This is a genomic window from Streptococcus lutetiensis (genome assembly GCF_900475675.1).
GTDB classification, from domain to species: Bacteria; Bacillota; Bacilli; order Lactobacillales; family Streptococcaceae; genus Streptococcus; species Streptococcus lutetiensis.
Genome location: NZ_LS483403.1, coordinates 1,326,446 through 1,441,788 on the forward strand (window position 1 = coordinate 1,326,446; position 115,343 = coordinate 1,441,788).

115 protein-coding genes, 4 pseudogenes and 1 riboswitch are annotated in these 115,343 nt (G+C 37.4%); of the genes and pseudogenes, 21 read left to right on the plus strand and 98 right to left on the minus strand.

Annotation, left to right across the window (positions count from 1 at the left end):
* Positions 1 to 19: 19 nt before the first annotated feature.
* The 4 genes from frr to rplK form a co-directional block, all read right to left on the minus strand.
* Positions 20 to 577, minus strand: a complete 558-nt coding sequence (frr, locus tag DQN23_RS06665) for a ribosome recycling factor (protein WP_004232884.1) — start codon at positions 575 to 577, stop codon at positions 20 to 22.
* Between the two features lie 55 nt (positions 578 to 632).
* Positions 633 to 1,367, minus strand: a complete 735-nt coding sequence (gene pyrH / locus DQN23_RS06670; RefSeq protein WP_020917263.1) for a UMP kinase — start codon at positions 1,365 to 1,367, stop codon at positions 633 to 635.
* 208 nt (positions 1,368 to 1,575) lie between these two features.
* On the minus strand, positions 1,576 to 2,265 hold the full coding sequence (gene rplA, locus DQN23_RS06675; RefSeq protein ID WP_004232886.1) for a 50S ribosomal protein L1: 690 nt from the start codon (positions 2,263 to 2,265) through the stop codon (positions 1,576 to 1,578).
* 155 nt (positions 2,266 to 2,420) lie between these two features.
* Positions 2,421 to 2,846 (minus strand): 50S ribosomal protein L11, encoded by a 426-nt coding sequence (gene rplK, locus DQN23_RS06680; RefSeq protein ID WP_020917264.1) that lies wholly within the window; start codon positions 2,844 to 2,846, stop codon positions 2,421 to 2,423.
* 301 nt (positions 2,847 to 3,147) lie between these two features.
* Between rplK and DQN23_RS06685 the strand changes: the two genes are divergently transcribed.
* Positions 3,148 to 3,501 carry a DUF3397 domain-containing protein gene (locus tag DQN23_RS06685; RefSeq protein ID WP_020917265.1) on the plus strand — a complete coding sequence of 118 codons (354 nt, stop codon included), beginning with the start codon at positions 3,148 to 3,150 and terminating at the stop codon, positions 3,499 to 3,501.
* A gap of 33 nt (positions 3,502 to 3,534) precedes the next feature.
* Here DQN23_RS06685 and DQN23_RS06690 read toward each other — a convergent pair whose 3' ends face one another.
* On the minus strand, positions 3,535 to 5,940 hold the full coding sequence (locus tag DQN23_RS06690; RefSeq protein ID WP_111712950.1) for a DNA translocase FtsK: 2,406 nt from the start codon (positions 5,938 to 5,940) through the stop codon (positions 3,535 to 3,537).
* A 149-nt stretch (positions 5,941 to 6,089) separates the two neighbouring features.
* Here DQN23_RS06690 and DQN23_RS06695 point away from each other — a divergent pair, with 149 nt between their 5' ends.
* Both DQN23_RS06695 and DQN23_RS06700 read left to right on the plus strand, forming a co-directional pair.
* Positions 6,090 to 6,914 (plus strand): peptidylprolyl isomerase, encoded by an 825-nt coding sequence (locus DQN23_RS06695; protein WP_111712951.1) that lies wholly within the window; start codon positions 6,090 to 6,092, stop codon positions 6,912 to 6,914.
* Positions 6,915 to 7,048: 134 nt separating this feature from the next.
* Positions 7,049 to 7,699 (plus strand): metal-dependent transcriptional regulator, encoded by a 651-nt coding sequence (locus tag DQN23_RS06700; protein ID WP_020917268.1) that lies wholly within the window; start codon positions 7,049 to 7,051, stop codon positions 7,697 to 7,699.
* Between the two features lie 46 nt (positions 7,700 to 7,745).
* Here the strand turns inward: DQN23_RS06700 and DQN23_RS06705 are convergent, their stop codons facing one another.
* The 13 genes from DQN23_RS06705 to DQN23_RS06765 form a co-directional block, all read right to left on the minus strand.
* Positions 7,746 to 8,438 (minus strand): 5'-methylthioadenosine/adenosylhomocysteine nucleosidase, encoded by a 693-nt coding sequence (locus tag DQN23_RS06705; protein ID WP_020917269.1) that lies wholly within the window; start codon positions 8,436 to 8,438, stop codon positions 7,746 to 7,748.
* 68 nt (positions 8,439 to 8,506) lie between these two features.
* The gene (macP, locus tag DQN23_RS06710) at positions 8,507 to 8,839 is read right to left on the minus strand and encodes a cell wall synthase accessory phosphoprotein MacP (RefSeq protein WP_020917270.1); all 333 of its coding nucleotides are present in this window, start codon (positions 8,837 to 8,839) and stop codon (positions 8,507 to 8,509) included.
* 3 nt (positions 8,840 to 8,842) lie between these two features.
* Complete coding sequence (locus DQN23_RS06715) at positions 8,843 to 9,391, minus strand: NUDIX hydrolase (RefSeq protein WP_020917271.1); 549 nt, start codon at positions 9,389 to 9,391, stop codon at positions 8,843 to 8,845.
* A gap of 149 nt (positions 9,392 to 9,540) precedes the next feature.
* On the minus strand, positions 9,541 to 10,926 hold the full coding sequence (gene glmU, locus DQN23_RS06720) for a bifunctional UDP-N-acetylglucosamine diphosphorylase/glucosamine-1-phosphate N-acetyltransferase GlmU (RefSeq protein ID WP_111712952.1): 1,386 nt from the start codon (positions 10,924 to 10,926) through the stop codon (positions 9,541 to 9,543).
* 122 nt (positions 10,927 to 11,048) lie between these two features.
* Positions 11,049 to 12,011: a Gfo/Idh/MocA family protein gene (locus DQN23_RS06725; RefSeq protein WP_020917273.1), complete on the minus strand. Its 963-nt coding sequence runs from the start codon at positions 12,009 to 12,011 to the stop codon at positions 11,049 to 11,051.
* 82 nt (positions 12,012 to 12,093) lie between these two features.
* On the minus strand, positions 12,094 to 12,537 hold the full coding sequence (locus tag DQN23_RS06730) for an ASCH domain-containing protein (RefSeq protein ID WP_111712953.1): 444 nt from the start codon (positions 12,535 to 12,537) through the stop codon (positions 12,094 to 12,096).
* 100 nt (positions 12,538 to 12,637) lie between these two features.
* Complete coding sequence (locus tag DQN23_RS06735) at positions 12,638 to 13,336, minus strand: 3-oxoacyl-ACP reductase (RefSeq protein ID WP_043895093.1); 699 nt, start codon at positions 13,334 to 13,336, stop codon at positions 12,638 to 12,640.
* Entirely contained in the window at positions 13,329 to 13,565 is a 237-nt protein-coding gene (locus DQN23_RS06740; RefSeq protein WP_004232906.1) for a DUF2829 domain-containing protein, read from the minus strand. The genes DQN23_RS06735 and DQN23_RS06740 overlap by 8 nt, the downstream gene beginning before the upstream one ends.
* 64 nt (positions 13,566 to 13,629) lie before the next feature.
* Positions 13,630 to 14,862, minus strand: a complete 1,233-nt coding sequence (locus tag DQN23_RS06745) for an aminoacyltransferase (RefSeq protein WP_111712954.1) — start codon at positions 14,860 to 14,862, stop codon at positions 13,630 to 13,632.
* A gap of 202 nt (positions 14,863 to 15,064) precedes the next feature.
* Positions 15,065 to 17,065, minus strand: a complete 2,001-nt coding sequence (gene metG, locus DQN23_RS06750; RefSeq protein ID WP_043895094.1) for a methionine--tRNA ligase — start codon at positions 17,063 to 17,065, stop codon at positions 15,065 to 15,067.
* 154 nt (positions 17,066 to 17,219) lie between these two features.
* The gene (locus DQN23_RS06755; protein WP_111712955.1) at positions 17,220 to 18,878 is read right to left on the minus strand and encodes a hypothetical protein; all 1,659 of its coding nucleotides are present in this window, start codon (positions 18,876 to 18,878) and stop codon (positions 17,220 to 17,222) included.
* An 81-nt stretch (positions 18,879 to 18,959) separates the two neighbouring features.
* Positions 18,960 to 19,592: an SdpI family protein gene (locus tag DQN23_RS06760; protein ID WP_111712956.1), complete on the minus strand. Its 633-nt coding sequence runs from the start codon at positions 19,590 to 19,592 to the stop codon at positions 18,960 to 18,962.
* A complete protein-coding gene (locus DQN23_RS06765) occupies positions 19,579 to 19,860 on the minus strand; it encodes an autorepressor SdpR family transcription factor (RefSeq protein WP_020917281.1) in 282 nt (93 codons plus the stop codon). The genes DQN23_RS06760 and DQN23_RS06765 overlap by 14 nt, the downstream gene beginning before the upstream one ends.
* Before the next feature lie 191 nt (positions 19,861 to 20,051).
* Here DQN23_RS06765 and DQN23_RS06770 point away from each other — a divergent pair, with 191 nt between their 5' ends.
* Complete coding sequence (locus DQN23_RS06770; protein WP_058832776.1) at positions 20,052 to 20,879, plus strand: exodeoxyribonuclease III; 828 nt, start codon at positions 20,052 to 20,054, stop codon at positions 20,877 to 20,879.
* Positions 20,880 to 20,971: 92 nt separating this feature from the next.
* Here the strand turns inward: DQN23_RS06770 and DQN23_RS09345 are convergent, their stop codons facing one another.
* From DQN23_RS09345 to serC, 8 genes are all read right to left on the minus strand, one after another.
* Entirely contained in the window at positions 20,972 to 21,718 is a 747-nt protein-coding gene (locus DQN23_RS09345) for an ABC transporter permease (RefSeq protein WP_233422868.1), read from the minus strand.
* Between the two features lie 91 nt (positions 21,719 to 21,809).
* On the minus strand, positions 21,810 to 22,292 hold the full coding sequence (locus DQN23_RS09350) for a hypothetical protein (protein ID WP_233422869.1): 483 nt from the start codon (positions 22,290 to 22,292) through the stop codon (positions 21,810 to 21,812).
* 99 nt (positions 22,293 to 22,391) lie between these two features.
* Complete coding sequence (locus tag DQN23_RS09355) at positions 22,392 to 22,994, minus strand: hypothetical protein (RefSeq protein ID WP_233422870.1); 603 nt, start codon at positions 22,992 to 22,994, stop codon at positions 22,392 to 22,394.
* Between the two features lie 165 nt (positions 22,995 to 23,159).
* The gene (locus DQN23_RS06780; RefSeq protein ID WP_052317430.1) at positions 23,160 to 24,023 is read right to left on the minus strand and encodes a sensor histidine kinase; all 864 of its coding nucleotides are present in this window, start codon (positions 24,021 to 24,023) and stop codon (positions 23,160 to 23,162) included.
* Positions 24,024 to 24,254: 231 nt separating this feature from the next.
* Positions 24,255 to 24,470, minus strand: a complete 216-nt coding sequence (locus DQN23_RS06785; RefSeq protein ID WP_052317431.1) for a hypothetical protein — start codon at positions 24,468 to 24,470, stop codon at positions 24,255 to 24,257.
* A 226-nt stretch (positions 24,471 to 24,696) separates the two neighbouring features.
* Positions 24,697 to 25,053, minus strand: a complete 357-nt coding sequence (locus DQN23_RS06790) for an arsenate reductase family protein (RefSeq protein WP_020917283.1) — start codon at positions 25,051 to 25,053, stop codon at positions 24,697 to 24,699.
* A gap of 89 nt (positions 25,054 to 25,142) precedes the next feature.
* Entirely contained in the window at positions 25,143 to 26,321 is a 1,179-nt protein-coding gene (locus DQN23_RS06795) for a phosphoglycerate dehydrogenase (protein WP_111712957.1), read from the minus strand.
* A 111-nt stretch (positions 26,322 to 26,432) separates the two neighbouring features.
* Positions 26,433 to 27,524 carry a 3-phosphoserine/phosphohydroxythreonine transaminase gene (gene serC / locus DQN23_RS06800; RefSeq protein ID WP_020917285.1) on the minus strand — a complete coding sequence of 364 codons (1,092 nt, stop codon included), beginning with the start codon at positions 27,522 to 27,524 and terminating at the stop codon, positions 26,433 to 26,435.
* Between the two features lie 134 nt (positions 27,525 to 27,658).
* Here serC and DQN23_RS06805 point away from each other — a divergent pair, with 134 nt between their 5' ends.
* Entirely contained in the window at positions 27,659 to 28,288 is a 630-nt protein-coding gene (locus tag DQN23_RS06805; protein WP_111699006.1) for a copper homeostasis protein CutC, read from the plus strand.
* Positions 28,289 to 28,404: 116 nt separating this feature from the next.
* Here the strand turns inward: DQN23_RS06805 and DQN23_RS06810 are convergent, their stop codons facing one another.
* The 17 genes and pseudogenes from DQN23_RS06810 to DQN23_RS06890 all read right to left on the minus strand — a co-directional run bounded on the left by DQN23_RS06810 (position 28,405) and on the right by DQN23_RS06890 (position 41,826).
* On the minus strand, positions 28,405 to 28,746 hold the full coding sequence (locus DQN23_RS06810; RefSeq protein ID WP_020917290.1) for a P-II family nitrogen regulator: 342 nt from the start codon (positions 28,744 to 28,746) through the stop codon (positions 28,405 to 28,407).
* 80 nt (positions 28,747 to 28,826) lie between these two features.
* Positions 28,827 to 30,062 (minus strand): ammonium transporter, encoded by a 1,236-nt coding sequence (locus DQN23_RS06815; protein ID WP_020917291.1) that lies wholly within the window; start codon positions 30,060 to 30,062, stop codon positions 28,827 to 28,829.
* Between the two features lie 348 nt (positions 30,063 to 30,410).
* Positions 30,411 to 31,280, minus strand: coding sequence for a 16S rRNA (cytidine(1402)-2'-O)-methyltransferase (gene rsmI, locus DQN23_RS06820; protein ID WP_111713089.1), 870 nt, complete (start codon positions 31,278 to 31,280; stop codon positions 30,411 to 30,413).
* A 12-nt stretch (positions 31,281 to 31,292) separates the two neighbouring features.
* Positions 31,293 to 31,613, minus strand: a complete 321-nt coding sequence (gene yabA / locus DQN23_RS06825; RefSeq protein ID WP_004232930.1) for a DNA replication initiation control protein YabA — start codon at positions 31,611 to 31,613, stop codon at positions 31,293 to 31,295.
* Positions 31,606 to 32,406: a PSP1 domain-containing protein gene (locus DQN23_RS06830; protein ID WP_020917294.1), complete on the minus strand. Its 801-nt coding sequence runs from the start codon at positions 32,404 to 32,406 to the stop codon at positions 31,606 to 31,608. The genes yabA and DQN23_RS06830 overlap by 8 nt, the downstream gene beginning before the upstream one ends.
* Positions 32,403 to 33,278, minus strand: a complete 876-nt coding sequence (locus tag DQN23_RS06835) for a DNA polymerase III subunit delta' (protein ID WP_058814172.1) — start codon at positions 33,276 to 33,278, stop codon at positions 32,403 to 32,405. The genes DQN23_RS06830 and DQN23_RS06835 overlap by 4 nt, the downstream gene beginning before the upstream one ends.
* Before the next feature lie 20 nt (positions 33,279 to 33,298).
* The gene (tmk, locus tag DQN23_RS06840; protein WP_058814173.1) at positions 33,299 to 33,925 is read right to left on the minus strand and encodes a dTMP kinase; all 627 of its coding nucleotides are present in this window, start codon (positions 33,923 to 33,925) and stop codon (positions 33,299 to 33,301) included.
* A 94-nt stretch (positions 33,926 to 34,019) separates the two neighbouring features.
* Positions 34,020 to 34,679 carry a CBS domain-containing protein gene (locus tag DQN23_RS06845; RefSeq protein WP_020917297.1) on the minus strand — a complete coding sequence of 220 codons (660 nt, stop codon included), beginning with the start codon at positions 34,677 to 34,679 and terminating at the stop codon, positions 34,020 to 34,022.
* Between the two features lie 136 nt (positions 34,680 to 34,815).
* Complete coding sequence (locus DQN23_RS06850; protein ID WP_043895097.1) at positions 34,816 to 35,526, minus strand: ABC transporter ATP-binding protein; 711 nt, start codon at positions 35,524 to 35,526, stop codon at positions 34,816 to 34,818.
* Positions 35,526 to 36,290 (minus strand): ABC transporter ATP-binding protein, encoded by a 765-nt coding sequence (locus DQN23_RS06855; protein ID WP_043895098.1) that lies wholly within the window; start codon positions 36,288 to 36,290, stop codon positions 35,526 to 35,528. The genes DQN23_RS06850 and DQN23_RS06855 overlap by 1 nt, the downstream gene beginning before the upstream one ends.
* Positions 36,290 to 37,243: a branched-chain amino acid ABC transporter permease gene (locus tag DQN23_RS06860; RefSeq protein WP_020917298.1), complete on the minus strand. Its 954-nt coding sequence runs from the start codon at positions 37,241 to 37,243 to the stop codon at positions 36,290 to 36,292. The genes DQN23_RS06855 and DQN23_RS06860 overlap by 1 nt, the downstream gene beginning before the upstream one ends.
* Positions 37,244 to 37,246: 3 nt before the next feature.
* On the minus strand, positions 37,247 to 38,131 hold the full coding sequence (locus DQN23_RS06865) for a branched-chain amino acid ABC transporter permease (protein ID WP_020917299.1): 885 nt from the start codon (positions 38,129 to 38,131) through the stop codon (positions 37,247 to 37,249).
* A gap of 57 nt (positions 38,132 to 38,188) precedes the next feature.
* Positions 38,189 to 39,367 carry an ABC transporter substrate-binding protein gene (locus tag DQN23_RS06870; RefSeq protein WP_058814175.1) on the minus strand — a complete coding sequence of 393 codons (1,179 nt, stop codon included), beginning with the start codon at positions 39,365 to 39,367 and terminating at the stop codon, positions 38,189 to 38,191.
* 110 nt (positions 39,368 to 39,477) lie between these two features.
* Positions 39,478 to 39,729, minus strand: coding sequence for a YlbG family protein (locus DQN23_RS06875; RefSeq protein ID WP_020917301.1), 252 nt, complete (start codon positions 39,727 to 39,729; stop codon positions 39,478 to 39,480).
* On the minus strand, positions 39,722 to 40,162 hold the full coding sequence (locus tag DQN23_RS06880) for a YlbF family regulator (protein WP_020917302.1): 441 nt from the start codon (positions 40,160 to 40,162) through the stop codon (positions 39,722 to 39,724). Before DQN23_RS06880 ends, DQN23_RS06875 begins: the two co-directional genes overlap by 8 nt.
* Positions 40,163 to 40,265: 103 nt before the next feature.
* Positions 40,266 to 40,859 (minus strand): annotated as a pseudogene (locus DQN23_RS06885) (ATP-dependent Clp protease proteolytic subunit); the annotation flags it as partial.
* A gap of 73 nt (positions 40,860 to 40,932) precedes the next feature.
* On the minus strand, positions 40,933 to 41,826 hold the full coding sequence (locus DQN23_RS06890; protein ID WP_020917304.1) for a DMT family transporter: 894 nt from the start codon (positions 41,824 to 41,826) through the stop codon (positions 40,933 to 40,935).
* Between the two features lie 113 nt (positions 41,827 to 41,939).
* On the opposite strand from DQN23_RS06890, the gene DQN23_RS06895 reads away from it, so the two are divergent.
* Positions 41,940 to 42,809, plus strand: a complete 870-nt coding sequence (locus DQN23_RS06895; protein WP_058814177.1) for a LysR family transcriptional regulator — start codon at positions 41,940 to 41,942, stop codon at positions 42,807 to 42,809.
* Positions 42,810 to 42,879: 70 nt separating this feature from the next.
* On the opposite strand, the gene upp is transcribed toward DQN23_RS06895, so the two are convergent.
* On the minus strand, positions 42,880 to 43,509 hold the full coding sequence (upp, locus tag DQN23_RS06900) for a uracil phosphoribosyltransferase (protein ID WP_020917306.1): 630 nt from the start codon (positions 43,507 to 43,509) through the stop codon (positions 42,880 to 42,882).
* Positions 43,510 to 43,722: 213 nt separating this feature from the next.
* Between upp and DQN23_RS06905 the strand changes: the two genes are divergently transcribed.
* On the plus strand, positions 43,723 to 44,676 hold the full coding sequence (locus DQN23_RS06905; RefSeq protein ID WP_111712958.1) for an IS30 family transposase: 954 nt from the start codon (positions 43,723 to 43,725) through the stop codon (positions 44,674 to 44,676).
* A gap of 67 nt (positions 44,677 to 44,743) precedes the next feature.
* Here the strand turns inward: DQN23_RS06905 and DQN23_RS06910 are convergent, their stop codons facing one another.
* The 3 genes from DQN23_RS06910 to DQN23_RS06920 all read right to left on the minus strand — a co-directional run bounded on the left by DQN23_RS06910 (position 44,744) and on the right by DQN23_RS06920 (position 48,858).
* Positions 44,744 to 45,907: a MalY/PatB family protein gene (locus tag DQN23_RS06910; protein ID WP_111712959.1), complete on the minus strand. Its 1,164-nt coding sequence runs from the start codon at positions 45,905 to 45,907 to the stop codon at positions 44,744 to 44,746.
* A gap of 1 nt (position 45,908) precedes the next feature.
* Positions 45,909 to 47,003, minus strand: coding sequence for a cystathionine gamma-synthase (locus DQN23_RS06915; protein ID WP_058832783.1), 1,095 nt, complete (start codon positions 47,001 to 47,003; stop codon positions 45,909 to 45,911).
* Positions 47,004 to 47,223: 220 nt separating this feature from the next.
* Positions 47,224 to 48,858, minus strand: a complete 1,635-nt coding sequence (locus DQN23_RS06920; protein ID WP_020917309.1) for a putative polysaccharide biosynthesis protein — start codon at positions 48,856 to 48,858, stop codon at positions 47,224 to 47,226.
* Between the two features lie 96 nt (positions 48,859 to 48,954).
* Here DQN23_RS06920 and DQN23_RS06925 point away from each other — a divergent pair, with 96 nt between their 5' ends.
* From DQN23_RS06925 to DQN23_RS06945, 5 genes are all read left to right on the plus strand, one after another.
* Complete coding sequence (locus DQN23_RS06925; RefSeq protein WP_058814181.1) at positions 48,955 to 50,406, plus strand: UDP-N-acetylmuramoyl-L-alanyl-D-glutamate--L-lysine ligase; 1,452 nt, start codon at positions 48,955 to 48,957, stop codon at positions 50,404 to 50,406.
* Positions 50,407 to 50,585: 179 nt separating this feature from the next.
* The gene (locus tag DQN23_RS06930; protein ID WP_020917311.1) at positions 50,586 to 51,368 is read left to right on the plus strand and encodes an ABC transporter ATP-binding protein; all 783 of its coding nucleotides are present in this window, start codon (positions 50,586 to 50,588) and stop codon (positions 51,366 to 51,368) included.
* A gap of 19 nt (positions 51,369 to 51,387) precedes the next feature.
* On the plus strand, positions 51,388 to 52,323 hold the full coding sequence (locus DQN23_RS06935; RefSeq protein WP_020917312.1) for an ABC transporter substrate-binding protein: 936 nt from the start codon (positions 51,388 to 51,390) through the stop codon (positions 52,321 to 52,323).
* Between the two features lie 32 nt (positions 52,324 to 52,355).
* Positions 52,356 to 53,378 (plus strand): FecCD family ABC transporter permease, encoded by a 1,023-nt coding sequence (locus DQN23_RS06940; protein WP_043895287.1) that lies wholly within the window; start codon positions 52,356 to 52,358, stop codon positions 53,376 to 53,378.
* Complete coding sequence (locus tag DQN23_RS06945; protein ID WP_058832785.1) at positions 53,375 to 54,379, plus strand: FecCD family ABC transporter permease; 1,005 nt, start codon at positions 53,375 to 53,377, stop codon at positions 54,377 to 54,379. The genes DQN23_RS06940 and DQN23_RS06945 overlap by 4 nt, the downstream gene beginning before the upstream one ends.
* Positions 54,380 to 54,408: 29 nt before the next feature.
* Here the strand turns inward: DQN23_RS06945 and DQN23_RS06950 are convergent, their stop codons facing one another.
* Positions 54,409 to 55,062, minus strand: coding sequence for a DUF1803 domain-containing protein (locus DQN23_RS06950; RefSeq protein WP_020917315.1), 654 nt, complete (start codon positions 55,060 to 55,062; stop codon positions 54,409 to 54,411).
* Positions 55,055 to 55,570, minus strand: coding sequence for a YiiX/YebB-like N1pC/P60 family cysteine hydrolase (locus DQN23_RS06955; protein ID WP_111712960.1), 516 nt, complete (start codon positions 55,568 to 55,570; stop codon positions 55,055 to 55,057). Before DQN23_RS06955 ends, DQN23_RS06950 begins: the two co-directional genes overlap by 8 nt.
* 100 nt (positions 55,571 to 55,670) lie before the next feature.
* Between DQN23_RS06955 and yaaA the strand changes: the two genes are divergently transcribed.
* Positions 55,671 to 56,402 (plus strand): peroxide stress protein YaaA, encoded by a 732-nt coding sequence (yaaA, locus tag DQN23_RS06960; RefSeq protein WP_058814185.1) that lies wholly within the window; start codon positions 55,671 to 55,673, stop codon positions 56,400 to 56,402.
* Between the two features lie 37 nt (positions 56,403 to 56,439).
* On the opposite strand, the gene DQN23_RS06965 is transcribed toward yaaA, so the two are convergent.
* The 7 genes and pseudogenes from DQN23_RS06965 to DQN23_RS06995 all read right to left on the minus strand — a co-directional run bounded on the left by DQN23_RS06965 (position 56,440) and on the right by DQN23_RS06995 (position 64,847).
* Positions 56,440 to 57,387: a DUF6287 domain-containing protein gene (locus DQN23_RS06965; protein WP_111712961.1), complete on the minus strand. Its 948-nt coding sequence runs from the start codon at positions 57,385 to 57,387 to the stop codon at positions 56,440 to 56,442.
* Positions 57,388 to 57,405: 18 nt separating this feature from the next.
* Positions 57,406 to 58,584 (minus strand): DUF6287 domain-containing protein, encoded by a 1,179-nt coding sequence (locus DQN23_RS06970; RefSeq protein WP_020917319.1) that lies wholly within the window; start codon positions 58,582 to 58,584, stop codon positions 57,406 to 57,408.
* Positions 58,585 to 58,673: 89 nt separating this feature from the next.
* Positions 58,674 to 59,606, minus strand: coding sequence for a manganese-dependent inorganic pyrophosphatase (locus tag DQN23_RS06975; protein ID WP_111712962.1), 933 nt, complete (start codon positions 59,604 to 59,606; stop codon positions 58,674 to 58,676).
* Between the two features lie 149 nt (positions 59,607 to 59,755).
* Positions 59,756 to 60,397 (minus strand): hypothetical protein, encoded by a 642-nt coding sequence (locus DQN23_RS06980; protein ID WP_111712963.1) that lies wholly within the window; start codon positions 60,395 to 60,397, stop codon positions 59,756 to 59,758.
* Between the two features lie 60 nt (positions 60,398 to 60,457).
* The gene (gene pflA / locus DQN23_RS06985) at positions 60,458 to 61,246 is read right to left on the minus strand and encodes a pyruvate formate-lyase-activating protein (RefSeq protein ID WP_020917322.1); all 789 of its coding nucleotides are present in this window, start codon (positions 61,244 to 61,246) and stop codon (positions 60,458 to 60,460) included.
* A gap of 168 nt (positions 61,247 to 61,414) precedes the next feature.
* Positions 61,415 to 62,746: a hemolysin family protein gene (locus tag DQN23_RS06990; RefSeq protein WP_061408439.1), complete on the minus strand. Its 1,332-nt coding sequence runs from the start codon at positions 62,744 to 62,746 to the stop codon at positions 61,415 to 61,417.
* Positions 62,747 to 62,957: 211 nt separating this feature from the next.
* Positions 62,958 to 64,847: pseudogene (locus DQN23_RS06995) on the minus strand (glycoside-pentoside-hexuronide (GPH):cation symporter).
* Between the two features lie 193 nt (positions 64,848 to 65,040).
* Between DQN23_RS06995 and DQN23_RS07000 the strand changes: the two are divergent.
* Entirely contained in the window at positions 65,041 to 65,823 is a 783-nt protein-coding gene (locus tag DQN23_RS07000; RefSeq protein ID WP_020917324.1) for an ABC transporter ATP-binding protein, read from the plus strand.
* Between the two features lie 42 nt (positions 65,824 to 65,865).
* On the opposite strand, the gene DQN23_RS07005 is transcribed toward DQN23_RS07000, so the two are convergent.
* The 6 genes from DQN23_RS07005 to DQN23_RS07030 all read right to left on the minus strand — a co-directional run bounded on the left by DQN23_RS07005 (position 65,866) and on the right by DQN23_RS07030 (position 71,858).
* Positions 65,866 to 66,414: a tRNA (mnm(5)s(2)U34)-methyltransferase gene (locus DQN23_RS07005; RefSeq protein WP_111712964.1), complete on the minus strand. Its 549-nt coding sequence runs from the start codon at positions 66,412 to 66,414 to the stop codon at positions 65,866 to 65,868.
* Positions 66,411 to 67,349: a TIGR01212 family radical SAM protein gene (locus DQN23_RS07010; RefSeq protein ID WP_111712965.1), complete on the minus strand. Its 939-nt coding sequence runs from the start codon at positions 67,347 to 67,349 to the stop codon at positions 66,411 to 66,413. Before DQN23_RS07010 ends, DQN23_RS07005 begins: the two co-directional genes overlap by 4 nt.
* 82 nt (positions 67,350 to 67,431) lie before the next feature.
* Positions 67,432 to 68,088, minus strand: a complete 657-nt coding sequence (locus tag DQN23_RS07015; RefSeq protein ID WP_020917327.1) for a phosphatase PAP2 family protein — start codon at positions 68,086 to 68,088, stop codon at positions 67,432 to 67,434.
* Between the two features lie 175 nt (positions 68,089 to 68,263).
* A complete protein-coding gene (locus tag DQN23_RS07020) occupies positions 68,264 to 68,830 on the minus strand; it encodes an ECF transporter S component (protein ID WP_020917328.1) in 567 nt (188 codons plus the stop codon).
* Positions 68,831 to 68,908: 78 nt separating this feature from the next.
* Positions 68,909 to 69,065, minus strand: a riboswitch (FMN riboswitch).
* A 129-nt stretch (positions 69,066 to 69,194) separates the two neighbouring features.
* Positions 69,195 to 69,740 carry a tRNA (cytidine(34)-2'-O)-methyltransferase gene (locus DQN23_RS07025; protein WP_111712966.1) on the minus strand — a complete coding sequence of 182 codons (546 nt, stop codon included), beginning with the start codon at positions 69,738 to 69,740 and terminating at the stop codon, positions 69,195 to 69,197.
* Between the two features lie 270 nt (positions 69,741 to 70,010).
* Entirely contained in the window at positions 70,011 to 71,858 is a 1,848-nt protein-coding gene (locus tag DQN23_RS07030; protein ID WP_020917330.1) for an APC family permease, read from the minus strand.
* Between the two features lie 203 nt (positions 71,859 to 72,061).
* Between DQN23_RS07030 and trkA the strand changes: the two genes are divergently transcribed.
* On the plus strand, positions 72,062 to 73,411 hold the full coding sequence (gene trkA / locus DQN23_RS07035) for a Trk system potassium transporter TrkA (RefSeq protein ID WP_003066088.1): 1,350 nt from the start codon (positions 72,062 to 72,064) through the stop codon (positions 73,409 to 73,411).
* A gap of 3 nt (positions 73,412 to 73,414) precedes the next feature.
* Positions 73,415 to 74,854, plus strand: a complete 1,440-nt coding sequence (locus tag DQN23_RS07040) for a TrkH family potassium uptake protein (RefSeq protein ID WP_003066091.1) — start codon at positions 73,415 to 73,417, stop codon at positions 74,852 to 74,854.
* 19 nt (positions 74,855 to 74,873) lie between these two features.
* Here the strand turns inward: DQN23_RS07040 and yidD are convergent, their stop codons facing one another.
* The 17 genes from yidD to DQN23_RS07125 form a co-directional block, all read right to left on the minus strand.
* The gene (gene yidD / locus DQN23_RS07045; RefSeq protein ID WP_043895289.1) at positions 74,874 to 75,134 is read right to left on the minus strand and encodes a membrane protein insertion efficiency factor YidD; all 261 of its coding nucleotides are present in this window, start codon (positions 75,132 to 75,134) and stop codon (positions 74,874 to 74,876) included.
* Positions 75,134 to 75,859, minus strand: coding sequence for a pseudouridine synthase (locus tag DQN23_RS07050; protein ID WP_003066095.1), 726 nt, complete (start codon positions 75,857 to 75,859; stop codon positions 75,134 to 75,136). Before DQN23_RS07050 ends, yidD begins: the two co-directional genes overlap by 1 nt.
* 30 nt (positions 75,860 to 75,889) lie before the next feature.
* Entirely contained in the window at positions 75,890 to 76,486 is a 597-nt protein-coding gene (gene scpB / locus DQN23_RS07055; RefSeq protein WP_020917331.1) for an SMC-Scp complex subunit ScpB, read from the minus strand.
* Positions 76,487 to 76,537: 51 nt separating this feature from the next.
* A complete protein-coding gene (locus tag DQN23_RS07060; protein ID WP_020917332.1) occupies positions 76,538 to 77,242 on the minus strand; it encodes a segregation/condensation protein A in 705 nt (234 codons plus the stop codon).
* On the minus strand, positions 77,242 to 77,982 hold the full coding sequence (gene xerD / locus DQN23_RS07065; protein ID WP_020917333.1) for a site-specific tyrosine recombinase XerD: 741 nt from the start codon (positions 77,980 to 77,982) through the stop codon (positions 77,242 to 77,244). The genes DQN23_RS07060 and xerD overlap by 1 nt, the downstream gene beginning before the upstream one ends.
* On the minus strand, positions 77,975 to 78,442 hold the full coding sequence (gene cbpB, locus DQN23_RS07070; RefSeq protein ID WP_020917334.1) for a cyclic-di-AMP-binding protein CbpB: 468 nt from the start codon (positions 78,440 to 78,442) through the stop codon (positions 77,975 to 77,977). Before cbpB ends, xerD begins: the two co-directional genes overlap by 8 nt.
* Positions 78,439 to 78,960: a metallophosphoesterase gene (locus tag DQN23_RS07075; protein ID WP_020917335.1), complete on the minus strand. Its 522-nt coding sequence runs from the start codon at positions 78,958 to 78,960 to the stop codon at positions 78,439 to 78,441. The genes cbpB and DQN23_RS07075 overlap by 4 nt, the downstream gene beginning before the upstream one ends.
* The gene (locus tag DQN23_RS07080; protein ID WP_111712967.1) at positions 78,942 to 79,970 is read right to left on the minus strand and encodes a nucleoside-triphosphate diphosphatase; all 1,029 of its coding nucleotides are present in this window, start codon (positions 79,968 to 79,970) and stop codon (positions 78,942 to 78,944) included. The genes DQN23_RS07075 and DQN23_RS07080 overlap by 19 nt, the downstream gene beginning before the upstream one ends.
* A 17-nt stretch (positions 79,971 to 79,987) precedes the next feature.
* Positions 79,988 to 80,797, minus strand: a complete 810-nt coding sequence (gene racE, locus DQN23_RS07085; RefSeq protein ID WP_111712968.1) for a glutamate racemase — start codon at positions 80,795 to 80,797, stop codon at positions 79,988 to 79,990.
* Between the two features lie 183 nt (positions 80,798 to 80,980).
* The gene (locus DQN23_RS07090) at positions 80,981 to 81,223 is read right to left on the minus strand and encodes a YneF family protein (protein ID WP_006532899.1); all 243 of its coding nucleotides are present in this window, start codon (positions 81,221 to 81,223) and stop codon (positions 80,981 to 80,983) included.
* Between the two features lie 140 nt (positions 81,224 to 81,363).
* Positions 81,364 to 82,605, minus strand: a complete 1,242-nt coding sequence (locus tag DQN23_RS07095) for a diaminopimelate decarboxylase (protein ID WP_020917338.1) — start codon at positions 82,603 to 82,605, stop codon at positions 81,364 to 81,366.
* Positions 82,606 to 82,723: 118 nt separating this feature from the next.
* Positions 82,724 to 83,419: a Bax inhibitor-1/YccA family protein gene (locus tag DQN23_RS07100; protein WP_020917339.1), complete on the minus strand. Its 696-nt coding sequence runs from the start codon at positions 83,417 to 83,419 to the stop codon at positions 82,724 to 82,726.
* Between the two features lie 31 nt (positions 83,420 to 83,450).
* Positions 83,451 to 83,954 carry an HDIG domain-containing metalloprotein gene (locus DQN23_RS07105; RefSeq protein ID WP_020917340.1) on the minus strand — a complete coding sequence of 168 codons (504 nt, stop codon included), beginning with the start codon at positions 83,952 to 83,954 and terminating at the stop codon, positions 83,451 to 83,453.
* 99 nt (positions 83,955 to 84,053) lie between these two features.
* Positions 84,054 to 84,797 carry a TrmH family RNA methyltransferase gene (locus DQN23_RS07110; RefSeq protein WP_020917341.1) on the minus strand — a complete coding sequence of 248 codons (744 nt, stop codon included), beginning with the start codon at positions 84,795 to 84,797 and terminating at the stop codon, positions 84,054 to 84,056.
* Positions 84,798 to 84,846: 49 nt separating this feature from the next.
* Complete coding sequence (locus DQN23_RS07115) at positions 84,847 to 86,121, minus strand: oligosaccharide MFS transporter (protein ID WP_111712969.1); 1,275 nt, start codon at positions 86,119 to 86,121, stop codon at positions 84,847 to 84,849.
* Between the two features lie 17 nt (positions 86,122 to 86,138).
* A complete protein-coding gene (locus tag DQN23_RS07120; RefSeq protein WP_111712970.1) occupies positions 86,139 to 87,521 on the minus strand; it encodes a glycoside hydrolase family 32 protein in 1,383 nt (460 codons plus the stop codon).
* Positions 87,522 to 87,808: 287 nt separating this feature from the next.
* Positions 87,809 to 88,798 (minus strand): LacI family DNA-binding transcriptional regulator, encoded by a 990-nt coding sequence (locus DQN23_RS07125; RefSeq protein WP_020917344.1) that lies wholly within the window; start codon positions 88,796 to 88,798, stop codon positions 87,809 to 87,811.
* A gap of 176 nt (positions 88,799 to 88,974) precedes the next feature.
* Here DQN23_RS07125 and DQN23_RS07130 point away from each other — a divergent pair, with 176 nt between their 5' ends.
* A complete protein-coding gene (locus DQN23_RS07130) occupies positions 88,975 to 89,253 on the plus strand; it encodes an acylphosphatase (RefSeq protein ID WP_020917345.1) in 279 nt (92 codons plus the stop codon).
* Positions 89,254 to 89,339: 86 nt separating this feature from the next.
* Positions 89,340 to 90,257, plus strand: a complete 918-nt coding sequence (gene yidC / locus DQN23_RS07135) for a membrane protein insertase YidC (protein WP_020917346.1) — start codon at positions 89,340 to 89,342, stop codon at positions 90,255 to 90,257.
* 61 nt (positions 90,258 to 90,318) lie between these two features.
* Here yidC and DQN23_RS07140 read toward each other — a convergent pair.
* The 16 genes and pseudogenes from DQN23_RS07140 to DQN23_RS07215 form a co-directional block, all read right to left on the minus strand.
* Positions 90,319 to 90,510: pseudogene (locus DQN23_RS07140) on the minus strand (transposase); the annotation flags it as partial.
* Between the two features lie 298 nt (positions 90,511 to 90,808).
* Positions 90,809 to 91,291: a transcription elongation factor GreA gene (gene greA, locus DQN23_RS07145; protein WP_020917348.1), complete on the minus strand. Its 483-nt coding sequence runs from the start codon at positions 91,289 to 91,291 to the stop codon at positions 90,809 to 90,811.
* 86 nt (positions 91,292 to 91,377) lie between these two features.
* Positions 91,378 to 93,069, minus strand: coding sequence for an endolytic transglycosylase MltG (mltG, locus tag DQN23_RS07150; RefSeq protein WP_111712971.1), 1,692 nt, complete (start codon positions 93,067 to 93,069; stop codon positions 91,378 to 91,380).
* Between the two features lie 107 nt (positions 93,070 to 93,176).
* Positions 93,177 to 93,671, minus strand: a pseudogene (locus DQN23_RS07155) (GNAT family N-acetyltransferase).
* 54 nt (positions 93,672 to 93,725) lie between these two features.
* On the minus strand, positions 93,726 to 95,057 hold the full coding sequence (gene murC / locus DQN23_RS07160) for a UDP-N-acetylmuramate--L-alanine ligase (RefSeq protein WP_020917351.1): 1,332 nt from the start codon (positions 95,055 to 95,057) through the stop codon (positions 93,726 to 93,728).
* A 32-nt stretch (positions 95,058 to 95,089) separates the two neighbouring features.
* Positions 95,090 to 95,683 (minus strand): hypothetical protein, encoded by a 594-nt coding sequence (locus DQN23_RS07165; RefSeq protein ID WP_020917352.1) that lies wholly within the window; start codon positions 95,681 to 95,683, stop codon positions 95,090 to 95,092.
* Positions 95,684 to 95,936: 253 nt separating this feature from the next.
* On the minus strand, positions 95,937 to 99,029 hold the full coding sequence (locus DQN23_RS07170; protein WP_111699020.1) for a DEAD/DEAH box helicase: 3,093 nt from the start codon (positions 99,027 to 99,029) through the stop codon (positions 95,937 to 95,939).
* Positions 99,030 to 99,402: 373 nt separating this feature from the next.
* Positions 99,403 to 100,713 carry a ribosome biogenesis GTPase Der gene (gene der, locus DQN23_RS07175; protein WP_061408486.1) on the minus strand — a complete coding sequence of 437 codons (1,311 nt, stop codon included), beginning with the start codon at positions 100,711 to 100,713 and terminating at the stop codon, positions 99,403 to 99,405.
* A gap of 138 nt (positions 100,714 to 100,851) precedes the next feature.
* Complete coding sequence (gene dnaI, locus DQN23_RS07180) at positions 100,852 to 101,754, minus strand: primosomal protein DnaI (protein ID WP_020917355.1); 903 nt, start codon at positions 101,752 to 101,754, stop codon at positions 100,852 to 100,854.
* A 10-nt stretch (positions 101,755 to 101,764) separates the two neighbouring features.
* Positions 101,765 to 102,916, minus strand: coding sequence for a DnaD domain protein (locus DQN23_RS07185; RefSeq protein WP_111712972.1), 1,152 nt, complete (start codon positions 102,914 to 102,916; stop codon positions 101,765 to 101,767).
* Positions 102,903 to 103,397, minus strand: coding sequence for a transcriptional regulator NrdR (nrdR, locus tag DQN23_RS07190; RefSeq protein WP_006532915.1), 495 nt, complete (start codon positions 103,395 to 103,397; stop codon positions 102,903 to 102,905). The genes DQN23_RS07185 and nrdR overlap by 14 nt, the downstream gene beginning before the upstream one ends.
* Before the next feature lie 181 nt (positions 103,398 to 103,578).
* The gene (locus tag DQN23_RS07195; RefSeq protein WP_058832789.1) at positions 103,579 to 105,048 is read right to left on the minus strand and encodes a HAMP domain-containing sensor histidine kinase; all 1,470 of its coding nucleotides are present in this window, start codon (positions 105,046 to 105,048) and stop codon (positions 103,579 to 103,581) included.
* The gene (locus DQN23_RS07200) at positions 105,048 to 105,740 is read right to left on the minus strand and encodes a response regulator transcription factor (protein WP_020917358.1); all 693 of its coding nucleotides are present in this window, start codon (positions 105,738 to 105,740) and stop codon (positions 105,048 to 105,050) included. Before DQN23_RS07200 ends, DQN23_RS07195 begins: the two co-directional genes overlap by 1 nt.
* A 240-nt stretch (positions 105,741 to 105,980) precedes the next feature.
* Positions 105,981 to 106,517, minus strand: coding sequence for a YceD family protein (locus tag DQN23_RS07205; RefSeq protein WP_058814197.1), 537 nt, complete (start codon positions 106,515 to 106,517; stop codon positions 105,981 to 105,983).
* A gap of 141 nt (positions 106,518 to 106,658) precedes the next feature.
* On the minus strand, positions 106,659 to 107,558 hold the full coding sequence (htpX, locus tag DQN23_RS07210) for a zinc metalloprotease HtpX (protein WP_111712973.1): 900 nt from the start codon (positions 107,556 to 107,558) through the stop codon (positions 106,659 to 106,661).
* A 112-nt stretch (positions 107,559 to 107,670) separates the two neighbouring features.
* Complete coding sequence (locus tag DQN23_RS07215; protein WP_014335211.1) at positions 107,671 to 108,222, minus strand: LemA family protein; 552 nt, start codon at positions 108,220 to 108,222, stop codon at positions 107,671 to 107,673.
* Between the two features lie 293 nt (positions 108,223 to 108,515).
* On the opposite strand from DQN23_RS07215, the gene rsmG reads away from it, so the two are divergent.
* The 3 genes from rsmG (at position 108,516) to ktrA (ending at position 111,350) form a co-directional block, all read left to right on the plus strand.
* Positions 108,516 to 109,229: a 16S rRNA (guanine(527)-N(7))-methyltransferase RsmG gene (rsmG, locus tag DQN23_RS07220; protein ID WP_020917362.1), complete on the plus strand. Its 714-nt coding sequence runs from the start codon at positions 108,516 to 108,518 to the stop codon at positions 109,227 to 109,229.
* Positions 109,230 to 109,294: 65 nt separating this feature from the next.
* The gene (locus DQN23_RS07225; protein WP_058832791.1) at positions 109,295 to 110,668 is read left to right on the plus strand and encodes a TrkH family potassium uptake protein; all 1,374 of its coding nucleotides are present in this window, start codon (positions 109,295 to 109,297) and stop codon (positions 110,666 to 110,668) included.
* A gap of 10 nt (positions 110,669 to 110,678) precedes the next feature.
* Entirely contained in the window at positions 110,679 to 111,350 is a 672-nt protein-coding gene (gene ktrA / locus DQN23_RS07230) for a potassium uptake transporter gating subunit KtrA (RefSeq protein WP_111699025.1), read from the plus strand.
* A gap of 45 nt (positions 111,351 to 111,395) precedes the next feature.
* On the opposite strand, the gene DQN23_RS07235 is transcribed toward ktrA, so the two are convergent.
* From DQN23_RS07235 to DQN23_RS07245, 3 genes are all read right to left on the minus strand, one after another.
* A protein-coding gene (locus DQN23_RS07235) for an IS3 family transposase (protein WP_111712974.1) occupies positions 111,396 to 112,747 on the minus strand; the annotation gives its coding sequence in 2 pieces (ribosomal slippage) (positions 111,396 to 112,297 and positions 112,297 to 112,747; 1,353 coding nt in all).
* A 68-nt stretch (positions 112,748 to 112,815) separates the two neighbouring features.
* Positions 112,816 to 113,646: an energy-coupling factor transporter transmembrane component T family protein gene (locus DQN23_RS07240; RefSeq protein ID WP_111712975.1), complete on the minus strand. Its 831-nt coding sequence runs from the start codon at positions 113,644 to 113,646 to the stop codon at positions 112,816 to 112,818.
* Positions 113,639 to 115,318 carry an ABC transporter ATP-binding protein gene (locus DQN23_RS07245; protein WP_111712976.1) on the minus strand — a complete coding sequence of 560 codons (1,680 nt, stop codon included), beginning with the start codon at positions 115,316 to 115,318 and terminating at the stop codon, positions 113,639 to 113,641. Before DQN23_RS07245 ends, DQN23_RS07240 begins: the two co-directional genes overlap by 8 nt.
* Positions 115,319 to 115,343 lie beyond the last annotated feature (25 nt).

Consider the following 115,343-nt stretch of genomic DNA (forward strand, 5'->3'; position numbering starts at 1 on the left):
TAACCTTTTTTCTTACTGATTAGACTTCAAGCAATTCTTTTTCTTTGTTTGCTGTCATAGTGTCAATATGTTTAACAGCTTCATCTGTTGCTTTTTGAATGTCTTTTTCAAGAACTTTCAATTCGTCTTCAGTGATTTCTTTAGCTTTTTCTTGTTTTTTAGCTTCGTCCATAGCATCACGACGAATGTTACGGATAGCAACTTTAGCATTTTCACCGACTTTTTTAACGTCTTTAGCAAGTGCTTTACGAGTTTCTTCTGTAAGGGCAGGAATAACCAAGCGGATTACTGAACCGTCATTAGCAGGGTTAATACCAAGGTCTGAAGCATTGATTGCGTGTTCGATATCTTTCAATGATGATTTATCAAATGGAGAAATCAAAAGAACACGTGCTTCTGGAACTGTGATAGAAGCCAATTGGTTAAGTGGTGTCATTGCACCGTAGTATTCAACTTGGATACGGTCCAAAAGAGATGCATTTGCACGACCAGCACGAATTGAAGCAAATTCACGTGCTAATGAGCTGTGTGATTGTTCAAAGCGTTCTTTAGCTTTTTCGATAATAGCATTAGCCATAAATAGTATTAGTCCTCATTTCTTGTTTTTTGGGAAATAGCAGAGCTGACAATTATTAGTCGTGGTGTTCAGCTTTATTTGAAACGGTTGTACCGATAGCTTCACCAAAGACAACACGTTTAATATTACCAGCTTGGTTCATGTTAAAGACAACCAAGTCAATATCGTTGTCCATTGAAAGTGTTGATGCAGTTGCGTCCATGATTTTAAGACCACGTTTAATCACTTCACCGTGTGTCAATTCATCAAATTTGACAGCATTAGCATCTTTCTTAGGATCGGCGTTATAAACACCGTCAACACCATTTTTAGCCATCAAGATAGCTTCAGCGTCGATTTCAGCGGCACGAAGAGCAGCTGTTGTATCAGTTGAGAAGTAAGGTGAGCCGATACCAGCAGCAAAAATCACGATGCGATTTTTTTCAAGGTGACGAAGCGCACGACCACGGATGTATGGTTCAGCAACGTTTTGCATTGGGATTGATGTTTGAACACGTGTATCAACACTATTTTGTTGAAGGCTATCAGCCATAACAAGAGCGTTCATAACTGTTCCAAGCATACCTGTGTAGTCAGCTTGAACACGGTCCATACCAGCTGCAGCAGCTGGTTCACCACGCCAAAGGTTTCCACCACCAATAACCAAAGCAATTTCTACACCTGAACTATGTACTTCAGCAATTTCTTTTGCGATAGTTTTAACAGTTTCAATGTCGATTCCGACACCTTTTTCACCAGCTAACGCTTCACCAGATAATTTAATTAAAATACGTTTATACTTAGGTTCCACTTCAAGTTACTCCTTTTTTTATCTTTATTATTTTAACATAATTTGCCTATTTTACCTAGCAAAATTCGTTGAATTTTGAAAGATTAAAAACAGGTCAACCATGTGATTCAAATAGATAAATCATTTCCCTTTTCATTGCATTAGAAAGACCACACAGCCCATAAAAAGAATCCGTTTCAAAGAAACGGATTCTTCATTAATGTATCAATTAAAATGAGCTTGGATCTACTTTGATACCTACACCTTGTGTAGTAGTGATTGACAAGTTAGTCATGTAAGTACCTTTAGCAGTGGCTGGTTTAGATTTAACCATAACTTCGTGGATAGCTTTGAAGTTTTCAACCAATTTGTCTGCGTCGAATGATACTTTACCGATGATAGCTTGTACGTTACCTGCTTTGTCAGCACGGTAAGTGATTTTACCACCTTTAGATTCTTCAACTGCTTTAGCAACGTCCATAGTTACTGTACCAGTTTTAGGGTTTGGCATAAGGTTACGAGGTCCAAGGACACGTCCAAGACGTCCAACGATAGCCATCATGTCTGGTGTAGCGATAACTACGTCAAAGTCAAGCCAACCGTCGTTGATTTTAGCAACAAGATCGTCTTCACCAACGAAGTCTGCACCAGCAGCTTTAGCTTCTTCAGCTTTAGCACCACGTGCGAATACAAGAACACGTTGTGTTTTACCAGTACCGTTTGGCAATACCATTGCACCACGGATTTGTTGGTCTGCTTTACGAACGTCAATGTTAAGTTTGTATGCAACTTCTACAGATGCATCAAATTTTGCGAAGTTAGTTTCTTTTGCAAGAGCTACAGCTTCTTCTACGCTGTAAGCTTTAGTGCTGTCGATTTTTTCAAGTGCAGCACGCATTTGTTTGCTTTTTTTAGCCATTTAAAATTCTCCTTGTAATGTGGTCATATCGATTTGATTTAAAATCTCCCACGTCACTCATCAAATTACGATGAAGTCTTGCGGGTCTAGCGTGAATTAATCTCAACGGTACAGTGTGTTTACCTCAATTAATCCACTAATTGGGTTGCTATTGATTAATCAACAACAGTGAATCCCATAGAACGAGCAGTACCTTCAATCATACGCATTGCAGATTCAACATTTGCAGCGTTTAAGTCTGGCATTTTAGTTTCAGCAATTTCTTGTACTTGTGCACGAGTAACTGTTGCAACTTTAGTTGTGTTAGGTGTTCCTGAACCTTTTTCAACACCTGCAGCTTTTTTCAAAAGAACTGAAGCTGGTGGTGTTTTAGTTACGAAATCAAATGATTTGTCTTCATATACTGAGATAACAACTGGGATGATCATACCAGCTTGATCAGCTGTACGAGCGTTAAATTCTTTAGTGAATCCCATGATGTTGATACCTGCTTGACCAAGAGCTGGTCCAACCGGTGGAGCTGGTGTAGCTTTACCAGCAGGAATTTGAAGTTTAACAACTTTTTCGACTTTTTTAGCCATTTATAAAATCCTCCTGTTGTGGTTTTGGCGGTAATTAAGATTTTTACCTCCCACAGATATGCTCAATAGCATACTCATTAATTATACATTATTTTAGAGAAAAGGCAAGGAATTTGCATCAAATATTTTCTAAAAAATACTTGATATGACAAGTTTTAGCTTAGTTTTTAAAAGCAAGTACTTTCAACTTTTTGATTCGGCTAAATTTCCTTTACTAGCTTGATCAAAAATTTAAAAGTATTTTTCAAGAAAAATCTTCTAATCATTTACTTCTTCAAACTTTCAGTATAAAATATAAGACATGATGATGTACAAAATATTTTCCTTTTCTTTTATCTTTTTAACACCTATTTTTGCCTATATTCTTGTTAAATTTTTCAATTTAAATCGTTTTGGGATTCTCTTTACTGACCTTGCTTTCCCGCTTTTTGCTTTTGAAATTGCTCTTGTAGTCAGTAAATTTTTAGATAGTAGTGTTTTCTTTTACTATTTAATCTGTTTATCTTTGCTGGCACTTACCTTAACCGCATTTTTCTTAAAGAGAAATCACTCATTTTCTTACCGTCGTTTTGGTAAATTTTTCTGGCGTTCAGGTTTTATCGTCACATTTATTTTTTACATTATTGTTTTAATTTTAGTTTTTACACTTGCATAATAAAAACGTTAACCTTCTGGCTAACGTTTTTTATTATGCTTCTGGAGTTGGCTTGGTCATTAAGACTTTACGAGGTTTTGTTCCTTCTGCTGGTCCGATGACTCCTGCTGCTTCTAATTCATCCATCAAGCGAGTGGCACGATTAAATCCGACTGACAAACGACGTTGAAGCATTGAAGCACTGGCTTTTTGAGTTTCAAGAACCAAAGCTTTAGCATCTTCAAAGAGTGGGTCACCTTCTTGTGAGCCATCGCTTCCACCTGATTTCAAATCAGATTCAGAAACTTCTCCTGGATCAAAGCTATCATCATAATCAGCTTCCGCTTGATTTTTAATAAAGCCAACAATACGTTCGACATCATCGTCTGAAATAAATGAACCTTGCAAGCGGACTGGGTGGTTTTCATCAATTGGTTTAAAGAGCATATCTCCTCGACCAAGAAGTTTTTCAGCACCATTTTCATCCAGAATAGTACGACTATCTGTCCCAGATGATACGGCAAAAGCGACACGCGACGGCACGTTTGCCTTAATCAATCCACTGATGACATCAACTGATGGGCGTTGTGTGGCAAGAATCATATGAATACCAGCCGCACGCGCTTTTTGTCCCAAACGGATAATAGCATCTTCTATTTCTTTACTGGCAACCATCATCAAATCAGCAAGCTCATCTACGATAACCACAATAAGTGGCAATGGAATTTGTTTTTGCTCTGACTGTGCGTTAAATTCTTCAACCTTAGCATTATAGCCTGCAATATTTCGCACTCCAAAATGGCTAAAGAGTTCGTAACGATTTTCCATTTCATCAACCACTTTTTGAAGCGCACGCGCTGCTTTTCGTGGATTTGTCACTACTGGAATCAATAGGTGTGGAATGTCATTATAAACAGATAACTCAACCATTTTAGGGTCAATCATCATGAATTTGACTTGCTCTGGACGAGCTTTCATCAAAATACTTGCAATAATACCGTTGACGGCAACTGATTTACCTGAACCCGTAGACCCTGCCACAAGCAAGTGTGGCATACGTGCAAGGTCAAAGGTGCGGGCTGTTCCGTTAACAGCCTTACCAAGCGGAACTTCAAGAAGTTTGTTGGGATCTGTGTCTGCTTGTTCCCAAAGCTCACGGAAAGTAACTGTGGCAATCTCTGAGTTTGGTACTTCAATACCTACTAAAGATTTACCTGGAATCGGTGCTTCAATACGAACGTCTTTTGCCGCAAGGGCTAGCGCTAAATCATCAGCCAAGTTTGAAATGCGGTTAACACGCACACCAACGGCTGGCTTGACTTCGTATTTTGTAACTGACGGACCGATTTCAGCTCGTTCAACCTTGACATCAATACCAAAACTATTAAAGGTATCCTCCAAGACTTTGATATTTCTACGAACGATATTTTTTTCTTTTGACTGATTCTTCGGCTTATCAGGTGCAAATAAATCAATGGTTGGAAGCTTATAAAGAAGATTGGCTTTCGCTGTAAAATCAACTTCTAGTGGTTCCCCATCATCTTCTTGATTAGTCATTTCTTGCTCAGCCGGTGTCACTTCTGGTTCAAGATTTTCTTCAGAAGATGCTTCTTTCAAACCTTCTAGCACATGCTCATAAGCCAAAATTTCAGGTTCAACTGCAGGAGTTTCATCTGGGATATTGTCAAACAACGATACTTCATTGTCATCTGGATCATCTAAAATCTCACCAGTCTCTTGATCAACCGTCAACTGAGCCAAACGTTCTTCTTCAGCTTTTTGAGCTTTTTCTTGACGTTTTTGTTCAGCAAGTGCACGTTTTTCCTCACGTTTGACAAAACGTTTTTGCTTTCTGATTTCATGTTTAGCAGACCACTCTTGTGATTTTTCTTTGAAGAAATCAATCAAATCATAAACTTCCCACGGACTCATCAAAAAGAGTCCAAGAATGATGAAAAGTCCCCCAATCAAGAATGTGCCAACATTTGAAAAAAGAAAAGCTACTGGCTTGTAAAGAACAGCACCAAGCATACCGCCACCAACAAATTTAGTGACTTTGAACTTGACCAAATCGCTAAAAATCAAGTTAGCTGTTGTGGAGAATATTTCCTTACCACGAAAGGCTGATAGTGAAAAAAGGTAAGCATGCCATTCTAACAAGAGGCCAATCATAGTCACCACAAAACCGCCAACTAAACCAGTATTCTTATGAAACCACTTAAATCCAAGAAAATAGAGTAGGACTGCAACCATCAACACGTAAGCCAAACTTCCCACTGCTAATCTCACAAGATTGTAAACTGTTATCCCAAAGATTCCCAAGCGAGCCATCGCAAAGAAAAAAATAACCGCTGTCACAATGGCTAAAATAAAGCGTTCCAGTGCCTTTTGTCTTTTTATTTCTGTTTTTGTCGGCCGCCGTGTTTTACGACCTTTTCTTCTACTTTTTGATTTTGCCATATCCTTATTATAGCATTTTTTAAGCTTTTAGGTTATTAGCATAGATTTATGATAAAATGAAGTAGCTAAATAACTTCAATAAATTTATTGACACTTTGTCACCATAAGGATTTACTGATATGACAACTATTTGTTAATGAGGAGGTATCATGAAAAAACTATTGTCACTTGGTCTAACTGTCGTCTGCTTGGCTACTTTATCTGGTTGTGAAAACATGACCCGAGCCATTCGTGGAAATGATTATGTCGATGCTAAGACAGCAGCAAGTTCTTCTGCCGCGCAAGACAGTGCCAGCGCATCATCATCAAAAGCATACCAAAAAGAAGTTAAAAAAGCTCTTCAAGCAGATGCATCTGCTTTTCCTCAATTATCAACAGAGGTTGCTCAAAATGAAGCTGAAGTCATCATGCATACCTCTAAAGGTGACATTACCATTAAACTCTTTCCAAAATATGCACCACTTACCGTGGAAAATTTCCTAACTCATGCTAAGAAAGGCTACTACGACGGTCTTCTATTTCACCGCGTAATTTCTGATTTTATGATTCAGTCTGGTGACCCTAAAGGAAACGGCACAGGAGGAGAATCTATCTGGAAAGGCAAAGACAAGAAAATCGATTCTGGTAATGGTTTTGCTAACGAAATCTCACCTTACCTCTATAACATCCGAGGAGCTCTTGCTATGGCAAACGCTGGTGCTAATACCAATGGTAGCCAATTTTTCATCAACCAAAATCCAGCTGACCAATCTAGTCAGCTCTCAAGCGACAGCTATCCAAAAGCAATCATTGATGCTTATACTGAAGGTGGTAACCCAAGCTTAGATAAAAACTATACTGTATTTGGACAAGTTATCGATGGTATGGATATTGTTGATGCTATCTCTAAAGTAGATACTGATAGCAACGACAAACCAACTAGCGATATCACCATTACTAAGATTGACATTATCAAAGATTACAAATTTAAATAATCCCTAAAAAATCAAGTTAGGACTTCCTGCCTTGATTTTTTGCTTGTTTTCCTAAAATAATCCTATAATGACAATCTTTCCACCTCACGGTTACAAGATTTTTGCTATAATAGAAGAACAGAAAGCGAGATAAGATGACACCAAATAAAGAAGATTATCTAAAATGTATCCATGAACTAGGAGAAACTAAAACTAAGATAACCAATAAACGAATTGCTGCCTTAATGCAAGTTTCAGCACCAGCTGTAACTGAAATGGTCAAAAAAATGATTGCTGAAGGGCTCATCGTTAAAGATAAAAAGGTTGGCTACTACCTGACCAAAAAAGGCTTATTATTAGTCTCACAACTCTATCGTAAACACCGCCTCATCGAAGTCTTTTTGGCTAATCAACTTCATTACAATGCCGATGAAATCCACCAAGAAGCTGAAGTCCTTGAACACACGGTCTCAACAATCTTCATCGACCGTCTAGAAGAAAAACTCAATTATCCTGAATTTTGCCCTCATGGTGGAACAATTCCTAAAAAAGGCGAGCTCTTGATTGAAGTTCACAACCAGACGCTCAGTCAAATTGAGGAATTAGGCACTTACCAAATATGTCGTACGCACGACGAAGCTCGTTTGTTAAACTACCTTGAAGAGCACGGCTTAGCAATTAACGATACCGTTGACTTGGTTAAAGTCGAGGACTTCGCTAAAACACATACTCTTGCCTATCAATCACGACAGCTCGTCATTCCTGAACGAATCGCTGAACAAATTTATGTGCAAAAGATTGACTAAGATTCCATATTAAAAGCCCGAGGCACTTGCCTCAGGCTTTTTTGACTTAAGCTAATTTTTCAAGGAATGTCATCAAAATTTTTGCTGATTGTTTACCAGCTTCCAAGATGAATTCATCAAATGTAATGTTGGCATCATGCGCAGCTGTATCTGACATAGCACGAACAACGATGAATGGTTTGTGCAAATTGTGAGCAGCTTGCGCAATCGCAGCTCCTTCCATTTCAACAGCTTGAACTTCTGGGAAGCGTGCTTTAATCGCATCGATTTTATCTTGCCCAGCAATAAATGAATCACCAGTCGCAATCAAGCCAATTTTGCTATCGATGTTAGCTTCCGTTAACACTTGTTCAAATGTTTTAACAAAGTTTTGGTCTGATTCAAAATAAAGTGGTTGCGCAGCCATTTGACCGTAATCATAACCAAAAGCTGTCACATCAACGTCGTGGTAGACTAATTTGTCTGCAACAACAACGTCACCAATCTTCAAACCAGGAGCTACTGCACCTGCTGAACCTGTATTAATCACAACATCAACACCAAAATGATCAGAAAGAATAGCAACTGACATAGCTGACATCACTTTACCAATACCTGATTGAACAAGAACAACTTGATGGTTGCCTAGCTTACCTTCGTAGTAAGTGTTTCCTAAAACATCGTGTTCTGTTTTGTTATCAAGATTTTCAACAAGAAGTTTTAGTTCTTCTTCCATTGCGGCAATAATTCCAATTTTCATCTCAAAAATACAAGAGCAATACCAATTGTTATTTCCAGAGTTATCCCCCTTGCTTCTCCTTCTAATTTTTATAGATTAAATACTGCGAAAAAGAGTGCAATCAATAAAATAACAACTACAAACATAATCAAGTTAAGTTTTCGCTGAAATTTACTGCGTTTCGCATTTTCAATTCGACGACTTTTGTAAACATGCTGATCGTCTTTTTTGCGTTCTTTCCATTTGTCCAAAACACCTCGAGAGTCTTCATATTCCTCATAAGGATCGTAACTAGTCAAGGTATCATATTGGTCAGTTCGGATAACCTTCGTTTCTTCATCTTCTAAATAATTATCGTCATAAAAGATTTCACCACGGTTAGCACGTTCGATTATCTCGTCTGTTAAAAGTGATCTACCCATTTTTTATCCTCCAAAATGCAGAGCATAATATTGAAGGGCTATGATTGTTTTAGCATCTTCGATTGCTCCAGATTTGACCAAATCCATGCATTCTTGATAGCTTAATTCAAGAATTTCTAAAACTTCATCATCATCTTGTGGTCGTGGATTTGGTACTTTTTGCAAATGAGTTGCTTGGTAAAGCTTAATTTTTTCATTGCAAAAACCAATGGCAGTGTAAAACTCATGAATTTGTTTTAAATCGCCAGAATATCCTGTTTCCTCTTCTAATTCACGCGCAGCGGCATCTTTCTCAGAGCTGTTTTCACCAATTTCGAGCTTACCAGCAGGGATTTCATAAGAAACTTTTTCAATAGCCTTACGATATTGTTTGACTAAAATAATTTTATTGTCATCTGTTACAGCTAAAATAGCTACAGCTCCACGGTGAAAAATCAATTCACGTTTGGCTTGTCCTAGATTATTTGGTAATTCAACATCATCGACAACAACTTTAATCACATGCCCATCAAAAATCTCTGTTCGCTTGAGCGTCTTTTCTTCAAAATCCATACTAAGCAATCTCCCTAAAAATTGTTCACTATAGATTTTACTACAAAATAATGAGAAATGCCATTCCAATGAGATTAAGCCTTTGAAATAGCCTTGGAACACACTAAATTTTTCTAAAAAATCTGGAACTTTCGTCCCAGACTTTATGATTATTTTTTCTTGTTGTTTGGATGGTGTGGTTTGTTTAAAGCATAGCCTGCTTTGTTAACTTGACGTCCACGTCCAATAGCAAGCGCATCTTTTTCAACATCTTGATAAATTGTTGAGCCAGCTGCTGTGAGGGCATTATCACCCAATGTCACTGGAGAAATAATTGTTGAGTTACTTCCAACAAAGACATTGTTTCCGATAATTGTGTTAAATTTATGTTGTCCATCGTAGTTAGCAATAATTGTACCAGCTCCGAAGTTAACATCGTGTCCAGTCGTTGTATTTCCAATGTAAGTCAAGTGACCTGCTTTTGTACCCTTACCAACAGTTGATGATTTCACTTCAACGAAGTTACCAACGTGAACCATTTCTTCAAGTGTTGAATCAGGACGCACGTGAGCAAATGGACCAATGGTAACACTATCTTTAACGACAGATTTTTCAATCATAGAGTTTGTGATAACCACATTTTCACCGATTGTTGAATCAACAAGGTATGTTCCATTTGTCAAAACAGAACCTGCACCAACTTTTGTATTTCCTTTAAGGGTAACATTGGCTTCAATCATCACATCAGGAGCAACTTCAACGTCAACATCGATGTAAGTTGCTGCTGGATTTTGGAAAGTAACACCGTTAACCATGTGTTTTTTATTAATGCGACAACGCATGATGTCTTCTGCAGTAGAAAGTGCCACGCGGTCATTAACGCCAAGGCTTTCATCAAAATCATGAAGAACATAAGCACCAACTTTTTTACCAGCGTTACGGAAAATTGAGATAACATCTGTCAAGTAGTACTCACCTTGAGCGTTGTTTGTGTTGATGTTTTTAAGAGCTTCAAACAAACGTTTGTTATCAAAAACGTAAGTTCCTGTATTGATTTCTTTAACCTGGCGTTCAAACTCAGAAGCGTCTTTTTGTTCAACGATTTTAAGCACTTCACCATTTTCATTACGGATGATACGTCCATAACCGAATGGATTTTCAGCAGTCGCTGTTAAAATAGTTGCAACGTTTTTGTGGCTAACGTGAAACTCAATCAATTCTTTCAAGCTTTCACCAGTGATAAGTGGTGTGTCACCTGCAATAACAAGTGTTTGTCCTTCAAGACCAGCCAACTCATCTTCTGCCATCATGACAGCATGACCAGTTCCAAGTTGTTCAGTTTGCATGACAAATTCTGATTTGCCAGCTAAAACTTCACGAACCATTTCGGCTTTATGACCAATAACAGTCACATTTTTTTCTGGATTCAAAGCTGATACGGCACGGAAAACGTGTTCTAACATGGTAATGCCAGAAACTTTATGAAGGACCTTAGGAAGATCAGATTTCATACGTGTTCCTTTACCAGCTGCTAAAATAATTGCGTAATTTGACATGACTATAATTCCTTAAAAAAATAGAGTAGATTTGCAAGTTATGAAAGGAAAATTCCTTACATTAACTTACACAAGCTACTCCATTATATCACATTTATAAGCATTGGGCTCATTTTTATCCGTTAGAGGCTGTTAACAGCTGCTTCTAAAACTTCCATCACCAAACGGCTGTGCTCAAGCGCCAGTTTCATAGCTGTCATATCTTGGTGCTCTATGATAGCTTGGAAAGCCACAAATTCATCCTGCATGCGGTGATTAAGTGAATTTTCGTTAATCATTGTCATACTTTGACCGTTTAGAGCTAGGGACAATTCTGGCATACTATTAGTTGGTCCAAGTACAGCAATAGAGCCTTTATTTCCTTGAATAGTTGATTTGATGTCAGCACTACAATCTTTAGCACCAATACAAGCAGCCTTGAAATGTCCATAATCCATCATCAAGATTCCTGAAGTGTCCACATCACGTTCCATATTTGCCAAATATTGCACTCGTTCAGGCTTACCAAACAAACCAACAACCAAATGAATATTGTAAATATTTAAGTCACGAAGAGCTCCACCACCTTTTGCTGGGTCAAAAGCTGGTGCAATTTCACCACGTTTAAAGGCGTCATAACGTGATGAATATTGAGAATAATTGCACTCGACAATCTTAATGTCCCCAAGTTTTGATAGGTTAGCTTTGATAGAAGCAAAATTGCCAAGATATTGATTAGTGATAGCTTCAAGCAAGATACGATTTTTTTGCTCTGCAATTTTTGCCAAGTCCTCAAATTCTGCCAAAGTCAGCGTAAATGGCTTTTCACAAATGACGTGTTTGCCAGACAACAAAGCTTTCTTTGCGTAGTCATAATGCAGGTGATTAGGAAGGGCGACATAGACCGTATCCACTTCTGGATTTGCCAAAATGTTATCGTAGTCGCTGCTAGCTTGACTAATCGCATAAAGCTCAGCTAGCTTTTCAGCCTTTTCAATGCTGCGCGGTGTTGATAAAATCGCTGATAATTCGATTCCATTAATTTCTTGTAAAACTGGTAAAACCTCTTCAACGATTTTTCCTGTTCCTAAAATAGCTAATTTCATGGATTTCCTCCTAATTAATGTCTAAGCACAGTTTAGCACATATTCGTTTTTCAAACTGATACTATAACAAGTAATTGTCATACTAAAGTGTGGGATAGACCACTTCAAATTCTTCAAGAACAATTTGACTATCACCGTTAAATGTCAGACCGTATTCATTGTAATAAGGTTTGAAAAAGTTCTCGTGGACATCACGCCAATAAGCTAATGTCCTATCACCTTCGCTTTCTTTGAAAGCGTGCTCTGCTGACACCTGATTAAATGGCACAACAGAAACTTTCTTGATTTGAATGATACAAACTGCTTGGTCTTGACTGTCGAGAACCACATCATAAGACCCAACCTCAGGTAGCGGGTCATTATCAACAGCATATAAATCATAAGCCGACGCTGTCGCTGTTTTTGTTCCTTCAAGGACTAGTTGCGCTAACAAATCCGCTTCTACTCCAAATTGCCAAGCATCAATATCATCTCCGATTGAAGGATTTATTTTTTTGTATTTGTTCCAAAGTTCTTGTGCGTTCATAGGCTTTCTCCTGTTCTTTTCTGTCTTACTTCAATTACGAGTTCGACAGTGAGTAGCCTATGGTTTTCTCCTCTTCATTTCTGAAGTCTCCTTATCTCTATTATTTCAAACTCCAGCCGCCGTCGATTTTGATGATTTCGCCTTGCATGGAGCTTGCTTTGCCTGATGCTAAAAATTCTGTTAAATCAGCGATTTCTTCAGGATTACTCCAACGTCCAATTGGTGTTTCTTGGGCGACCCAGTCAGCCAAGCCTCCTGGTTCAAAATCGCTAGCTGTCATGGCTGTTTTGACCGCACCTGGTGCGATACCAAAGACTTGAATCTTGTCTTTAGCATAGTCAAGTGCAAGCTGGCGCGTGAAACCTGCAAGGGCATGCTTGCTAGCTGTGTATGCCGCTCCACCCCCACCTGCAATAAATGAAGCAATCGAGCACATGTTAATGATAATACCTGATTGTCTTTCAACCATTTTGGCTAAATAATAGCGAGTGATTTTGACTGTCGCAAAAAAATTGGTCTGAAACACACGCTCGAGTTCATCATCTGACACCTCAAGCAATGGCTTATAAGCGTCGAGAATTCCAGCGGTGTTACACAAGATGTCCACGTCCTGAACAAAGTCGTAGAGCGCAGCTAAATTCGTCGTCAAATCTAACTGTAGGAAATGAAAGTTTTCATTTTGAATCTCAGGCGCTTGTGATTTATCAACGCCGTATACCGCACAGCCATTTTCCAAAAAAAGTCGCGCTTGCGCAAGCCCAATTCCTGAGCTGACACCTGTGATAAGTACTTTAGTCATGAACTTCAACCCAATCAGTAGCTAGGACATCACATGGTGTTGGTGACCACATTGAAAAACCTTCGCCCTCGCCTGACACATTAATGAGGAAGTAAGGTGTCACTGGAAGTGCTACGCCATTTTGCTCGATGCTATCAAATAACTGAACGTAGTTTTCTGCTCCGCCCCAACCAGTGCGTACATATTTTTTTTTAGCCTTTAAACCTGGCAAAATTTCTTCAAAAGTCATTTCTCTCTCCTTGATTGTTAATACCACTAGTATACCAAAAAACGAGCGCCTAGGCTCGTTTTGGTTATCGTCTTAAGATTTTCTTAGCAATTGCAATGATTTTATGCAGCATTGGTCGTGGATAATAGCGGAAAGTTCCCATTTTGCGGACAATGTAACCATTGAAGTTTTGTTTGAAACGAAGAACACCATCGCTGCCATCGAAAATTCCTTGAATACCAAGGAAAGTATAGAAATTAATGCCACGTTTCAGTGCTTCCATCATCACATGCTCTTGAAGGGCAACAGGCGCATAAAATTTATTAAATTCGGTATATGAACCACTGAAAAGATAAACAGCTTCTTGTGGTGTATAAACGAAAAGACTTCCTGCCAAAACCACATCCTCTGAACCATGTTTTTGAATCAATTCTTTAGCTTCTTTAAGGCGAACATCAAAAGTTGAAATTTGCTTATCAAGCTGTGCTTTTTGTTTATTAACCTTGGCTGAGTTAACCCCTTCAGCAATCTTTTGATTCAAAACCGCCAAGTCAGCTGCAATTTTATCATGACCAGCCTGCATATTTTTGAGATAATCTTGAAAATTAATTGTCGCAATCACGAACTCACACTTATCACCAAAACTATCATAAAAAGCTTCATAATAATCTAACGGTTTATCTGTATATTCACGGCGTTCAGATGTTGATGCTGTGATTTCTTTAAAGATGTGAAGTTCATCACGGGTTAATTTGCGCACTTTAATTCCAAATGAATTTGTCTTGTTAACAAGTGAGCGACCTTTTTTACTAAATGATTTACGAAGCGTTTCAGGTGTTAATCCTGACAAATCCTTCACGTAATGCCAGTCAGGCTCACCTCCTGGATAGCCTGTCTGAAGACCGTCATAACTGTATCCCAAATCAGTCAAACAGCTAATCAATTCGGGCTTTTCATCATCGTTTGGATTACCATGATTGTCAAAACTTTGGTAGGTGTCATATGGCTTAACAATCAGTTCAAAGGCACCATTTTCCTTAGCATAAGCTTTTAATTCCTTATAAAATTCTGAAAGGTAAGCTGTACTTGTCGAAGCTGGTCCAGAATTGATTTCCATGTGAAGTCCACCAGTCATCAGCATACTATAAAGCACGCCAGCCACCTGAATAGCTCCATCTGTTTCCAATCCTAAAAATGTAATGTCAAAGCCACGTTTTTCGAGTAAATCTGCCATTTCAACAGTTTGCATAAAAGAACGTTCTTTAAATCTCGTATTTAATGTTTCATAATCTTCTCTTGATAAGATTTTCAATGTCATTTTACACGTTTCTCGATTCTAACAAATTCTGTTTCTTTCGCTACTAAAAATATCAAATGAATCTTAACCGAAAATCAATAAATCATTTTCAGAATTTCCACTATCTTTTCAATTTTCTTTACATTTGAGAGCAATATAAATACTCAGCTTTTGCGCTAAAGATACACAAAAGCTGAGTATTCTATTTATTAATTTTTGATGATTAACCGATTTGGCTACCGTTTGGTACACTTGGGTCAACTGTAAGAACACTCAAGTTACCGTCATGTTCAGCTGATAAAATCATACCTTGGCTAAGAAGTCCCATCATTTTACGTGGTTTCAAGTTAGCTACGATTTGTAATTTTTTACCAACAAGTTCTTGTTCGTTTGGATAGAATTTTGCAATTCCTGAAAGGATTTGACGGTCTTCACCATCACCAGCATCAAGACGGAATTTAAGAAGTTTTTCTGAACCTTCAACTTTAGAAACTTCTTTAACTTCAGCGACACGGATTTCTACTTTGTCAAAGTCGTCAAATTTAATAGCTTTCTTTTCGTTTTTAAGTTCAACTTCTGCTGGATCCCATTCTTTTTCTTCAGCAATTACTGCACCTGCACCCATGTTCGCTTTGATGTAGTCAATTTCAGCTTCCATATCAAGACGTGGGAAGATTGGTGTTCCTTTAGCAACCACTTTCACACCTTCTGGGAATCCTGACAAAGCAAGATTTTCAAGGTCAAAGTTAGCTCCAAGACCAAGTTGTTCCATGATAGCATTTGATGTTGTCATCATGAATGGTTGGATAAGGTGAGCAACCACACGAAGACTAGCTGCCAAGTGAGCCATTACTGCTGCTAATTCATCACGTTTAGCTTCATCTTTAGCAAGTACCCAAGGAGCTGTTTCATCAATGTATTTGTTTGTACGTGAGATGATACTCCATACAGCATCAAGTGCGCGTGGGTAATCAACAGCATTCATTTGTTTGTGGTATTCAGTGATTTTTTCAGCGACAAGTGCTGCCAAGTCCGCATCAAATTCAGTCACGTTTTCAACATAAGCTGGCACTTCGCCACCGAAGTATTTGTTAATCATGGCAACAGTACGGTTAAGAAGGTTACCAAGGTCGTTGGCTAATTCATAGTTAATACGTCCAACGTAATCTTCTGGTGTAAATGTTCCGTCTGAACCTACTGGAAGTGAACGCATGAGGTAGTAACGAAGTGGGTCAAGACCGAAACGTTCGACAAGCATTTCTGGATAAACCACATTACCTTTAGATTTAGACATTTTACCGTCTTTCATGACAAACCAACCGTGGGCAATCAAGCGTTCAGGCAATTTCATGTCAAGCATCATCAACATAATTGGCCAGTAAATTGAGTGGAAACGAAGGATATCTTTACCAACCATGTGGAAGACTGTTCCGTTCCAGAATTTATCAAAGTTTGCGTGGTCTTCTTGACCATATCCAAGTGCAGTTGCATAGTTAAGAAGGGCATCAATCCATACGTAAACAACGTGTTTAGGATTTGAAGGGACTTTAACACCCCATGTAAATGATGTACGGCTGACAGCCAAATCTTCAAGACCTGGTTCGATGAAGTTTTTAATGATTTCGTTCATACGACCATCAGGCTGGATGAAGTCTGGGTGTGCATGGAAGAACTCAACCAAGCGGTCAGCGTATTTTCCAAGGCGTAGGAAGTAAGATTCTTCAGAAACCCATTCAACTTCGTGTCCAGAAGGAGCGATACCACCGATGACTTTTCCGTTTTCATCACGGAAGACTTCTTCTAATTGGCTTTCTGTAAAGAATTCTTCATCTGAGACTGAGTACCAACCAGAATATTCACCTAGATAGATATCATCTTGTGCCAACAATTTTTCAAAAACTTCAGCAACAACTTTTTCATGATAATCATCAGTTGTACGGATAAATTTATCATATGAAATGTCAAGCATTTTCCAAAGTTTTTTAACATCAGCAGCCATGCCGTCAACGTATGCTTGTGGTGTAATGCCAGCTTCTTCAGCTTTTTGTTGAATTTTTTGACCATGTTCATCAAGACCAGTCAAATAGAAAACATCATAGTTCATCATACGTTTGTAACGTGCTAAAACGTCACAAGCAATTGTTGTGTAAGCAGAACCGATGTGAAGCTTACCAGATGGGTAGTAAATCGGTGTTGTAATATAAAATGGTTGTTTACTAGTCATTTTCTTTCCTTTCAAATAGGAGCAAATGAAACTCCTTTATTGATAACACCTAATTATAACACAAATTTATGGCTGATTATAGGCTAAATGCTGGAGCATACGAAAAAATCGTATTCAAAAGAGCTTGGATTTTTCATACCAAACTCTTCGCTGTTTATTCTTGATTAGTTACTTCAAATTTAGTCAAGTAATTATCATCTTGAAGTTCACCTTTAAATTCATCCCCAACAGCAAGGAAAGGAAGTTTGTCTGTTGTATCAGTCGTTGCTTTAACTTTATAAATCTCTCCTGATGATGAGATGTAGTAAACTGTTGAGCCTGAAATCATTTGGCTGGCTAATTTATCCACCACTCCAGTGATTACTTTGACTTTTTTGGCTTCGCCAGAATTGTCAGCAACACCAGACAAAGCTGAAGTATCTGAATCTGTGAATTTAGTAATCAAAGTCTCGATATCATTATCAACGGTCACTTGTTGGTAATCTTCTGCATCAACGATAGCGTAAGATTTAACCAAACCAGCAGCATCTTTCAAAGATACAAGATAATAAGCTTTGCCATCTAATTTTACCAAGGTTGGAGCTGTTGCTTCATAATGTTTTTCTTGCACTTCTCCTTCGGCTGATTCTTGAGCTGCTGTTTCTGTTGCTGAAGCTAACTTATAATTTGTCACTTCACGAGTACGCATGTTGACCAAGATAAAGCCAAGGTTTGAAGAATCTGCAGTAGCCGATGTGATACCTGTGTAAAGGTAAATATCAGAACCAATTGAAATATAGTTATAACTATCGGTTATCTTTTTCACATCTGTTTGGCTAAAGACAGTATTCCAAAAACCTTTTTGATAAGTGTAATAATCATCAACGCGGCTAATCACATTATTAGCAGAAAAGACGCGGTCAACCCATTTTGGAACATCATTAAGATCATAACGTTTGGTTTCACCTGTGACTGCATTGAGCAAAATCGCTCCTGTTGGGTCGTTAGATGTCAACATGAACTTAGGTTTATAAGTTGTTGCGACGTAGTAAGGATTGCCTTTATCATCGACTTCAAACGATGGATCACCAAAAATCACTGTTGGGTATTTTAGGCGTAAATAGCGGAGCGTATCATTGAAGAAGTATTCAGAATCAGAATATTTCATTCCTTTATCAAGTTTAACTAGCGCTGCTTTACCAGTTGTTTGGTTGACTTTGACATAGTAACCAATTCCGTCTTTGTGGTTAGAGAACCATTTCCAGAAAGATTTGTATTCAAGAGGTGAGACTCGGTAAGGTTGCTCACCAATGGTCACTTGACGATAATCATCTGAAATGCCAAATTGTGAAACTTTATCAATCGTTCCAAGGTAAGTGTCACCAATTTTCTTAGCTGATGAACGGTCAAGCAAAGCCAAGTGAGAAATATCTGTTTCTGGGAAGTCAGAAGCAAAATCAGCATCTTTGACCTTAATCACATTAGCATAACTTTTTGCTCTAAACAAACGAGAGTTTAAAAAAGTTGATGCACCAAGAATAAGTAAAATCGCCGCAATAGCAAAGCTGATAGCTGACAAAGCTTTTCCAAAAGTAGGTCTTGGTGCTGAAACCACTTTTCTAGCACGACTACCTGTCATTTGGAAAGTCACTTGTTGGACTTTGCCACCGAGAGACAACAAAGCAAGACCACCAAAAGCCAAAGCCAAGCCCTCTAAAACAAAAAGCCAAAATGCTACGCTAAAAATATTAATGGGCGGTAAAAAAATCCAATAGCTGATTAGCATTACTAAAAACCATAAAGCAATTAACCAATAGGATACCGTCTTTTTCATCACAATATCTCCTTTAATTTTGTTCTATCATTATAACACAATTAAACAATTTTACAGCTAAAAAAATAGGCAAATCAGTTTTTAGGCTTTTCGACTAAGAAGAAAAGAGTAAATCATCGGCGCAATAATCATAATAGCAATGACTACTCCCATCACATAAGACATAGCCACTTGAACAAAACTCTCAAGCAAGATAAGCAAACCACCAAGCACCCAAAGTTTACCTGCCATTCGGTGTGTCTTATACCAATTTTTGTCATCAGACAACGTCCAAGGAGTGCGAATACCGATGGTATGATTGCGATGTGTTTTTGGCAAATAATTTCCGAGGATTATAAAAATAATCCCCAAAAAAGCTGTCACAAGAGTCGGACTACTCTTCACCCAGCCAAGAGCATTCGCATAAATTGACTCTTGAACAATGAAACTAAAAGCTGGAACAATCCAAGCATAGAGCTTTCTCATTTTAGCTGGAGCAGCTACTTTTACAGACTCCTTTTCAAGTGAGGCTAAAGCAATAATTTGAAAAATCACAAATAAAATTGGGAAAGCAACAAGGGCGAAGAGCTTACTACTGTAGCCATCCGCTTGCCCATCAATTCCAAAATGAGTTGGTACTTGCTCTGGCAAAGCGTTCCAGAAAAATGCCCCAAGCAAAGCTGGCAAAACAATCACAAAACTTGTTAATATAGGTTGTTTTTTATTCATTTTCATCTTCTGATTTCTCCTTTAAATCCGCAAGCCAAGTCATAATATCTTCCAAAACAGAAGTACATAACTCATAGTAAATAAAATTCTTTTCACGCCTTTCAACTACTAAACCTGCTTTTTTCAAAATGCTCAGATGGTGCGAAATAGTTGCTCCAGAAAGATCGAAATGACTAGCTATCTCACCAGCTATCAAAGAATTTTCTTTTAACAAGGTCAAAATCTCTCGCCGAATGGGATGAGAAAGTGCCTTGAATGTCTCTGCAAATGCCATAACAATCCCCTACTTTTCTAAAAAACTATTTAGAAATTTATCTAAATAGATTATAATCCTTTAAAAAAACAGTCACAAGAAAAAAGCATTAAAATCGCATACCAGTTCATTTTTTGATAAAATAGAAACTAACGATTAAACTTTAGAAAGAGGAAAAAAGCTTTGCTCACCCAAGGCTTTGGGATAAGAATATGAAACTCATTTCATGGAATATTGACTCAATCAATGCTGCCTTAACTAGTGATTCAGCCAGAGCTGTTCTTTCACGCGCCGTCATTGATACTTTGGTAGCTGAGGATGCTGATATCATCGCTATCCAAGAAACAAAACTCTCAGCAAAAGGGCCTACCAAAAAGCACCTTCAAATTTTGAATGACTACTTCCCAAATTATGAGATTTCGTGGCGTTCTTCTGTTGAACCAGCTAGAAAAGGCTACGCTGGGACAATGTTCCTTTATAAAAAAGGGTTAACACCAGAAATCTCTTTCCCAGAAATCGGTGCTCCAGATACCATGGATAGTGAAGGACGCATTATCACACTTGAATTCGATAACTTTTACGTCACTCAAGTATACACACCAAATGCTGGCGAAGGGCTTAAACGCTTAGCCGAACGTCAACTTTGGGATGAAAAATACGCCCAATACCTAGCTGAACTTGACCAAAAGAAACCTGTTCTAGCTACTGGTGATTACAACGTTGCCCACCAAGAAATCGACCTCGCCAATCCCAATTCAAACCGCCGTTCTGCTGGATTTACCGATGAAGAACGTGCTGGCTTTACTAACTTGCTGGCTAAAGGGTTCATAGATACTTTCCGTCACCTTCACGGTAACGTTCCAAACGTATACAGCTGGTGGGCACAACGTAGTAAGACAAGTAAAATTAACAACACTGGCTGGCGCATTGACTACTGGCTCACTTCAAACCGCATCGCAGATAAAGTAACAAAATCAGAAATGATTGACTCAGGCGCACGCCAAGACCATACACCAATTATCTTAGAAATTGATTTATAAGTGGTGTGATTGGCAGGTTCAACTTTTCAATGGACTTGACTCGCTTTTCTATTTCTTGGCTCGTGAAAAAAACAGTCCAGTGGACTGTTTTTTTACTCAACTCCTTTTAAAGCTTCAACCATATTAATGGTTTTATTTTTATGGCTGATAATGAGGGTTGTGACTGCAGATGTCACCGAGACTAAGGCACTGGCAATCAAGAGAACTTGCCAAGTGATGTAGGCTGTGTACTCAATACGAATGGTTGAGAAGTTTGCCACATAGCATCTCAAGAACCAGATTCCCATTGGAATTCCTAGAATCCAACCAATTGATGTTGACATAAGATTTTCAATCATGGTAATCAATTGCAAATTTTTCTTAGAAAACCCAAGAACTTGAAGCGTTGCATAATCACGCATCCGTTCGACAAAATTCAGAGAACCAAGGTTATAGAGAACAACAATAACAAGTAGCAATGCAAAACCGATAATCATCAAGAAGACACTCATCAAGCTACTCACAAAATCATAAGCATTCTTTTCTTGATCTGATTTATTAATGACCGATAAGATATTTTGATCATTTTTGATATCATCTTTTGACACGGTCTTATCCACCAACAAGGTTTGCGGATTAAATTTACCACCAGCTGCCTCAAAAGTTTCTGACCTGATGTAGGCTCCTTGGTTAGTCTCACTTGTGACAATTCCTTTAACTTCAAATGAATAAGATTTACTGTCTTGATAAGGAGTTACTTTCAGAGTTTCTCCTTTTTTGATTCCAGCTAATTCCGCAAAACGATTGGTAACATAAATACCGCCTTTTTCAACTGATTTATTGTCAGCAAGTCCTTGCATTAACAAAATCACCATCACTAACAATAATCAAGAGACGATTATAACCATCATCTTTTGAAAAATGAGCTCGGTTAATTTGTCCCCCTTGACCTTAATAAGTTTTAGCTGCTTGATTGTAATTAGCAACCGTCAAGCGTTTAGCGTATAAAAAATCAGTATTATAAGCTTTATCCACCAAATGATTCATTGAAATCGGCATACCGACACCTGCAATCAAAAGCATCATACTTCCAGCAACACCAACAATTCCCATAAGTACCCTCACCCTGTTAATGAAGGCATCACGAATTGCCCATTTGGTTTCATCAGAAATACGATTCCAAAAAAGAGGAACTTTTTCAAGAAATAGGTGGTGAACTTTCTTCGTTTTTCCTCGTAAGAAAACAGCTGGCAGTCCCTTAATAACCTGACGAGATGCCAAATAAGCTGACAAGGTACAAATAAAGATGACAAGCAAAATGACAACCAACGACGACCATGAATAAGCCATCTGCCAATGTGGCAAGGTAAACATCGTCTTTTGTGTCTCAAGCACAAAAAGCGACATCAAAGGAGAGATAGCTGCACCAGCCAAAGCTCCAAAACTTCCAACTAATAAGCCAAAAGAAATATAATGCCAAGTAATTTACCCATTTGAATAGCCCAAAGCTTTAATGACTGCAATTTTTTTGGTTTAACTTTCAATCAGGCGTCGAATGGTCGTAAACATGGCAAGAATTGCTAAAAAGATAAAGATGAAAGAGAAATTTCGAATTTGTCCAACGCGACCAGTCGCTTCCGACACTTCTGTCAAAGTTTTCTGGTTATCATAAGAAAACAAATGTTTCCCTAAAATCTCTTCAATATTGTGTCTAATATCACCCTTTTTGGCATAAATGTCAAGAGCATTGTTAGTTGTGTGACCTCTAGTCATCTTGGCTAAGGCTTTCTCTGGCACATAACCATAAGCATAGTTCTTAGAATTTGGTGCTAAATATTCAATACTTCTCGTAAAATAAATCTTATCTGCTGACTCAACCAAACCTTTAATCGGAAAATGAATGGTTTGATTAGCAATCACAAGAGTTACGTCATCATCAAGTTTCAAATGATTTTTTTCCACAAAATTTCTATCTAACCAAATGCCTTCAGAATCATTATCAAAGTTTTTCCCTTTATCAACAGCAATCACTTTTTTAGCCGATTCATCAAACCATTCTAACGTTAGATACTTTTCTGAATCATTCTTAAGATCAACCTTAGCTAGAAGCTTTGTCTTGGCATCAACCCTTTCCACAGAAGGTAAAGTTTTGATGTCTTACATTTGATTCTTGCTAATAGCATCCGCTTGAAGCAAAACCGTAGGCAAATGCGAATCTAAGATAAAAGTATCTAAACTTTTCTCCAAACCATGTCAAGCACCCTGCAAACCAACAAAAAATCAGCACACTTAACAAGGACATCAAAAACACTGAAAAGAATTGTTGCCAATTTGAAACTTATTCAAGAGTTCCAAAATAGCATTTTTCAGGCCAAGTTCCTTGATCATCAAAGGATAAATGTTCGAGCACAGCTCACGCAGTTCAAAAACAACATCATCCAAAGTGTTCAACACCTCGCTTTTGTCAACGTCTCCTGCAGACTCAATTTGTTTCTTATGGTAAATCACCTCTTGAATAATCGTGTCGTGAATAGTGATGGCAATGTCCTCACGCTTCATCTCAACGGCAGAAAAAATTGTTTGTCCATCCAGGCGATAATTTAGCTGCTTTGCCATATCCATAAAATCCTTGATAATCGGCAAAGAACACAAAATAAACAAGAAACAGTAAACCACCACCAACCATATCAGCATAAATTTCATCATAACTGTAAAGGAAATCATGAGAAAAGTTGACACGATAGCCTCCAAAATGTAGACCACAGGTAAGGATAAGTGCGTTCTCGTTATCGTTAAACGATTGACAATTAAATGATTCACAGCTCCCATAATCGGCAGAAATAATAAAGGAATCAAACTGAGTAGCGTTAATAAAATTAAATTAACCTTCTGCAAAAGAAATGATGGATAATCCTTTACCAAAGAAAAGGCAGCTAATATCAACAAAATCGAGAAGCTGACATAAAAAATACCGTCAGATAAGTATTTCACAAAAATCAAAGGAAGTGAGAACTCTTGGACCAAAATGAAAATCAAAATGGTCACCAAAGAATACCCCATAACAATCCTTGAAAACAAAGACAATTTTGTTGCCGCTTCTTTAAGAATACTCGCTCGCCAAAAAATATCAATGAAAAAAGGAAGCAAGGTGATATACAAAACCACAAATTAGCGCCCTAAAGTATCTCCCATACTCGAAGGTATCAGGGAGCTAAGAAAGAATGCTGTCACAATTAAAAACAGGTTATATCGCTTACTTGACCGACTCGTCTTGTCTTTTTTAAAAGGTAAAATCGCCCAAACTAATAACACAAAGGCTATCGCTTCAAAAATAAGAAACAAAGGTTTAAATGACTGATTTCCCTTAAAAACAATCCGTTTTTCCTGATGATTACGCTAGACAAGAACAGATTTTGCCTGTTCAACAATCAACCATTTATTCAGCAAAACGTTTTTACTGCTCTCTTGTTGATCAATTTTTAAAAGAATATCTCCTTCAGAAAGTTCTGTTTCCTTGGCTAAGCCACCATTGTGAATATCTGTAACTCGCCAATTACCATTTTTAAAATCAGCTTCAACTCCCAGATAATGGTGATGGCTTGTAAAAAGCAAAATAATACATCCCAATCACTCAAAATAACAACAAGGATATTCTCAGCCAAACTTTCTTATTTATCCTAAGCATCTCTCATCTCCTTTTCCATAAAAATCCTCAAATCGTGCGATATGAGACTATTATAGCAAAAAAGGCATCGAAATAAGGTGTGATATTAAATATTCTAATTTTTTAAGGACTGTAAGGCTAAAAAAATCCTGAGTCGAACTCAGGAAATCATTCTTAGTCTTTCAATAATTCAGTATACGACTTACGGTGACCAAGTTGCAAGACTTTACCATCTTTAACTAAAACAGGACGCTTAATCAACATACCATCAGAAGCAAGTAAATCAGCAGCTTCATCAACCGTTAAGGCATCAACCTTGTCTTTCAAGCCAAGTGCACGATAAGCTTGACCGCTAGTGTTGAAAAAGTTTTTAACTGTAAAAGAAGAATTTTCAATCCATGACTTAATTTGATCAGCCTTTGGCGTATCAAGTGTGATATCAATTGCTTCAAAATCAGCCCCTAATTCTTTCAATTCTGCCTTAGCACGACGGCATGTGCTACATTTTGGGTATTCGTAAAAAGTAAACATCTTCTGCTCCTTTGCTAACTAGAAATCATTGTCCTCATTATATCAAATAAAGACAAAAAGAGCCGAGATTTAATCTCAGCTCACCTTAATTATTTCTTAGCAATCAAACGAACACGAATGATATTATCGCTTGCTTCAAAGTTGGCTACTAAATGATCAACTTTAGCTTTATCTGTCTCATCAAGATCAAGCAAAGTATAAGCATAATCACCTTTTGATCGGTTGATGATGTTATCGATATTAATACCTAATTCCGAGACAGCTGTTGAAATTTTAGCCACGATGTTTGGCACATTTTTATTAATCAATGTGATACGATATGGCGCTGTCAAAGCTTGGTGAATATTAGGGAAGTTAACTGAGTTTGTAATTTCGCCAGTTTCCATAAATTGACGAATCGTCTTACCAGCCATGATAGCACAATTAAGTTCAGCTTCAGCTGTTGAACCACCCACGTGAGGGAAGACAGTGATTTTATCTTTGTTAAGCAATTCTTCAGTTCCGAAGTCTGTAATGTAACGTTTGACAATACCTGCTTCGATAGCTTCAAAAAGCGCTACATTATCAACCAATTCACCACGCGCAAAGTTGATAACAACAGTTCCTTTTTGCATCAAACCAAATGCTTCGCTATCAAAGGTATGGTGTGTTTCATCTGTTAATGGCACGTGAACAGTAATGTAATCACAATTTGCAAAAATTTCTTTGACATCATCAACACGTTTGACATGGTGTGAAATATTCCAAGCTGTTTCAATAGAAACATATGGATCGTAACCCAAAACGTTCATCCCAAGACGTTGGGCATAGTTAGCAATACGTCCACCAATAGCACCAAGTCCGATAACACCAAGTGTTTTACCAGAAATTTCATTTCCAGCAAATTGCTTTTTGCCAGCTTCGACTTGTTTTGGAACGTCATCACCCGAAAGTGTATTAACCCAAGCGTTAGCTGCGATGTAATCACGTGCCGACATCAAAATTGATGCAAGCACCGCTTCTTTAACCGCATTAGCATTGGCACCTGGCGTATTAAAGACCACAATTCCTGCTGCTGTTGCATCGGCAATCGGAATGTTATTTGTACCCGCACCTGCACGAGCAATAGCTTTTAGATTTTCTGGAAATTCAACGCCGTGAAGATTTTGACTGCGAAGAATAAAAGCATCTGGATTTTCTGCTAAATCACCATCAACTTGAAATTGATTTCCTAATTCTTTAAGACCTACTTGATTAATATTATTAAATGTTTTAACACTGTATACCATATTTACCCCTTTACACCAAGAGCCTGGGATAAAATCTCAGACTCAAATGGCTTATATCGCTATAAAAGAAAAATCTTGTTTATTCCTAATCAGAATCATTGACAGAAAGCCTTATTTGTTTTCTGCTTCAAATTTTTTCATGAATTCAATCAAATCAAGCACACCTTGACGAGGGAAGGCGTTGTAAAGACTTGCACGCATACCACCAACTGAACGGTGACCTTTAATATTCTTAAAGCCTAACGGTGTTGCTTCTACGACAAACTTAGCATCAAGCTCTTTACTTGGTGTCACGAATGGAATATTCGCTACCGAACGTTCTGCTGGGTTCTTAACAGGATTTGTATAGAAGTCTGATTGGTCGATGAAGTCATACAAAAGACCTGATTTTTCACGGTTAGCAGCCTCCATCTTGTCAACACCACCGAAAGCTTTCACCCAATCAAAGACAAGTTTTGCAATGTAGATGCTGTATGCAGGTGGTGTATTGTAAAGTGAACCCGCTTCAGCTTGGATACGATAATCAAGCATTGCAGAAAGTGTTGGCTCATCATTCAAGAAATCTTCACGAACAATAACAACAGTCACACCAGCAGGGCCAATATTTTTTTGAGCGCCCGCATAAATCAGTGCAAAATCTTCAACATTGTAGCGAACCGCTAAAATATTTGAAGACATGTCCGCCACAATTGGCACACCATTAGTATCAGGAAGATCGTAAATAGAAGTTCCTTCGATAGTGTTATTTGTTGTGATGTGAACGTACGCAGCTTCAGGGTCAATATCTTTAGAATCAAATGTAGGAATATGATCGTATACAGTATCTTCTGACGAGGCTAGGAGCACGGGTTCAAAAGGAACGGATTTGGACAATTTAACAGCTTCAGCATAAGCTTTTTTACCCCATGATCCACCAACTAGATAATATGCCTTACGTCCCTTAGCTAGGTTCAAAGGAAGCATAGTGAATTGTGTAGATGCTCCGCCTTGAAGGAACATTACTTTGTAATTATCGGGAATTGCCATCAATTCACGCAATAATTTTTCAGCTTCTTTAATGATATTATCAAACTCTTTGGAACGGTGGGACATTTCTAAAACACTCATGCCGCTACCTTGGTAGTCAAGCATTTCACGCTGTGCTTGTTCAAGCACTGGTTTTGGTAACACTGCAGGACCTGCAGAGAAATTGTAAATTGTCATAAAAATACCTCCGTATAATGGTATAAATTATATCACAATTTTCTGAATTTTGTAAAGATTTTTACGGATTTTTATCCAAAATATTTATGAATAACCATGTTATAATAGTAAATAGCAAACATTAAGGAGAAAAAATGATTATCAAAGAATTTTGTGCTGAAAACACAACTTTGCTCAGCCAACTTGACTCATCTGTTAAACGCGTCGAACTTTGTGATAATTTAGCCGTTGGTGGAACAACTCCGTCATACGGTGTCATCAAAGAAGCTGCGCGCTATCTTCACGAAAAAGAAATCTCACTTGCTACAATGATTCGTCCACGTGGTGGTAACTTCGTCTACAATGATAGCGAACTTCGAATTATGGAAGATGATATTCTTCGTGCAGCAGAATTAGAAAGTGACAACCTAGTCCTTGGGCTTTTAACTGAAGATAACCACATCGATATTGAAGGGATTGAACAACTTCTTCCATCAACTCAAGGCTTGCCACTAGTCTTTCATATGGCATTTGACCAAATTCCTCTTGCTAATCAAAAAGAAGCTATTGACCAACTTGTCGACCTTGGTTTTGTGCGTATCTTGACACACGGTTCTTCAGAAAATAATGATATTTTTGAAAATGTTGACCATCTTAAAGAACTAGTTGATTACGCCAACGGACGTATTGAAATCATGATTGGCGGTGGTGTCACAGCTGATAATTACCAAGAATTGATTGAAAAAACAGGTGCCCAAGCTGCACACGGAACTAAAATCTGTTAATAACCCTACAGCACTTTGTGATGACAAGGTGCTTTTTTTTATACCAAAAAATCCGAATTCATCTGAACTCGGATTTTCCATCACATTTATTTTATTTTTGGAGATATCTTTTTCATCTAAACGGCGTCTCCTCCACGTTCACCTGTACGAATACGGATGACTTCTTCGATGGGAAGAATAAAGATTTTCCCATCTCCGACTTCTCCAGTGTGAACAGCTTTGCAGATAATATCTACAATTTCGTCAACCGCTGCATCATGAGTAACGATTTCAACTTTGACTTTTGTAAGCAATGTTGGAACAATTTTTTGACCACGAACATATTCTGCAAAACCTCGTTGGTTACCATACCCTAAAACTTGGCTGACGGTCATCCCTTTTGTAAAACCAGCCTTTGATAAGGCATCTTTCAGATCTTCCAAACGATCTGGACGAATAATAGCCTCGATTTTTTTCATAATGTACACCCTTTCTAAACTTCTCTATTATAACTTAGTCTAACTCAGTTTTTTATTTTCGACAAGCCAAACGTTACTGCTTATGAATCCAATCCCATGAAAGTTGGGTAAGCTGTTTCTTCATGTTCACTGTCATCAAGACCAATAGCTTCGGCACGGTCTTCAACTCGAATACTTGTAAAGATTGAGATAATCTTAACAATGACGAATGTTGCAACTGCTGACCAAACGATTGTGAAAATAATAGCTGCGATTGTTACTAGGAAAAGGTGTGCATTTCCGTAAATCAAACCAATATTGTGTTTATCAAGAGCAAGTTCTGGTGTTGTGAAAAGTCCTGTTACCAATCCACCAAAGATACCACCGATACCGTGACAACCAAAAGCATCAAGTGCGTCGTCGTAACCAAATTTGCTCTTAAGAACTGAAATAGCAAAATAACAAATTGGGCTTACACAAAGACCAATTAAAAGTGAACTCCATGTTGCTACAAAACCTGCACCCGGTGTGATAGCGACAAGTCCTGCAACCAAACCAGTTGAAGCACCAACAAGTGAGAATTTACCAGTCAAAACTTTTTCAACAAACAACCAAGATAGCATTGCTGCCGCTGCTGAAATATGAGTTGTTACAAAAGCATGAACAGCAAGCCCATCAGCTGCTAAAGCAGAACCTGCGTTAAATCCAAACCAACCGAACCAGAGAAGTCCTGCACCAAGGAAAACAAATGGAACATTGTGAGGACGATATTCTAAACGGTCATAGTCGCGACGTTTACCAAGAAGAATGGCTAATACCAACCCAGAAACCCCTGAAGTAATGTGAACCACGTCACCACCGGCAAAGTCAATAGTACCCCATTGAGCCAAAAGTCCTTCATCCCAAACCATATGAGCAAATGGGAAGTAAATCAACAACAACCAGAAAACAACAAAGATAACTAATGGTGTGAATCGCATGCGCCCTGCTGCTGCCCCTGTCAAAATCGCAACTGTGATGATTGGGAACATCATTTGGAAAGCTGCGAACAAAGCATCTGGAATAGCTAAGCCACGTGTACTAGCTGATTCACTAACACCATTAAAAAATAGATGAGAGAAGTTACCAATAAGACTTCCGTTCCCGCCAAATGAGAGGGAGTAACCACAAACCATCCACATTACTGAAGCAACTGCAATAGGAATCGCACACATCATCATAGTGTTGATGACATTTTTACGTCTTCCTAAACCACCGTAGAAGAAGGCTAAGCCAGGTGTCATTAAGAAGACTAGACCAGCACAGATAATCATAAAAGCAATACTTCCTGCATCCATATCAAAAACTCCTTTTATTTTCTAAGGTTTTAGTTTTAAAACCAAATTTCAAATCTCTAACTGTATGTTAGTTTTTTTTGTTAGATAATATAACACTATTTTTTGGACAAGTAAAGGGGATTAGGACGAATTTTCTAAATTTTCTAACTTTATAACAAAGAATGTCAGAGCTAAATTTCAGTAAAGAATGCTTATTTATCCCTGTATCAAAAGGTTTTAGCATGATTTAAAAAATACACAAGATGTTAGTTTTTAGTTTATTTTCTTTATAATTTTCTATGTTATTTTTTCTAACATGTAATTGTAAAGAAAATAAAAAACATTAAAAATCTCGATTTTTAATGTTTTTTATGAAATACCGTGATAAGCGTTATAAACTTCTTTGCGATTTAAACTATAAGTTTTGGCAACTTTTTTAATGGCTTGGTTAGGTTTGTCTCCAGCTTCGACTAAACTAGCTACAAGTTTTGCCGGATTTAAGTCTTCAGCTGCTTTTTCAGCTTGTGCCTCTTCATCTTGACCAGATATGATTAACAAACATTCACCTTTTAGCGGATTTTCAGCAATGTAGTCTAAGATTTCTGAGATTTGTCCGCGTTGGTACTCTTCATAAAGCTTAGTCAATTCACGAACCAAAACAACTTTTCTGTCTCCGTAAACTGAGAGCATATTTTCTAAAGTATCTGTCACACGATATGGTGATTCATAGAAAATTTGTGTCTCAGGATAAGCTTTCTTGCTTTCGAAAAATTCTTTTTGTTGTCCTGATTTGCGTGGTAAAAAGCCATAGAAAATGTGAGGTTGCGGTGCTAACCCACTTGCAATCAAAGCTGTAATACCAGCCGAAGCACCTGGAAGTGCAACAACCGTAATGTCCTCAGCAATCGCTGCTTTTACCAAGTCATGCCCTGGATCAGAAATCGATGGCATGCCTGCATCAGATACTTGAGCTAAATTTTTCCCATCTTTCAAAAGTTCGATTAGCTCAGGAACTTTTTCGTAAGCATTGTGCTCGTGAAAGCTGATTTGCTTAACAGAAATCTCAAAATACTTCAACAAAAGTCCAGTGTTTCGTGTGTCTTCAGCACAGATAAAATCTGCATTTTTTAGAGTATCAACTGCACGAAATGTCATATCTTGCAAATTTCCAATCGGAGTTGGCACAAGATAGAGCGTTCCGTAATCAGTTTGACCTTTAAAACTTTTTTGTACTTGTATCATTAAAGTTGACTACTCCCTGTCTAGAACTTCCATACAGAACATACATTCTTCATCATTTTCACGACGTTGTCCGTAATAATCATTACAGATATGGAAACCATCGTGATAAATACTTTCAATATATTTTTTACCTTGTTTAGAAGATTTAACAGGAGTTTCTTGTTCGAGTTGAGTAAGACGTGTGCGTAATTTATCATTCTCAAGTCGAAGAGCTGTGTTTTCTTCTAACAAAGACTGTACTTGTTTTTTCATGGCTTCAATTTCAGCCAAGGTAATCATTAAATTTTGTGAAAAGCCATCAAAAGCATCAAATAATTCTTTTTTATCCACGTACTTTGACCTCCTCTAAAGCATAAGTTAAAAGAGTGTGTCGTTCAGGTAATCGAACTTTGACAGCATCAGAAAAGACATCGATTCCTGCAACAACTCCTAATCCATCAACTGTTTCAATTTCTGTCCCCAAATCAGGGAATTTTTCCTTAGAGGTTTTATAAAATTCATCCTCAAAGCTCAAACAGCACATCAAACGACCACAGATACCAGCCGTTTTTCCAGTGCTAAGTGACATGCCTTGATTTTTAACCATCTTGATTGATACCGGTGGAAATTCTCCTAAGAAACTAGCGCAACAAAGGACACGACCACAAGGACCAACGCCACCATAAACTTGTGCTTCTTCACGACTATTGATTTGACGAAGTTCAATACGTGTTTTGAAGTGGGCCGCTAACTCACGCAAAAGCTGACGGAAATCCACACGGTCTTCCGCACAAAATGTAATCAAGACATAACTTCTTTCCAAAGGAAAGACAATGTCGATGACTTTCATTTTAAGCTGATTAGCCTCAATCAACTCATTTACTTTGTCAAATGAATTCATCGCCAAAGTTAGATTCTCTTGATAAGCTTGAAAATCTTTATCATTTGCTTGACGAAGGACGCTATCCATTTCAGCAGGTAACTTAACCTCGTCCATATCTTCATTAGCTGTCACAACTTGAGCTAAGCGACACCCTTTTTTATTCTTGATGACTAAATAGTCACCAACTTGATAGTTTTGGTTTGGCAAAACATAGACAACTTTGCCTGTTTCTTCGTATTTTACACTCAATACTTCTGTCATGAAATCACCATATATTCTAGCACATTTTGGAAGCTAACATTACTTCTCCACATTTGCTGTGCCCTATAACTTTTCTCTAAATAAGTTAGACTCTCTTTTTGATTAAACTGCTTTGCTAAGAACAAAGGGAGCAGTTGAAAAACTAGTTCTTGCTCAGACTTTTCAAGTGTCGCCTGAACCAAGTGTCCTGTTTCCAAATACGCTGTTGCTTTATCTTTAAAGAGAATTGAGATAAAGCGTTCAATCGTCTGAAGCAAGTCTAAAATCTTTTTATCAGCCATCAACTCATCTAAATGAGCTGGGGTTTTAGCCAATTCAGCTAAGATATCTGCCTGAGTTTTCAGAATGCCAGCTTTCTCAGCTTGTTCGACCAAAAACTTCTTATTTTTGGGAAAACGAAAGACTTGTGTACGACTCTTAATCGTCGGAAGCACCTTGCTTTCATCACTAGTCAATAGAATCATGTAAGAAGAACTTTGAGGTTCTTCAATGAATTTCAAAAGACTGTTAGCAGCGTTGACGTGCATCTTTTCACAGCCTTGAATAATGAAAACCTGTGATTTTCCTTCAAATCCTGAACGTGAAAAGTCACGCATCATTTCACGAATCGTCTCTGTCTTGATAATCTGTCCAGTCGGTTTAACCACTTTAACATCTGAGAAATCATTGTCGTCTATCAATTGACATTCACGGCATTTCCCACAAGGTCTACCGTCATGCAAATTCTCACAGAAACGACTTTTGGCAAGATAGAGTGCAAAATCAAAGCTGGCAAAATCCCCTGAAAAAAGATAGGCGTGGTTCATCCTATCTGATTTTAAAATCTGATTAAAGTCTTTAAAAAGTTGGGGTTGCAAGCACTCTAAATCCATTTTAATTCCTTTACTCTTTTTTAGCTTAATTGCTCAAGAATCACTTGTGTTGCTTCTGCAACAACTTGATCAAGATTACGAGACGCATCAATAGTTACAATACGTTCTTCTGTCTGAGCCAAAGCTAGGTATCCTTGTCTAACACGCTTGTGCATGTCTAATTTTTCCAAATCAAGACGATTAACTTCACGATCAGCATTTTTGGCAATTCGAGCCAATCCGATTTCTGATTCAACGTCAAAATAAAGCGTCAAATCAGGTTCTCTACCGTCAGTTGAGAATTCATTTAACTTAGCGATAATATCCTTATCAAGTCCACGTCCTGCTCCTTGATAGACTACTGAGCTATCAATAAAACGGTCAATCAAGACCACCTTACCAGCTTCTAAAGCCGGCAAAACCTTTTCAACATAGTGTTGACGTCTAGCTGCCATATAAAGAAGCAACTCTGTTTTACTATCCATCGCAACATGCTTAACATCTAAAATAACGTCACGAATGCGTTCTGCAATTTCAACACCACCAGGCTCACGTGTGGTTACAATATCATAGCCCTTCTCTTGCAAAACTGGAAGCACTTTTTCAAGAACTGTTGTTTTTCCAGCCCCGTCAGGACCTTCAAATGTAATGATTATACCGTTTTTCATGAAAATTCCTTAATACTATTTTCTTTACTTCTATTCTATCAAAAATCATGCAAAAAAGCACTGCTAATCTTAGCAATGCTTCTATATATATTCCTTAGTCAATAACTTTTGCCGATGTCAATTCAATCGCATCAACTTGAATACCCTGCTTAATCAATTTTTCACGCAAATCTGTTACATCTGCTTTGCCATCAATTTGAATCTCAATAGCTACCTTACCAGATCTACGTGTAGCAACTACTGTACGCTTGATATTAAGGTTATCAGCAGAAATCGTGTCAACAATTTTAGCTAAAGTCCCAACAGTATCATCTGCTGTTATGATAACACGAATCCCTTCTTCTCCGTAACCTGAAACTTCAAGAAAAGCTTTAAACACATCTTTCTCAGTAATCACACCGAAAACTTGACCTGCCTCAACAACTGGGAGAATTCCAACTTGATTCTTCATCATAGCATAAACAGCATCTTCAAGGCTGGCATAAGGTGAAACTGTGACAACATCTCTAGCCATAATATCTCGGATTTTGGTTTTGTTTAACAAATAATTCATTTCATAAATAGAAAGACTAGTCACTTTTGACGGACTTGCTTCAGCCATTGTTCTTTCAGTAACAACACCAACAAGTCTATCATTTTCAATAACTGGCAAGCGGCGCAATCCTTGTTCTCGCATCATATCCGCTGTGTGAGCAACCGTTGTATCTGGTGATACGTAGACAACTTTTCTCGTCATAAAATCTTTAACTGCCATAATTAATCTCCGCTTATTTTTCTTACATTTATTATATCACAAACCGCAAACGATTCCTAAAAAGGTGAAAACGGCCGAAACAAGACAGGGCAGACCTTTGTCTACCCTGTCATCAAGAACCGTTAAAAGTCTATTCTTATCCACCAAGATAAGCTTTACGGACTTCTTCAGATTCCAATAGTTCTTTACCTGTTCCAGAAAGAACAACTTTTCCTGTTTCTAACACATAGCCACGGTCAGCAATTGCTAGAGCCTTGTTGGCATTTTGTTCAATCAACAAAACTGTTGTACCTTGTTTTTGAATATCTTGAATGATATCAAAAATTTCTTGAATAAAGATTGGCGCAAGCCCCATTGAAGGTTCATCAAGAAGCAACAATTTAGGTTGGCTCATCAAAGCACGTCCCATAGCAAGCATTTGTTGTTCACCACCTGAAAGTGTGGCAGCATCTTGCATTTTACGTTCTTCAAGGCGTGGGAAGCGGTCAAAAACTCTCTTCAAATTCTTTTGATTTTCTTCACGGTCATTGCGCAAGAAAGCTCCTAATTCAAGGTTTTCAAGCACAGTCAAGCCAGGGAAAACATGGCGTCCTTCAGGAACTTGCGATAAACCGCTAGCAACAATCTTACGAGCTGGCTCTTTTTGGATTTCCTGACCAAGAAATTCAATTTTTCCCGCACTTGGACGAACCAAACCTGAAATTGTACGAAGAATAGATGTTTTTCCTGCACCATTAGCACCGATAAGGGTAACCACTTCACCTTCATTAACTTCAATGGAAACATCTTTTACAGCCTGGATAACGCCGTAATGTACTGATAAATTATCAACTTTTAACATTGCCATTACCCTTCACCTCCAAGATATGCTTCAATGACGCGTTGATTTGTTTTAATTTCATCTGGTGTTCCATGAGCGATTAAACGTCCATACTCAAGAACATAAATACGCTCAGTAACTTCCATAACAAGACTCATATCATGCTCGATAAGCATGATGGTAATATCAAATTCTTCTTTAATGCGACGAATCAATTGTGTCAATTCTGCCGTTTCTTGTGGATTCATCCCTGCTGCGGGTTCATCCAAGAAAAGAATTTTAGGTTCTGTCGCAAGGGCACGAACGATTTCCAAACGACGTTGTTGTCCATAAGGAAGGTTTTTAGCCAAAGTTTCTGCATCCCCATCAAGGTCAAAAATAGCAAGAAGTTCCATTGCTTTTTGACGAAGTTTTGCTTCACTATGATAGAACTTAGGCAAACGAAGAAAACTTGCCAAAAGATATAGCTTGTTTTGGTTAGCCATACCGACAAGAACATTTTCTAAAACCGTCATATCTTTAAAGAGACGGATATTTTGGAAAGTACGTGAAAGCCCAAGTGATGCAATTTTATAAGGTTTCTTACCATTTAGTAATGTACCATCAAGAGATACTGACCCTTCACTTGGCTCATAAACACCTGTCAAAAGATTGAAAAGTGTTGTTTTACCAGCACCGTTTGGCCCGATAAGCCCAACTAGCTCACCTTTATCAAGGTGCATTGTCACATCACCAACAGCTGTCAAACCACCGAAATTTTTAGTTAGATTTTTAACATCAAGCAATGCCATTAGTGATTACCTCCTTTGCCTTTATTAAAGAATCGAGACAAGGTAAATTCTTTTGTCCCTAAAAGTCCACCTGGACGGAAAATCATGACTAAAATCAAAGCAAGTGAGTAGATAATCATACGAAGGTTTGAAACATTTTGCAAGAACATGTTCAAAATACCTAAGACAATAGCCGCAAGGATAGTACCTGTAATTGATCCAAGGCCACCAAGAACAGCAATTATCAAATAATCAATTGATTTCATAATCGTGAAATCTTTTGGAACGACTGTTCCAATGTAACCAACGTAAAGAGACCCTGCAATAGCAGAGATGATTGCCCCCATAACGAAAATTATGACTTTCATTTTCGTTACGTTAACTCCCATTGACTCTGCTGCAATTTCATCTTCGCGCACAGCAATGACTTGACGTCCAGTAGATGATCGCAAGAAATTCAAAATCAAAACAGTGATTCCCGCTACAAAGATAAAGATAACTGGCCATGATGTGTATGGCAAAATTCCTGTCAAACCAGCCGCACCGTTGGTTAAATCGCCACCATTGACAATAACAATACGGATAATTTCGGCCATACCAAGCGTTGCAATCGCAAGGTAGTCACCTTTCAAACGAAGTGTTGGAATGCCAAAGACAAGCGCCACAAGAACAGCAATCACAATCCCAACAAGCATTGAGAAGTAAAAGCAACCGTATGTTGGATTTTGCTGCGTGATAATGGCTGTTGCATAAGCACCGATTGCCATGAAACCAGCTTGTCCAAGAGTAAACTGACCTGAGAAACCAAGCACCAAGTTAGTCCCAAGTCCCATCAAAATACTAATACCAATTCCCATTAAGATTTGGATATAGTAAAGATTTAAAATATTGGTTTTGGTTAATAATTCAATGATTCCAAAAAGAACCACAATAATCGCAAGCCAAGAAAGGTTAAGTTTTAGATTCTTTTTCATTTTCTACACCTTCTCTTTCACATTTTTACCGAGGATACCAGCAGGTCTTACCAAAAGAATAATGATTAAGATAGCGTAAACAATAGCATCACGATAGCTTGAGAGGTTAACCGAAATTGATAAAGTCTCTAAAATACCAATCACAAATCCACCAAGAGCAGCACCTGGAATGATTCCAATACCACCAAGAACGGCAGCAACAAAGGCTTTAATACCAGGCGTCATCCCCATAAGCGGCTCGATTGAATTATAGTAAAGTCCAATCAAAACACCAGCAGCTCCAGCAAGTGCTGAACCAAGGGCAAAAGTAAAACTGATTGTCGAATTAACATTAATCCCCATCAATTCAGCTGCATCACTATCGACTGATACCGCACGCATGGCTTTACCCATTTTTGTCTTTTGAACAATCAAGTGCAAAGCAACCATCAAAATAAGTGAGACAAGCAAAATCAACAATTGAATGTTAGTCACCGTCACAGGACCAAGCTTATAGCTAACAATATCAATAACTTGCGGGAATGAACGTGTATTGGCTCCCACAAAGAAAACCATACCGTATTCAAGCAAGAAAGAAACACCGATAGCTGTAATCAAGGCAGCAATACGAGTTGAGTGACGCAAAGGACGATAAGCCAAGAATTCAATAACCATTCCGATAAAGGCTGTCACAATCATTGTCACAATCAGCGCAAGCCAAAAATTCATATGAAGTGTGCTAATCGCATAGTATCCAATAAAAGCACCCAACATGTAAATGTCGCCATGTGCAAAGTTAATTAATTTAATAATCCCATAAACCATGGTATAACCCAAGGCAAGCAAAGCATAAATACTTCCTAGAATAATACCATTAACCAGTTGTTGGGGAAGTTGTTCTAAAAACATAAAATACCAAACTTTCTAGTCATGTGATATAAAAACAAATAACAAATCAATCGAGTTTTATTTTTTAATTTCAACGGCATCTGCTGAAGCCTCAGCTCCATCTTTTATGGCAACCATCAAAGCTGTTTTGATTGGATTGTGTTTTTTATCAATAGTCATTGTACCAGTCACACCATCAAAATCTTTTAAGCTAGCAAGGTTATCAGCAATGTCAATTGATGTTTTAGCACCTTCTGCTGCTTTTGCAATCATGTAAACAGAATCATAAGCAAGTGCTGCAAACATATTTGGTTCTGAACCGTATTTAGCTTTATAAGCTTTAATAAAATCTGTCGCCTTAGCTGAAAGTGCTGTTTTGGTTGAATAACCAGATACGTAGTAGACACCGTTTGTGTTTGCTTTACCAGCCAAATCACCAAAGCTATCATCATTGAAACCATCTGGCCCAAGAATTGGAACACTGATGCCCATATCACGCGCTTGTTTGGTGATAATGCCTGTTTCCGTATAGTAACCAGGCATTACAATGGCATCATAATCCAAGTTTTTGATTTTTGTTAAAGCAGATTGGAAATCTTTATCTCCTGAAGCAAAAGTAGCTGTTGTGACAATATCGCCTTGATATTTTTTCTTAAACTCTTCTGCAATCCCTTTAGCATAATCACTTGAATTGTCGTAATAAAGGACAACTTTTTTAGCATTCAAATTGCTATAAGCATACTGAGCTAAAACCTGACCTTGGAAACTATCTTGGAAAGTTGTACGGAAAACATATTTTTTAACACCATCAACCGTATCAAGCGTTAGGTCATCTTGAGTTCCACTTGGTGTCAACAAAGGAACACCTGTTTTTTGGGCATTCAAGCTTGCTGCAGCAACCGCACCAGAAGTTGCTGGGCCAATCATGGCATTAACTTGACTCTGAATAGCTAAGTTAGTTGCAGCGGTTGAAGCTTCTGCATTTTCTGACTTGTTATCTTTTGTAATAAGCTCAATTTTTTTCCCATCAACTCCGCCAGCTTTATTAATCTCTTGAACAGCAAGTTTAACCCCGTTGTTTTCTGCATTACCATAAGCAGCAACTGTACCAGTCAATTCAAGGTTAACTCCGACTTTAATCGTATCACCAATTGTTGTACCAGTAGCATTTGCAGTCACATCCGGAGATTTACTGCAAGCCGCTAAAGCGATTGAGGCTAAAAAAGTTAACACTGTTAGCGCAATCTTTTTATGCATAAGACATATCTCCTTATTTTCTAATAAAAAGGCTATTCAAAGAATACTGATTTTTCTGAAAATTTATACTATTCTTTGCCCACCTCTAAGTTATTCAAGTTAATATTATATCAGAAATGAGCCAAGTTGCCCACAAAATCTTGATCAATATTATCAATTTCTGATAAAGAAACGGCTTTCACAAATTTTAAGGCTGAAATTTCTTCAACAATATCCGCTGCTTCTTCTTTGTTAACATATAAAACTTGATAATGTAATTTTCGTGAATGATAAAGAACATCACCATATTTGTTTAATTTTCTAGCATCACGGTTATAGTACAAATAAACGATAATTCCCTGACGTTCCTGCTTTTCAAACATCTCTCTTTTCTCCCTTACTACAATTCTGATGGTGTGATTTATGTGGTGCCAAAGGCAAACCAGTATCGACAAAAATCGTTGGTGAAATCACTGATGAAATCTCTTGAGTCAACTCTGCTAGAATCGTTTGAACAGCAACTTCATTTTGTCTTAATAAGCTAACTGTACGATTCAAATCAAGCTCTCTTTTTTTCTGTAATAGCTGACGACAGATCTCTTTCACTTCTGGACGAAAGACTGCGTACTCTTTCACTTCTTCATAAGATTGTTTTAAGTCCTGAAATTCTGAAATACTTTCTTGTAAAGCCGCATCAGCTAAAAAAATCTTTTTAATCTCTAGATATGCCTGAACATCGTCTAAAGCTAAAAAAGCCTTTGCAACCTCATCGATTGCTTCATCAATTTCAAATAAGTGTTCATCAATTGCCAACATAAATCGATTATACCACAATTAACCGCAAATGTATCCCTGCTTTGCTTAGGGCAAACATCAAAAAGCCCGCAATATGCGAGCTTTTTACATTATTAAACTGTTATTAGTTCAATTCGTTGTTAACCATAATTTGATCGATAAAGCCGTATTCAAGAGTTTCTTGAGCGCTCATCCAGTTATCACGTTCAGCATCTGCGTGAACTTTTTCCAAACTTTGACCTGAGTTGTCAGCCAAAATTTGTTCCAAGTTTTGACGTGTTTTCAAAAGGTGTTCAGCAGCAATAGCCATATCACTTTGTTGAGTACCGCCACCAGTACCACCCATTGGTTGGTGAATCATGTATTCAGCGTTTGGCAACATGAATCGTTTACCTTTTGTACCTGATGAAGCAATGATTGTTCCCATTGATGCAGCCATACCCATAACGATAGTTTGAACATCTGATTTAATGAAGTTCATTGTATCTACAATAGCAAGACCAGCTGAAACTGATCCACCAGGTGTATTAACATAAAGGTAGATATCTTTTGTATTATCTTGTGCATCAAGGAATAATAGTTGAGCAATGATAGAATTTGCCATATTGTCTTCAACTGGTCCAGTCAGCATAATGATACGATCTTTCAAAAGACGTGAGTAAATATCATATGAGCGTTCGCCGCGGCTTGTTTGTTCAATAACTACAGGAATCATATCTTTTCTCCTTTGTTTTAAATCTTAACCTGAAACTATTATAATCAAATGGTCAAAAAAGGTCAAATGAAAAATTTTAATATTCGACTTTTTCCTGAAGTAAAACAATAGAACGGCTTTTTTTCGGTTGATAAATGGTTAAAAGAATACCGACAAAAATCAAAACCGTTCCCAAAAAAGCTAAACCACTCAGCAATTCTCCAAAAAAAATAAAAGCAAAAATAGCTGTGAAAATAGGTTCTAGTGTAAACATGATACTAGTAAATTCCGCACTGACATATGATTGAACGATTGTCTGCATCACCCAACCATAAGCTGAACAAATAAGCGCTAAACCTAACACTGAAAACCAAACAATATTTGAGTGTGGTAAAACAGGTGTCTCAAAAGCAAATGTTCCTATTAAAGCGTACAAACTTGAAAAACCAAGTTGCCAAATTCCTAGACTCATTGGATCTACCTTCTCAACAATCTGCTTAGAAAGGATAATATAAACAGCGTATAAAGTCGCAGATACCAAGCACATCACAGCACCCAGATTAAATTGTAACAAATCAGCGCCTGTTAAAAGGTAAAGACCTGATAAAACAATCAAAATCGCTATTATCGTTTTTGCATCAGGTATTTTTCGTGTCACAATAGCTCGTAAAGTGGGGACAATGACTACTGTTGTCGAAGCTAAAAATCCAGCAGTTGATGCTGAGGTAGCAATAACTCCAATAATCAAAAAATAAAAAACAGCAAATAATAATATTCCTGCCAAAGCACTATAAGCCATCATTTTCCAAGAAAATGTTTCTTTTAAATGGCGATAAAAAATTAATATGAGAGCCAAAAAAGCTAAACCACAACGCAGAGCAACTAATTCAATGGCTGGAATTTCAGAAGCTCCAAGCGCCATAAATAAATAAGACATCCCCCACGCAAGAGGAACAGTCACTGAAAATAGTTTAGCATATTTTTGAATCATGAAATTCACCTCTTACTTCCTAATATCTTGTTTTATTATAAGGTGATATTGGATATAAGTAAAATTAAAGTATATAATATAAACATAAGTTTTACTTATCGAAAGGTATCAATATGATTTCAAAATATGCTATTTTCTGCTCCGTTATCGAATTGGGGTCATTTACCAAAACCGCAGAGCAACTAAACTACTCACAAAGTGCTGTCAGCCAGACCATCAAAAATCTTGAAAAAGAAATCGGAACTTGCTTATTAACACGTGGTCATGAAGGGGTCAAATTAACCAAAGACGGCAAAACACTCTATCCCTACTTCCAACAAATTGTTCAAGGGGAAAAACAGCTCACTAAAATAATCGAAGAATTACAAGGTCTTAATAAAGCAGAAATCCGCATTGGCATTTTCACCTCTGCTAGTCGAAATTTTATTTTACCCTTTATCAAAAACTTCAAAGCCAAACACCCTGCAGTCAATTTCGTTCTCAAGCAGGGAGATTATACCAGCATTCACCGATGGCTGGATACTGGACAGGTTGATTTAGGATTTACGCATATTGATTATGTTGGACAGCTTCAGTCGCATATCCTTTACCAGGATTTCCTTTATGCCGTTTTACCAAGTAAGCACCCATTGGCAAAACAAAATGAAGTTTCTCTTGCTGACTTAGCTAAAACTGAACTAATTCTTCTTGATGAAGGGGAAAACAGTTTGACACGCGCAGCCTTTGAAAAAGCCAATATAACCCCAACATTCGCTTACGAAATTTATGACGACTACACTATTTTGGAGATGATTCGACAAGATTTAGGAGTCAGTCTTCTTTATGAAAATTTCCTTGATGGTTTAACACTTCAAGATTTAACCATTCGTCACATTACCGAAGAACCATTCAGAACTATCGTACTAGCATGGAAAAACCGACAAACTCTTCCTTTGGCATCTCAAGAATTTGCCAAAACCATTTCTAGTAAAATGAAAGATTAACTTAACAAAAAAGAAAAGGCTTGTGTTCCTTAAATAGAACGCAAACCTTTTTTGTTAAGCCTTTAACTTATTATTTTGTACCAAATAAACGGTCACCAGCGTCACCAAGACCTGGTACGATGTAACCATTTCCGTTAAGTTTTTCATCAAGAGCAGCTGTGTAGATATCGATATCTGGGTGAGCTTCTTGAAGAGCTTTAACACCTTCTGGAGCAGCTACTAGACAGATAAATTTGATATTAGCTGCACCGCGTTTTTTAAGAGAGTCAACTGCCAAGATTGCAGAACCACCAGTTGCAAGCATTGGGTCTACAACAAAGATTTGACGTTGATCGATATCTTCTGGTAATTTCACAAGATACTCAACTGGTTGCAAAGTTTCTTCGTCACGGTACATACCAATGTGACCAACTTTAGCCGCTGGAATAAGACTCAAGAAACCATCAACCATACCGATACCAGCACGTAGGATAGGAACAATTGCTAATTTTTTACCAGTCAATTGTTTTTGAGTTGTTTTTGTGATAGGTGTTTCAATTTCAACATCTTCCAAAGGAAGGTCGCGAGACACTTCATAACCCATAAGCATTGCGATTTCGTTAACCAATTCGCGGAAATCTTTAGTTGAAGTTGTTGTGCGACGTAAAATTGACAATTTGTGTTGGATTAGCGGGTGTGAGATAACTTGGAATTTTCCCATGATTGTACTCCTTTATACTGAATTTAGTTTAACCTTACCAATTATAGCAGAAAATAAGGAAATATGCTAAAAATTTATGACGAATGTCACATTTTTTATCCAAAATTGCCAAAAGGAAAGTTCTAAAATGAAGTTAGCCACCTAAGGGTATCAAAAAACATCGCAGAGAGATATAATTGTAATCACCACAACAACAATTAGAAAGACTCTGAGATGCAAAACTATTATACACCAAAAAGTAAACATTTAACACTAACTGAACGTAGAATGATTGAACGTTGGCTTCAAGAAGGGCTCTCAAATCGTGAAATCGCTAGGAGATTAGCTAAAGCTCCTCAAACCATTCACAACGAAGTCAAACGTGGTCAGGTTAGACAACAAGTGCGTAAAGGAAAATTTGAAGTGATCTACTCAGCTGATTTTGCTCAAAAAGCCTATCAAAACAATCGCAAACGTTCTGTTAAACAAGCCTCCCTAACCAAGGGACTCAAAGAAAAGATAACTCACTACATCGAACAGAAATACTCTCCCGAGATGATGGTAAAGTCAAAAGGGATACCTGTTCCCATCTCCACCATTTACTACTGGATTCATCATGGACACTTAGGATTGACCAAGGCTGATATGCTTTATCCTCGACAAGAGAAAGCTAAGAAAAAGCATGCTAGTCCCAATTTTAAGCCAGCTGGAAAGTCTATTGAGGAACGACCAGAAAGCATTAATAAGCGTGAGAATATCGGTGATTTTGAAATTGATACGGTTATTCAAACACGGGCAAAAAACGAGTGTCTGTTGACTCTAACCGATAGAAAGAGTCGTTATCAAATCATTCGACTCATTCCCGATAAGTCCGCGGTTTCAGTCAATCAAGCTCTGAAAGCAATCCTCAAGGATTATCAAATGAATTCTATCACAGCTGATAACGGGGCTGAGTTCAGTCGTTTAGCGGAAGTTTTTGACCCTACTCATATCTATTATGCCCACCCGTATTCTTCTTGGGAGCGTGGTACTAATGAGAATCATAATAGACTCATCCGGCGTTGGTTGCCTAAGGGAAGCAAAAATGCGACTCAACAACAAGTCGCATTTATTGAAAACTGGATTAACAACTATCCAAAGAAACTATTCAATTATAAATCTCCTAAAGAGTTTTTACAGGCTGGCTAATTTGAACTTGAAATTTGGCCAAAATTGCCAAAAGTATCACAAAAAAGCAGGCGTCAGCTCGCTATTCTTATTTAGCAAAAACTTCAGCAATACTATTGCTAGCTTCCTTAATGGTTTCAAAAGGTGTTGCTGCATTCAAGCGTGCAAATGTCTTTCCTTCTTTACCAAAATGCGCCCCATCATTTAAGACTACTTTAGCTTCTTTTTGTAATTTTTTTCCAAGTTCAGGTTGCTTAATATCATAGGCAGAGAAATCTAACCAGACCAGGTATGTTCCTTCTGGCTTCATAACCTTGATTTTAGTGTGTTCTTCTAGGTAATCTGTTAAATATTCCACATTTTTTTCAATCACTTTTTTCAGTTCTTCTAACCAAGGTTTGCCATAGCTAAAAGCAGTTTCCGTGGTAATCATACCAATGGTTGGAACTTCGTGTTGGTTATTAGCCAACTGCACACGTTGAAATTTTCGACGAAGGTCTGGATTTTGGATAATAGCAAAGCTGTTTTTGGTACCAGCAATATTAAAAGTTTTTGTAGCTGAGGCCAAAATAATCGCAAAATCTTTGAAAGAGTCATCGACAGTATTGAAGGAATAATGCTTGTGACCAAAAAGTGCTAAATCTTGGTGAATCTCATCCGAAATTAAAATCACACCGTATTTGCGACAAATCTCACCAATCTTTTGCAATTCATCACTTGACCAGACTCGGCCACCAGGGTTGTGGGGGCTACAAAAAACATAAAGTTTAACTTGATTTTCTACGATGTCTTTTTCCAATTGGTCAAAATCAATCTCAAAATGCCCATTTTTAATCTGCAAAGAATTTTCAACTAATTTACGATCGTTAAGACGGATAGTTCTAGCAAAAGGATAATAGACAGGTGAGTTAATCAATACTGCATCACCTTTTTCAGTAAATACCTGAATAGCTACCGAAATGGCAGGTACTACACCATCAATAAAAGAAATCTCTCCCTTTTTAATCTCATAGCCATGTTCCTTTTTCTCCCAATCAATAACAGCTTGGTAAAGAGAATCTTTAAAATAATTATAGCCAAAAATATGCTTTTGACCATAATCAATGATAGCTTGTTTGATTTCTGGAACTGGCAAGAAATCCATATCTGCCACCCATAACTGAAGCAAATCAGGATTATTTTCTGAACTCTGCCATTTGTAAGTAAATTGTTTCAAACGATTTGGTCTAGTTGTAAAATCATATTTTCCCATACTATCCCTCCAAGGCATTTTTTAAGTCATCAATCAAATCCTCAACATCTTCAATACCGATTGACAAGCGCAGCAAATCATTCGTCAAACCGTAAGATAAGCGAACATCTTCTGGTATATCAGCATGGGTTTGTGCTCTTGGATAAGTAATCAAGCTTTCCACACCACCAAGACTTTCTGCAAAGGTAATGATTTGAAGGTTATTGATGATGTGAGGAATTTTTTCTTCCTCAACTACTTTAAAAGAAATCATACCACCTTTTCCAGTATAAAGCACTTCTTTAACAGCTGGTGAGTTTTTCAAATACTTCACAATAGCATGAGCATTCTCAGTAGCTTTTTCCATGCGAAGTTTGAGCGTCTTAAGTCCTCGCATCAGCATGTAAGAATCAAAAGGAGATAGGGTTGGTCCTGTCGTATTAAGGTTATAAAAAATCTTATCATAAATGGCTTGGTCACTGGTAATCACCACACCAGCCAATACGTCATTATGCCCTGCTAAATATTTTGTCGCTGAATGCACCACGATATCCGCACCAAGAGCAATCGGATTTTGGTAAATCGGACTATAAAAGGTGTTGTCTACCACTAACTTAGCACCATTTGCATGAGCAACATCAGCAACTTTAGCGATATCAAATTCAATCATCAAGGGATTGGTTGGTGTTTCAAGATAAACAATATCTGTCTCTTCGGTGATTTCATCTAGAAGCTCCGCTTGAGTATTAGCATAAGAAAAAACAAAGCGTCCTTCTTTTTCTTTATCATTAAACCAGCGAAAAGAACCGCCATACAAATCACGCGCGGCAACCACTTTTGCTCCTACTGGAAAAATTTCAAGCGCTAAAACAATGGCACTCATACCTGATGATGTCGCTAAAGCATAATCAGCTTTTTCAATTGCTGCAAGGGTCTTTTCAAGGGTTGCACGGGTCGGATTTTTAGTTCTCGTGTAATCAAAGCCCGTTGATTTTCCAAACTCTGGGTGCTGATAGGTTGTTGAAAAATAAATCGGTGCTGCAAGAGCGCCCGTTGCTTCATCCGACTTAATACCAGTATGGGCTAAAATAGTAGCCAATCGACAGTCACTTTTCATAATAATTCCCCTTCTCATCTCAAAACATAGTTTTCTTTCAAAAATTTATAGACCTTATTCTAACATTTATTCACAAAAATGCATGCCTTTTTGCTATTCTAATTCCTAATAGTTAGCTATAAGAAAAAACTATATCTTATTAAATTAAAAACAGCCTACAGAACTCGATTCGCTTTTCTATTTTCGGGCTCATGAAAAAACAGCCCGCTGGGCTGTTTTTTTATTCTAAATGGAGTTTTTTACGTAGTGTTTTTGCTTTATTACCGATTAATTTATCAAGTAAATGTGTTGCTAAGGCTAAGAATCCATAGACAGCAACTCCAAATGTTCCCATAAGAACAAGATAAATCACACTACCAAGACGAGTGGTTGGACTTATGATAAAGTGAAGTCCAAATGTTCCTAGTGCAACAACAATTCCCATGATAGCCGTCAAAATGCAAACTAATAGGATGCCACGCCACAAGGCTTTACGATTAAACTGTGTTACGGCATGAATTTGATTGAACATCAAAATAATTGGAATCATCAATCCAATTGCTGTTGATAAAAGTGGTCCATATGCTTTGAATAAAAAGATAAATGGCACTTGTAAAACAATCTTAACTACCAAACCATAAGCAAAATAATTGATGGCTTTGCGATTTTCAAAAAGAGCTTGTAACATTGGTGCTAACAAACTATAAAGAGCTAAGAAAATAACTTGAATCAAAGCTACAACAAATAACCAAAGGGCATCATTATTTGGTGCACCATAGAAAAGAGTGTAAAGTGGCTGTGCCAAAATAATAGCTCCCATCATTGCTGGCAAAAGCACCATGCACAACATCTGCAAACTATTAATGACCAAATGCGCAGCAGCTTTTTTATCTTTATTAACAAAATTCTCTGTCAAAAGCGGAATCCCTGCACCACCGATAGCAGTCGCAAGCGAGATTAAAATCATTGTTACCTTGTTTGGATTACTTGATAAGTAAGCATACAAGATTTGTAATTCTTTCAAACTATGTGACGTGAAAAGTTTCATTGAGTTAATGAAAGACCATTGGTCAACCAATTGGAATAATTGGATGGCTGCACCCGTAATGATAAATGGGATAGCTTCTTTTACGGTTTCAATGATAATGGCATTAGCATCAATGTCAATTTCCTCAGTGTCCTTCGATAAAATAGCTTGAAGTTTTCCTTCCTTCCAAAGGAAGAAAATCAAAACCATGACGCTGGCAATCATTCCGATGAAAGCTGCAAAGGTTGATTGAATAACCGCTGAAACGTAATCTCCGGAACCAATTTTCATAATCATGAAGGCTGTCAATAACATCCAAATCACTCGGATGACTTGTTCAGCGATTTGGCTCATGGCATATGGTTTTAAATTATTAAACCCTTGGAAGAAACCACGAAGCACACTCATTGATGGAAAAAGTAAAACTGCCCAAGACAGACTCTTCATGACGCGAATCAAATCGTCGCCACCACCACTCCAAGCAGCTTGAATTGGTGCTCCAAGATACATAATAGCAGCAAAAATAAAGCCGAGTACTAAGGTTAATTTTAAAATTTTACGTAAGAGATAATAGCTTGTCTCTTCCTGACCAAGCGTATTATACTTAGACACTTGCTTAGCTATTGCCACGGGAATCCCTGCTGTTGAAATAAGTAGGAATACCGCATAAATATTGTAGCCCATTCCAAAAAGCGCATTGGCTTGTTCAGCATGAGTCCCCATCCAAGCATACCAAGGAATAATGTAGAAGGCACCCAAGAGACGACTGATGAAGTTTGAAGCTGTTAACCAAGCAGCTCCACGTACCATCTGCTGTTGCTGTGTCACGTTTGTTTTGTTTTCAGACATAGTATTCTTCCTAATTTTAAAAATAAGCGTTACATTTTATTATAAACTTTTGCTTGTGACTTGTAAAACATAGATATTAAGTCTAAAATAGAGTGTATGATTACACTTGAAAAAACCCTCGAAATTCTGAAAAAAGACCATAATTTCCGCGAAATCATCTTCCACAATCAATACAGTCTGACTTGGAAAGAAAATCCTAGCTTTTCAAAAATCAGTTTTGACAGTCGTGCTGTCGACAGTTCAACCCTTTTCTTTGCTAAAGGGGCAACTTTTAAAAAAGAATACCTTGAACAAGCTATACAAAAAGGTTTACCTTTTTATGTCAGCCAAGTTGATTACGAACTTGATATTCCTGCGATTATCGTAACAGATATCAAAAAAGCGATGAGCTTGATTGCCATGGAATTTTATGGTCATCCAGAAGAAAAATTAAAAATCATTGCTTTCACTGGTACAAAAGGGAAAACAACTGCGGCTTACTTTACATACAACATTTTGAAACAAAGCCACAAACCAGCTATGTTTTCAACAATGAACACAACACTTGATGGTAAGACATTCTTCAAATCAAAATTAACCACACCTGAAAGTCTCGACCTCTTCAAGATGATGGCAACTGCTGTTGATAATGGCATGACTCACCTCATCATGGAAGTGTCTAGCCAAGCTTACCTTGTCGATCGTGTCTATGGATTGACCTTTGATGTTGGAGCATTTCTTAATATCAGCCCAGACCACATTGGACCGATTGAGCATCCAACATTTGAAGATTATTTCTATCACAAACGTCTGTTGATGGCAAATAGCAAAGCTGTTGTTGTCAATGCTGGTATGGATCATTTTAAAGTTGTTGCTGAGCAAGTGGCTAATCTTCCACATGATTTTTATGGTAAGGATTCTGATAATACTATCGAAAATGGCAGAGCTTTTGATTTTGATGTGACTGGAAAACTAGATGGACACTATGACATCCAGCTCATTGGCTCATTTAACCAAGAAAATGCACTAGCTGCTGGTCTTGCTTGTCTTCGTTTAGGAACAAGCCCTGAAGACATCAAAAAAGGAATTGCTGAGACAAGCGTTCCAGGTCGTATGGAAGTCATTACCCAGGCAAATGGCGCTAAAGTTTTCGTTGACTACGCCCACAACGGTGATAGCCTTGAAAAATTATTATCTGTTGTTGAAGAACATCAAACTGGAAATCTTCACCTCATTCTCGGCGCTACCGGTAACAAAGGAGAAAGTCGTCGCGCTGATTTCGCTCGTGTGATTAATGCTCATCCAAATCTTCAAGTTATCTTAACTGCTGATGATCCTAACTACGAAGACCCTAAAGCTATTGCAGAGGAAATTGCCAGCCAAGTCAATCGACCACTTGAAATCGAAGTTGATCGTGAAAAAGCTATTGCAAAAGCCATGTCACTCACTCAAAAAGCTGATGATGCCGTTATCATTGCTGGCAAAGGAACTGACGCTTACCAAATCGTTAACGGTGAACGCACAGCTTATGCTGGTGATATGAACATCGCTAAAAAATACCTTAACTAAAACGATTACAATTACTATTTAGAATAATTCTAATTAATTAGAATTATGTGCGGTTTTTATAAAAATATTTCGAAAAAAGGCTTTTCAGAGGCCTTTTTTCTTGTTACAATGAAAAAACAATTCTCAATTTTTTTGAGAATTATAACCATATTCATTTTTTACGAGAAAGGAGGTCCACTATGTCAGAAATTCGTGCTGAACATATCACTATCGCTTATGATGATAAAACGGTTATTCAGAATTTATCAACCAAAATAACTGATGGAAAAATCACCACAATCATCGGTGCTAATGGCTGTGGCAAATCCACTTTGCTAAAAGCCCTGACACGGATTCAAGCAGTTAAAGCTGGGCAAATTTTAATTGACGGTAGAGCCATCACTGATTTGCCAACAAAAGAAATTGCAAAGCAGATTGCCCTGCTTCCACAAGTGCTTGAAGCTACCGAAGACATTACAGTTTATGAACTCGTGTCTTACGGACGTTTTCCTCACCAAAGTTATTTTGGACAGCTAAGCGATATTGACAAAGCTAAAATCAAGCGGGCAATGGAAATGACAAAAATCACTAACCTTGCTAATAAAAAAATCGATGCCTTGTCCGGTGGACAACGCCAACGCGTTTGGATTGCCATGGCGCTAGCGCAAGACACCGATACGATTTTCCTTGATGAACCGACAACTTACCTAGATATGAATCATCAATTAGAGATTTTAGAATTACTGAAAAAGCTCAATCAAGAAACCAAGAAAACGATCATCATGGTTTTGCACGATTTGAATTTATCAGCGCGTTTTTCTGATGACTTAATTGCCATGAAAAACGGTGCCATTTGCTATCACGGTCAAGTTGAAGAGGTTATGACAACTGATATTTTAAGAGATATTTTTAGCATCGAGGCACAGATCGGTCAAGATCCGGTTCATAACTGTCCTATTTTGCTGACTTATCAGCTCACATAAATTTCAGGAGACCTTAGACATGAAAAAAATATTTGTCGTTTTAACAACATTTCTAGCAACGCTTATGTTGGTTGCTTGTCAAAACAACGCATCAACTTCAGATAATACTGAGCTATCAAGCATGCCTAAAATAACAGGATTTTCTTACCAAGGCGATATTCCTAAAAATCCTAAAAAAGTCGTTAACTTTGCCTACTCTTACACTGGCTACCTTCTTGAACTAGGTGTTAATGTGTCTAGTTACTCACTAGATTTAGAAAAAAATAGTCCTGCTTTTGGAAATGAATTAGCTGACGCGGTGAAATTAACCTCAGATGATACCGAAGCAGTCGCTGCGCAAGAGCCAGACCTTATCATTGCTTTTTCAACTGATGAACACCTCAAAGAATTAAAAGATATTGCGCCCGTCTTAGTCATTGAATATGGTAAGAGTGATTATCTTGAAATGATGACTAATCTTGGAAAAGTCTTTGGCAAAGAAGACAAAGCTCAGAAATGGCTTGATAGTTGGAAAACGAAAACGGCTAAAGCTAAAGAAGAACTCGCACCATACCTTGATGCCTCAACAAGCTTCACTGTTATGGATTTTTATGACAAAGCTATCTACCTCTATGGTAATAACTGGGGGCGCGGAGGTGAATTAATTTACGATTCACTTGGCTTTTCTGCTCCTGAAACTGTTAAAAAAGATGTCTTCTCAGCTGGTTGGTTTGGTATTTCACAAGAAGTACTTGCCGATTATGTAGGTGACTACCTTGTGCTTAATGTCAGCCAAGATACCAAAGACGCTGCTGCTTCCTTAAAAGAAAGTGATGTTTGGAAAAATATTCCAGCGGTTAAAAATCAAAAAATACTTGAAGTTGATGAAAATCTCTTCTACTTCTCTGACCCAATGTCACTTGATAAACAATTAAAAACTTTCACAGCAGCCATTAAAAAAGCTAACAGCTGGTGATTATGACTCCCTTCTCTGAAAACGGAAATCTCATGAAAGAAGCTAACTTTCTTATTCAGAAAAATAAGCTAAGTCAACTTTGGCTTGTTTTTTTCAGCATTGCAATACTTTTTATTCTGGGCTGTTATTTAAGCCTGCGTTTTGGGGCGGTTGCTTACACTAATCAGCAAGTCCTCAGTGTTTTAAGAGCACCGTTAACTGATTCAAGCCTCCAAGACGTCATTTTTGATTTGCGTTTACCAAGAATCTTTGCAGCAATATTAGTTGGGGCAGCTATGGCTCAAGCTGGTAGTATCATCCAAGGGGTGACAAGAAATCCTATCGCTGATCCTGGGCTTCTTGGAATTAATGCAGGAGCTGGGCTATCCTTGATTGCTGGTTATGCCATTTTTGGTAGCATGCACTACAGCATGACACTCTTTCTTTGTCTGATTGGTGCTAGTCTTTCAGCTTGCTTGATTTTTGGGATTAGTTACCATCCTCAAAAAGGTTATCAGCAAACCCGACTTATTTTAGCGGGAGCTATGATTTCGACCCTCTTTTCATCTTTAGGTCAAGCTTTCAGCTTATATTTTGATTTGTCTAAAGCTGTAATTGGCTGGCAAGCTGGTGGACTCGCTCAGACCAATTGGAAAATGCTGGCTATCATTGCTCCTTTTATCCTAGTCGGTCTTGTCTTAGCGCAACTAATGGCTCATCAATTGACCATTCTCTATCTTGATGAAACCGTCGCTAAAGCTTTGGGGCAAAAAACGCTGGCTACTACTATTGGCCTGCTTAGTATTGTTCTTATTTTATCAGCTGCTGCTGTTGCTTTGGTGGGAAGTCTTGCATTTCTTGGTTTGATTATTCCTCATTTTATAAAACTCTTTGTCGCTAAAGATTATCGTATTATTCTTCCACTTACGGCATTTGCTGGCGCGACTTTCATGGTTTGGGTTGATTTGCTTAGTCGAATCATCAATCCTCCAGCCGAAACACCTCTTAGCGCCATTATCAGTATCGTTGGACTTCCTTGCTTTCTTTGGTTGGTCAGAAAGGGGAAAAATCTATGATCTCTAAAACAAAACGGACAAGTCAATTACTTCTCCTTCTTCTTAGTTCGCTAATTATTTTCCTGCTTTCTTTATCCATTGGCTACGCTAATACCTCCTTTATTAAAGTCCTTCAAGTCTTTTTGGGACAAGCTGATACCACAATGTCTTTGATTGTTTTCAAAATCAGGCTTCCTCGTATCCTAGCTTGTATGCTTGGTGGGGCTTCTCTTGCCATGTCAGGAGTCTTGTTGCAAACCCTAACTAAAAATCCTCTAGCCGATTCTGGTATCTTAGGAATTAATGCGGGAGCTGGCTTAATTATTGCTGTCATGGTAGGGCTACTAGATATCACTAACCTTGCCATCCTGACGTTAATGCCTTTCTTTGTCATGCTTGGAAGTTTCTTAACAATTAGTATTGTCTACGCCGTTTCTCACCGTAAAAATCAACCGATTCAACCAACACGCTTAATCATCTCAGGTGTGGGAATATCAAGTTTACTTTCTGGTGTGATGGTTTCTGTTATTGCCAATCTTGATATCGGAAAAACCGATTATGTTGTCTCATGGTTAAGTGGCAAAGTAAGTGGCGGAAACTGGCAATTGCTGGCTATCATGGCACCTCTTCTAGGGATTATTTGGGGAATGACTATATGGCGCAGCTACCGCCTAAACATGATGATGTTTAGCCAAGAAACGAGCATCGCTCTCGGTCTTAACCTAAAGAAAGAACGACTTTGGGTTCTTACACTCTCTACATTTTTAGCCGCATTTAGCGTTTTGCTGGTGGGGAACATTACTTTTGTCGGCTTGCTTTCTGGTCACATCACGCGCCGCTTATTTGGAAATGACCACCGAATCGTCCTACCTGCTAGCATGCTGATTGGTATGATTTTAATGCTAATTGCAGATACTATCGGCAGAAGCCTACTTGTCGGGACAGGTATTCCAACAGGACTGATCATTTCAGTTATCGGAGCCCCTTATTTCCTTTATCTCATGATAAAAACAGCAACATAAAAATCTGGGATACCCCAGATTTTTTTAATTTATTTACTTGTAAAAATTAGTGTCTCTTTATCAAATATCATGTTCAATTGGTATTTGCCTTGGTCATTTTTGCAAATGTAATTCAATTTTTCCAAGGCTTCCACAAAAATATCTGGTCGCTTTTGAGCGACTTCATCTTTTCTTGCAAATTTCAATAGAAAAGTTGTCATGTATTTCAAAGCATATTGCGGATTAACATCTCCAAGCAAATCAAACAGAACTTCTTGTGCTTTTGACATTGGCAAATTCTCAGCTAGTTTGAAAAAGTAGTTAGCAAGTGTCAATTCATCACGAGCAATACTTGTCTTTTCAACGAGTACCAAATCATTAGTCTCATTTTCCAAACGTGTCTCAAAAGTGATTGCCATCAAGTTAGTGTAAACCAGACTCTCATCATCCACAAAAATCTGACTATCTAAGTCAATATTTTCTAGAGATTCAAGCAAGTCAAAACCAATCGTATAGCGCTTATTGTCACGGATAATGTACCCTGATTGGACATATTCTTCAATCAAACGGTCAATCTTTGAGACGTCTTGAAACTGTGCTTTGATTTGACGCAAAGTTACATCATCAGTTTGATAAAGAAAATTAACCAGATCCTTGAAAAAATCTTGTCGTGTTAATTTATCTGGATTAAAAATTTTAATCATGTAATTCTCCTAAATATTGTAAAAACGCTGAATTGGCTAGCTGGCTGGGATTGGTGCCTGGTTGGTTCAAAGGCACAGCAAGACCAAGTTTGTCATAGTAGTCCTGCCAAAACTCAGAAATTTTCTGCTCATCATCGCCAAATTTCATAGGAACAGTTTCAAAAATCGGTAAGATTTCTGTAATATACTCTGAACAATAATAACAATCATTATCAGGATAAAAACTATCATTATAAGGTCTACCAAGAAGATTCTTTGCAGCTGCCAGAACTTGGTCTGGATCTATTTTTGGATAACGGTAAACCGAAACAAGCTGCTCATGTGTATCCAAAAATTCTCTCAAACTTTGTTTAACAACGCCTTGATTTCTCGTTGCATGATAAATCATCTGCTCAAAAAAGATACCAACGTGACTATACTGTCCCGTCGAATCCTTTATGGCTTGTGACATTTCTGAGACATCATACATAAAAAGTAAGTCTCCAGCCTGCAATTCACGTAGTTTCATATGTTAATTGTAACAAAAAACATAAGCGACTGCTAGAAGAAGACAATCTTAAAATGCTAATCAATTGTAGCTAAGATTTATCGTATGCTATAATGCCAGTATGAAACTATTAATCCCTAACGCCAAAGAATTAAATACCAATCAAGATGCCTTTTCTTATCAGGAACTTTCTCAAAAGCCCCAAACGATACTTGATATTTTGACGGATTTTTCTGTTAAAGATTTGACAAACTTTTATAAAATCAATTCTAGCAAAGCTGACCAAGAGTGGCTGCGCTGGCACCGCTTATCAGACAAAGAAACAAAAAGCTACCCTGCTTGGCTCTTATATGATGGGCTGATGTATCGCTATATGAATCGTCAGCAAGTCAGCCAAGCTGAACAAGACTACCTCGATGAGCACCTTCGTATCGCAACAGCTTTTTACGGTCTAATCAAACCGACAGAGCTGATTGCACCACACCGACTTGATTTTCAAGGCAATCTCAGAATCAAGAATACCTCATTAAAACAATTCTGGCGAGAAGATTACGATAAGCAAGTTCAAAAAGATGACCTTATCATCTCACTTCTATCATCAGAATTCGAGCAAGTCTTTTCACCAGATATCCGTAAACGCATGATTAAAATCATCTTTATGGAAAATCGAGCTGGTAAACTTAAAATCCATTCAACTATTTCTAAAAAAGGACGTGGTCGCCTAGTCTCACTCATGGCTGAAAAACAAATTGAAACACTTGAGGACATAAAGACATTAGCTTTCGACGGATTCTCATTTTCATTAGAGCATTCAGATGACAAGACAATCACCTTTATCCGAGATGGAGAATAAAAAAGCAAACAAGAAAACTTGTTTGCTTTTTGTTTTGCTATTTTCTATAATAATACGCTTCTGCAGGAAAATCAGTAAATTGTTGTCCTGCAACCAACCTTGGTTGGGAAGAATCCGAATGATCTTCTTTGGGATTTTTGACACCAGTAGGGTAAACTTCAATAGCAAATCCACCGGGTGCACCGTTAGCTGCACCACATGCTAAGGTAACTGTTCCATAAGAACTTTCTCGTGGCGAACTAATATTCATTCCTTCAAGCATTCCTTCATCACTAAATTCAAAAGTTTGCCCTCTACCATTTTCCCATGTTCCTGCTAATGATTCATAATTTCCACTAAGTATCTGATTAACATCTAAATCATCAGAATTTGCTTGTTCACATACTAATGGTTGCCAATCAAGTACACTAAAATTAAATGTCTCTTTATTTTTTACATCAAAGTAATCCGTTAATTCCACATCTTTACCAATTGGTACAGTAGCACTTTTTATAGTATCAATACCACTATTATCTGCTCTCAATTGATACTGGGTATCTTCCATTTCTGTTCCTGTTGATGTCCACTTAGCAGTAATAATCGTTCCATCTGTGTAAATATTTGCAGCTTCTCGATAACCACCACTTGATGCAACATAACTTTGTGCCAAATAGTCAGCTACTCCGTTATTATCATAATAAAGAGCCGCAAATTCAACTGTTCCCGTAGACTCCCAGTACCGTCCAGAAAATAGTTCATCCTGACCATTCCCATCGATATCATAATAAGCGTAATGCGTCGCTGGAGTGTCACTTGTATCATTTCTAAGTTTTTCTAAAACGATATCATAAATACTATTATCACTAGCTTCTTTTTTATCAGATGCCGAAGTAGATGAAGATGAGCCAGTATACCAATTTCCTGATACTTTCTGATTACTATTTTTCTTAGAACATGCACCTAAAACTAATAAAGTAATAACAATTAATAGAATTCTCTTTTTCATTTACAATTTCCTTCCATGTTATTGACGATAATAATAGTAATCATTAGATGAATGATAAACACCATTCTGTGTTGGTACAATTCGGGGTTTAGAAATATCAGACTTATCTCCCGATGGGTTTTCAAACCCAACTTTAAATAACGCCAATAAACCACCAGTGAAACCATTCCCCATTCCTATATAAGGAATGCCATCATTTTCATATCTAAAGGCACCTTGCAAACTTTCTTCACCTGTGTTCCCACTTACTGTACTAGTAACAGATCCATCAACTCGAATAACAAGAGTATCACCTTTTCCGTTACGCCATGTTCCAGCAAGCGATTCGTAGTTTTCATCCTTTATCTCTTCCAAATTAATATCATTGGCGGATTCTAGCTCAGCATCATAAGCTAATTGTGTTTTAAGAGCACCAGACCAAGCATAACATTTCTGACCATCAATATTAACTTCCCACCAAGTTGAGTTATTATCAACTGATTCTCCACTAACATAATCTAATACTTGAAGAATATCACCCTTTTGTTTTTTAGTAACAACATCAGCTGATAAGCTTGGTTTTAAACGTAAATTCAATACATCTACACTAACAACGTAGTTAGCTTTTTCAGGTTTAGCATGAAAATAAACTTGTAATGCTGATTTTACCTCTTCACCTGTTGTTAATACTTTATTACCATCATCATTAGTATAACCATAAAGCACTACCTTGTTTTCATCTTTTACAGAATTAACGTTGCCATTAACACGTTGAAGTTCTTGAACAGGAATATCTATCGTGATTTTAACACTTGGAACAAGTTCTACTCGACTAGGTTCTTCTCCATTTACAGTCATATTACCTGATGTAACATAAGTTTGTACAGTATTAGAATCCTCATAATCTTCAATTGTGTACTGTCCTTTTAAAGGATTTCCAGCATTGAATGCCATCAATTCTGCGCCAGCTCTACATAAAGTTGCAGTACCATCATTATTTAAGCTTATCCCACATGTCATCAAGGTTGAAGTATTTGATGCAACATAATAATAACGATAATTTAAAAACCAATCAGAATAATCTTTTTTCTCTTTTGTTACATTCTTAGACTCGACAACTTCTCTTGTGCCATGGCTTGTTTTTACTTTACTACCATTTGATTGCTGATGACATCCAACTAAAATAAAACAACAAAATAAAAAGATAATTTTTTTCATATCAATATCTTTAATTTTTTATCTCCTCAATATACAAAGCATACAAAAAGGCGACTTGCATCGCCCTTTTGTTATCCTATCACTTTTGATTAGGCGTTGAAGCTTTCTGTCAATTGTGGAACAACTTGTTTTTTACGTGAAACTGCACCAGCAAGGAATGCGTGGTTGTTTTCAAGTTTGAAGTTGAAGGCAGCTTCAACTTTATCCATATTAGCACCAAGTGCCAAGATTTCAGAGTTTGAGTTAAGGATATCAGTAATCATAAGAACAAAGTCAGAGTATCCGTTAGCTTGGATAGCAGCTGTCATTGCAGCTTCGATTTCTGCTCGACGTTCAAGAACTTCGTTGATATCAACTGTATTAACTTGTGCAACACGAACTAGGTTTCCGTTAAGTTCGAATGATTTTGCATCGATGTCAATCAATTCTTCAGCAGATTTTGTTGCCAAGTTTGTACCAGCTTTAAGCAATGCCAACCCGTATTCTTCAAGGTTAACACCTGCGATTTCTGCCAAGTCAGCAGCAACAGCTGGGTCAGTTGCGTGAGTTGTTGGTGATTTAAGAAGAAGTGTATCTGAAATCAAACCAGACAAAAGCAAACCAGCCATTTCTTTAGGAATAGCAACACCGTTTTCTTTGTAAAGACGGTAAATAATTGATGAAGCTGAACCAACTGGTTCTAAACGCATATAAAGTGGGTTAGCAGTTTCAAAGTTAGAAACACGGTGGTGGTCAATTACTTCAACAACTTCAACGTCACGGATATCTGAGATTGATTGTTGGAATTCATTGTGGTCTGTCAAAATAACTTGGTCAGCACCTTCAGCTTTTGCTGATTCAACAACGCGTGGTGCTTCTACACCGAAGTAGTTCAATGCAAAAATTGTTTCTTCGTTTGGAGTTCCAAGAGCAACAGCTTCAGCATCTACACCAAGTTCACGTTTCAAGTATGCGTATGCGATTGATGAACCAAGCGCATCAGAGTCTGGATTTTGGTGACCAAAAACTAAAATTTTAGACATGTTTTTTACCTCATAATAATTATTTATTCTTATTTTAGCAAAATTTAAAGGAGATAGCAAAGCTGGCAGGCTCTTTTAAGCCGTTATTCCAACAAAAAAGCACCTTTATCAACAAGCTCTAGTACTTAATAATAAAAATGCTTTCATTTTTAGTCTATTTCTTTCGTTTCTTTTACAGAACCTTCTTGAGATTTTTCTGAATCTATCGTAAAAGTTTCTGATATTTTTTCAGAAACTTGATCTTTTTTATCTAACTTTTCCTGTTCTAAAGCAAGACGTAAAAGACGTTCTTCTTCCTCATGATTTTCTTGATTTCGAATTGCTTCTTGGCGTTTGCGGTAAGCCATATATTTTCGGCTATTATCCACAATGTGTAAATTCTTAATGCCTTTAACTAGTAAGCGCCAGATAACGGAAATCAAGGATTCTAGTAAAAGTAATAATTCAATCACAACCACACCAAGCAAACTCCATGCCATAAAAAGTGTGACCAAAAGTTGTGAAAAAATCTTCTTTAGATTTCCTAAGTCGTTATTATGAATGGATAAAGTTTCCAAGAAAAGATTAAGAATGCCTTGTAAAAGCCCAGACTTAACAGATTTATCACTGCTTGTGTCCATTTCTCCTTGGCTCGGTATCACTAAGACAATATCACCATCTTGGATATAATCAACTCTATCCCCTAGTGCGATATCAAAATCAAATAAGTCACGCGCTAATTTTTTTATCTTGCCATCTTGCGTCAAATAGACGAAGTGATCGTCAAATTTTAAAACTTTGTAACTGTTCATAGTGTCCACCTTGTGATAGAGCTTATCAAAGATTCATCTCAATGTCAATAGTCAACCTGTCTAGTGATGAATGCGTTTCATGTAGTCTGTGTAAGACTCCGTGTGCATCAGCTCTTTCGCATTTTGGACGCGTTCTCTAGTCGGTGGTTTGACCCCTTCAAGCGTATAAGGAATTCCCAATTCACGCCACTTGAATTCACCTAGAGTATGGTAAGGCAAAATTTCAAATTTATCCACATTTTTTAGCGTTGCTACAAATTTTCCTAGCTCAATCAAGTCTTCATCAAAATCTGTCAAGCCTGGAACCAAGACATGACGAATCCAGACTGGGACACCTTTATCAGACAAATAGCGTGCAAAATCTAGAATATTAGTATTGGGTTGACGTGTTACAACAATGTGTTGTTTAGGATTGATTTCTTTTAAATCTAAAAGAATTAAATCCGTCACAGCTAGTAACTGATCCACAATTTCGTGATATTCAGGCGTATCTCGGAACGTAAAACCACAAGTATCGAGCGTGCAATGAATTCCTAATTCTTTAGCCTTGGTAAAAAGGGCTGTTACAAACTCAATTTGCAACATGGCTTCACCACCTGAAACGGTAATCCCACCATTTTCACCCCAGAAATGTCGATAACGCAAAGCTTCTGCCAAAACATCATCCACGGTGCGCTCACGTGAATTATTTGTCTCTAATGCCCAAGTATCAGGATTGTGACAATATTGGCAACGCATCTTGCAGCCTTGCATAAAAATGACAAAGCGAACACCAGGACCATCCACGGAACCAAAACTTTCTGTTGAATGAATCATTCCTGTCACTTTTCCGTAATCTATTTCAGTCATTTTCTAACATCCTTTGTAACCGTTTTTCTAATTTTCATTATACCATTTTCCAGAGAAAAGATGGTGATAAAAAACTAGTAAAACAGCTCTTATATATCAGTTTTTAAGTCAATCAAAGCGTTAAGTCATCACATCAATCTATTGAAAAAAAAAGACTAAGCTAAAAGCTTAATCTTCCTCAGGGATCTGTTCTATATCAGAAATGACAACTTTCAATTTCGTCACACGACCATCTTTTACTTTATCATTTGTTAAAACAAGGTGTTTTTCTTTTGAATCAACTTCAAAACTTTCACGACTATTCTGACTTGGAATGTTACCAACCCCTGTCAAATAGAATCCAGCAATAGTATCGACATTATCACTATCTAAATCAAGGTCAAAGTAATCATTGAAATCATTCAAGGTCATTGTACCAAGGACAATATAAATATCTTCACCAATTTCACGAACACATTGTTCTGCTTTATCGGTTTCGTCATCAATTTCACCGACAATTTCTTCAAGCAAATCTTCAAGGGTTACAATCCCAGCAACACCACCGTATTCATCAAGTAGAATTGCCATTTGATTTTGAGTGTTTCGCAATTGACGCAATAAATCATCAACAAAAATTGTTTCAGGAACGAACAAAGGTTCTTGCAAGATTTTACGCAAGACAATATTATCAAAACCTTCGCTAAAACCAGCAGCTAGCAAACGTTTAGTGTGAAGGACACCAATAATCTTATCCTTGTCATCATCATAGACGGGAATACGTGAAAAGTGTCTTTTCAGAATTTCTTGAATATTTTCTTGCGTGTCATCATTGATGTCAATCATGAAAGCATCTGTACGTGGTACCATGACTTCACGCGCCATCAATTCATCAAGTGAGAAGATACCTTGAAGCATTTCAATCTCTTCTGCATCCAAAGTCTCTTCACTATTTGTCAGCATGTATTCAATCTCATCACGTGTCATTTTTTCATCGGCATCATCAAATGTCATTGGTGTGATGCGTGACAAAAGATTTGTTGAGGCTGATAATAACCAGACAAATGGGCTAACCAATTTCCCAATAAGGATAATGACTGGAGCTGAAATAACCGCTAAGTTTTCCTTAAGGTTCATGGCAATGCGTTTTGGATAAAGTTCTCCAAGAACGATTGAAATATAAGTCAAAAAAACAAGTGAAATCACGCTACCAGCTGTTTTTGCCCAGACATAATTTCCAAACCAAGAGGCAATCACACCACCAAGTGAAGCAGACAAACTAGCCCCTTGTAAAAGTCCGATAAAAGTAATCCCAACTTGAATCGTTGATAAAAAGTTATTTGGTTTTTCTAGGACAGACAAAAGACGAATATATTTTTTATTTCCTTCTTCTGCTTTTTGTTCAACACGTGAACGATTTAAAGACACTAAAGCCATCTCAGAAGCTGAGAAAAAGGCGTTTAATAAGGTCAAAATTAACAATAAAACAAATTGCAATACTAAATTCTGACTCGGGTCTTCCATATAAATCTTACTCCTCTTCTATCTCAAATAGGTTTTAATCACCTATATTCTATTCTTAATGCAGTGACTACATTATAGCATATTTTCGAATTAATGTACCAAACAAATACTGCAAGAATCTACTATCTTTCTTCTATAATAAAAGACCCAGTTACATAAACTGAGTCCTTTTCATATTTCCTTAGTTCAAGGTCAACACATCATCACCAGCTTATACGTTTATACCAGCAGGATCTTTCATCACAAAGTCATTAAAGACATGTGAATTTATGACAGTGACAATAACCGTATCATCAAGTCCATCTTTTTTGATTGCTGGATCCCAGAATTCAATCAATTTATCACCTTTTTTAACATACTCTACTTCAACCACATAAGAGACAAATCCTGTTCCCTTTAGTTTCACGGTTCCAATACCAATGTGAATCAACAAGACAATACCATCTTCAGAAACCAAACCAACAGCGTGACGAGTGGTAAAGACTTGACGAACCATTGCATCAAATGGCGCATAAACACAACGATCGCTTGGTTTAATGGCAAATCCTTTACCAAGTCTTTCTTTTGCAAAGATTGGGTCATCTACATCTGACAAGGCAATCAGTTGACCTGAAATTGGAGCTGAGATATTCAGACCACCATCTGTTTCGACATCATCTTCGATGTATTCGTATCCCCAAGTACGTTCAAGTTCTTCAACAATTTCAGCGTGTTTTTATTCAGTTAATTTAACACGGAAGAAGAAAACCAAACTACTTAAAATAATCAAAGCAAATGGTATAGCAAAGACATAAAGTTTAAAAGAAATGATTCCTGCTTTTGTAATGGAACCAGCTGTCGCACCCGTTGTCATCCCAGCAGCAACTGCTGCACCAATAACAAGATTTGAAATAGCCCCAACAAATTTATCCAACAAAGGACGAACTGACAAGGTCAAAGCTTCATCACGGTGACCAAGTTTCCATTGATCATATTCCACACAGTCTGTGATAATCATCAAGACCACAAGAAAAACAAGAGGTTGTGGAATAAAGAATAATTTATCAGCAAGTAAAACAAGAGCTAGTGATGTTCCAGCGACTGAAAAGAGACCAATACCGCAAAGTATCACAGCGATACAAGCAAAGAATAAATTACGACGATTCAATTTTCCAGCTAATTGTGGGAAAAGAGAAACGGAAAGCAAACCGACAACTGTATTAATCGTACCTAAGATTGAAAATTGAGCGGCATGTCCCATGATGTAAGTAAAGTAATACGATTAAGAAGCATTTAAAATACTAATCCCAGTTGTATACAAGACATATGACAAAGCAATCGCCATTAATTGGTCGTTTTTAGTTAAGACTTTAAGAATATCTTTGAAGCCTGTTTTCTCAGTATTTTTACGAAGGTCGGACTCGATTTCATGTGTACCAAAGGCTACAGCCAAAACGGTTAACACACCTAACAAAGCCACAATAAAAGCAAACCAGAACCAACCACGGTTATCTCCTGCACCGCCATTACGATGAAGTGAGAAGAAAAGAACGATTGGCATAATCACAACACCAACAATATTAGCACCGATTGTTGAATTAATACGAGCAAAAGTTGCTGTTTTTTCACGTTCTTCAGAGCTAAATGATAGTACTGGAACCATTGACCAAAAACCGATATCTTTAAAAGAATAAAAAATATTCATCGTGATATAGATGAAAACAAAGATAATCAAGTAAAGTACTGGATTTGTCTTATTAAGTCCACCCATATCAGTAAATAAAATCAATAAAGCAAGTGAGCTGATTGTACCACCAGCTACTACCCACGGTTTGAATTTTCCCCGGCGTGTCTTTGTATTGTCAATCATATTTCCAATAAAAGGAGCAATAATCAATTCAACAATACGCAAACCTGCGATAAGCTGAGTGATATACAAAACCATGCGATTATTTTGTGCTGCATCACCTGTATTAAATAAGTGTGAGGTAACAAAAGTGATGAAGTATGCTGACAAGGTCGCATAAAAAATATCGTGACCAAATGCCCCAAAAGCATACGAAATACGTGAAGTAGCTGCAGATTTTTTCAAATCTTTGCTTGCATGAGTCGTTTGATTCATAGAACTCTCCTTCTTCTAACAACTTTGTTTTTTGATTATATAATTATAGTAAACGCTTTCTTAAACAAAGTTAACGAGTTTTAGTAAAGTTTTACTAATTTTTAGTTTTAATTACCAAACTATTTCAGAAATGAATATCTAAATTTTCTGAAAATGATACAATAACTATCAAATACTTGACGGAGGTTCTCCTATGATTCAACTTTCTTTAACCAATGTTAGTCTAGAACGACAGAATAAAAAACTCTTGAATAATGTCACTTGGCAAGTCAACAAGGGCGAACACTGGGCAATTCTTGGGCTTAACGGTTCTGGCAAAACATCCCTTCTAAAACTCATCACCGCTGAATATTGGACTAGTCAGGGTAGCATGGAAGTTCTCGGAAATCAATTTGGAGGCACAGATATCAGCAATATACGTACCAAAATTGGTATCGTTGGCTCTTTCATCGCCGAACGATTATCTCCACACATGCTAGCTGAAAAAATCGTCCTAACTGGAAAATACAAATCAAGTATCCTTTATACTGAATACGGCGAAAAAGAACTTGAAGAAGCTAGACAAATGCTTATCTCTATTGGAGGTGAACACCTACTTGGACGCATTTACGCTAGCCTTTCACAAGGTGAAAAGCAACTTCTTCTTATCGCCAGAAGTTTAATGGAAAGTCCAGAAATCTTGATTCTCGATGAAGCAACTAGTGGACTTGACCTTTTTGCCCGTGAAAAATTGCTGACACAAATTGAGCAAATCACTAGCTTGCCAAATGCGCCAACTATTATCTATGTTACTCACCATGCTGAAGAAATCACACGTTCTTTCACACATGTCCTTTTGCTCAAAAAAGGTAACATCATCGCCAAAGGACCCAAAAATGAAGTTCTGACAGAAGAGATTCTGTCAGATTTCTATGACCAGCCAGTCTCAATCGTGCCACTTGGTGATGAACGTGTTTATATCAAACCTGAATTTTAATAACGAAAAACCTCTATGACCTTAATCATAGAGATTTTATTATTAACGTAATTTTTCAATCATAACCAAGAAAGGTGGTTGGTGAATTTGGTTAAGAGGTTTGTAAAGCATGGTTGCAAACTCTTTTTGGTCGAGCGCTGAAATAAACTCTAGCACTGCGTCTTTTTCCATGTCGCCACCTTCATGACCATAATAAATCATGATGGCTAGACGCCCACCGATTTCAAGACGTTCTAAGATTTTTTCAATCGCTACAAGCGTCGTATCTGGTTTGGTAATCACTGTTTTATCAGCACTTGGCAAATAGCCCAGATTGAAAATCCCTGCGCGGATAGGCTCACTAACGTACCTATCAAGATTTTGATGACCATCAAGAATCAATTGTGCATTTGAAATAACTTGTTTTTCTAAGCGTTCTTTGGTGCTTTTTAAAGCTTGTTCTTGCACATCAAAAGCATAAACCTTTTTAGCATGCTGGGCTAAAAAAGCTGTATCATTACCATTGCCCATTGTCGCATCGACAGCCACGGCACTAGCATCTAGCACTTCTGCCAAAAAATCATGCGACAAATGTAAAGGTCGTTTTATCATGATTTAAACTCCTCTTCTACCTTACAGCCTTGATAAGAGCCACGGCGTTCCATTTCTTTATCAATGGCATTCAAGACTTCCCATTTTTTGAGACTCCACATTGGTCCAATCAACATATCACGCGGAGCATCACCAGTAATGCGGTGAATCACGATATTTTTAGGAATAATCTCCAATTGGTCACAAATGATATTGACGTATTCGTCCATACTGAGCAATTTCAAACGCCCTTCATGGTAATCACGTTGCATTTTCGTACTTGTCATCAAGTGAAGCAAATGAAGTTTGATTCCATCAATCTCGTTATCGGTCACACAACGTCGAACATTCTCAACCATCATCTCATGTGTTTCCCCTGGAAGACCATTAATCAAGTGAGAAACAATCTCAACCTTAGGAGCCAATTCACGAAGACGTTTCACCGTTTTAACGTAAAGGTCATAAGTGTGAGCACGGTTAATGATTTTAGAAGTTTCATCATAAGTGGTCTGCAACCCAAGTTCAACAGTCACATGCATACGCTCAGACAACTCAGCAATGTAGGCAATGGTTTCATCTGGCAGACAGTCGGGACGTGTCCCGATATTAATCCCGACAACACCAGGCTCGTTAATGGCTTGTTCATAGCGTTCTCGAATCACATCAACCGTGTCGTGTGTATTGGTGAAGTTTTGGAAATAAACCAAGTATTTCTTAACTTCTGGCCATTTACGGTGCATGAAATCTATTTCTTTATAAAACTGATCACGAATTGGAGCATCTGGAGCCACGATAGCATCACCAGAACCTGATACTGTACAGAAAGTACAGCCACCATACGCTACCGTCCCATCACGGTTAGGACAATCAAAGCCCGCATCAATAGGAACTTTAAAAATCTTTTCTCCAAAAATCTCGCGATAATAATCATTTAGAGTATTGTAACGTTTTTTCATAGCTTTTATTATAACACTTTCTAAGCACGAGACAAACTCAAGTCATCTTAAAAAGACGACCCGTCGGTCGTCTCCTTCATACTTAATCTTGTTTTCCTTGGAAACGCCATTCAAAACGCTTCTTGTCATAAATTGGGTATACAGCTAGAGAAATGGCAAGAGCTAGCAACCAACCACCTAAGATATCTGTTGGGTAATGGACACCTAAGTAGATACGAGAGACAGCTGTTAAAAGAGCAAGTACTAGCACCAAAACTTGCAAAAGTCGCTTAGCTACTGTTTTTGTCAAATGTTGCTCGATAATAATCATCAAACTAATAGCCACAATCATACTGGATGCCGCATGCCAACTTGGGAACGATGGCCCCATTGGTCGTTTAACTAAGAATTCCAAACTTGGTCTTGGACGATTATAAAGGTACTTAAAGACTGTCGAAAAAGCCCCCATTAAAACTAAATTGCCAGCTAAGAGAAGTCCTTCCGTCTTCCAATTTTTTCGGAAATAGAAAAAGGCTGCAATGGCAAATGTATAGACAAAGGCAAGCGCTTCATGACCAAAATTTGTGATAACTTTAAAGAAAACGGTCAGATGAGCTGGTAAATCTCCACGAACGCTTAATTGAATACTTGAATCAAGTCCTGTTACAGCTTCAGGATAAAATTTTACAACATAGCCCAACATCATAAAAATCACGAGAAAGGTTGAGCCAAGTGTAAAATAGGTTTGTTTATGTTTCATGTTAATACCTTTCACAAGAATTTAGTGTAACAGTATTATTATAACGCAGTTCATTTTTTTAGCCTAGCCAGAGCCTCTAAATTCTGTAGCAAAACTGTAGCAGTTTAAACAAAGGTTAAGTTCAATAGCAGATTAACCAAAAAGTCTAGGACTCTGTCCCAGACTTATCATGTATTTATTTCATTAAAATCGGTTTTAGGCATGTCCATAGGATGAAGAAGGAAATAGAGAAAATCACTCCTTCAATCAAGTTAAATGGAACAACCATTGCAAAAAGGTAATTTCCTAAACCTAGAATAGCTGAAATATCAAAGTTTGCAAATTGGGCATAAAGTGGTACCGCATAGATATAGTTTAATATCAACATAGCCACGGTCAAACCAATCGTTCCCACAACTGAAGCCAAAACAAAAGTTTTCAAACTTGGTTTTCGATTCCAAATGAAAGCCATAGCTAACAAGAAAACTCCTAAAGCGACCACATTCATTGGCATGCCAATCAAGGTGGTAACACCACCATTATTTAACATGAGTTTTAGAAGTGTTCGCAAAATCAAAATTCCAAGCGCACTTTGCAAGTCAATCATCATAAGACCAACTAAGACTGGTAAGATTGAAAAATCAAATTGCAAGAAGCTGGCTGATGGAATCAGCGGAAATTGCAAATACATCAACAAGAACGAAAGCGTCGATAAAATGGCAATATGCGCCAATTTACGTGTGTTAGTCATAGTTTCAAGCATAAAAAAGTTCCTCCAATTTTCTCAAATTGAAAGAAGGCGTTCGAGTATATTGCTGTAGTCAAAAATCCTAGGCAAACTCTTGGTCTTCTCCCATCCAGACTTTACTGTCGGTTCTGGAATCTCACCAGATCAACTGCCAAGCAGCTCGCGGACTTTTATATTGCTCTCGTTCTCTTAGCAAACAACGAAAGGCAACACCGCCGGTCGGGAATTGCACCCTGCCCTGAAGACACCCTTAGAATATCAAAAAAAATCAAGCTCTGCAATATTTTTGACTGAAAAATCTTAATTTTATGCTGATTTTCCTCACTTTTTGGACTTTTATACGTCAAAAGCAGTCCTAAAGGACTGCTTTTCTTTTCTTTTATTTTAGTTTATCATGCTCGTAAGTGTGGCTGAGTTCCAAATTTGGAAATACTTGTTGGCGAAGTGCTTCATAAACAATCATACAGACGGTGTTTGACAAATTCAAGCTGCGCACGTGTTCATCATTCATCGGAATACGAAGCGCTTTTTCAGGATTTGCTCGCATGAAGTCTTCAGGAAGACCTTTATCTTCTCGACCGAAAAGGAAATAATGATGGTTGCCATCATTGTAGTTTTCGTCAGAATAAACTTTTTCAGCAAATTTACTAATCAAGTGAACTTTCCCATCACATTTTTCCATAAATTTTTCAATGCTATCATAGAATGTCACATCAAGTTTGTCCCAATAATCAAGCCCTGCGCGTTTCATTTTACGGTCATCAATTGGGAATCCCATTGGACGAATGATATGTAGTGGTGTATTGGTTGCAGCACAAGTTCTAGCAATATTTCCTGTATTTTGTGGAATTTGTGGTTGAAAAAGAACGACATGATTGACAGCCTTAGTAGCTTTTTCTTGGTAATCAAGTTCTTCGATATTCATAACTATTCCTCTCCGTTTTTTGACATAAAAATAAACCACACTGCCCGGAGTCAAGCTCAGCAAACAGCATGGTTGGCGGCGATTTATTAACTTAAATCATAACAGGTTTGATTTAAACTAACGAATTCTTATAAATTATTATAACACTTTAACATGCAAAGTCAACGTATTTGACGCGAAAATGTCATGTTTTTACGGCTTTTTCGATGTAAGCCTTTTCTTTTACAAAATTAAAAGAAGCCTTGATATGAAAGGCTTCTTAAACATTTATTATTTCTTCAAATGATATGAATAAGTTGCAATGATAATGTCTTCATACCAACGTAAACGCGCACGGATACGTAGGCTCATTTGGTTGTGAAGTATGTTTTGCCAACTGTGTTTTGGAATGAATTTTGGAATAATAACCGTCATAGTGTGATTATTTTTCTTAGCTTCATGATTCATTTTTTGAACAAACATCATAGTTGGTTTCACAATATCACGGTAGTTTGATTCAATATTGACAAAGGTAACATCTGGGAAATAGTGTTTGAATTCTTCTTCAACTTCTAAGTCTTTTTCACGTGTTTCCAAGGTTGATACGTGCATGGCAACAACCGTTTGTCCAATGCTTTTAGCATAGTTGATAGCACGAATACTTGCTTGTGTCATATTGCCGACCAAAATCAAAACCGTATTACCATCATAATGGATATTCTTAACATCATCTGTCAAACGAAGTTGCATAGCAACATTCTTGTAGTGATTCTTAATAGAATGGAACAAGAACATCAAGACAAAGATGATTGGGAAGAATGGCCAGATTTCACCAATTCTAAAAATCAATAAAATCAAAATGATGAGGTAACAAATAATTGCTCCCAAGATATTAGCCACAGAATGTTTCAAATAGCCTTGACCAAATTTGCGTTTCCAGTGAATGATCATCCCCGTTTGTGAAAGGGCAAATGGGACAAATACCCCAATGGTATAAAGCGGAATAAGACGCTCAGTTGAACCGTTAAAGATACAAAGAAGCGCAATTGCCCCAACTGCTAGGGTAATGATACCATTTGAATAGCCAAGACGTGCCCCTTTTTCCATAAAGAGGTGAGGCATGTATTTGTTCTTAGCCATGTTGAAAGATAACATTGGAAAGGCGGAAAAGCCAGTATTTGCAGCAACCGCCAAGATTAAGGCTGTTGATAATTGGAAAATGTAGAACAAAGCATTTCCGATTGTTGAATCACCAAAGATACGTTGCGCAATTTGAGCCAAAATGGTTACATGAGCTGATGGTGTAATTCCCAACCAATAATTTAGGAATGTAATTCCTGCAAACATAATTCCAAGAATTAGTGACATGATGGCAAGGGTGCCAGCTGCATTTTTTTCTTTTGGTTTCTTGAAAAATGGCACCGCATTTGAAATAGCTTCAACACCAGTCAATGAAGCTGAACCGCTGGTAAAAGCTCTCAGCAAAAGAATAATAGACACTCCTGGAACCACTTTACCAATGTGTGCTGTTGCCGTATAAGCCAAATGCCCAGTCAGAATTTGAAAAGCACCATATGCAATCAAGAATAAAATACTTACAATGAACAAATAAACTGGAATCATCAAAGATTTTGCCGATTCGCGCAAACCACGTAAATTCATAAACATTAAAGCCAAAACCAGAACAATCGAAATTTCTAAATTAAATTCCTTAATGGCTGGAAAAGCTGATGTAATAGCATCGGCACCAGATGACACCGAAACAGCTACTGTCAACATATAGTCAACCAACAAACTACCACCCGCAATTAATCCCATACTTGGTGATAAATTTTCCGTAGATACCATGTAGGCACCGCCACCCTTAGGGTAAGCATGGATAACTTGTTGGTAAGAAATCGTTAGGCTTGCTAACAATACCAAAACCAAAAGTCCAATTGGTAAAGACCACCAAATTGCCGCCGCAGAAATAGTTGTCAAAACTAAGATAACTTGTTCTGGACCATAAGCAATAGATGAAAGGGCATCGCTAGACAACATGGCCAAAGCTTGTGATTTGGATAGCAGATGATCCTCATCAGTCTCGCCAGCTGATTCCAGGCGATTACCAATAAAAACATTTCGTAACTTTTCAAGCATTGAAATTTCTCCCTAAAATTAGATAACGACTCATTATAGTTCTCTCACTGATATTTCGCAAGCGTTTTGATGATTTGTAACCTAATTTTAACAATCATTGTTAGCTTTGATAAATCAAGCTTAATCCCTTGTCAGCAGTTAGAATGGCTAGTATTTTTAGGAAAAATAGAGTAATATAGATACGATACATTTCGGAGGTTAAAATGAAAATAATTGTTGTCGGCGGAGGTAAGGTTGGTACCGCACTTTGTCGCTCTCTTGTTGAAGAAAAACACAATGTCGTCTTAATTGAAGAAAAAGAAGCTGTTTTAAAAAATATTACCAAACGTCACGATATTATGGGAATCGTTGGTAATGGTGCTAACTTTAAAATCCTTGAGCAAGCTGATGTTGCTAACTGCGATATCTTTATTGCTCTGACTGATAAAGACGAAGTTAATATGATTTCAGCTGTTCTTGCCAAACAAATGGGCGCTAAAGAAACGGTTGTCCGTGTTCGTAATCCAGAATACTCAAATACTTATTTCAAAGATAAGAATTTTCTTGGCTTTTCTTTGGTGGTCAATCCAGAATTGTTAACTGCACGTTATATTGCTAATACTGTTGACTTTCCAAATGCCCTTTCTGTTGAGCACTTTGTCAATGGACGTGTCATGCTGATGGAATTTGTGATTTCTGATGGCAGTAAACTTTGCCACATGAGTTTAAGCCAGTTCCGTAAAAAATTCGGCAACATAGTTATCTGTGCTATCGAACGTCGTGGAAAATTAATCATTCCTGATGGGGATGCAACACTACAAACTGCTGATAAGATTTTCGTTACAGGAAATCGTATTGACATGATTCTTTTCCACAATTCTGTAAAAACCAAATCTATCAAAAACATGATGATTATTGGTGCTGGACGAATTGCATACTACTTGCTCAACATCCTTAAGAACACTAAGATGAATCTTAAGGTCATTGAAAATAATCCTGAGCAAGCTCAGATGTTCAGCCAAGACTTTCCAAACGTCCATGTCGTTCAAGGTGACGGTACAGCCAAGAGTGTACTCCTAGAAGAATGTGTAGAAAACTTTGATGCGGTCGCAACACTAACTGGGGTAGATGAAGAAAACATCATCACTTCCATGTTCCTTGAAACACTTGGCGTACGAAAAAATATCACCAAAGTCAACCGTACTAGCTTGCTTGAAATTATCGACACTAGCCAATTTTCAAGTATTATCACACCAAAAAGTATTGCGGTTGATAGCATGATGCACTTCATTCGTGGTCGTGTGAATGCCCAAGACTCAAACCTTGATGCCATGCACCACGTTGCTAATGGTCGTATCGAGACCTTACAATTTGAAATTCGTGAAAATAATAAAATGGCAGGCAAGAGTCTCTCATCACTGAAATTCAAAGAAAATATTCTGATTGCTGCGATTATCCGCAAAGGTAAAACCATTTATCCAACTGGTGAGGATGTCTTTGAAGTTGGTGATAAGATTGTCGTCGTAACCTTCTTGAAAAACATCACGCGCATCTATGATTTGTTAGCGAGGTAAGTTATGAATAAAAGTATGGTTCGTTACCTCCTTTCAAAACTGCTCTTGATTGAAGCCTCTTTGATGTTGATACCTGTGATTGTGGCTTTCATTTATCATGAAGATATACGCGTGATTAACAGCCTGGTCATCACGATTGGAATGCTTGTCATCATTGGACTTCTTGGAGTTGCTTTCAAGCCAAAAAATTACCATGTTTACACCAAAGAGGGACTCTTAATTGTTGCTCTATGTTGGATACTTTGGTCATTCTTTGGAGCGCTGCCGTTTGTACTTTCAGGACAAATTCCAAGTATCATTGATGCTTTCTTTGAAATGGTTTCTGGATTTACCACAACTGGTGCCACTATTGTACCTGATGTTGCCGTACTATCACACTCACTACTCTTCTGGCGAAGTTTCGCCCACCTTATCGGTGGTATGGGGGTATTGGTGTTTGCACTAGCCATTATGGAAAATAGTAAAAATAGCCACTTAGAAGTTATGCGTGCTGAGGTACCTGGTCCTGTCTTTGGTAAAGTGGTTTCTAAGTTGAAAGAAACAGCGCAAATCCTTTATGTCATTTACCTCAGCATGTTTGCTATTTTAGTAGTTATTTTAATGGTAGCTGGCATGCCTGCCTTTGACAGTGTCATCACAGCAATGGGCTGTGCTGGTACTGGTGGTTTTGGAGTCTATAATGATTCGATTGCTCATTACAACAGTTCACTAATCACAAATATTGTCTCAATTGCTGTACTCCTTTTTGGGATTAACTTTAACCTGTACTACTTCTTATTACTTCGCAAGTTTAAAGCATTCTTTAAAGACGAAGAACTAAGAACTTATATTGGGATTGTTATGATTGCAACAGCCCTAATCTGGTTGAATGTTAGTGGCCTTTATCCAAGTACTGGAAAAGCTTTGGAAAATTCATTATTTGAAGTGGCTAACGTCATGACAACAACAGGATTTGGAGTGACCGATTTGACCGTTTGGCCTTTGTTTGCTCAGGTTATCCTGCTCTTTCTCATGTTTGTCGGTGGATCTGCTGGATCAACCGCTGGTGGGATTAAGGTCATGCGTACGCTTATTCTAACTAAAATCGCAAGAAATCAAGTGCTCTCAACCCTTTATCCACACCGTATCATGACTATTCATATCAACGAGCAACCACTTGATAAGGAAATTCAACACGGTGTCCTTAAGTATTTGACGCTTTATGTTTTCTTACTTCTAGGATTGACCTTGATGTTATCGCTTGATAATAATAACTTTATGGTTGTTGTCAGCGCAGCAACATCAACCTTTAACAACATCGGACCAATGCTCGGCACAAGCCAAACCTTTGCCATCTTTAGTCCATTTTCAAAATTACTCATGTCATTTGCCATGATTGCAGGACGCTTGGAAATTTACCCAATGCTGCTCCTCTTCATTCCAAAAACATGGTCTAAATATTAATACACAAAAAGAGGAAAGCTTAGCTTTCCTCTTTCTTTTTACGATAATCTTTATTGCGTCGAAGCGTAAAATAATCAGGCACTGGATCATCCCCACCTTCTACAAAGGGATGGCAACGCAAAATCCTTGCCACTCCCATAATGACACCCTTTAGCCCATGCTTTTCAATCGCCACAATCATGTAATACGAACAGCTTGGTCGATAGCGACATGATGGAGGGGTAATGGGGGAAATCCGTTTTTGATACCATTTAACAAGCGCAATAAGAAGTTTTTTTATCATTTTTGTTTGTTAACAGCTAAATTATGTAACTGGCTGATTTCTTTTTTACTCAAACGACGTGATTCACCTGGGCGAAGTCCTGATAGATCCAAAGTTCCAAAGTTCGTACGAGACAATTTATCTACCAAAAGTCCAACTGATTCGAACATTTTCTTAACTTGGTGATTGCGTCCTTCATGAATGGTTAATTCAACCACTGAACGATTTTTCTCAGGATCTACCTTAATGATATTGTAGCGAGCTGGTTTTGTCTTTTTGCCATCGATAACAACACCACGTGTCAATGGACGAAGATTTTCTTTTGTCGCAAGTCCTTTAACACGAGCTAAGTAGACTTTGTCAATTTCATTACGTGGGTGAATCATTTCATCTGTGAAATCACCATCATTTGTCAAAATCAAAAGTCCAGTGGTATCCCAGTCCAAACGTCCAACAGGGTAGATACGTTCTGTAACATTTGGTAGCAAGTCAACAACCGTTTTACGGCCTTTGTCATCTGATACACTTGAAATCACACCACGAGGTTTATTAAGAAGGTAATAAACTTTTTCTTCGTTATAGATTGGTGTCCCTTCAACTTCAACAACATCACCAGCTTTAACCGTTGTAGCTAGTTCTGTGACAACTTTACCGTTGATGGTTACCAAACCTCTTTTAATCAAATCTTCAGCTTTACGACGGCTGGCAATTCCCGCATGGGCAATGTATTTATTAATTCTCATATTCTTTCCTTTAACTGCTTTTTAGCTATTTTACATCATTTCGTCAGTTTTAGCGAGTTCTGTTTCTTCTTGGGCTAATTTTGGCTCTTCAAAAAGGGTCATTTCTTCATCAACCACTTCGATATTTGACACGTCAATCAGCTCACTTAGGTCATTGATTCCCATAAAATCTAGGAAATAATTCGTTGTCGCATAAAGATTTGGTCGACCAATTACTTCTTTTTTACCAGCTTCGCAAATTAAACCTAGAGCCATTAATTTACTGATAGCACTGCTAGAATTAACACCACGGATATCATCAACTTCAATACGTGTTATCGGTTGTTTGTAAGCAATAATGGATAAAACTTCCAAACTGGCACGTGATAAACTTTGATTGACTGGAGCTTTTGCAAAATCACGAAGCAAATCAGCAAAAATTTCTTTGGTCACAATTTTATAACAACCTGCTGTCTCAATCAAACAAAGACTTGATGATTCGTCAGCTTCGTATTTTTGTGTTAATTTTTCCAATTGTTGTTGGAGCGCCGTTGGCGTTAAATTAACCATACTAGCCAAATGACGTAAGCTCAGGCCTTCTTCACCTGCTACAAAAAGAAGAGCTTCAATCTGAGCTAAATAGTTCATATAACTTCCTTTCTTAAGTTTGTTTACCAAGGGTTATCAGTTTTCATCCACTCAACTAACACTTTGTAAAACAATATCTCCAAAGTTTTCCTCTTGTTCTACTTCCACCTCATGGACTTTAATCAATTCTAAAGTCGCCAAAAATAAGGTAATCATCTCTGGAATAGATTGACATTCTTTGAAAATCTTGTTCAAAACAAGTTTTTTAGACTGACTGAGACGTTCTGAAATAACCGTCATCATGTCTTCAATACGATAATCATCACGCTCAACAACCGTATGACTATTTTTCAATTCTCTTTGCTTTTCAGCCATAACATGTGAAAATGACAAGAAAAGATCCATAATCGTCTTGTCATGAGCTAAAACCGCATCTTCAAAAATTAATTCTTGTTTTGGTTTTGAGTAAAATTTAGCACGTTCATCGTGCTGGGCTGACATTTCCTCACTAATCGCCTTGAAGCGACGATATTCTTCGATTTGTGTCAACAATTCTTGTTCAGGATCATCTTCTTCTGACTCTGCTTCAACAATTTTTGGAAGTAGCTTACGGCTTTTAATCAGCATGAGCTGACTGGCCATAACCATATATTCACCTGCCACTTCTAATTTCATGGCTTGTAAGGTTGAAATATAAGCCAAATACTGCTCGATAACTTCCACGATTGGAACATCGTAAATATCCATCTGATATTTAGAGACGAAGTGCAAAAGCAAATCCAGAGGCCCTTCAAAATCTTTTAATTTAATATCCATCAGTTATAAAATTTCTCTAAAGTCACTGGACTCTTAAGCCCTAAATTGCGACTAACTTCTAATAAAGATTTTCCTGCTGCTTTTTGATGTAAAACATATTGATGGCGCATGTCCTGCGCTGATAAGTCTTCCAGACCTAAAGAAGCCAAAAATGCTTTTAATTGATTGAAGAACCATTGTCTTGAATAAGATTTACCTTGATTATCAAAAAGATAGATCTGTTCTTCAGACAAATTGGCAGTCATGTAATCAAGCAATTTTGCAGGAACTTCTAGCACTCTGACCAAGCCAACTTTTTGCACGCGCAAAACAGCAAAAGTCCTATCCAAATCAGCAACTTTTAACCCTTGAAGGTCACTAGACGACAAGCCCAGTTCAATCATCAAAAGCGCAATTAACTGACCAGCTTGATAAGAACTTTCTTGATAAAAAGCCGAATAATCCAGCAACTCCTTACTAACCGGTTTCGTGGTCAATTTTTCTTTATTGCTTAATTTATAAAAACGATCTAAGCGCTCAGTATCATATAAAAAATACAAAAACTGATTGACTGCTGAAATCTTACGCTTTTTGCCTGACGTTTTTAAAGAAGCTAAAGAATGCTCATAAAGCGCCAGCTTTTCTTTACTGACCTTGCCATCAACAGCCTCAACAAACTGCTGCAAATCATAAAAATAAGCATTTCTAGAATTCTCTGAGAGAGACTTACTGTCAATAAATTCTTGGATAAAATCAATCATCTTTCGGGGTAATCGTATAATAATCAGTGAAATCGTGTAAGAGACTATTAACAGCCTTTAGAATCGATTTACGTGTAATAATGCCTAGGAAGTGGTTATTTTTATCTAAGACTGGCAAAAAGGGATAGTCCACTAACAAATGCATAATATCCGTTAAGCTTGAAGTATTACTAATGGTTTGTAATTTGGTATTAACCATCTTGCCAATATCAGTCTGAGCCAATTCCCAATCGGTCAATTGATTATTAGCTTGATAAGACATAATGTCAGCAATGCTGATAGTCCCAACGTATTCTTTATCTTTGGTGATAACAGGAACACGTGAATAACCATTATTAGCTAAAAGCAACATGGCGTGGTCTGAATTATGCGTATCAATAAAAATCGCCAAATCTTCTGCCGGAACCAAGTAATGATCCAAATGGCTAAGAAGAAATTCTTCAAATTCTTTTGCTATCATCTGTCAAATTCCTTTGAAAGTGCCGGATAGAGTTTGTGGTCACGTGTGTAAAAATCAACCTTAATCTTGTCTTTAGTGATAATTACTTTCGCATAAAGCTTTTCTTTAACGTCACCACGAGGTTGGAGAACACTACCTGGATTGATAAAAACAGTATTACCATTACGCCAAGCAGCTGCACGATGCAAGTGCCCATAAAGGCAAATATCTGCATCTTCTTCTTGAGCAAATAAATCTAATCTATCCCATGTAAAATTAATGTTATAAAGGTGTCCGTGAGTCTGTGCTATGACAATATCGTCAAGATAAGTTGTCAATCTTTCAGGATACCCAGTATCATAATCACAATTACCACGAACCACTTTGATACCATCCCAAATAGGATCTGAACTTGGTAGCTCAGAATCACCATTATGGAAAATGGCATCAACTTCTCCTTGATAACGTTGTTTAATATTGCTAACAATCTCACGATCACCGTGAGAATCGCTCATTACAATTATTGTTCTGCTTTCCATACTGGGAATGCCTCCATTAATTTCTTAACAGCCAACCCACGATGTGAGATTTCATTTTTTTCATCTGCTGTCAGTTCAGCAGCGTGACGTCCAGTTTCACCAACTAAAAATAGTGGGTCATAACCAAAGCCATTGTCACCTTTTGCTTCCATAGCAATGTAGCCAGGCCAATCAGCTTCAACAACCAGACTTTCTTTATCTGGTGCAGCAACTACAAGTGTTGTGTGGAATTGCGCTGAGCGGTCTTTCATATCAAATACCATTGCTAATTCGTGAAGTAATTTAGCATTATTTGATTCGTCTGTGGCATCTGGACCAGAGAAACGAGCTGACCATACACCAGGAAGACCACCAAGAACATCAACTTTCAAGCCAGAATCATCAGCAAGAACCATTTTTCCAGTTAATTTTGAAATCGTTTCTGCTTTCAAGCGTGCATTTTCTTCAAAGGTCATTCCAGTTTCTTCCACTTCAGGCAATTCTGGGTGGTTGTTTAGGTTTTCAACTTTGATACCTAGTTGATCAAACATTTTACAAAATTCTTTGGTTTTACCTTCATTGCGTGTAGCAATCAAAATGGTATCACCAAAAGCATTTTCAGATGATTTTCCAAAAAAGTCTGACGCAGCAACACCATCTTCAGGTAGATGCACGAATAACAATTGGTCACCCTCAGTAACCACAACTGCACTCGCACGTTGTTGCACTTCTAAATGACGATTAGTTTCTTCATTAATCATGCCAACAACAAAGCGAATCAATTGAAAATCAGATGATTTTTTAACAACAGTGACGTTGTAGCCGTTGAATTCATCTTTATGGCAGCCATCTTCACCGTGTCCGTGACATTTGCCACAGCATTTGCTTGCAACAAGTTTTGCAACTTGTTGGCTCAATTCATAAAGCTCGTCACCGCAGACATTTCCAAGACCTGAAATGGCATTGAAGCCACCCCACTCACCAAGGAACCAATTTTCTTTATCTTTATACTCATAAATTTTATCAGCCATTTATTACCATCTCATTTCTATTTGCTCAACTTTTCCAAATCAACATGTTGCACATCAATGTCAGTTCCTAGCCAGTTCACCGCAATTTCTTTAAAACGCTGACTACTTGCTGTCGTGTAGAAATGGTGATCAACAGCATTTTCCGTGCGACTATGATTAATTTCAAAGTAATTTAATAATACTGACACATCTCGAATACATTCAGCACCACTATCAATGAGTTTAACATTCGGTCCCATCACATTTTGAATGATTGGACGAAGTAGTGGGTAATGAGTACATCCAAGAACCAATGTGTCAACTTTGCCAACAAGCGGTGCTAAACTTTCATAAACAACTTTTTTAGCAACACTTGACCCCATTTCATTTGACTCAACGATTGGAACAAACTTGGGACAAGCTAAACCGCTAACTTCCATTTTTGGAGATAATGATTTTATCTTTTCAGGATAAACTTCTGAATTAATGGTCATCGGAGTTCCGATAATCCCAATTTTACCGTTACGTGTCGATTTAATCGCGGCACTAGAACCTGGTAAAATAACACCAAGAACAGGAATATCAAGTTTTTCTTTAACTTCTTTCCAAGTAACTGCTGTCGCTGTATTACAAGCAAAGACAATCATCTTAACATTTTTAGTTAACAAGAAATTAACCAATTCCCAAGTGTATTCTCTAATTTGTTCAGCAGGTCTAGGACCGTAAGGAGCTCTTGCTGAGTCTCCAATATATACAATTTCTTCATGTGGTAGTTGACGCATTAATTCACGTACAACTGTTAAACCACCAACTCCAGAATCTAAAAAACCAATTGGTCCATTATCCATAGAATCTTCTTTCTAATAAGGGAATTAGACTTAGAAAAAACCCAGTTGGTGAGCCAACTGAGTCATTCATTTCTGAGCTCTGTGCTCGAAAACATTTGTTAAAGACTGACTTGTATGTAAGGTCAAAAACTATCAAACAATAAGTCATCCGCCTTTAGCATTTTTCAAACCAAAGCGTAAAGATTATTTTTTAGCTTTTGCTGCAGCTGCTTTTGATTGTTTGATAATGTTACGGTACGTTTGTTGAATTTTTGCTTCACTAGGTTTTTGACCCATTTGGCTCATCATTTCACGGATCGCATCAGGCGTCAAGCGTGGGTGTTCACCGATTTCCTTTTCAAACTGTTTACGAGCGATAAAAACACCACCAACAAGGCCACCAAACAAAGCAACCAAAACTAACAAAATCCAAAGAAATGTTGTCATGAATATTTTCTCCTAAGTTTTTTACATAATTTATTATAGCAAAAATGGAAAGAGTTTACAAATTCTTGAAAGCTTTTTCTTAATAAAAAAAACAGCTAACTAAAGGCCATCTGTTGTCCTTAGCTAACTGCTCTTATAACTTATTCAAAATCAAATCCTTTAATGGTTGCAAAATAGTCTTCTGGCGTTTCGGCACGGCGGATTAAGCGTCCACTGCCATCTTCTTGGTAAAGAATTTCAGCTGAGCGTAAGCGACCATTGTACTGATACCCCATTGAAAAGCCATGTGCTCCTGTATCATGGATAACCAAGGTATCACCAACACGCGCCTCAGGCAATTCACGCTGTTTAGCAAATTTATCGTTATTTTCACAAAGAGAGCCAACCACGTCGACCACTTCAAGTTTTCCATTTGGATTGGTCATGTTTGTGATGTAATGGTAAGCATCGTACATGGCTGGACGCATCAAGTTAACGGCTGATGCATCAACCCCAATGTATGTGCGATACGTTTGTTTGCGGTGGCGAACTTTGGTTACAAGCAAACCATGTGGCGCTAACATGAAGCGACCAAGTTCAGTAAAGATTTTCACCTCACCAAGTCCAGCAGGAACCAATACCTCATCAAAAACACGGTGGACCCCTTCACCAATCGCCGCAATATCATTAGCTTTTTGTTCTGGACGATAATTGACTCCGACCCCACCAGATAAATTGATAAAGTTAATCACAACGCCAGTTTTTTCTTTCACTTCAACAGCTAATTCAAATAACTGACGGGCTAATTCTGGGTAGTAATCATTAGTCACTGTGTTTGAAGCAAGGAATGAATGGATACCGAAGTTTTTGACCCCTTCTGCTTTCAAATCTTTGAAGCCTTGAATCAACTGGTCTTTAGTCATCCCAAATTTTGATTCTTCAGGATTATCCATAATATCAGTTCCAAGCGAGAAAACACCACCCGGATTGTATCGAAGTGACACAGTATCTGGTAATCCTGCCACTTCTTTTAAAAAGGCAATATGTTCATACGCATCAAGGTTAATGGTTGCCCCAATTTTTCTAGCGTACTTGAATTCACGCGCTGGCGTATCATTTGATGAGAACATAATATCAGTAAAACCAAGCTTGTGGCTCATCAAAAGTTCCACTTCTGTCGCACAATCCACCCCGCAATTTTCCTCTTGTAAAATTTTCAAGATAGCTGGTGTTGGAGTTGCTTTTACGGCAAAATATTCCTTAAACCCTTTATTCCAAGCAAAGGCTTTGTTCAAAGCGCGAGCCTTTTCACGAATCCCTTTTTCATCGTAAAGGTGAAATGGCGTTGGAAATTCATTCGTAATGTTTTGAAGCTCTTTGGCTGAAATAAATGGTGTTTTCATAATTAATTCCTCTAATTTTCAAAATATTAGGACTATTATAACATAAAGACAAGAAATGACCAATGACCTTGGCCTGAAAAACAAAAAAACTAGTGCAAACAAAGTTGCACTAGTTAATTCATTGATCATCTCTTCCGAACAAGCGAAGCAAATTCAAGAATAAGTTGATAAAGTCAAGGTAAAGACTAAGTGCCATTGAAATAGCCCAGCCATCACCAACTTGACCACCTGTCGCTTCATAAACACGCTTAATCATTTGATTGTCATAAGCGATAAGCCCTGAGAAAATCAATACTGAAATAATACTGATAACAAAGCTCATCATCCCTGAGCCAACAAAAATATTGACAAAGCTTGCAATGATGATACCAATCAAAGCTGCCAAGGCTGCTTTTGCAAAGCCAGACAAATCTTTTTTAATGACAAAACCAAGGACTGACATCACACCAAAGACTAAGGCAGATGAGACAAAGGCTTGTAAAACTGTTGTTTGTGTGTAAGCAACAATGATGAAACTTAACGTAAAGCCATTCAGAGCTGAATAAAATAAAAACAAAGGCAAAGCAGATGGTGTATTTTTACGAGCAGCACCGCTAGCTAAGAAAACCAAAGCCAACTCTAAGAAAACTGCACCATAATAAATAAATGGGTGATTAGTCATGATATTAATCATATTGTCAGTAAAGACATAAAGCATCAAGAATGAGACAAAGGCTGACAAGCCGATTCCCATACCAACTAATCCATAAATTTTAGCAAAAAAGCGATTCAAACCACTATCGGTCTGTGTGTAAATAATATCGTTCTGATTCAAAAGAATCTCCCTTCCTGATAAATTCTATCCATTAACGATGGTTACTTGGTAAAATCTTACGGCTGTAGCGTCTTTTCTTACCAAAACGATTGCGAAATGGTGTAATGGCTTCTTTGACAGCCCAATACTTATCAACCATCGTCACAATGTAACCTTCTTTATAACGCGGCGGAGCAATCGTTGCCCCCCACATGTGTTTTAAAATGATATCTTCTTCACGCTTATTTAAAGTCGTTAATTTTCTAGCGTTTCGAACGGCAATTCTTGGATGTACCCACGCATGACCCTTATTAAACTTGGTTTCTCGCCAATCGTAATAAAAGAAATCGTGTAAAAGTCCTCCTCGCGCCGTGGATTTTTCATCCCAACCAATTTTTTTGGCAATCTTGTAGCTCGTATAAGCCACATTAATAGAATGTTCCATACGTGTCGAATAGTGATGCTGTGGAATATTACCTAATTTTTGAAAACGAGGGTGTTGGATAAGATGACCAACAAGCTCCATAAACTCTTTATCTTTTTTATATGCTTCCATGCAGAATCACCTTCTTTCGCTCTAATTATAGCATATGACCTTAAATTAAACTGAAAATACGTTCTCAAAAATTACTTTTCCTGCACCGCAATTTTCAAATTAAATCAACTGAAAAAGGAGAATTCCTGTTGACACAGCAACATTTAAACTTTCTGCTTGCCCAGGCATAATGATGTGCGCCAAGATATCAGCTTGTTTTGTCATTTGCTCTGAAATGCCATTTCCTTCATTTCCCATGACAAGCACAAAATTTCCATTGTACTCAATGGTCTTGTAAGACACAGACTCTTTGGAAAGTGTTGTGGCAATCAGCGGCACATCAAGATTTTGTAACTTCTGACAAGCCTCATACACATTAGTACGCCAAATCGGTAAATGAAAATGGCTCCCCTGCATGGAACGTAGCGTTTTTTGATTGTAAATATCAGCTGATTTTTCTGAAATCAAAACACCGTCCAAACCAGCAGCATCTGCTGTACGAATCATCGTTCCCACATTTCCTGGGTCTTGAACATCTTCTAATACCAAGTAGCGACCAGCTTTCAAATCAGCTAGTGGCAAGTTTGGCATCACCACTTCCGCGATAATACCTTGTGGTGTCTTAGAGTCTGTTAATTCTTTTAATACCTCAGGCGTCACATAAGTCACATGCGCTAAGCCTTCAACACGGTCTGAAAGCTCTTCAAGGACAAAAATATTTAAGAAGTCAGCGCCAGCTTTTTGCGCTTCCTCAAACAAGTGCCATCCTTCAATCAAGTAAGAATGTTCGCGGTATTTTTTTTTCAATAATTTTTTAGTCTTTTTAATGAGATTATTTGATTTAGAGGTTATAACTACTTGCATGTTTACATTATAACAAAAAATCTCCTAAATAGGAGATTTAGTGTAGTGTTTAATTTATTTCCAAAGGTTGTCCATAAACATCTTGATCGTCCTTTTTTAAAACAAAGAAAGCATATATCGCAGAAATGAATACAATACCTGCCACAATTAAGAAAGTTGGTTGATAGCCAATTTTATCATGTAATAATCCAAATGGCGTTGAAAAAATAATCTGTCCAACTTGTGCAGCAATTTGAAACCCTACCATATAAAGTGTCGTCGAAATACGCGTATCAAAGTGTAGGGTAAAATAACGGAACATTGCAAGAATAAAAATTGCAGTTTCTGGAGCATGTAAAAGCTTAATGATTGATACACCAAGAGGATTAGTTACCAAACCACAGCCACCAATACGTAGAACCATAATAACTAATCCAATCAATAGACTTTTACGAACCCCTGTCTTTCTCATCATAATTGGAATAATTCCCATCATAATTGATTCTAAGAATACTTCTAAAGAATTAAGAACACCATAAGCTTGTTGACCTGCTGTTTCTGTTCCAAAGAATGTAGTGAAGAATTCAGGAAACATTTGTTGATCAAAAACAGTATAGAAAGTCCAACTCATGCTGATGAAAATAACAATTTTCCAAAGATCAGGCATCTTGAACACACTCAAAATTTCTAGTAGCGATGGTGAATTATTGACATCTTGGTTATTAGATTTACTTTCATATTTTGTAACGATAACTGTGTCATTTTCTGGTTTAATAAAAAGCAAAACAAGTAATAATACAATTGAAAATACTGAACCAATCCAAAAAATCAAATAGGCATTTAGTGTAAACATGAAGCCTGCGATTAAAGCCGCAACAGCATAGCCAAAAGATCCCCATGCGCGTGCTTGACCATATTCAAAACCAAAACGACGACTCATTCGTTCTGCTAAAGCTTCAAAAGTTGGTGAAGCAGCAAGAAAAGCTACTGAAAGGTAAATAGAACCAATTAAAGCACCGACAATAAAATTACTTTTTAATAGAGGAACATAAACCCAAGTAAAGAAAGGACCTAAAAATACTTCACAAGAAACACAAAAAATTAATAGATTTTTTTTAATTCCAAGCTTATCCTGTAGTGAACCATACACAAACATTAAAATCAATGTTATAGCTGAATTGAAAGAATAGATTGTTCCAACTTGTGTTCCTGAAAAACCTTGCTTAGTTGTTAACCAAATTTGAAAAAATGACCACCAAATTCCCCAACCTGTAAAGAATAAAAGAATCATCAAGGAATTGCTCATATAAAACGGATTAGCAGTATACTTTTTAAAATTACTCATAATTTACCTCTTAAATCTTAGTAACTATTTGCATTTCTTTCCAATTGATAGATACATGATTGATTATCACAGTCTGCTAACAGCCTTAGGTTAATTTTATCCTGCCAATACATCCTTTCTGTAAAAGTGACACTTCCTTGATTCACGAAAATTTCAACAGAGCTACTATCTACATAGATATGTAAAGACAAGCTATCAGATAATGACATATGAGCGACACGTTCACCATCAGTAGTTGTTCGATTTAAAATAATTCGATCACCATCACGATCAATGGATATTTTTAAACTATTACTACCATCAAAAAGACTTAAGAATTGACCAGAATTAATATGTTGAGCATCAATAATAATTTCACTGCTATCTTCTAAAGTATAAGGTACATCTTTTTCAAGTTTTCCATCAAATAATATCTTTTCGCGCAAAGTTTTTAATTCTTTAATTGGCAACTGACAAAGTCGACCATCACGAATAACCAATTCTCTTGGTAATGTTAAAGCTCCTGCCCAACCATCTTCTTTTTCATACATCGGAGAATCCCAGGCATTCATCCAAGCTATCATAACACGACGTCCATCTGATGTCAGTAAAGTTTGAGTTGCATAGAAATCATGACCATTATCAATCTCGAAAAACTTCCCACGATGGAAGACACCATTGTTGTCATCTAATTGTCCAAGTAAATAGCCTGTCTGATTCAGGTTACGGTATTTATCGCCATCTTCTTGAACTCCTTGTGGAGACATTAGTAAAACATCTTCTCCATTTAATCTGAAGAAATCTGGACATTCCCACATAAAACCTTCTCTATCACAATCGATAGCTTGTGATAATACTGAAATAAATTCCCAATCAATTAAATTTTTAGAACGATATAGCAACGCTCTACCTAATCCATTCTCCTCTTGACTTCCCAAAACCATATAGAAATTATCACTATCTTGCCAAACTTTTGGATCTCTAAAATGTTTGGTGTTACCGACAGGTGTTCTCAAAACAGGGTTACCTTCATATTTTTTAAAATGGATACCATCAGTACTGTAGGCAAGATTCTGATCTTCATAAAATTGTTCTTGATCTGTTGGATCAGTATAATGGTGACCAGTATAAATCAACCATAATTTTCCATCATACTCAATCGCACTACCTGAAAAGCAGCCATCTTCGCTTGCTCCTGGTGTTAAAGCAACTGGTAGTGTTTCCCAATGAACCAAATCTTTACTTCTAGCATGTCCCCAATGCATTGGCCCCCACTCAGAGTCATATGGATAATATTGATAAAAGATATGGTAATACCCCTTAAAATATGATAAACCATTAGGATCATTAATCCATCCTGATTTGGCCATTAAATGATAGTTCAGGCGATAACGCTGGTTAGTAACAGTCATTTCATTCATAATTATCCTCTTTTTATATCAACCGGTTAACATATAATGTAATTGTTTTCCTCTAGAAGTTATTTATATTATAACGCTTACATTTTTATATGTCAACCGGTTGATATATATATTTTGCAAAAAAATATTAGCCAGTAGCACCATTGACTTAACCCAAATACTAACTTATTATTTTAGGAATAATGTGACATTTTATATACTTGTAAAAACAAGCAAAAAACTCTACATTCTCATATAAATAGAATGTAGAGTCTGTTGTAAAAAATATTAATTACTTCTGCTTATATTTAACAAGTTTTACCTTCAATCAGTTTCACCGGTAATGTATATGAAGTGGCTTCGTCACCTTTACCATTAATCCGATTATCTAAAATGGTTACTGCTAGTTCAGCCATCTCATTGATAGGCTGCTGAATAGTCGAAAGATGAGGGAGTAATAAGCGTGCCATATCTGCGCCATCATATCCAATAATTTTTAAATCATTTGGAACATTACGGTCAAATTCTTGTGCTAAAGATAACAAAATAGCTGCATCAGTATCATTAGATGCAAAAATACCATCAACTTCCGGATGTTCTACAAAAATGTGACGTAGACGCTCCCTTTTTTCTTCCTGACTAATATTAAAGTCAAGATGATAAGTTATCGGTGTCAATCCATGTTCTATCATGGTATCTTCATAACCAATACGACGCTTCTGAGCTGGTGTCTGTAATTCTATAGGACCATTAGTATGTACAATATACTGACAGTCAGCAGAAATTAGTTTTTCTGTAGCTATCCTCCCACCTTGGTAATTATCCGAAGAAATAACAGGAATATCCTCATTCATAATTCTATCAATAGAAACAATTGGTAAGTTTCTGTTTTGATACTCACTTAACCCCTGGTTATGCGCCCCAACAATTAAACCATCAACCTGATGACTCAGTAATTGATTCAAATAATCTTCTTCTTTATCTGGATCATTTTGTGAATTACCAATTAAAACTTTATATCCTTTTTTGTACAAAAGAAGTTCCATTTCAGCTTCTAGTTGCGCAAAGAATGGATTATTAATAGTAGGGAAGATAAGTCCGACTAAGTTAGTCTTTTGTGTATAGAATTGTCGTGCAATAATATTTGGCTGATAGCCTATTTCTTTCATTGCGTCATTAACTTTTTGAATTGTTTCTTTACTTAAGTATCCCCTATTATTTAAAACTCTGGAAACAGTTGTTTTGGAAACACCCGCCAAAGCAGCTACATCTTCAAGTCTTGGACGTTTTTCGGACATATATTCCTCACTAATTTTTTAGTTAACAACTACCAATTCCAGTAATCATTAATCAGTAATCTTACTTAACTATTCTTTTTTAACTTTATGCCTATTATAACATAAGCAGTCATAAACTGCTTATGTTATAATAAAACTAGATAAAATTAACAAGTATTTATAAGGAGGAAAGTGAGATGAAAAAAGTTCGTCTAATTGTCTCAGGCCGAGTTCAAGGAGTGGGTTTTCGTTATTCGACTTTCGCCCTTGCTCAAAGTCTAGGTGATATTTACGGTCGCGTTTGGAATAATGATGATGGCACCGTTGAAATCCTCGCCCAATCCGATGATTCCGCTAAAATGGCAAAATTTATTCAAGAAATTCGCAAAGGACCATCTAAATGGGCAAAAGTAACCTACGTCGATGTCAAAATGGCTAATTTTAAAGACTATACTGATTTTCAAATTGCCAACTAATTCTATAAATAAGACTACAGACGTATTGAGAAAATACAGAAAAAACAGTAAAATAATAGGGTATTATAATAAAAGGAAACAATCAATTGAAAAAGAAACTAAATCGCGTCCTCTTTTCAGGACTAAGCTTATCGTTATTGTTCTTACTAAGTGGTTGTGTCAGCCAAGATTCACATGGTAACCCAACAGGGACTATTTGGCATGTGCTTGGTGAACCAATGGCAAAACTTATCCAACATTTTGCCAATAACATGGACCTTGGATTTGGCTTAGCTATTATCTTAGTAACAATCATTGTTCGTTGTATCATTCTTCCGCTTGGACTTTACCAATCATGGAAAGCAAGTTACCAATCAGAAAAGATGGCTTACTTAAAACCAATCTTTGCACCAATCAACGAACGAATGCGCAATGCAACTACTCAAGAAGAAAAATTAGCTGCCCAAACAGAATTAATGGCTGCGCAAAAAGAAAATGGCATTAACATGCTTGGCGGTATGGGATGTCTTCCACTTCTTGTCCAAATGCCATTCTTCTCAGCTATGTACTTTGCCGCTCAATACACACAAGGTGTTTCTGAAAGTACTTTCCTGGGTATTGACCTTGGAAGCCGTAGCATGCCACTAACAGCTGTTATCGCTATCCTCTACTTCTTCCAATCATGGTTATCAATGCAAGCGGTCGCTGAAGAACAACGTGCTGCCATGAAAGGAACAATGTACGTGATGCCGCTCATGATGGTCTTCTTCGGTATGAGCATGCCAGCAAGTGTTCTCCTTTACTGGTTGGTCGGTGGTTTCTTCTCAATCATTCAACAATTGATTACAATGTTTATCATTAAACCAAAACTTCGTAAACAAATCGCTGAAGAATTTGAAAAGAATCCTCCAAAAACATACAAATCAACTAAACGTAAAGACGTTACACCTGCCGCTGCAACTACTCAACTTAACAAACCTAAGAAAAGTAACCGTAACGCTGGTAAACAACGTCACCGTAAATAATTCATAAATTAAAACATCAGGAAGATAACCGGCTCTTTGTCAACTGTAGTGGGTGGCAAAGTTAAGCTCTGGCGAGAACAATTGTTGTTCTCGCTTTTTTGCTGTTCAAAGCGAGGTAAATGCGTTTTTTAAAGTTGTCACAGTTTCTGTAACCAAAAGCGTTTCGTTTAATATCTCTGATGAGCTTGTTGGTTGCTTCAAGTTTGGCATTAGAATAAGGAAGCTTAATGGCTTTAGTGATGTATTTCTGATACCCTTAGGTGGCTAACTTCATTTTAGAACTTTCCAAACTTTAGTTAAAGTGATATTTTGTCTTTAATTCCGATTAATTCTATAGTATGATAGAGTTGCCTCATATGATTCTTTCTATTTATTGTTACGTCGCTTTAAATTTTAAGTCATATGGGACTTTTTGTATACTCAAAAGCTCCATAACTTCTTAGCAGGATTTTACCCACTACAGAAATTATAGAGCCAGATAACCTTCCTGGTGTTTTAGTTTACCTTTTATAACAGGATAAATAAAAAAGGCTTAACAGCCTTTTTTATGATTAAGCAGTTTTTTCAACGCTGATGATTTCAACATCGTAGTTTCCAGCAGGTGATTCGATTGTCACGATGTCGCCTGTTTTCTTACCAATCAAAGCTTGAGCGATTGGGCTTTCGTTAGAGATACGACCTGAGAAGATATCAGCACCAGCAGCACCAACGATATGATAGACATCTTTATCAGTTGTTCCAACTTCTTGAACAGTGACTGTTTTACCGATAGCAACTTCATCTTTTGCTACAGCATCGCTATCAATGATTTCAGCATAACGGATTTTAGTTTCAATAATTTGGATTTGGCCTTCAACAAATGCTTGTTCGTCTTTGGCTGCATCGTACTCAGAGTTTTCTGAAAGGTCACCGTATGAACGAGCGATTTTAATACGTTCAACAACTTCTGGACGACGAACTAATTTTAGTTCTTCTAATTCTTGTTCAAGTTGTTCTTTTTCAGCAAGGGTCATTGGATAAGTTTTTTCTGCCATTTTCTATCTCTTTTCTAAAAATTTATTTTTTTTTGGATAATCTACAAATACAAACATGATGTTAGTCACACCATGTTTGTCATCAATTATTCATTTATTTGACTATTAACATATTTTTCAACATTAGCTTTGTGGTCATCAAAGTTTTCTGAGTAGTAGACCTTACCTGTCTTAACATCTGCAACGAAGTAATAGTAATTCGTTGAAGCAGGGTTAACAGTTGCCTCGATAGCCGATAGACTAGGAGCGTCTACCGGACCAGGCATCAAACCAGTGTTGGTATAAACATTATACGGTGAATCAATTGATGTGTCAATACTTGCATCAGCCGCTAGACTAGTCTCTTCACCAAGTTTACCCATTGCATACAAGATAGCAATATTACTTTGGAGTGGCATGTCATTATTTATGCGATTATAAAAGACGCTAGCAATATTTCTGCGATCATCATCAGTTGAACCTTCTTTTTCAACTAATGATGCAAGGGTTAAAACATCGTTAACTGATTTTCCACTTGCAGCAATAGTATCGTAGTACTGAGACATATAAGAATCCATTGTTGAAATCATGTTCTCAACAATATCTTCCATACTTGTCTTTTCATAGTAGCTGTATGTTGCTGGGAAAAGGTAACCTTCTAGTCGATAAGTTACTTTATCAGCCTCAGGAAGACTGCCTAAAAGTTTTGGATACTTAGCTGTCATTTTTGAAATAAAGGCATCATCTTGAACAACTTTCAAGAAATCATCAGTCGTATATGGCGTTGAAGCATGTTTCTTAGCTGCATTTTTAGTCACAGCTTCAGAAATTTGCTTGATTGTGTAACCTTCAGTTACCAAGATTTTACCAAGCGACGGTTTTTCTGGTTGAGGAGTTCCACCTTCTTTAAGTTGTTTACAAATTTCATCCAAATCCATGCTTGGTTGCAAATTATAGTATCCACTTTGGAAATTGCTGTAATTTTTAAATTTTGTGTAGTAATTAAAGACAGTTGCACTCTTAATCACACCAGATTTCTCAAGGATTTGTCCGATGTATTTGTTCCCAGATCCTTCTGGAATATCAACCGTAATATATTTCTTTGATGAACTATCAAGTGGCTTAATAGAACTATCAACATAGCGGTACACAAAGAAACCTGTTGCGATTAAGGTAATGATAATTGTTGAAATTAAAAATAAAGCAATTTTTCCTGCTAAACTATTTGTCTTTTGACGTTTTCTTCTGCGTTTTGTTCCCACTCTATTCTCCAAGTCTGTCTCTGTTTCATCTGATTGCTCAGAATCTTGCTCAAATTGAAGATTATCTTTTGATTCAGACTCACCTGAAGGGGTATCAGAAATATCTGGATTACCATCATAACCCACACCATCTGTTGCTCTCACTAAGTAACTTTCGTGCTCATCATCAGCCTTAGCTGACTCTGCTCCATCAGGGTTGAAGGTCTGATCGATATTTCTCAGTATGTCTTTAATTTTTTGATTATCTATTTTGGTTTCAATCTGATTCTCAGCTAAAGCAGTTTTCGCTTTCTCTTCAAGGTGACGTTTTTCTTCTCGAATCTTAGCCTCTTGACGCTCTCTTCGATCTTCTGCTTCGTATTCAGCCATTAGTTCAGCCGTTCGATGCGCAAATTCTTCTGCTTCTTTTTCCTTTTGGCGAGGTTCTAAATCATGTTGCTTGCGTAAGCAATTAGCTTCTTCAAGTTCAGCTAAAATTTGCTCCTTAAAACTTTTTTCTTTTTGAGTTTTTGGCTTATCGTCGTTAAATTCGGTCAAAGCTTATCCTCCTACTCTTAATCAATCGCCATTATATCCTAAAATATAGTGAAAATCAACTCGCAGCAGTCTTTGTTATCTATTCTTAACAATCACTTTGTCGCTTCTTACGCTACTGCTGGGGACTCCCAAACCATATTAAACCAAGTGGTTCCGCCATGTGCTGAGTCTGCCTCTCCCTCATCGATAAAACCATTTCTCTCATAGTAAGGGATAAGCTGCTCATGACAGGTCAAGGTGAGACCTATGCACTTTCTAGTAACAGTTAAATCTTTCATCGTAGCCAGCAAAGCCATCCCGATACCTTAATTCTGAAAATCAGGGGCAATCGAAAGACTCGTAATAGCAATAAAACCTCCGTGGTCAGGATTTTTAACAACGTGATGGAATAAATCATCTGTTAAGTAACGTTGTCCAATCACAGGTCCTTCAATGTAACCACAAATCTTCCCAGCAAGCTCAGCTACTAAGAACGTATCTGGAATGGTCAAAATACGTTGTTTCATATCTTCTCAACTTGCTGCTATTTGGTCAGAAAAATTCTCATGTTCAATAGCTACGATAGCCTCTAAATCCTCAAGGCGTACATTTCTGATAATCATAAAATCCTCCACAAAAGAAAAAGAGCTTTCGCTCCTTTTCAAGATAATTGGTTATTATTGTGTGTTGTTAGCCAAGCTTGCCAACAATTCTTCAAATGAACGTTCATACATTTGGATATCACCAGCACCCATGAAGACGTAAACAGCATTATCATGGTCAAGTAATGGTGAGACATTATCAAGGCTGATAACTTTAGCTGATTTATTAATTTTAATAGCCAAGTCTTCAACTTTAACATCACCATGGTCAACTTCACGTGCTGAACCATAGATTGGTGCTAAGTAAACTGAATCAGCTTGATTCAAAGCATTAGCGAATTCATCCAAAAGTGCAATTGTACGTGTGAATGTGTGTGGTTGGAAAACAGCTACGATTTCTTTGCTTGGGTATTTTTGACGTGCAGCATCAAGCGTCGCAACGATTTCAGTTGGATGGTGAGCAAAGTCATCAATGATTGTTGTGTTGTTAATTACTTTTTCAGTGAAACGACGTTTAACACCAGCAAATGTCTTCATGTGTTCTGCTACCAATTCCATATCAATACCTGCTACGTAAAGGTTAGCAATAACAGCTGTCGCATTCAAGATATTGTGACGACCAAATGCTGGAAGGTGGAATGAACCAAATTCTTCTTCACCATGTTTTACTTTGAAAGCAGATCCGTTTGTTGTACGAACAACATCATAAGCCATGAAATCATCGCTATCTTTAAATCCATAGTAGTAAATATCTGCATCAGATGTGATTTTACGAAGATATGGATCATCACCAAACAAGAACAAAGCTTTTTGAACTTGTTTTGCGTAATCATTGAAAGCATCGAAAACATCATCAATGCTCTTGAAATAATCAGGGTGGTCAAAGTCGATGTTTGTGATGATTGAGTATTCTGGGTGGTAAGGCATGAAGTGACGTTGGTATTCGTCAGATTCAAAGACAAAGTAATTGCTGTTAGCTGAACCACGTCCAGTACCATCACCAATTAAGTATGATGTGTCTGTAATGTTTTTAAGAACATGTGCCATCAAACCTGTTGTTGAAGTTTTTCCGTGCGCACCTGCTACACCAAAACTTGTGAATTGGCGCATGAAATCACCAAGGAATTCATGGTAACGTTTAAATTGGAAACCATTTTTGACAGCATAGGCAATTTCGACATTGTTATCTTCACGGAAAGCATTACCGGCAATTAATTCAACATCTGATGTGATATTGTCTTCAGAAAATGGAAGAATTTCAATTCCTGCTTGTTCTAAACTACGTTGTGTGAAATAGTATTTACTAACGTCACTTCCTTGAACTTTGTGTCCCATTTGGTGCAACATCAAAGCAAGAGCACTCATACCAGATCCTTTAATTCCGATAAAATGATAGGTTTTAGACATGTTTTCTCCTCTATATACAACTGCAGTGCAGTTTATTTTGCATCGTCAAAGCGTGTTAAATTCAATTCTTGAGCCACTTTGTGTTCTCTTTGACTTTGCAAGACTTCCTTATTATAAATTTGACTTTCTTTTAAGAAGTCATAATTATTTTTCTTAGGTTTAATTGTTGATGAATTATCTGGCTTTTTATAGGTTACGGGAATCTCTGCCAAGATATAATCATCTTGATGCAATTTTTCAGCTAAATGACTCAAACTGCTTGTAGGCTTTGCTGTTTTCTTAGGCAATGTTGCCTTAAGCTGCTGCTGTAAAGCTGCCTTAGACGGCGCTTTTACTTCTTTTGAAAGGTAATCTTGACGTTTTCTTCGAATATCACGTCTTGCTTCTTCACGCGCTAACTCAGCATAAGATTTACCTTGAGTCACCGATTCTATGCGGCTGGCATCTTGTTCATCTTTGCCAACAAAATTATAGTCTCTAGTAACATCATCATAGCTTTTATCTTGATAAGCTCCGTGAATATTGGTAATCAAGTCTTCATTTTCATATAAAGCCATTACTTTGGGGGGATTGCTTACTGGCTCCCCGTCTGCAACAAGCGGAAAGCGTCTTTGATTTCTAATCACAGCGTCACATCCTCTCTTAACGTATTATGTTTATTAATTATCATCACTCACTAAGAAATATGGGGAACTTATCCTTGACAACCCCTCGTCCTAGTAACTAAATGCTAACGCTTAAAAACCAGGCCTAAGCCCCTAACTTTTTAAACGTAGCTCCAACTTTGTAGCATTTTTATTATAAACTAATTCATTCCATTTTTCAAAGTTTTCATAAAAAGAAAGTCAGTCTTCCTTAAAGGTTAGACTGACTTAAATCTTAATGCTCTAATCCAAGAATTTCCTTGATTTCTTCGATGGTCATGCTTGCTCTTGTTTCATTACCATCAAGAACTGTCGTGACAAGATTTTTCTTACTTTCTTGCATCTCAAGGATTTTTTCTTCAATAGTCCCACGCGTAATCAAACGATAGACTTCAACATTTTCTTTTTGACCAATACGGTGAGCACGGCTGATGGCTTGCATTTCCACCGCTGGGTTCCACCAAAGGTCAATCAGAATAACGGTATCAGCCCCTGTCAGGTTCAAACCTACTCCTCCTGCTTTCAAGGAAATCAAGAAGGTCTCTTTTGAACCATTGTTAAAGGCACGAGTCATTTCTTGACGAACATTGGCTGGTGTCGAACCAGTAATCTTATATGAAGTTAAGCCCAGTTCTTCAATCTCTTGTTCAGCAATATCCAGCATGCCACGAAATTGTGAGAAGATAAGTGCTCGGTGACCATTTTCTTTGATTTGCGTTAATAAATCACGAAGACTATTAAGTTTTCCACTTTCTCCCTGATAATCCATAAAGAGCGCTGGGGTATCACAGATTTGACGCAGGCGTGTGATGCCTGATAAAATCTCGATTTTACGACGATTAATATCCGCATCTGAAGCTCCAGCAATGGTTTCTTGCATTTGACGGAGCTGTGCAAGATAAATGGCTTTTTGCTTATGATCAAGCTCATTTGGATAATTGATTTCAATCAAATCTGGCAACTCTGGCAGAACTTCTTCTTTGCGACGACGCATAATAAACGGCTTGATAAATCGTGCGACTTGTTTGGCATCCATTTTTAAAAAGTGTTTTTTATCTGGTAATAAACCTGGCAATACGATTTGGAAAATTGACCAAATTTCAAGGAGTTTATTTTCGATTGGTGTTCCTGAAAGGGCGAAGCAATTCTTAACTTCAAATTGACGCAAGTAATGCGCAATCTTCGTTTGGATGTTTTTCATCACCTGTGCTTCATCCAAAATCAAATAATCAAAATTCAATTGATTGTATTCTGCAAAATCTTGGCGGAAAGAAGAGTAGCTTGTAATCACCACCTGATGATTTTCAGCGATAATTTCATCACGCACAGCTTTTAAACCATAAGAAACAGCCACGTCAATCTCAGGCGCAAAGCGAGTGAATTCATCTTTCCAGTTATAAATCAAACTTGACGGTGATAAGATTAAAATACGCGTTTTTTCTTTTAAGTGCGAAACTAGAAAAGCAATGGTTTGAAGGGTTTTACCCAGTCCCATATCATCAGCTAGAATACCACCAAAGCCGTAGTAGTCAAGCATGGACATCCAACGAACACCAGTCATTTGGTAATCACGCAATTGTGTTTGTAGAGGTGGTAAAGTGACTTCAAATTCTTCTGGATGTGTTAAATCATGTGCCAATTGTTCAAATTCTTTTGAGAAAGAAATGCGGTCATTTCCTTGGAACAAATCTGAAATTTGGAAAGCTGAAATAGCATCCAGTTGCAAATGCCCATTATCCAGTTGTTTGGCACGTAAGTTTTGAAGAGTGCTACTAACACGTTGGGTTTCTTCATCAAAGACAACTAACTTACCAGACCCATTGACAAAATAAGGTTGATTTTTAAAGAGCGCTTCTAAGGCACCATCAATATCATTTTCAAAAACTGTAGAAAAATCAAATGAGATATCTAGCAGACCACCTTTAGTATGAACAGAAACCTTTGGCTCTTCAAATTGTCGCATTTCCTCCAACTCATCAGACAAAGTGACCTGACCTAGTCGCGCTAATTGTCCCAAAGTTCGTGTGAAGAAATCATACAAATCCTTATCAGCTAACGGCGCATGGTAAGACAAGAATGAAGCTGAGAAACCATTAGCTTCCAAGGTTCTAAAGACTTTTTCTTCATGTTTAAAATGACTGGCAAACGGTAATTCCTCAAGCTCACGTTTGCTATGAACAGTGACATTGCCATAATCAAAAGAGACGTGCAAAGCAACTTCTCGGTATTCATTGAGTTCTAAATAAAAAGTTACTTTGAAATCACGAATATCAAAACTTTTCGGCGCTTCCACCTTACCAAGCTCTTTAAAATCTAAAAGACTGGCTGCTAATTTGGCTTGATCATCTAAATCAAAGAACAAATGTTTCGCCAAATCAGCTTCAATTGGCAAACTGCGAATGGCCGTTAAAATCTTTTGTTGCTTCAAATTCAAACTATAAATAAACCCATTTGTGAACAAAAAGGCATTATTAAAGAGCGGTTGATATTCTTTTTCACTAATGATTAATTCAATTGATTGACGATGAACCACCACTTTAAATTGAATTAGGTCTTCTAAACCACTTAGTGGTCTAAAAATCAGCTGTCCATAAGTTTGATGATTGTGTTCAAATGAAAAATCATAAAGGTCATTAAAGAGGTTGATACCTTCTTCAAAAGTTCCACTTGTCAATGAAAGATTTCGACCATGATTTGGTAAGATGTAGTCAACATCAAGATGATCACCATCTGGAATCACTCGCCATAAAAATTGAATCAATTCCTGACTGGCTTCATCAAATTGAATCAATGACAAAGGTTCAAAATAATTTTTCCCAATCTGGTAATATCCCTCATTTTTAACAGCATTCAAAAAGGCTTTAATATCTCGGACAACATATGCGCGGTCATCTGGCAATCGATTAATTTTCAACGTCCACCAATAATCTGATGAATATGGGCTTTGATTACCATGAGCTGCCAAGCGATATTTTGTGGTATCATCATCGTTAATCACCAAGCCATCCAAAAAAACACTACCAAAAGAGGTATTTTTCTTAGTTTCTTGCTGTGTTTCTTGGTGTGAGCTCAATTCATCTGATAACTCTTTTCCTTCCATATTATTCTTAAGATAGTATTCTACGGCTGCTAAATGCTCACAATATTTTTTCTTGGCAAAAAAGTCACAGTCACATCTTACTTGTTCATCTTCTAGCGAATATTGAAGATGGTGCGTTCCCACCTTTGCCTGAATTAAATCTTCTTGCTTACTGATAACATCAACCAAACCTTGTTCGTAAAGTTCTATCCCTTGATTGCGAATTCGACCTGGAATCATTCTACCCAATCTAAGCCACCACCTTTTTCCTTATCCTTTAATTATATCAGATTCAACTCTCTTTAGCTTGAAAAAATGATTAATCAAGTTTATTTTTGATACTTTACTTAGGTGGTGCCGTCGGAAAGTTCAACAGTCCAGTGGACTGTTGAAGGAATCCAAAGAATTCCATGCCTAAGTTTTGAGCCTAAGGTCTCAAAACTTTCGGGTAGCTAACTTTATTAAGTTCTAGCCACTTTCACCACGACGTAAAGTATCATCTAATGCTCCCTTCGCTCGCAAATGAAATCTAAAAATTGAAGTGTAACAATATTTAGAATCTATTTAGATTAAAAAATAATCTTGTGTACATTTTAAAAGCACCCCGACAGGTGCTTTCGTCTTATTTACGTTTACGGGCAATCAAGTTGATTGGTGTACCTTCGAAACCGAATGCAGCACGGATTTGATTTTCCAAGAAACGCATGTATGAGAAGTGCATAAGCTCTTCTTCGTTAACGAAGATAACAAACGTTGGTGGTTTAACGGAAACTTGTGTACCGTAGAAGATTTTCAAACGTTTACCTTTATCTGTTGGTGTTGGGTTAACAGCAATCGCATCCATGATAACATCGTTAAGAACAGCTGATGGAATACGTTTGTTTTGACTTTCACTGATTTTCTTAATCATTTCAGGCAATTTGTTCAAACGTTGTTTTGTTGCTGCTGATACGAAGATAATTGGAGCATAGGACAAGAATTGGAATTGATCACGAATGTCTTCTTCCCATTTTGCTACAGTGTGGTTATTTTTTTCGATGGTATCCCATTTGTTAACAACGATGATAATCCCTTTACCAGCTTCATGTGCAAAACCAGCGATACGTTTATCATACTCACGAATACCTTCTTCAGCGTTAATAACCATAAGAACAATATCTGAACGGTCAATAGCACGCATTGAACGCATCACTGAGTATTTTTCAGTGTTTTCATAAACTTTACCAGATTTACGCATACCAGCAGTATCAATCATTGTATATTCTTGACCTTCGCTGTCAGTAAAGTTTGTATCAATGGCATCACGTGTTGTACCAGCAATTGGACTTGCGATAACACGTTCTTCACCAAGAATCGCATTAATCAAGCTTGATTTACCAACGTTTGGACGTCCAATCAAACTGAATTTGATGATATCTGGATTTTCGTCTTCTTCTTCCATAGGAAGGTTTTCAACAATAGCATCCAAAACATCCCCTGTACCAATCCCGTGAACAGATGAAACTGGGTATGGATCGCCAAGACCAAGTGAGTAGAAATCGTAGATATCATTACGCATTTCTGGGTTGTCCACTTTATTAACAACTAGAATAACTGGTTTATTGGTACGGTACAAGATTTTTGAAACGTACTCATCAGCATCTGTCACACCTTCTTTCCCTGATACCACAAAGACGATAACATCTGCTTCTGTCATGGCAATATCAGCTTGATGTTTGATTTGTTCCATAAATGGTGCATCAACATCATCGATACCACCAGTATCAATCAATGAAAACTTGCGGTTAAGCCATTCACCTGTTGTATAGATACGGTCACGAGTAACACCCTCGACATCTTCAACAATTGAAATACGCTCACCTGCGATACGGTTAAACAAAGTCGATTTGCCGACGTTTGGACGTCCGACAATAGCAACTGTAGGTAAAGCCATAATTCTTAATACCTGTTCGTTAAAACAGCTCAGGACTGCTTTAAGTGACTGCTTGCCACACGAAAACATCTTGGATGTCTTCGCCGAAATTCCTTTCACATTCTTTTATCTATTTATCACTCTTAATGATTTATACAATTAACGTCGATTTTCACCTTGGAGATGAATTTCTCGAGCTAGATAACGGATACGTTCCATAACACGTTTGGCTTGCCAAGTTTCATCACCAGAACGTGAGATTGAGAAGTGTTCTTCAAGTCCCTTAAAATCAAGGTTAGAAGTGAAGAACGTTAGCAGATTTTCTTGCATGCGATACTGAAGAATCACTTGGAGCACATCATCACGAATCCAAGAACTTTGTTGCTCAGCACCAATATCATCCAGTACCAGAATCTCAGACTGCTTAATCTGGTCAATCTGTTCTTTCACAGTACCAGTATTAATGGCATTCTTAATGTCAACACAGAAAGTTGGAAAATGTAGCAGCGTTGTTGACTTGCCATACTTAGCTGACAGACGATTTGCCAAATAAGCCATCAAATAAGATTTCCCGACACCAAAGGTTCCAAAAACATAAAGTCCCTTTTGCGGTTTATCCTCAAGATTTTTAATGTAATTATTCAAATAATTATAAATCTCAATACGGTTAGGGTCGCCAAGGTCAATGTCATCCGTTGAAATATGCTTCAGACTTGTTGGCAAACCAATCAAAGTCACACGATTTTTAATATCTTGACGTTTTTTAGCTTCTACCAACTCGCGAGTCTCTAAATAAATGACATCGGCATATCCTTCATTCATGCTAAGAGCAGGCTTATAACCTTTTGCCACATATGAAGCTTCTTGATTTTGAAACTTCTCACGTTCGACCATAAATTGATTAAACTTAGGGAGGCTACGATTAATCTGCTCTTGGGTCAAGCCATTTGACGTGATAAAATCAGCAATTTCCTTATCCGCTAAAATAGCTTGAGTCAATTCATTAAGATCAGTTCGACTTTGGCAAAGCTGTTTAGCCAAGGTTTGTCCGATTTTTTCCATCACTCACTCCTTAATCTTCTAACATGCTACGTCTAAGCTCTTCTAGTTTTTCCTTTTCTTCAGCTGTCGCAACATGCTTGTATTCTTTTGCTGTCCATTCTGGAACATTAGTTTTAGTCAATTTCGCTTTAGCTTTGTGTTCTTTATTTCGTTTCGTGAAACTACGCATCTTAAGAACAGCCGCTTCAGCTGTCGTAATTTTTTGGTAAGCAAAATCATTTGCAACCTTCATGATATAAGGTTTGTTGATATTGGCTGACTGTGTTTTGTTCAAAGTATAAAGAACCATAACGTTAATAACTTCATCTAAGAAACTCATATTTGCTAGTTCTTCTAAAACTTTTCGCTCACTTTCAGTAACCACAGCACGACGAGGCGCTTTGATTTTTTTAAGAAACTCCTTGGCAGAAGCTTGTTTAGCTTCTCTGATAATCACTTGTTCTTTAGCATCAAATTGCTCTTTGGTTTGGTTATTAGCCATTTTTTTCTGCTCAAGCTGCACCGTCATTCGTTGTGGCGAAATCTTGCCATTAATAGCCGTACTTTTTGCCAATTGATAAGTGTCAAACCAATTCATGTTGTATTTATCAGCTAGACTATAAATCTTAACTACATCAGCTTTTTCATCTTTGAATTGCAAACCATCACGTAACATCAAACGCTCAAAACTGTCCAAATCGAAATGGTTTTTTGATACTATCTTAGGCACTTTTGGAGTTTCATCTACTGAAAAAATATCAGAGAACTTCTTAGAAACATCACGCGCACCATCAGGCAGAACCACATCCAACTCAGCCACCGCAACATCGCCAATCCGTTGTTCTAATAAACGACGGTAAATTGCATTAGCTAAGAACGTTTCACGATTTAAAGCTGGTTGTAATTTCAAAACATAAGCATCTCGTGTTTGATATAAAACCAGTAAGTCTACTGCGGTTAAGATAGCCAGAGCTTCCTCGACTTCTTGCATGCTCAACTGTAAGTGATTCAAAATCTCACTAAACTTGTGACGTTTGATACCATCATCAAAGAAAGCAAGCAGATACTCATACAAAAGCACAGCATGGTTCCCGATAACAGGATGATAAAGCTGACTTAGACTATCAGAATCCAACAAAACCTTATTGTTTTTGACATAAGAAAATTCATCAATCGGTCTCATTTAGCTTACTTCTTTTCTTTTTGCTACGCACACGATTCGTAATTTGCTGCAAAAGTTCCTCAATCTCATCAACATCTTTAAATGATTTATAAACTGAGGCAAAGCGAACATAAGTAATTTCATCAAGTTCTGCCAACTCATCCATAACCAGATTACCAATCACAGTACTCGGAACTTCACTTTCATATTCACTACGAACTTTTTGTTCGATACGAGATACCACTTGTTCAATATCATCGCTTGATACTGGACGTTTTTGTGCACTTTGAAAAATACCATTTAGGATTTTTTCTCGAGAAAATTGTTCACGCGTTCCGTCTTTTTTAATGACTAACAAGGGTAGTTCTTCAACGCGTTCAAAGGTTGTAAAACGCGCATGACAATTTTCACATTCTCGGCGTCGTCGAATCGTATTACCATCCTCTGCTTGACGGCTATCGATGACGCTCGATTTATTATAATTACATTTTGGACAACGCATACAAACACCCCATTTTACCAATTATTTTAATACTTAATTTTAACATAAATTCACTCATTATGAAAGTAATACCAGTCCAAGCCGGTTCAGTTGTCGCTTTCCCTTTTCTAACAAAATATCATGACATACTTCATTAGAAAAACGAACAGACCGAGAAAAGAGCTCAGTCTGTCTTTTAATGTTATTTTGCCATAACCCTTGGGATAACTAGAGTAAACTCAGTTCCCTCGTCAACTACACTACTGACGCTAACTTTAAGGTTATAGGCATCTACGATTTGCTTAAGAATGGCTAAGCCAATTCCAAGCCCACCTTGTGTCGAAACACGGTTACGTGACTTATCTGTGCGATAGAAACGCTTAAAGATGTGATTCAAATCTTCCTGTGAGATTCCCTCACCCTCATCACGAACTTTCACAATCGCATCATCTCCTAAAACATCCAAAGTCACATGGATATTTCTACTACCTGAAGAATATTTAACGCCATTATCAATTAAAATCAAAATAGCTTGTTCAAAATGATCTTTGTAAATTTCAGCATAGATACAATCATCAATCGTCGATGTCAAAGAGAAACGAAAATCAGGATACAAAATTCGAAAATTCCCTAAAACTAAATCAATAGATTGTTTCAAATCAGTAATTTCACCTTTGTGTAGGTCAAAACTTCCTTGAACACGAACCATATCTAGCATATCATTTACCATAATCGACATTCGATCAGCTTCATGGTAAGCAGCATCAAGACTTTCACACAATATTTCAGGGTCATCTTTACCCCAACGTTGAAGCAAACCTAGATGTCCTTTAATAACAGCAATCGGTGTTCGCAGTTCATGACTCACATCGCTAACAAAGCGCGTTTGGCGTCTTGCATAACCTTCGATTTGCTCTAACATATTGTCAAAACTCATTGATAATCTCTCAATCTCATCGCCAGATTTAATATCCGACCTCAAAGACAAATCACTGGGATTTTCAGACAAATCATCAATGAATGCTTGAAACTCTCCTAATGGTTTTAAAGAACGATGAGAAACCACCAGTAACATTTTAAAAATCAAACAAGCTTCAATCAGTTCAGAAACCAATAAAATTAGAACCAAAACATGACGCGCCATATAATAGGTCGTAAGGTCTTGGTAAACCGTCACATAGCCGATAACTTCGCGGCTATCTTTGGAATAAACTTTTTCACTTTGATAAAAACCATTAAAAGCTGATGAACGATGTTGCGTCGTTTCACCAACTTTTCCAATTTTTATTGTTGATAAGACTTTATTGGTCGTCAAAACTAATTGTTTATTTTTATTAAAAACAGACACATCTTGATTGTCAAAAACCAAGTCATCAATACCACCCTGCTTATCAAAGATATAAGTTTTATTACCTTCTTCAACAAGTGAGCCTGTAGCATTGTACTGTTCCAACAAGTCTAATAATTTTTCTTCTGTTAGAGAAGTTTCTTTAGACAATAACTCCCTAACAACTTCAGTGGCTTGTTCGGTATTGTAACGGTCTCGTTCAAGAAATATCTGAGTTACCCCAAAATAAATAAGCAAGTTGGAGACCGATAAAATAACCAAAACCCACTGAAGAGACGTTAAGGAAATTTTTTTAGATAATGACTTTTTAAAGTACTTTATCATTATTTTTCTCGAATAATATAACCCATTCCACGAACTGTTTGGATATATGATTCTTTACCAGGAATATCAATTTTACCACGTAGGTAACGGATGTAAACATCCACGACATTTGTTTCGATGTCTGTATCATAACGCCAAACACTTGCCAAAAGTTCTTCACGTGTCATTACGCGATTAACATTTGAAAGAAGCACGCTCAACAAGTCGTATTCACGTTTTGTTAATGAAATTTCATCATCTCCACGCACTGCCGAACGATTTTGTGGGTTCAAACGAAGACCTAAGAGACCTTCTTTTGCTTGACCTTCTTTTGCTTGTTTAGAATTAGCATCTTGACGACGGAATACTGCACGAACACGAGCCAGTAATTCTTCAATAGCAAATGGTTTTACAATGTAATCATCTGCTCCACGGTCAAGACCAGCAACAATATCCATAATAGAATCACGAGCAGTCATCATGATAATCGATGTGTCTTTTTCCAAGCGAAGACGACGTGTAATTTCGAATCCGTCCATATCAGGTAACATCAAATCTAATAGGATCAAATCAAAATCATCATCCAATGCTGTTTGAAGCCCTAAACGTCCATTTGTCTCAACAACTACTGAATACCCCTCATGTTGTAATTCTAAAGACACAAAGCGTGCAAGATTTTTTTCATCCTCAATAATTAAAATCTTTTTACTCATTGTCACCAACCTTTTATTTAATGTAAAGATTATAAAATCTAATATTTGCCTAGTACACAGCTATCGTTACTGTTTTAATTTTCGTTCAATTTATGAGAAATAATCCAGCCATCACTCTATCCCTTTTTAATACAATTCTCAAAAATGACCTACTCAACCAAGTATACTATATTGCCCTAAAAGTATATCAAAGTATAAACGATAATTCAAGAAAATTTTATCTTTTTAATGAAAATTATATTAATCTTCAAACAAGCCATTTAGCGCAGAAAATGGGTTGTTTTCTTTTTTCTTTTCATTTTGTAATGCTTCGTATTGTTCTTCTGTCATGACAGACCAATTTTGTCCTGATGGCATGTCATCTGATTGACATTCTTCATCACTCAAGACTTGCATAGGAATTGTTAAAAGAATATTATCAATCGCACTTTCTTCCAAATCAATAACATCATCTTCTAATACTAAAGCAAGATTTTCTTTGACCAAGTCTTCTTGAGTATGAAGGTCAGCTGACTCAACAAAAACCTCTGAAACGTCTTCAACTTGGTGAACATCAACAGGTTGCATTGAACGACTTGATGGTAAAGTAATCGTATAATCCAATCGATAGTTCAATAAGTACAATCCATCATCATATGAAACAATTCCGTTTACAGAAACTGCTTTGACGTCTAAAACTTCACTTGAGCGTTGCATTAATTTTTCTTTAATATTCAAAGATTCATTAAAAGCAATCCCCTCAGTATTTTTCTTTATTTCTGAAATAGCTATCATCATTATTCTACCTCTTTTAAATTTCCTTACCATTATACCAGCTTTTTTAGCTCTTGTCTTTATGATATTGATATCAAATTCATCATATTAAAATTCTTATGAATAATAGATAAAAGCCCACAATAATTTATGAGCTTTTATGATTTACATATGACGAAGACGATCGATTCGATCGGCAATAGATGGATGTGTGTTAAAGAGTGAACTAAAGTGTTCACCTTTTTTAAGTGGGTCATTGATATACAAAGCAGCACTAGCTTGATCTACTGGATAGTGCATTGGTGATGAGTCTTCCAGTTTTTGAAGAGCCTTAATCATGCCTTCTGGATTTCGTGTTAATTCCACAGAACTAGCATCGGCAAGAAATTCACGTTGACGTGAAATGGCAAGCTGAACTAAGGTAGCAGCAAGTGGTGCCAAGAAAAGTGAAATCAAAGACAAGATGAGCACAATAATACCCATAGCTCCTTCGTCACGATCATTAGAGCGACGGCGATTACTTCCACCAAACCACATCATACGACTTCCAAAACTTGCAATCATTGTTACAGCACTAGCAAGAGCGACAGCAATTGTTGAAATACGAATATCATAATTACGAATGTGGCTAACTTCGTGTCCGATAACTCCTTCAAGTTCTTCGCGATTCATCAAAGCTAACAAACCAGTTGTTGCTGCCACAGCAGCATTTTCAGGATTTGATCCTGTGGCAAAAGCATTAAGCGACTCGTCCTCAACAATAAAGACACGTGGCATTGGAATTTGTGCAACCATAGCCATATCTTCAACGATATGATAAAGTTGTGGCGCCTCTTCCTCTGTCACTTCACGCGCATTGTTCATTGCCATGACGACATTAGTGGATTGAAAAATCATGCTTACTGCATAAATACCACCGATAATCAGAGCAATGACAACACCAAAGCTTAAACTATCTAACCAAAGGTATCCAACTGCTGCACCGATAGCTGCCAAAATCAAGAAGAAGACAAAGAGCAAAACAACTGTCTTGCGCTTATTGTTGGCAATTTGATCATATAACATAATTTTCTCTTATAATAAAAGAGTCTCTCTAAGCTAATTGAACCACCTAAAGAGACTCTTTATATTCCTTTCGTTTAAGATAACTTGTCTTAAAAGTTATTTTTCGAATTGATTAAAAATCAAATGACACTTTTGGTGTTTCTTTTTCATCTTCAGGTGTTTCCAAGAATTGACTTGGTTTAAATCCGAAAAGACCTGCAATAATATTAGTTGGGAATGTTTCCAACTTCACGTTGTAGTTTGCTGTAGTTGTGTTGAACAATTGACGTGAATAAGAAATTTTATTTTCAGTATTTGTCAATTCGTCTTGCAATTTAATAAAGCTATTGTTTGCTTTAAGTTCAGGATAATTTTCAGCAACAGCAATCAAGCCTGACAATTGTTTTGTAAGAGCGTTTGAAGCATGCATTGCTTCTGCAGGGCTTTGTGCTTGTGCTACTTGGCTACGCAATTCTGTAATTTTAGCGAATGTTTTTTCTTCGTAAGCAGCATAACCTTTAACTGTTTCAATCAAATTTGGAATAAGGTCATTACGACGTTTCAATTGAACATCGATTTGACTCCAAGATTCTTTGGTTTGCATGCGGCTTTTCACAAGTCCATTATAAGCAGTAACTCCCCAGAGTACTAGGACGGCAATGATAGCAATAATAATAAAAATCATAAATTCCTCCTTGGGTATCTGATACCTTTCCTAAAAAATCCAGCTTTCTAACTCCAATACTATTGGCAAAAAGCTTCTTACGAAAACAATCGATATTTTCTTGCTTTCATTATATCAATTTTCAAGTAATTCTAAAAGAAAATACCATAAATAAAGACAAAAACTCCCTTTTATCGAACAGTCAATGAATGTCACTACTAGTTTTTTATGGTAAAATAAGATGATATATATTGGATTGAAAGGATCATTAGAGAAAGTAATTTTAACATAAACAGTTTCTTTAACTTAATAATATGACACCTGAAGAATTTTATGACAGACTTGCTAAGCAAGAATTTGACTTATCGGACACTCAAAAAAAACAATTTGAGCGCTATTTTGAACTGTTAGTCGAATGGAATCAAAAAATCAACTTGACTGCCATCACTGATAAAGAAGGCGTCTACCTTAAACATTTCTACGATTCTATCGCACCAGTTCTTCAAGGCAAAATTACAAACCAAGAGATTCGTCTCTTAGATATCGGAGCTGGAGCTGGTTTTCCAAGTATTCCGATTAAAATCTTGTGCCCTGATATCGATGTAACTATCATTGATTCGCTTAACAAACGTATCAACTTCCTTAACTTGTTGGCGGAAGAGCTTGGTCTTGATGGCGTTCATTTTTACCATGGACGTGCTGAGGATTATGGACAAGACAAAGCTTTTCGCGCTAGCTATGACATCGTCACTGCACGCGCCGTTGCCCGCTTACAAGTTCTTACAGAATTGACAATTCCATTCTTAAATGTCGGCGGACAATTGATTGCTCTTAAAGCATCTGCTGCTGAAGAAGAATTGGCTGACGCTAAAAATGCCATGTCTGTACTCTTTTCAAAACTTGTTGAAAACTATCATTACGAGTTGCCAAACGGTGACAGTCGTCAAATCACAATTCTTGAAAAGAAAAAAGAAACACCAAATAAATACCCACGTAAAGCTGGCATGCCAAACAAAAAACCTCTTTAATGGGTTAATAGTGACAATAAGTGGCTCTAGCAGCCACTTAATTGCTATAAGAAAGGGATGTTCATTTGACTAGATTTTTAAAACGGCTATCTGGTACCCAACGTTTAACCGTTAGCTTTCTAATTGTAATCTTCATAGGAAGTATCTTACTATCACTTCCAATAACGCATTATCAAAATGCACCAGCAACAAACTATCTTGACCACTTATTTACCGTGGTATCAATGGTCTGTGTGACTGGGCTTTCTGTCTTTCCTGTTGCTGAGGTCTACAACGGTCTTGGGCAAGTGATTTCTATTATCTTAATGCAAATCGGTGGTCTTGGACTTGTCACCTTGATTGCGGTTAGTACATATTTGCTCAGACGACGCATGAATCTATCGAGCCAAAATATCTTGCAATCAGCTCTAAGTTATGACAACAGCGGTCACTTAAAACGCTATCTATTCAACGTTTATAAAATAACGTTCATCATTGAATCTTTGATTGCGATTTTATTTCTTATTGACTTTATTCCAAGATTTGGCGTGAGTCATGGTATTTTCAATGCTATCTTTTTAGCAGTTTCTGCTTTTTGTAATGCCGGTTTTGATAACCTTGGTGGAGATAGTTTAAAACCATTTGTCTTAAATCCTCTACTCAACCTCCTCTTTATGATTTTGATTGTCTCTGGAGGAATCGGGTTTGCAGTCTGGGTTGATATCAAACGCGCCATTAAGGCATTCCTAGCAGATAGACCTTACCGTCTAAAAACATTCACTCGCAAATTAAGCAACCAAACACGCTTAGTACTTGACACAACAGCGGTAATTTTAATATTAGGAACGGCTATAACTTGGCTTTTGGAAGCTAACAATCCTAAAACAATTGGATTATACAATCCTTTCCAACAATTTATGGTCAGCTTATTTCAAACAGTCACAATGAGAACAGCTGGTTTTGCAACAATTTCATATCTTGATACACATACAGCAACCAACATTCTCTACATGATTCAGATGATTATCGGGGGAGCTCCTGGCGGTACCGCCGGTGGAGTAAAAGTTACAACAGTTGCAATTACTTTCTTACTCTTTAAATCAGAACTTGCTGGTCAGAGTGAGGTTACCTATCACCACCGCATCATTGCAAATAAAGTTATCAAACAAACGTTAACAGTGCTTATCTTCTTCTTTTCAATTCTAATTGTTGGCTATATCCTTCTTCTTCAATTTGAACCGCACCACGACCCAATTGCGCTGCTTTTTGAAGCCGTATCTGCCATTGCTACCGTCGGTGTTTCCATGGATTTAACGCCTCAATTATCAACTTCAGGAAGACTCGTCATCATGGCATTGATGTTCATTGGACGTGTCGGACCATTGACAGTTCTTCTTAGTCTTCTTCAAAAGAAAGAAAAAGAAATTCAGTACGCACAAGCAAATATCACAGTAGGTTAGAGGAATTAAAATGAGAAAAAAAATAATTGGTGTTCTTGGACTTGGTATCTTTGGACGAAATGTTGCCAAAGAGCTCAGCAAATTTGACCAAGATGTCATCGCTATCGACATTAACGAAAATCTTGTTCAAAATGTATCCGATGTTGTTAAAAAAGCTGCTGTCGGTGACATCACAGATATTGACTTTTTAAAAGCACTTGGCATCGGTCAATGTGATACCGTCGTTGTCGCAACAGGTAACAATCTAGAATCTTCTGTTCTTGCCGTTATGCACTGTAAAAAACTCGGCGTTAAAAATATTATCGCCAAAGCTAAAACAAAAACTTACGAAGAAGTGCTTTATGGCATTGGTGCAAGCAAGGTCATCATGCCAGAACGCGATTCTGGTAAACGCGTTGCTTCTAACATGCTTCGCCACCACATCGATAACATCGTTCGCTTAGAAGAAAAATTAGCTATGGTTGAATTTTCGATTCCAGACTCTTGGGTTGGGAAAAATCTTATCCAACTCGATGTCCGAAATAAATTCGAAATCAACATTATCGGTATCCGCAAGAAAAATCTTTCAGTTATCGATACGCCCATTGATCCAAACAAACCTTTCGAAGCTGATATCGAAATCATTGCCATCGCAAGTGATGACACCTTTGAAAAATTCGATTACCTTGGCTATTTGAAATAAAAAAGCTCTTTATAATGTACTGACCCCCAAAAGTTGGACACTTAATTATGATAAGGATTTAGTTCTGTATTGCACAGGACTAAGTCCTTTTAATTTTGCCTTGATACGTTTATTGTTGTAATAAAAAATATAATCCGTAATGGCTTGTTCTAGCTTATCAAGCGACTTAAAAGTCTTTTCATAACCGTAAAACATCTCAGACTTTAAGATGCCAAAGAAGGACTCCATCATGCCATTATCTGGACTATTTCCCTTGCGTGACATAGATGGACGAATCCCTTTGGATGCCAAGAAATCATGATAAGACTGGTGTTGATATTGCCACCCTTGGTCGCTGTGAAGAATAGTTCCTTGGTAAGAGGTAGCCGGAAATGCTCTTTTAAGCATGGTTTGAACCTGTTTTAAATCAGGTGAGCGTGACAAGGTGAATTCAATAATCTCACTATTGTATCCATCAAGAACAGGGGATAAATAGAGTTTCTCTCTAATATTTGGTAAAGCGAATTCAGTGACATCTGTATAACACTTCTCATAAGGCTTAGCCCCTTCAAACTGACGTTGAATTAGATTATCAGCTTTCTTCCCAATCTCTCCCTTGTAAGACGAGTATTTACGCTTACAACGAGTACGATCAGCGAGTCCCATGAGTTTCATTAACCGTTGAACCTTCTTATGATTGATAACAAATCCTCGGTTTCTTAGTTCTAAATGAATACGACGGTATCCATAATTGCCTTTATGGTCATCGTAAATGGTTTGAATCATCTCTTTGACCTTCTTATCTTTCTTAGCTCTATTAAACCGTTTCAACTGATAATAATAAGTAGAACGAGCTAGCTTAGCGGTTTTTAGTAAGAGGTCTAATCGAAATCCTCCTGAGACCAGTTCTCTAACTGTTTCCACCTTTTGCGCTGTAAGGCTTCGTCCCTCAAGCGCAATTCCCTCAACTTTTTTAGATAAGCTACCTCGGTACGCAGACGCTCATTCTCTTCCAGAATATGCTCTAGCTCAGTCATTTCTTTACAAGTTTTCTTTGGTTTACGTCCCATCTTACTCGGTCTCCCTCGTTGTTTCTCAACAATAGTATACCCGTTTTTCTTGTATTGTGCTATCCAATTGGTGAGTAGGGATTGTTGGGGAAGAGCATAATCCAGTGATACGGTGAGCTGAGATTGACCTTCAATAAGAACTTTATTAATAATTTCCTGCTTTAATTTAGAGGGATAATACTTATTTTTCCCTTTTTTAACAACCTCAATACCATGTTTATTCATAAGCCGTACCATGTACTTAAGATTGGATAGACATACACCGTACTTTCGACTAATATAAGGCCAAGAAAAACCAGCTTGTCTTAACTGATATATTTCTAGTTTATCTTCATAACTTAATTTCATACAAAAACACCCCAATCGTTAGATTTTTTTCTGTCTAACTTTTGGGGTGCAGGTCAGTTAAGCCTTTTTTATTGCCATGGATTGTAAAAACGTCCATGATTCCATTCAAATAGTAAAACTGTGATAAGAACAAGTATAACAGATACAGTGATTGTCAAAATATCTGCCACTGTGAAATTTTTATAAGTGTACCAAGTACGCTTTTTATTTTTCCCAAAACGTCGTAATTCCATCGCCGTTGAGACCATATCAATTCGCTTTAAAGAACTAAAAATCAACGGAATGATAATCTGAAGATTACCTTTAACACGCTTCATCAACTTTTCTTGTTGGGTTAATTCAAGACCACGCGCTTCTTGTGACATTCGAATCATGTAAAATTCTTCCTGAACATCTGGAATATAGCGCAATGTCAAACTTACCGCATAAGCAACCTTGTAAGGCACACCAATTTGATTAAGACTTGAAGCAAATTGACTAGGGTGCGTTGTCATGAGAAATAGCACAGCTAAAGGTACTGTACAGAAATATTTCAAAGCTAAATTAAACAAATAAAATAATTCTTGGCTTGTCAGATAAAAGCGACCATAACCTTGCCACAAAACCGTTTTAGCACCGTAAATGTGCTCACCATAACTTGGTTCAAACACATAAACCATCAAAACATTTAAAAGCGCAAAAAAGCCAATAAACTTGATAACAAACGAAATTTGTTTCCAACGAATATCTGCCATCTTAAACAAGATAAGCGATGACAAACCAACAACAGCAATCAATCGTGTATCATAGGTTGTCATACAAGCCACAGAAACCAAAATAAAGAAGATTAATTTGCTGGCACCAGATAATTGATACAAAAAACCTCGCCCACTTTGATAACCAATAAAATGATTAGCCACGGCATCCTCCTTGTTGCTTAATGTAGTAATGTGTCAAATCAATTGGATTGATTCCTAATTTCTCCGCCAAATCAAATAGACTTGTCTTTTTCAGATTAGCTCTATCCAAAATATCAACCTGACTAAATAAATCAACTGGTGTGCAGTCTGCAATGATTTCGCCATCACTAATCGCAATACTACGATCCGAATACTCGAGCATCAGCTGCATATCATGTGTAATCATAATAATCGTGTGGCCTGCTTTGTTTAACTGATTGAGGAAAGCCATGATTTCTGTATAGTGCTTCTTATCTTGCCCTGCTGTTGGCTCATCAAGTAAGATGATTTCAGGATTCATAACTAAAACTGAAGCAATCGTAACACGTTTCTTCTGACCAAAAGAAAGAGCTGAAATTGGCCAATTACGGAATTCGTACAAACCACACACTTTCAAAGTCTCTAAAACACGTTGTTCAATTTCTTGCTCACTGATACCTCGCAAACGAAGACCAAGCGCAACTTCATCAAAAATCATCGTCTGACTAATCATTTGATTTGGATTTTGAAGAACGTAGCCAATCTTCTCAGCACGTTCTTTGATAGAATCTTCCATGATTGATTGTCCCTGGTAGCAAATATCACCTGCTGCTGGTTTGATGAATTGACAAAGAGCTTTAGCTAAGGTTGATTTTCCTGCACCATTTTTCCCAACGATGGCAATACGTTCACCTTTATGAATAGCAAAGCTAACATCTTTTAAAATCGGCTGATTTTCCTGATAACTAAACTTCAGCCGCTTCACTTCTAAAATAGGGTCTTTTGGCACTGTATTTGCTGATTGACTTAAACCAGCCACGGTAATCTCCGATAAATCTAATTGACTTAAATCTGACAAATGCTCTGCTTTGGTCACATCGACATTTAAATCTTTCAAAGCTGTCACATAAAGAGGCTCACGAATTCCATTTTCAACCAACAAGTTAGTCTTTAGAAGATCATCTGGATGTCCATCAAATAATGTCTGACCATCATTAATCAAAATAACTTTATCCACCTGACGATAAAGCACATCCTCAAGACGGTGTTCAATAATAATCGTTGTCGTTTGCCCTTCTTGGTGAATACGATCAATCAGTTCAATCGTTTCTTGCCCAGATCTAGGATCTAAATTAGCCAGTGGTTCATCAAAAAGTAAAATTGGACTTTCATCAATCAAAACACCTGCTAAGCTCACACGCTGTTTCTGACCACCTGATAAATCTTGTGGACGGCTATCTAGAAATGCCGTCAAATCGAGCTTATTAGCCCAATAATTGATTTTGTCAGTCATTTGAGCCAACGGAAGGCAATCATTTTCAAGCGCAAAGGCTAAATCCTCTGCTACTGTCAGACCAATAAACTGGCCATCTGGGTCTTGCAAGACCGTAGACACAAGATGCGATTTGTCATAAATCGACAAATCAAAAGCATCCTTACCTGCAATGGTCAATTGACCACTTTTTTCACCATGATTAATGTTTGGAATAATCCCATTTAAACATTGTCCAATGGTTGATTTTCCTGATCCCGACGGTCCAACAATCAAGACCTTCTGCCCTTTCTCAATGGGCAGATTAAGGGATTTTAAAGTTGGCTCTGCTTGAGCATCATATTTAAAAGTGAAATCCTTAAACTGAATAAGGGGTTCCATAAATCTTCTCCTAAAAAATGATTAA

What these genes read in the sequence shown, in the direction of transcription:
- frr (WP_004232884.1), bottom strand. Translation starts at nt 577, where the DNA reads ATGGCTAATGCTATTATCGAAAAAGCTAAAGAACGCTTTGAACAATCA.
- rplA (WP_004232886.1), bottom strand. Translation starts at nt 2,265, where the DNA reads ATGGCTAAAAAAAGCAAACAAATGCGTGCTGCACTTGAAAAAATCGAC.
- rplK (WP_020917264.1), bottom strand. Translation starts at nt 2,846, where the DNA reads ATGGCTAAAAAAGTCGAAAAAGTTGTTAAACTTCAAATTCCTGCTGGT.
- DQN23_RS06685 (WP_020917265.1), top strand. Translation starts at nt 3,148, where the DNA reads ATGATGATGTACAAAATATTTTCCTTTTCTTTTATCTTTTTAACACCT.
- DQN23_RS06690 (WP_111712950.1), bottom strand. Translation starts at nt 5,940, where the DNA reads ATGGCAAAATCAAAAAGTAGAAGAAAAGGTCGTAAAACACGGCGGCCG.
- DQN23_RS06695 (WP_111712951.1), top strand. Translation starts at nt 6,090, where the DNA reads ATGAAAAAACTATTGTCACTTGGTCTAACTGTCGTCTGCTTGGCTACT.
- DQN23_RS06700 (WP_020917268.1), top strand. Translation starts at nt 7,049, where the DNA reads ATGACACCAAATAAAGAAGATTATCTAAAATGTATCCATGAACTAGGA.
- DQN23_RS06705 (WP_020917269.1), bottom strand. Translation starts at nt 8,438, where the DNA reads ATGAAAATTGGAATTATTGCCGCAATGGAAGAAGAACTAAAACTTCTT.
- macP (WP_020917270.1), bottom strand. Translation starts at nt 8,839, where the DNA reads ATGGGTAGATCACTTTTAACAGACGAGATAATCGAACGTGCTAACCGT.
- DQN23_RS06715 (WP_020917271.1), bottom strand. Translation starts at nt 9,391, where the DNA reads ATGGATTTTGAAGAAAAGACGCTCAAGCGAACAGAGATTTTTGATGGG.
- glmU (WP_111712952.1), bottom strand. Translation starts at nt 10,926, where the DNA reads ATGTCAAATTACGCAATTATTTTAGCAGCTGGTAAAGGAACACGTATG.
- DQN23_RS06725 (WP_020917273.1), bottom strand. Translation starts at nt 12,011, where the DNA reads ATGAAATTAGCTATTTTAGGAACAGGAAAAATCGTTGAAGAGGTTTTA.
- DQN23_RS06730 (WP_111712953.1), bottom strand. Translation starts at nt 12,537, where the DNA reads ATGAACGCACAAGAACTTTGGAACAAATACAAAAAAATAAATCCTTCA.
- DQN23_RS06735 (WP_043895093.1), bottom strand. Translation starts at nt 13,336, where the DNA reads ATGACTAAAGTACTTATCACAGGTGTCAGCTCAGGAATTGGGCTTGCG.
- DQN23_RS06740 (WP_004232906.1), bottom strand. Translation starts at nt 13,565, where the DNA reads ATGACTTTTGAAGAAATTTTGCCAGGTTTAAAGGCTAAAAAAAAATAT.
- DQN23_RS06745 (WP_111712954.1), bottom strand. Translation starts at nt 14,862, where the DNA reads ATGACATTGAAAATCTTATCAAGAGAAGATTATGAAACATTAAATACG.
- metG (WP_043895094.1), bottom strand. Translation starts at nt 17,065, where the DNA reads ATGACTAGTAAACAACCATTTTATATTACAACACCGATTTACTACCCA.
- DQN23_RS06755 (WP_111712955.1), bottom strand. Translation starts at nt 18,878, where the DNA reads ATGAAAAAGACGGTATCCTATTGGTTAATTGCTTTATGGTTTTTAGTA.
- DQN23_RS06760 (WP_111712956.1), bottom strand. Translation starts at nt 19,592, where the DNA reads ATGAAAATGAATAAAAAACAACCTATATTAACAAGTTTTGTGATTGTT.
- DQN23_RS06765 (WP_020917281.1), bottom strand. Translation starts at nt 19,860, where the DNA reads ATGGCATTTGCAGAGACATTCAAGGCACTTTCTCATCCCATTCGGCGA.
- DQN23_RS06770 (WP_058832776.1), top strand. Translation starts at nt 20,052, where the DNA reads ATGAAACTCATTTCATGGAATATTGACTCAATCAATGCTGCCTTAACT.
- DQN23_RS09345 (WP_233422868.1), bottom strand. Translation starts at nt 21,718, where the DNA reads ATGCAAGGACTTGCTGACAATAAATCAGTTGAAAAAGGCGGTATTTAT.
- DQN23_RS06790 (WP_020917283.1), bottom strand. Translation starts at nt 25,053, where the DNA reads ATGTTTACTTTTTACGAATACCCAAAATGTAGCACATGCCGTCGTGCT.
- DQN23_RS06795 (WP_111712957.1), bottom strand. Translation starts at nt 26,321, where the DNA reads ATGGTATACAGTGTTAAAACATTTAATAATATTAATCAAGTAGGTCTT.
- serC (WP_020917285.1), bottom strand. Translation starts at nt 27,524, where the DNA reads ATGACAATTTACAATTTCTCTGCAGGTCCTGCAGTGTTACCAAAACCA.
- DQN23_RS06805 (WP_111699006.1), top strand. Translation starts at nt 27,659, where the DNA reads ATGATTATCAAAGAATTTTGTGCTGAAAACACAACTTTGCTCAGCCAA.
- DQN23_RS06810 (WP_020917290.1), bottom strand. Translation starts at nt 28,746, where the DNA reads ATGAAAAAAATCGAGGCTATTATTCGTCCAGATCGTTTGGAAGATCTG.
- DQN23_RS06815 (WP_020917291.1), bottom strand. Translation starts at nt 30,062, where the DNA reads ATGGATGCAGGAAGTATTGCTTTTATGATTATCTGTGCTGGTCTAGTC.
- DQN23_RS06830 (WP_020917294.1), bottom strand. Translation starts at nt 32,406, where the DNA reads ATGACAGAAGTATTGAGTGTAAAATACGAAGAAACAGGCAAAGTTGTC.
- DQN23_RS06835 (WP_058814172.1), bottom strand. Translation starts at nt 33,278, where the DNA reads ATGGATTTAGAGTGCTTGCAACCCCAACTTTTTAAAGACTTTAATCAG.
- tmk (WP_058814173.1), bottom strand. Translation starts at nt 33,925, where the DNA reads ATGAAAAACGGTATAATCATTACATTTGAAGGTCCTGACGGGGCTGGA.
- DQN23_RS06845 (WP_020917297.1), bottom strand. Translation starts at nt 34,679, where the DNA reads ATGGCAGTTAAAGATTTTATGACGAGAAAAGTTGTCTACGTATCACCA.
- DQN23_RS06850 (WP_043895097.1), bottom strand. Translation starts at nt 35,526, where the DNA reads ATGGCAATGTTAAAAGTTGATAATTTATCAGTACATTACGGCGTTATC.
- DQN23_RS06855 (WP_043895098.1), bottom strand. Translation starts at nt 36,290, where the DNA reads ATGGCATTGCTTGATGTTAAAAATCTAACTAAAAATTTCGGTGGTTTG.
- DQN23_RS06860 (WP_020917298.1), bottom strand. Translation starts at nt 37,243, where the DNA reads ATGAAAAAGAATCTAAAACTTAACCTTTCTTGGCTTGCGATTATTGTG.
- DQN23_RS06865 (WP_020917299.1), bottom strand. Translation starts at nt 38,131, where the DNA reads ATGTTTTTAGAACAACTTCCCCAACAACTGGTTAATGGTATTATTCTA.
- DQN23_RS06870 (WP_058814175.1), bottom strand. Translation starts at nt 39,367, where the DNA reads ATGCATAAAAAGATTGCGCTAACAGTGTTAACTTTTTTAGCCTCAATC.
- DQN23_RS06875 (WP_020917301.1), bottom strand. Translation starts at nt 39,729, where the DNA reads ATGTTTGAAAAGCAGGAACGTCAGGGAATTATCGTTTATTTGTACTAT.
- DQN23_RS06880 (WP_020917302.1), bottom strand. Translation starts at nt 40,162, where the DNA reads ATGTTGGCAATTGATGAACACTTATTTGAAATTGATGAAGCAATCGAT.
- DQN23_RS06890 (WP_020917304.1), bottom strand. Translation starts at nt 41,826, where the DNA reads ATGATTCAAAAATATGCTAAACTATTTTCAGTGACTGTTCCTCTTGCG.
- DQN23_RS06895 (WP_058814177.1), top strand. Translation starts at nt 41,940, where the DNA reads ATGATTTCAAAATATGCTATTTTCTGCTCCGTTATCGAATTGGGGTCA.
- upp (WP_020917306.1), bottom strand. Translation starts at nt 43,509, where the DNA reads ATGGGAAAATTCCAAGTTATCTCACACCCGCTAATCCAACACAAATTG.
- DQN23_RS06905 (WP_111712958.1), top strand. Translation starts at nt 43,723, where the DNA reads ATGCAAAACTATTATACACCAAAAAGTAAACATTTAACACTAACTGAA.
- DQN23_RS06910 (WP_111712959.1), bottom strand. Translation starts at nt 45,907, where the DNA reads ATGGGAAAATATGATTTTACAACTAGACCAAATCGTTTGAAACAATTT.
- DQN23_RS06915 (WP_058832783.1), bottom strand. Translation starts at nt 47,003, where the DNA reads ATGAAAAGTGACTGTCGATTGGCTACTATTTTAGCCCATACTGGTATT.
- DQN23_RS06920 (WP_020917309.1), bottom strand. Translation starts at nt 48,858, where the DNA reads ATGTCTGAAAACAAAACAAACGTGACACAGCAACAGCAGATGGTACGT.
- DQN23_RS06925 (WP_058814181.1), top strand. Translation starts at nt 48,955, where the DNA reads ATGATTACACTTGAAAAAACCCTCGAAATTCTGAAAAAAGACCATAAT.
- DQN23_RS06930 (WP_020917311.1), top strand. Translation starts at nt 50,586, where the DNA reads ATGTCAGAAATTCGTGCTGAACATATCACTATCGCTTATGATGATAAA.
- DQN23_RS06935 (WP_020917312.1), top strand. Translation starts at nt 51,388, where the DNA reads ATGAAAAAAATATTTGTCGTTTTAACAACATTTCTAGCAACGCTTATG.
- DQN23_RS06940 (WP_043895287.1), top strand. Translation starts at nt 52,356, where the DNA reads ATGAAAGAAGCTAACTTTCTTATTCAGAAAAATAAGCTAAGTCAACTT.
- DQN23_RS06945 (WP_058832785.1), top strand. Translation starts at nt 53,375, where the DNA reads ATGATCTCTAAAACAAAACGGACAAGTCAATTACTTCTCCTTCTTCTT.
- DQN23_RS06950 (WP_020917315.1), bottom strand. Translation starts at nt 55,062, where the DNA reads ATGATTAAAATTTTTAATCCAGATAAATTAACACGACAAGATTTTTTC.
- DQN23_RS06955 (WP_111712960.1), bottom strand. Translation starts at nt 55,570, where the DNA reads ATGAAACTACGTGAATTGCAGGCTGGAGACTTACTTTTTATGTATGAT.
- yaaA (WP_058814185.1), top strand. Translation starts at nt 55,671, where the DNA reads ATGAAACTATTAATCCCTAACGCCAAAGAATTAAATACCAATCAAGAT.
- DQN23_RS06965 (WP_111712961.1), bottom strand. Translation starts at nt 57,387, where the DNA reads ATGAAAAAGAGAATTCTATTAATTGTTATTACTTTATTAGTTTTAGGT.
- DQN23_RS06970 (WP_020917319.1), bottom strand. Translation starts at nt 58,584, where the DNA reads ATGAAAAAAATTATCTTTTTATTTTGTTGTTTTATTTTAGTTGGATGT.
- DQN23_RS06975 (WP_111712962.1), bottom strand. Translation starts at nt 59,606, where the DNA reads ATGTCTAAAATTTTAGTTTTTGGTCACCAAAATCCAGACTCTGATGCG.
- DQN23_RS06980 (WP_111712963.1), bottom strand. Translation starts at nt 60,397, where the DNA reads ATGAACAGTTACAAAGTTTTAAAATTTGACGATCACTTCGTCTATTTG.
- pflA (WP_020917322.1), bottom strand. Translation starts at nt 61,246, where the DNA reads ATGACTGAAATAGATTACGGAAAAGTGACAGGAATGATTCATTCAACA.
- DQN23_RS06990 (WP_061408439.1), bottom strand. Translation starts at nt 62,746, where the DNA reads ATGGAAGACCCGAGTCAGAATTTAGTATTGCAATTTGTTTTATTGTTA.
- DQN23_RS07000 (WP_020917324.1), top strand. Translation starts at nt 65,041, where the DNA reads ATGATTCAACTTTCTTTAACCAATGTTAGTCTAGAACGACAGAATAAA.
- DQN23_RS07005 (WP_111712964.1), bottom strand. Translation starts at nt 66,414, where the DNA reads ATGATAAAACGACCTTTACATTTGTCGCATGATTTTTTGGCAGAAGTG.
- DQN23_RS07010 (WP_111712965.1), bottom strand. Translation starts at nt 67,349, where the DNA reads ATGAAAAAACGTTACAATACTCTAAATGATTATTATCGCGAGATTTTT.
- DQN23_RS07015 (WP_020917327.1), bottom strand. Translation starts at nt 68,088, where the DNA reads ATGAAACATAAACAAACCTATTTTACACTTGGCTCAACCTTTCTCGTG.
- DQN23_RS07020 (WP_020917328.1), bottom strand. Translation starts at nt 68,830, where the DNA reads ATGCTTGAAACTATGACTAACACACGTAAATTGGCGCATATTGCCATT.
- DQN23_RS07025 (WP_111712966.1), bottom strand. Translation starts at nt 69,740, where the DNA reads ATGAATATCGAAGAACTTGATTACCAAGAAAAAGCTACTAAGGCTGTC.
- DQN23_RS07030 (WP_020917330.1), bottom strand. Translation starts at nt 71,858, where the DNA reads ATGCTTGAAAAGTTACGAAATGTTTTTATTGGTAATCGCCTGGAATCA.
- trkA (WP_003066088.1), top strand. Translation starts at nt 72,062, where the DNA reads ATGAAAATAATTGTTGTCGGCGGAGGTAAGGTTGGTACCGCACTTTGT.
- DQN23_RS07040 (WP_003066091.1), top strand. Translation starts at nt 73,415, where the DNA reads ATGAATAAAAGTATGGTTCGTTACCTCCTTTCAAAACTGCTCTTGATT.
- DQN23_RS07050 (WP_003066095.1), bottom strand. Translation starts at nt 75,859, where the DNA reads ATGAGAATTAATAAATACATTGCCCATGCGGGAATTGCCAGCCGTCGT.
- scpB (WP_020917331.1), bottom strand. Translation starts at nt 76,486, where the DNA reads ATGAACTATTTAGCTCAGATTGAAGCTCTTCTTTTTGTAGCAGGTGAA.
- DQN23_RS07060 (WP_020917332.1), bottom strand. Translation starts at nt 77,242, where the DNA reads ATGGATATTAAATTAAAAGATTTTGAAGGGCCTCTGGATTTGCTTTTG.
- xerD (WP_020917333.1), bottom strand. Translation starts at nt 77,982, where the DNA reads ATGATTGATTTTATCCAAGAATTTATTGACAGTAAGTCTCTCTCAGAG.
- cbpB (WP_020917334.1), bottom strand. Translation starts at nt 78,442, where the DNA reads ATGATAGCAAAAGAATTTGAAGAATTTCTTCTTAGCCATTTGGATCAT.
- DQN23_RS07075 (WP_020917335.1), bottom strand. Translation starts at nt 78,960, where the DNA reads ATGGAAAGCAGAACAATAATTGTAATGAGCGATTCTCACGGTGATCGT.
- DQN23_RS07080 (WP_111712967.1), bottom strand. Translation starts at nt 79,970, where the DNA reads ATGGCTGATAAAATTTATGAGTATAAAGATAAAGAAAATTGGTTCCTT.
- racE (WP_111712968.1), bottom strand. Translation starts at nt 80,797, where the DNA reads ATGGATAATGGACCAATTGGTTTTTTAGATTCTGGAGTTGGTGGTTTA.
- DQN23_RS07090 (WP_006532899.1), bottom strand. Translation starts at nt 81,223, where the DNA reads ATGACAACATTTCTTTGGATTTTGTTAGTTTTGGTTGCTTTGTTTGGT.
- DQN23_RS07095 (WP_020917338.1), bottom strand. Translation starts at nt 82,605, where the DNA reads ATGAAAACACCATTTATTTCAGCCAAAGAGCTTCAAAACATTACGAAT.
- DQN23_RS07105 (WP_020917340.1), bottom strand. Translation starts at nt 83,954, where the DNA reads ATGGAAGCATATAAAAAAGATAAAGAGTTTATGGAGCTTGTTGGTCAT.
- DQN23_RS07110 (WP_020917341.1), bottom strand. Translation starts at nt 84,797, where the DNA reads ATGCAAGTAGTTATAACCTCTAAATCAAATAATCTCATTAAAAAGACT.
- DQN23_RS07115 (WP_111712969.1), bottom strand. Translation starts at nt 86,121, where the DNA reads ATGAGTAATTTTAAAAAGTATACTGCTAATCCGTTTTATATGAGCAAT.
- DQN23_RS07120 (WP_111712970.1), bottom strand. Translation starts at nt 87,521, where the DNA reads ATGAATGAAATGACTGTTACTAACCAGCGTTATCGCCTGAACTATCAT.
- DQN23_RS07125 (WP_020917344.1), bottom strand. Translation starts at nt 88,798, where the DNA reads ATGTCCGAAAAACGTCCAAGACTTGAAGATGTAGCTGCTTTGGCGGGT.
- DQN23_RS07130 (WP_020917345.1), top strand. Translation starts at nt 88,975, where the DNA reads ATGAAAAAAGTTCGTCTAATTGTCTCAGGCCGAGTTCAAGGAGTGGGT.
- greA (WP_020917348.1), bottom strand. Translation starts at nt 91,291, where the DNA reads ATGGCAGAAAAAACTTATCCAATGACCCTTGCTGAAAAAGAACAACTT.
- murC (WP_020917351.1), bottom strand. Translation starts at nt 95,057, where the DNA reads ATGTCTAAAACCTATCATTTTATCGGAATTAAAGGATCTGGTATGAGT.
- der (WP_061408486.1), bottom strand. Translation starts at nt 100,713, where the DNA reads ATGGCTTTACCTACAGTTGCTATTGTCGGACGTCCAAACGTCGGCAAA.
- dnaI (WP_020917355.1), bottom strand. Translation starts at nt 101,754, where the DNA reads ATGGAAAAAATCGGACAAACCTTGGCTAAACAGCTTTGCCAAAGTCGA.
- DQN23_RS07185 (WP_111712972.1), bottom strand. Translation starts at nt 102,916, where the DNA reads ATGAGACCGATTGATGAATTTTCTTATGTCAAAAACAATAAGGTTTTG.
- nrdR (WP_006532915.1), bottom strand. Translation starts at nt 103,397, where the DNA reads ATGCGTTGTCCAAAATGTAATTATAATAAATCGAGCGTCATCGATAGC.
- DQN23_RS07195 (WP_058832789.1), bottom strand. Translation starts at nt 105,048, where the DNA reads ATGATAAAGTACTTTAAAAAGTCATTATCTAAAAAAATTTCCTTAACG.
- DQN23_RS07200 (WP_020917358.1), bottom strand. Translation starts at nt 105,740, where the DNA reads ATGAGTAAAAAGATTTTAATTATTGAGGATGAAAAAAATCTTGCACGC.
- DQN23_RS07205 (WP_058814197.1), bottom strand. Translation starts at nt 106,517, where the DNA reads ATGATGATAGCTATTTCAGAAATAAAGAAAAATACTGAGGGGATTGCT.
- htpX (WP_111712973.1), bottom strand. Translation starts at nt 107,558, where the DNA reads ATGTTATATGATCAAATTGCCAACAATAAGCGCAAGACAGTTGTTTTG.
- DQN23_RS07215 (WP_014335211.1), bottom strand. Translation starts at nt 108,222, where the DNA reads ATGATTTTTATTATTATTGCTATCATTGCCGTCCTAGTACTCTGGGGA.
- rsmG (WP_020917362.1), top strand. Translation starts at nt 108,516, where the DNA reads ATGACACCTGAAGAATTTTATGACAGACTTGCTAAGCAAGAATTTGAC.
- ktrA (WP_111699025.1), top strand. Translation starts at nt 110,679, where the DNA reads ATGAGAAAAAAAATAATTGGTGTTCTTGGACTTGGTATCTTTGGACGA.
- DQN23_RS07245 (WP_111712976.1), bottom strand. Translation starts at nt 115,318, where the DNA reads ATGGAACCCCTTATTCAGTTTAAGGATTTCACTTTTAAATATGATGCT.